Here is a 115,343-nt window from a genome sequence, read left to right as displayed (position 1 = left end):
ACGCTCACGCAAGGCATCAATCACCGCATAGGTGTCATCAACAGAAAGCGTGGTTTGCGTCATAAAGCACAGATTACTTTCATCTTTTACCTGTAGCTGCCAGACATCCTCAGGGGACTCCACCAGATACATGCCGCCATCTTCACTGCTGTACTGCCCCATCGTCCCTTCAACTTCAGGGTGTCCGGCATGCCCGATAAGAATCGCTTCGACACCTTTCTTACTGGCTCTGGCAACTTCCATATGCACCTTGGTTACCAGAGGACAGGTCGCATCGAACACCGTCAGGTCACGATTTTTGGCTTCATTACGTACCGCTTGCGAAACGCCATGTGCCGAGAAAATCAGAATCGCACCATCCGGCACATCTTCGATCTGCTCAATAAAAATCGCGCCGCGTTCGCGTAAGCCATTAACCACATAGCGATTATGTACCACTTCATGACGGACGTAGATCGGCGTACCAAAAAGCTCCAGCGCACGTTCCACAATGCTGATAGCCCGATCGACACCGGCACAAAAACCGCGTGGATTAGCCAGCAGGATCTGCATGTGTCACCTCCTGTTGTACGGGATCGATATCCAGCACTTCAAGATCGAAGGTAATCGCCTGACCAGATAAAGGATGGTTGAAATCCACGGTGACGGACTCTTCGGTCACATCGCGGATAATCCCCGGCATATCATTTCCGGCAACGCCGCTGAACAGCATGATGGTGCCCACATCCGGCACGCCGGTCTGGGCAAAATCACGACGTAGGAAGAACTGGATCAAGTTCGGATTGGTCGGCCCAAAGGCCGACTCCGGCGGCAGCGTAAACTTGCGTTTATCGCCGCGCTTTAATCCCAACAGATGTTGTTCCAACGCCTCAGACAGGCTGCCATCGCCAAGGCGAAACAGCGCTGGCTTGCCGCGCTCACGCGTGGATTCGGCCGCAGAGCCATCCTCCAGCGTCAGAATAAAATGCACCAGCAGCGCGCTGTTGTGCTGCACAGTCTCGGACATCAGTGACCCTTTTGCTTAACGGTATCAGTATCATCATGCGTACTGAAAAACCCTTCCAGCACAATGAGCGCCGCACCAATACAGATCGCGGTATCGGCTAAATTAAACGTAGCGAAGTGCCAATCACCAACATAGAAGTCGATGAAATCAACGACAAAGCCGTGCCATGTCCGGTCAAACAGATTGCCCAGTGCACCGCCGATAATCAGCGAATAGGCAATGTTATTTAGCTTCTGCTTGACGCTGCCACGGTACATCATCACCACGAGAGCAACCACAATCGCAATCGCAATCCCAGCAAAGAACCAGCGTTGCCAGCCGCCTTTATCCGCCAGGAAGCTGAACGCTGCGCCATAGTTACGGGCGTAATGCAGGTTCAGAGAAGGCATAATTGGCACCGTATCACCCAGCGCAAAGTGGGCAAGGATCCACTGTTTGCTGCCAAGATCGACCACTAAAACCAGTATCGCCAGCCAGAGCCAGCGCAATCCGCTCGAACAGATTTTATTCATCAGACAAATTTACGCTCTTCGCCATTGCCGCCTACGTTAGTCGCACAGCGACCACACACTTCAGGATGCTCGGCATTGCTACCGATATCCGTCTCGTAATGCCAGCAGCGTGGACACTTGTGCCCTTCTGCCTCACTTAAGGCAATTTTCAGTCCGGTGAGTTCCGTTGCCTGTGCGCTATCTGGCGCATTTTCATAACGTTCCACCCGCGCTTTTGACGTCAACAGCGCAAAGTGCAGTTCCTGCTGCAACTGGTTAAGCTTGTCCGCCAGATTAGCATCGGCGTACAGCGTGACGGAAGCTTCGAGCGATCCACCAATACGCTTGTCATTACGCGCCTGTTCGATCGCTTTATTCACTTCGCTACGTACTTTCAGGACATCCGCCCAGAACGCATCGTTCATGGTTTCTGAGGCATCCAGCGCAAACAGGCCGTCATACCACTCTTCGGTAAACACGTACTGCACACGCTCACCCGGCAAGTAACTCCAGATTTCATCCGCCGTGAAGGACATAATCGGTGCCATCCAGCGTACCAGCGCTTCTGAGATATGGTATAGCGCAGTCTGGCAGCTACGGCGTGCCACGCTGTCGCTTTTTGCCGTGTACTGACGATCTTTAATGATGTCCAGATAGAACGAGCCCATTTCGATCGAGCAGAACTGCATCAGGCGCTGTACCACACGGTGGAAATCGTAGCTTTCATAGGCTTCGAGGATCTCATCCTGCGCCGCTTTCGCACAGCCAACGGCCCAGCGATCCAGCACCACCATCTCTTCCGGTTTTACACTGTCCTTCTGCGGATCGAACCCATTCAGGTTAGCCAGCAAGAAACGCGCGGTGTTACGAATACGGCGGTAGGCATCGGCGGAACGTTTCAGGATCTCATCGGACACGGCGATTTCACCGGAGTAATCCGTTGAACCGATCCACAGACGCAGAATGTCGGCACCCAACTTGTTCGTCACGTCCTGCGGGCTAATGGTATTCCCGATAGACTTGGACATCTTACGGCCCTGACCATCAACGGTGAAACCGTGGGTCAACACCTGACGGTAAGGCGCTTTGCCTTTAATCGCGGTGGAGATCATCAGAGAAGACATGAACCAGCCACGATGCTGGTCAGAACCTTCCAGATACATATCTGCTGCGTGACCGCCGAATTCAGGGCGAGCCTCCACCACGGACGCGTGCGTTGATCCAGAATCGAACCACACGTCCAGCGTGTCTGGCACTTTGACGTAGTTATCCGCATCTGCGCCCAGCACATCGGCCGGATCGAGATCCCACCATGCCTGAATGCCATCCGCTTCAACACGTTTTGCCACCGCTTCAATCAGCTCAGCGGTACGCGGATGCAGTGCTTCCGTCTCTTTGTGAACAAAGAGTGACATCGGCACGCCCCAGGTACGCTGACGGGAGATACACCAGTCAGGACGGTTGGCGACCATCGATTCAATACGCGCCTGACCCCAATCCGGAATCCACTGCACGCCTTTGATTTCAGACAACGACTGCTTACGCAGGCCTTTCTGATCCATGCTGACAAACCATTGTGGCGTTGCACGGAAAATGATCGGCGATTTATGACGCCAGCAGCACGGGTAGCTATGCTGTAATTTCTCTACGTGCAGCAACATGCCTTTTTCACGCAGGATTTCAACGATCAGATCGTTGGCCTTGAAAACGAATTTGCCATCCAATTCAGGATAAGTACCGCTCAGGTAGCAGCCGTTCGGCCCCACCGGATTGGCGATTTCCAGATTGTATTTCTGGCTGATCACATAGTCGTCAGGACCGTGACCACCAGCGGTATGTACTGCACCTGTACCCGCATCCAGCGTCACGTGCTCGCCCAGAATTGCCGGTACGTCGAAACCGAGGAACGGGTGTTTGAAACGCAGCAGCTCAAGATCCGCGCCTTTACAGTCGCCTAGGACTATCCACTGAGTCACGCCCACGCGTTTCATGACGCTTTCAACCAAATCGGCCGCCAGAATCAGTACCTGGCCGTCAATCTGAACCAGTTGATAATCGAACTCTGCGTTCAGCGAGATCGCACGGTTTGCTGGCAACGTCCACGGCGTCGTCGTCCAGATCACCAGAGAAACAGGGCCATCTACGCTACGCACGCCAAACTTGGCTAATACCGCCGCCACATCAGTCGCGTTAAACGTCACATCAATGGACGGGGAGGTTTTGTCGTAATATTCAACTTCGGCTTCCGCCAGCGAGGAACCGCAGTCCACACACCAGTGAACCGGCTTAGCCCCCTTATGCAGGTGACCGTTATCAATAATGCGGCCCAGCGCACGAATGATGTTCGCTTCGGTTTTGAAATCCATCGTCAGGTAAGGACGATCCCAGTCGCCCAGCACGCCGAGACGAATAAAGTCGGCTTTCTGACCGACAATCTGCTCTGCTGCATATTTACGGCACTCAGCACGAAATTCTGCCGCGCTGACTTTCTCGCCCGGCTTACCGATCAACTGTTCTACTTTCAGTTCAATCGGCAGACCGTGGCAGTCCCAACCCGGCACATAAGGGGAATCGTAGCCAGACAGACCTTTCGATTTAACAATAATATCTTTCAGAATCTTGTTAACTGAGTGACCAATGTGAATGCTGCCGTTCGCGTAAGGAGGGCCATCGTGCAGAATGAAGGTCTTCTTTCCCTTCTTCGCATTGCGAATAATCCCGTACAGATCCTGCTCATACCAACGTTTCAGCATGTCAGGTTCACGCTTGGCCAGATCGCCACGCATCGGGAACCCTGTTTCCGGCAAGTTCAGGGTAGTCTTATAGTCACTCATTAGATTCTCGATTTCGTTTCGCTAGAAAAATTAAACCGGTGTCTTTAACCCGAAAAACGTCCGGGCTGTCACCACATCATCGGCGATTTGCTGTTTTAACGCATCGAGCGAAGCAAAACGCTGTTCATTACGGATCTTTTTACGCAGTACGACTTCAATATGACGACCATAGAGATTCATCGTCACGTCCAGCAAATGCACTTCAAGTTGCTGGCGTCTATCACCATTTACGGTCGGACGTGTACCAATATTGGCGACGCCCGGCAGTGGTTCTTCACCCAATCCATAAACGCTGACGGCATAGACCCCGCTGACGGGAGAAACCTGACGTTTCAATGGCAGGTTGGCAGTCGGGAACCCAATGGTTCTTCCCAACTCTTTGCCATGTTCTACGCGCCCGGAAATGCAGTAAGGGTGGCCCAGCAGGCTTTCTGCCAGTTTGAGTTCATCACGACTGAGCGCTTCACGTACCGCCGTGCTACTGACACGTTTGCCGCCATTACAGAACGAATTGGTGCTGATGACATCGAACCCCGACTCACGCCCAGCCTTCTGTAATAACAGGAAATCTCCCTGACGACCAGCCCCGAAGCGGAAGTCATCGCCCACAACCAGAAACTTCACGCCAAGTTTCTTCACCAGCAGAGAAGAGACGAATGTCTGAGCATCATTGGCGGCAAAACACGCGTCGAATTTGACGCACAGCAAATAGTCCACGCCAGCCTGCGCCAGATACTTCACCTTGTCACGCAGACGCGTCAGGCGTGCGGGGGCTTTTTCCGTAGCAAAAAGTTCCAGCGGCTGCGGTTCAAAAATCATGACCATCACCGGCAGCCCACGAGCGCGACCTTCCTGCTTCAGTCGTTCGAGCAGCATTTGGTGTCCGAGATGCACGCCGTCAAAATTACCAATAGTGAGCACACAGCCGTAATGGTGTGCCCGAAGATTGTGTATACCGCGAATTAGCTGCATGGCTGGCCCAGAACAAAGGGTTAAAATTATGGAAATCGGCGGATTATACCTTGTACAGCGAGTAAGGTTAACCCGCGATTCGCGCCTTTTACAGCCCCCCTATAAATCGTGCCAGTATTTGTACGTTTTTTAGCTGAATCATCGATGAATGAGGCGCATATACAGAATATCCAGATAGTGGATGTCCCATACAATCCAACTTTACCGAGAGTAGACAGGGCTTTATCAAATTCAGGATGAAATTATGATGCGAAAGGCTGTATTCCACCGCGTGAAGCTGCTAAAATCCTGCGCCATCACAACGTAACAAGTGTCGACGTACAAACGACGCTTATTTGCACAAATCCATTGACAAACGAAGGCTAAACGAGCATATTCCACGGCCTTTGAATTGTCCTCGATTGAATATATTTGGGAGTTGGACCTTGGCTAATATCAAATCAGCTAAGAAACGCGCCGTACAATCTGAGAAGCGCCGTAAGCATAACGCAAGCCGTCGCTCAATGATGCGTACTTTCATCAAGAAAGTATACGCGGCGATCGCTACTGGCGATAAAGAAGTGGCACAGAAAGCGTTTAATGACATGCAACCGATCGTGGATCGCCAGGCTGGTAAAGGTCTGATTCACAAGAACAAAGCTGCACGTCATAAATCCAATCTGGTTGCGCGCATCAACGCCATGCAATAATCACGCATCTGCGTGTCGTTGCTAAAAAAAACCGGCTCAGGCCGGTTTTTTTACGTCTGTTATTCTGTTACCGAGCAGCGGCTCTATCACAGAAAAGCATAGAGAAATCGGCGTTACAGACGCGCTGCACCGCGGGATGCTGGATCATTCGAGCCGCAAAAATCACATAGTACTCATCCTGAATGTTCTCGATCCTACCAATCTCGACGATATCCCCCTGCTGGTAGATTTCATTGGCATACAGCGATGGCGCAACGAAAATCGCATCGTTATTAATGCCGAATGCCGTCATCAGCGCCGCATCATCAAACTCACCCAAAATATCTGCCTGAATATTCTGCTCAGTAAACCAATTCAACAGTTTACGGCCCAGCATGGTTCGACGACCGGGAATCAGCAACTTGCGTTGTTCAAGACAGGCTGGAAAAGGAAGTTCAGGGGACGGGCGCTTGCAGTAAAAGCTCACGCCACATTCGCCCAGCTTGAGTGAAAACAGCCCTTCCTGCTGTGTCGAATCCACCGGACAATCCGACAGGATCATATCCAGCTTATGCTGGCTCAACTGCTCCAACAGCATCTCATGCGTCGACTCAAAACAGCGCAAATGGATATGTTCTTGTTCCTTCACGACCGTTTCCAGCACCCGGCTCACCAGCCGTTTGGACAACGCATCTGCTACGCCAACGTCGAATAGCAGGTTCGATTCTTTGCGGTAGTTCACAATATCCAACATTTCCTGGCTGAGCTGGAACATGCTATCGGCATAGCGAAAAACAAGCTGCCCCAGTTCCGTCGGTTCCAACCCTCGCCCTTTGCGCTTGAAAAGTTTGCCTTGCAAACGTTCTTCCAGGCATTTGATTTGCCCGGTAATGGTCTGCGGCGTTAAAAACAGCGTTTCTGCCGCACCAGCAACGGAGCCAGACTTATAAACCTGCCAGAAATAGTAGAGATGATTAAAATTCAAATGAGACATACCCGCCCCTCTTCGCGCCTCTGGCATCGCATCAACCCTTGCACGGTTGCATCACCTTGTCCAGCGCGGGCAACACCCCGCGCAATGCCAGATAACCAAGCAGCGCTGCCAGCCCTGACGCCAGCAAGATCCCCAGCTTGGCGTAGGTAATCAACTCCTCATCACCGCCAGAGAATGCCAGCAGCGTAATAAATATCGACATAGTAAAGCCGATACCACACAGCATAGAGACCGCCGCAATCTGGTTAAAGTGTACACCAGCAGGCAGACGCGCATAGCCCAGCCGAAGGGTTAGCCAACTGAACAAAGTAATGCCCAGTGGTTTGCCGATCAGTAGCCCAGCAGCGATACCGAGGCTCAACGGGGAAAACAGTTTTTCCAGCACAATTCCTTGTAAAACAATGCCTGCATTAGCGAAGGCAAACAGCGGAATAATCAGAAATGCGACCCACGTTTGTAAGCCATGCTCCAGCGTGATTGCCGGAGAAGGCTGCTCGCCTGACGTGCGCAAAGGAATAAAGAATCCAACGATCACACCAGCCAGCGTCGCATGAACGCCACATTTCAGAATGCACACCCACAAAACGATCCCCACCAGCAAATAGGCAGATGTTTTCATGACCTGCTGTCGGTTCATATAGGCCAGCACCGCGATTGCCAGCACCGCCCCCCCCAGCGCAGGCCAGAAAATCTGCTGTGTATAAAACAGAGCGATAATCAGGATCGCCCCCAGATCGTCAATGATCGCCAGCGCCAGCAGGAAGACTTTCAACCCTGCTGGAACACGCTTGCCCAATAGCGTCAGTACCCCAATGGCAAACGCGATATCTGTCGCAGCGGGAATCGCCCAGCCAACGCGCGTCACCTCATCATTCGCATTAAAAAGCAGAAAGAACAAAGCGGGAAAAACCATTCCACCTACCGCAGCAGCCAATGGCAACATCGCCTGCTGACGACTAGCTAACGTACCTTCGATTAACTCGCGTTTTACTTCCAAACCAATCAGCAGGAAAAAAATCGCCATCAAACCATCATTAATCCACAGCAGCAGGTTCTTATTGATTTCCAGCGCGCCAAAGCGTATTTCCACTGGCATCATCAGGAATTGTTGATAGCCCAAAGCAGTAACAGACCAATTGGCAAGTAAGATCGCCAACACTGTTGCCATCATTAGCACCACGCCAGCGGCCACATCCAAGCGAATAAAGCGGCGAATCATTGTTATCATTGACTTAATCTCCCATCAGGCACGAACATCAATACCAAACGTCCGCTTTCTTGCTGGCAAGATTACGCAATACAATCATTCGTTAAAAGCAGATTAAAACTGGCTTACTATTCGTAAAAAACGATTTATTGCATTAATGCTGTTTAGAAAGGAACGCCGGGAGCGTTTTTCAGCGTTGCACAGCGACGGCCACGGAGTGGCGGACAACGATTTCTGTCATAAAAAAAACCGGCGGGTTTACCCCACCGGTTTTTCTAGCACGCGTTTACGAGAAGCGATTAACGGGTCAAATCGTCAAAAAACTTCTTCACGCCATCGAAAAAGTTTTTCGAGCGTGGGCTGTTTCTTTCGCCAGACGGGCCACCGAAGCTCTCATCGAGTTCTTGCAGCAATTGCCTCTGGCGCTCGTTCAGATTAACTGGCGTTTCCACAACCACGCGGCACAGCAGATCGCCCTGTGCACCGCCGCGAACCGATTTCACACCTTTGCCACGCATGCGGAACAGTTTTCCAGTTTGCGTTTCCGCAGGCACTTTCAGCTTCACACGACCATCCAACGTCGGGACTTCAATCTCGCCGCCTAATGCTGCCATCGCAAAGTTGATTGGTACTTCGCAGTACAGATTGTTTTCTTCACGCTGGAAGATCGGGTGCGCTTTAACCTGCACCTGAACGTACAAATCACCTGACGGTGCGCCGTGCTCGCCTGCTTCACCCTCACCAGACAAACGGATACGATCGCCCGTGTCCACACCCGCCGGAATTTTCACCGACAGCGTTTTACTCTTCTCTACGCGACCATGACCGTGACATTTGACGCACGGATCTTTAATGATCTTACCGCGCCCATGACAGTGCGGACACGCCTGCTGCACGGTAAAGAAACCCTGGCGCATCTGCACCTGACCGTTACCATGACAGGTTGGACAGGTGACCGGCGAGCTACCCGGCTTCGCACCGTTGCCGTGGCACACATCACACTCTTCCAACGCAGGAATACGGATCTCTTTGGTGACGCCACGTACCGCTTCTTCCAGCGTCAACTCCATGTTGTAGCGTAAATCGGAGCCACGGCTTGCGCGCTGACGACGGCCACCGCCAAAGATGTCCCCGAACACGTCGCCAAAAATATCACCAAAATCAGCACCGCCGCCGCCAAAACCACCGCCGCCTCCGCCCATACCGCCTTGCTCAAACGCCGCATGGCCGTACTGATCGTAGGCTGCACGTTTTTGCGAATCGATAAGGATCTCGTAGGCTTCTTTGATCTCTTTGAACTTGGCTTCTGCCTCGCTATCACCAGGATTACGATCCGGATGGTACTTCATCGCCAGACGCTTGTACGCTTTCTTTATTTCGCGCTCATCTGCGCTTTTCGCAACGCCCAGGCTTTCGTAATAATCTTGCTTCGCCATTTCTTTTCCTGCCCCTCAACATGCGTGCACGGGCGCAGAGTTTCCTCGACGCCCGTGCTGATTGCCAGCAATAGCCTTGTGGCTGCTACTGCGCCCGCTCAAGGGCGATTACTTTTTGTCTTTTACTTCTTCAAACTCAGCATCAACGACATCGTCGTCACGACGAGCAGAGGCATCATCAGCAGCACCTTCAGCACCTGGCTGTGGCTGAGACGCTTCCAGCAGCTTGCCGGAAACCTGAACCAGCGCCTGAATCTTCGCTTCGATGTCTGCTTTGTCTTCGCCTTTCAGCGCGCTTTCCAGCGCTTTCAACGCGTCGTCAATGGCAGTTTTGTCATCAGCGGCCAGCTTATCACCCACTTCCTCCAGTTGCTTACGCGTACTGTGCAGCAGGTGATCACCCTGGTTACGAGCCTGAACCAGCTCTTCAAACTTGCGGTCAGCTTCAGCATTCGCTTCTGCATCGCGTACCATTTTCTGAATTTCATCTTCGTTCAGACCAGAAGAGGCCTTGATGGTGATTTTCTGCTCGCGACCGCTGTTTTTGTCTTTCGCGGAAACGTGCAGGATACCATCGGCATCGATGTCGAAAGTGACTTCGATCTGCGGCATACCGCGCGGTGCGGCCTGAATACCATCCAGGTTAAACTGACCCAGAGATTTGTTGTCGTGCGCGCGCTTACGCTCACCCTGCAGAACATGAATCGTTACTGCAGACTGGTTGTCTTCCGCCGTAGAGAACACCTGACTGTGTTTCGTCGGGATCGTAGTGTTCTTAGCGATCAGCGCGGTCATCACGCCGCCCATAGTTTCGATACCCAGAGACAGCGGGCTTACGTCCAGCAGCAGAACGTCTTTCACGTCACCAGACAACACACCGCCCTGAACCGCAGCACCGATGGCAACCGCTTCGTCCGGGTTCACGTCTTTACGTGGCTCTTTACCGAAGAAGTCAGCGACTTTCTTCTGTACCAGAGGCATACGCGTCTGACCACCAACCAGAATCACGTCCTGAATTTCAGAAACGGACAGACCAGCATCCTGCAATGCGACTTTCAGCGGCTCAAGAGAACGGTTCACCAGTTCTTCAACCAGAGATTCCAGTTTCGCACGAGTCACTTTGATGTTCAGGTGCTTAGGACCGGTTGCGTCAGCCGTAATGTACGGCAGGTTAACGTCGGTCTGCTGTGCAGAAGACAGCTCGATCTTGGCTTTTTCTGCCGCTTCTTTCAGACGCTGCATTGCCAGCGGATCGTTACGCAGATCGAAACCTTGCTCTTTCTTAAATTCGTCAACCAGATAGTTGATCATGCGGCTATCGAAGTCTTCACCACCCAGGTGGGTGTCACCGTTGGTCGCCAGAACTTCAAAGGTTTTTTCGCCATCAACTTCGTCGATTTCGATGATAGAAATATCGAACGTACCGCCGCCCAAGTCATAAACCGCGATAGTACGGTTGCCGACTTCTTTATCCAGGCCGTATGCCAGCGCTGCCGCTGTCGGTTCGTTGATGATACGTTTAACTTCCAGACCCGCGATACGGCCAGCATCTTTCGTTGCCTGACGCTGTGCATCGTTGAAGTAAGCTGGCACGGTGATAACCGCTTCGGAGATGGTCTCTCCCAGATAGTCTTCCGCCGTTTTCTTCATTTTTTTCAGCACTTCAGCCGAAATCTGTGGCGGAGCCATTTTCTGATCTTTTACTTCTAACCATGCATCACCATTATCCGCCGCGACGATTTTATACGGCATGATGTTGGTATCGCGCTGAACTTCTTCGTCTTTGAAACGACGACCAATCAAACGCTTGATAGCAAACAGTGTATTTTGCGGGTTAGTTACTGCCTGACGTTTAGCCGGCTGGCCAACCAGAATTTCACCGTCTTGCGTATAAGCAATGATTGAAGGCGTGGTGCGATCGCCTTCGCTATTTTCCAGTACTTTTACCTGAGTACCGTCAATAATCGCGACACAAGAGTTGGTTGTACCCAGGTCGATACCAATAATCTTACCCATCTAAACATCTCCACTAAAAAGTCATATTCGGTGTGGTGGTTAAACCTACTACCTACTGTGCGGGCGAAATGTCGTTTTTCAACAAGATTTCTCGTTTTCCAACGACACACCCTCGTTTTTCATCAGCAGCACACGTTTCATTTTCATGCTAACTACCGATGTAACGGCCCGACACACGCCTTTGCGGCAGGTCAAACTGTTTCGGTTGCAAATAAGATGGGGCCAACATTTCTATCATCAAGGGGGGAAGATGAAAAAAAATGGCCTTTATCCCTCTTACGATCAAACTATTCTGCCTTCCCGATGTTGTGTCCATTCCAAACGCCCGATATGATGCCGCGCTCGCCGCAAAAATGGGGACATATCCCCACACGATGGCGGGCAATAACACCTAAACGACACCTATCCCAACGTGATTGGCGCATTCGCTAACCTTAATGCCGCGCCCGACGCGAAGGGACTATTAATAATCTGTTATTGCAGAGGATTTATGAGCACGAACACGTTGGCAAATCCTGGTCCATTAGGACTGATGGGCTTCGGGATGACCACTATTCTGTTGAACCTGCACAACGCAGGCTTTTTCCCACTTTCTTCCATCATTCTCAGCATGGGTATCTTCTACGGCGGTATTGCCCAGATTCTGGCTGGCCTGTTGGAATATAAAAAAGGCAATACATTTGGCGTGACGGCATTTACGTCTTATGGCGCATTCTGGCTGACGCTGGTTGCCATTCTCGTCCTGCCTAAAATGGGTCTGGCGGAAGCCAGCGATGCTCAGTTCCTTGGTGTATTCCTGGGCCTGTGGGGCGTCTTCACGCTGTTTATGTTCTTCGGTACATTCGGTACCAACCGCGCTCTGCAATTTGTCTTCGGTAGCCTGACCGTGCTGTTTGCTCTGCTGGCCGTGGGTAACTTTACGGGCAACCACGCCCTGCTGACCTTCGCGGGTTACGAAGGCATCATCTGTGGCGCTAGCGCCATTTATCTGGCAATGGCTGAAGTGCTGAACGAGAAGTTTGGCCGCACCGTACTGCCCATTGGTGCCCGTGGTGCGTCTCACTAAGTTCTGACGCAGCATAAACCGACGCGATAGACGCTATCTACAAGCACTAGCCCGCGTTAAATAGCAACGAGCCCTGTCAACCTGACAGGGCTCGTTTGTTTTTGATGAAGAGCTTGTTTGATAACGTGGGCTTAAACTTCGACAGGTGAACGATCGCGCGCGTTATTATCCGCAGAAGTATGCGAGTCAGCATCCAGATCGCGTTGTAAATAAACACCCAACAGCAATCCCACTGCGGCCAACGTCAGGACATAGAATGCCGGAGCCATTGGCGTTACCTTCATAATCAGCGTGACAAAAACGGGTGTCAGGCCACCGAAAATGGCATAGGAAACGTTGTAGGAAAAAGAGATCCCCGAGAACCGCACGGCAGCCGGAAACGCCCGCACCATGACATAAGGCACGCCCCCCACCACACCAACGCTGAGCCCTACAATCGCATAGCTGACAAAGAGCAATATCGTACTGCTTGCCGCCGAACTGTAAAAGAACCAACTACATGCAGCCAGCGACAGGCTGCCCAGCATAAACAGTTTGCTGGCACCAAAGCGATCAACCAACAGCCCTGAGCCGACGCAACCCACCATCAGCGCAATCGTTGCGAGACAGTTCGCCTGCAATGCCAGCGCAGCAGGAATACCGTGGACTTTTTGCAGGTAGGTCGGCGCCATCAGAATAACAACGACAATGCACGCAGACAGCAGCCAGGTCAGCAGCATTGAAACCACAATCGCACGTTTATGATTTAAGACGACCGATTTCAACGGCAACTCTTCTGCCAGTTTTTTCTGCGTCTGCATTTCCATAAAAATGGGCGTTTCCTGTAACCAGCGGCGCAGATACATCGCCACAAGGCCAAAGACCCCGCCGATGAAGAACGGCAGACGCCAACCGCCGCCCGACATCTGCTCAGGCGTGAGCACGGTATTCAGTAGCGTCGCGATCAGCGAGCCCAGCAGAATCCCCATCGTCAACCCGGCGGTTAACGTACCGCAGGCAAACCCAATGCGGGCGCGAGGCACATGCTCGGCAACGAAGACCCATGCACCAGGAACTTCCCCGCCAATTGCCGCACCTTGGAGTACACGCATAAAAAGCAGTAAAAGCGGAGCCGCAATACCAATGGCTTCATAGGTCGGTAGCAGACCCATTGCCAGCGTTGGCAATGCCATCAGCAATATACTCAGGCTGAACATTTTCTTACGTCCGCTTTTATCGCCAAAGTGGGCCATGATGATGCCCCCAAGCGGACGGGCCAGATAGCCTGCGGCAAAAATACCGAACGTCTGTACCTGCCGCAGCCATTCAGGAATATCTGGCGGGAAGAAGAGATCGCCAATAACCGCGGCAAAGAAAACAAAAATAATAAAATCATAAAACTCTAGCGCGCCACCCAGTGCAGCCAGAGACAGCGTTTTATAATCCTGCCGGTTCAGCCGACGAGGATGGGCATGTTGATTCAGCGTCATAAATTACCGTGCATTGCCAGAGTGAAAAAAATGTCACCACAGTGTGTAAAGTAGAAATTACTATAACGGCAAAATTTTTATACACCAGCAAAGCTGAATCTTATGTTTCAAATCGCCTAACTTCAGTCTTTTATTTCGCGCACCGCATTTTTAGGGCGAAAAGCTGCTACCACATCCATATTGGTTTCAATATAAGGACCTTCCAACAGTTGGATACAATACGGTACGCTGGCAAAAATACCGGCCACAATCACCTTGCCATCGGCATCTTTTAAACCTTCCAGCGTTTCCTTAATCGCTTTAGGTTGCCCCGGCAAATTGAGAATCAACGCTTGCTTGCGCAGCACACCCACCTGACGAGAGAGGATCGCGGTAGGCACGAAACGCAAGCTGATCTGTCGCATTTGCTCGCCAAACCCCGGCATTTCACGATCGGCAACGGCCAGCGTAGCATCCGGGGTGACATCACGACGCGCAGGCCCCGTGCCTCCCGTCGTTAACACCAAATGACAGCCGCGCTCATCCACCAACTCACACAGCGTGTGTTCAATCATCGACTGCTCATCCGGCACGAGTCGAGTTTCCACATCAAAAGGCGTTGTCAGGGCACTGCGGAGCCAGGACTCCAGTTCTGGGATGCCTTTATCCTGATAAATCCCGCTGGAAGCACGATCGGATACGGAAACCAAACCAATACGCAATACGTTCATAAGCACCTCAATTTCAACAAAAAATAAATTTTATCAGGATAGTGGACGCTTTTATCAAAGAATTAGCGCTTATACAAAAATTCATACCACATCCGTTATTTCACACCCTGTGAGATACAGTATTTGATAATGGTTATTAATTGCCGTCTCAAAAAAGACAATAAAATCACTTAAATCAATAATACCGCCACGAAATTAAAATTAAAAAATAGCAGGCGAATAAAAAAATCGCTTACCCATTAAGCACCAATGAAATAGGCCGATATATTAAAGATAAAAAGTATGATAGCCACCACGACAGAACATCACGAAAAATCAAATAATATGATAAAATTAAAGCACTTCTTTAGTATCAAAATAAGTAAAAAAGCACCCTCAAGGAAGTCGCCATGAACGATATTAAGTATAAGATACTTAAACTTTTTGCCCATCCGACATACGCATTTTTCCTGTTCGGGGCGATTTCTTTTATCTTCACCATCGTTATTATGCATGAAGCGAACAAATCGACCTGGAAAGCAGAACGAACCAATCTCGATACCGCAATCAAAACCTATGGTTCCTACAGCAACAGCGGTGAAGTAGCAGAAAGCGATATGACCCGGCAATCCGGCACTTATTTGTCTTCACGAACCAGAACATTAGCCTTTAACACTCGAAATTCACGTAGCGAATGCATAAACAAGCTTTCTTCTTCCGATCTCACTTTCAACGATATGGCAGTGATCCGAACCTGCCAAAATAAATTGCCTTCTATCGGTGACTATGCAGGTAAAGACACGCTGACGGTTATTTTCCCTATTCTGTCACCCACCGATGAACTACTGGGCATTTGGATAAGAACAACGTCGGAAAAACCACAACCATCATTTATCCAGACGCTGTTTTCCCTGTCATCGACCCTTATTATTGTTGGTAGCGTAGTGCTTTTCGCTATTTTAGGCAGCCTGCTGTCACTTCTGGCAAAAAAATACCTGATCGAACTGCCTATCATTGCCAGATACGACGATCTGACTGGCTATTTACGGCGAGATGCGTTCTTTCTAGCAACGAATAAAGCCTTTAGTATCGCCAATCTGACCAAGCGGCCCGTTAGTGTCATGCTGATCGATATCGACCATTTTAAACTGGTGAATGATAGCTTCGGTCATAGCGTCGGTGATGATGCATTGAGATTCGTTGCCGACACCTTCAAGAAATCATTTCGCCGCGAAGATATTTTTGGCCGTATTGGCGGCGATGAATTCGCTATTGTTTTACCGAATACCGGATTAGATGATGCTTACACGATCGTCGATCGGGCCAGAGAGCGTATTAGCGACACACCTTGTGATACAGCCTCAGGAAAAATCAGGCTAACGGTGAGCATCGGACTGGTTGAATACCATACCGCAGGGGAAGACTTAAGTGAGGTCATGAAGCGTGCCGACGATAATCTTTATATCGCGAAGAAAACCCGTAACGCGACAGCGCGATAGGCTTATCTCCCTCAGCAACGTCACACCACAGACAAAAAAATAGCCGGGATTTCCCGGCTATTTTTATTCTCATAATGCTTACAGTAAATCTGCAATCATTTTTTCCAGTTTTTCCTGGTCGATCGCAAACTTACGAATACCGTCGGCCAGTTTATCAATCGCCATTGGGTCTTGGTTGTGCTGCCAGTAGAACTCGGCTTCTGTCATTTTCGCCGGGCGAACTTTCACCTCACCGACATAAGACAGCTTACGAACCACTTCACCTTCGCTTTCTGACAATTCTTTCAACAGCGCTGGTGCTATCGTCAAACGGTCACACCCGGCCAGCTCCAGAATTTCGCCGACATTACGGAAGCTCGCGCCCATCACGACGGTTTCATAGCCGTGCTCTTTGTAGTAATCATAGATTTCGCTAACAGAAACCACGCCCGGATCTTCATGCGGCGCGAAGTCTTTCTTATCGCCATTGGCTTTGTACCAATCCAGAATACGACCAACAAACGGTGAAATCAGGAACACACCCGCTTCGGCACAAGCGCGAGCCTGTGCAAAGGAGAACAACAGCGTCAGGTTACAGTTGATGCCTTCTTTTTCCAACTGCTCCGCCGCACGGATGCCCTGCCAGGTTGAAGCCAGTTTAATCAGGATACGCTCATTGCTGATACCTGCATCATTGTACAATTTGATCAGGTGCTTGGCTTTCGCCACGCTCGCCTCGGTGTCATACGACAAACGCGCATCTACTTCGGTAGAGATACGGCCGGGGATCAATTTTAAAATTTCGAGACCAATGTTGACCGCCAGTTTATCCGTGGCATCTACGACCTGCTGTTTACGATCGCTGCTCTGCTCGCGCGCCCAGGCAATCGCCTCGTCGATCAGCTTACGGTATTCAGGAATTTGCGCAGCGTTCAAAATCAGTGAAGGGTTGGTGGTCGCGTCTTGCGGTTGGTACAGTTTCATTGCCGCAATATCACCGGTATCAGCGACAACTGTGGTCAATTGGCGTAGGTAAGTCAGTTTATCCGTCATGTTGGCATGTCTCGTTGTTTATACGTGGTGCTCGTGAATGAAAATAGCTCGTATATGAATCGACTTGTTATGTAATCAGGTGGCCATCTATTTTGCGCCGAAATCTGATAATAACACGCGCACTTTCCCGTGCAAGCCGACTGTTAATCCTCCCCACACAGCCCCACCTCTCATCACGCTGAAATCATCGTGCAGGAAAAATGAAGCGTCTTAAAAGATGAAGCTATTGTAGCCATCGCCGTTTTCTTATCAGGTTCTTGCTATAGTAGGTGCATCAAAAATCAGGCCGACAGGACAGGCGCATGCTTATTACTATTTCACCCGCAAAAACGCTCGACTACACCAGTCCGTTGGCAACAACGCGTTACACCCAGCCGGAACTCCTGAACTATTCCAGCCAGTTAATTAACGTGTGTAAAAAGCTGACGCCAGCGCAGATCGCCTCACTGATGAGCATCAGCGATAAATTGGCTGACCTGAACGCGGGCCGCTTTAACGAGTGGCACCCAGATTTCACGCCGGATAATGCGCGCCAGGCGCTGTTGGCATTTAAGGGCGACGTCTACACCGGATTAGCCGCAGAAGATTTCAGCGAAGATGACTTTGATTTCGCCCAGCAGCATCTGCGTATGCTGTCAGGTCTATACGGCGTGTTGCGCCCACTGGATTTGATGCAGCCGTATCGGCTGGAAATGGGCACCAAACTGGAAAATAAAGCCGGTAAAGATCTCTACAGCTTCTGGGGCGATACCATTACCGAAAAACTGAATCAGGCGCTACACGATCAAGGCGACGACATACTGATTAATCTGGCATCGGATGAGTATTTCAAAGCCGTTAAACCGAAAAAACTCAATGCTCGTTTGATCAAGCCCGTCTTTTTAGATGAGAAAAACGGTAAATTTAAGGTGATCAGCTTCTACGCCAAGAAAGCGCGCGGCCTGATGAGTCGTTTCATTATTCAAAACCGTCTAACTCAACCGGAACAGTTGAAAGCCTTTAATCTGGACGGTTATTTCTTCGACGCAGCAGGCTCGTCAAATGACGAACTGATGTTTAAGCGCCACGAGCAGTAAATATACCCGTCATACTTCAAGCTGCATGTGCGTTGGCTACGGTCATTCACCCGAATCACTTACCTGAGTAAGCTCATCGGGATTCACTCTCTTGCCGCCTTCCTGCAACTCGAATTATTTAGGGTATAAATAGTACGATAGGCAAAAAAGAAAGGCGGCGAAAACGCCGCCCTTTCAATCGATTTATTCCGGCAGCGACATCAGGAATTCACGCAGCTTCGCGAAATCATCTGGGAAGTAGTGCGACAGCAGATCCAGATCGGCACGCTCGGCCAGCGCTTCCGGCAGATCCAGCTCTTTACCCAGAATTTCTTCTACGCTTTCCTTGAATTTCGCCGGGTGCGCCGTACCCAGGAACAGACCAAACTCACCAGCTTGTAGCTGATCGCGCAGCAAGCGATAAGCAATCGCCGCATGCGGCTCAGAGACATAGCCTAACGCATCCAACTGATGCATGGTTTCTTTCGTGGTGTCATCACTCACCGCACCAAAGCCCAGCGTTTTCAACTGCCAGTTTTTGCGACGGAACAGCTCTTCTACGCGCGGCCAGTTGTTCGGCTGACTTACGTCCATCGCGTTGGATAACGTTGCCACCGTTTTATTCGGTTCCCAATTCCCGCTGCTCAGGAAGCGCGGCACGGTGTCATTGGCGTTAGTCGCCGCAATGAAACGCTTAATCGGCAGACCCAGTGATTTCGCCAACAGACCCGCGGTCAGATCGCCGAAGTTACCACTCGGTACAGAAACGACCAACTGGTTACGGGCTTCCTGCGGCAGTTGTGCAACCGCTTCAAAGTAGTAGCAAATTTGCGCCAGCAGGCGGCTGATGTTGATGGAGTTCGCTGAATTTAGGCCAATCGCCTTTTTCAATTCTTCATCGTCAAATGCCTTTTTCACCAACGCCTGACAAGCATCGAAATCGCTGTCGATAGCAATGGTGTGAATGTTGCCGCCCAGCGTACAGAACAGCTTTTCCTGCAACGGACTGATTTTTCCTTGCGGATACAGGATCACGACACGGACGTTTTTCAGGCCGTAAAAGGCGTGCGCCACAGCGGCACCGGTGTCGCCAGAGGTCGCCGTCAGAATGGTAATTTTCTCGTCGCCAGAGACTTCTGTCAGCATTTGCGCCATAAAGCGGCCGCCGAAGTCTTTAAAAGCCAGCGTCGGGCCGTGGAACAGCTCTAGCGCAGCGACATCTTCCTCAACCGGAGCGATAGGAGCAGGGAACGCAAAGGCTGCCTTTACGCGCTCAAACACGGTTTCGGTCGCAATTTCATCACCGATATAGGCAGACAAAATGCGGCTGCTGCGGGTCACAAAATCCAGATCCAGCAGAGCATCGATTTCGGTGCGCTCAAATTCTGGCAGCTCCAACGGGAAGAACAGCCCCTGCTGGCTGCCCAGCCCCTGCTTGATAGCCTGAGCAAAACTCACCTGCTCGTTATGATCTTTAAGGTTGTACAGTTTCATGCATTATCCCAGTTGTCGTGCGCCAGTCTTATCAAGACGGCAAATATGAACAAAACCTTCATCGTTCTGCAAATAGTTATCCCGTAACCAGTCGGCCAGACGCTGTGCGCTCGCCATGTCGTTGCAGACGGAGAATAACGTTGGACCAGAACCGGAGATACCACAGGCCAGCGCCCCGATATCTTCAGCCGCCTGGCGTGCTGCGGCAAAGCCAGGCAGCAGTTTAGTCCGATAAGGTTCTGCGATGACATCCTTCATCAGCTTCGCCGCCAGTTCGGCCTGTCCAGTATGGCAAGCGTGGATAAAACCAGCCAGATAGCGACCGTGGCTGATGCAGTCCTGACGACGGTATTGCGCAGGCAGAATCGCGCGCGCTTCAGCAGTGGAGACTTTAATCCCTGGATACGCCATGACCCACAGCCAGTCATCGAACGATGGCACAGGCTGGCTGATAATGCCGTTTTCTTCCAACATCAGTTGGACACCGCCGAGAAAACACGGGGCAACGTTATCGTAGTGAACGCTGCCGGAAATACGCCCTTCCAGCTCACCCATCAGCGTTAGCAGACGAGTATCATCCAGCGGTTTACCGCAAAATTCGTTCATCGCCATCAGCCCGGCGACAACAGAACAGGCGCTGGAACCGAGCCCTGAACCAATCGGCATGTTCTTTTCGAGCGTCATCGCCACCGGCACGGTTTTGCCAATTTCCTGACAGAACAGTTCCCAACATTGATACACAATGTTTTCTTTCGGGTTGTCCGGCAGTTTGCTAACAAAACGCCCTTCATTACGTAAGCTGAACAGATCGGCGGCCTCAACGGAGACACAATCCCCCAGCAGTGAACCGTCTACCGGCGAAACGGCCGCACCCAGCACATCAAACCCAACGCTGACGTTACCGATTGATGCAGGTGCATACACCTTAACCATAATTATGCTCCCAACTTCCATGACAAGGTGCGCAGCAGATCGGCGAACACACCAGCAGCGGTAACATCGTTACCCGCGCCATAACCGCGCAACACGAGCGGCAGTGGCTGATAATAACGGCTGTAGAATGCCAGCGCATTCTCACCATCTTTGACTTTAAACAGCGGATCGTTGCCGCCAACGGCGCTGATCTTGACCTTGCAGCGGCCTTCTTCAATGACGCCGACATAGCGCAATACTTTACCTTCATCACGCGCTTGTGCAACACGGCTGGCAAACTCATCGTCTGCCGTTGGCAGGCGTTGCATGAAGCTAGCAACATCGCCGGAGGCATCGAAGCTGGCAGGCAGGACAGATTCCACCTCAATATCGCCCAACTCCAACTGATAACCCGCTTCACGCGCCAAAATCAGCAGCTTACGCGCCACGTCCATACCGGACAGATCGTCACGCGGATCGGGTTCGGTATAACCTTTTTCTTTCGCCTGCGTGGTCGCTGCGGACAGCGACATCCCCTCATCGAGTTTACCGAAAATAAAGGACAGCGAGCCAGAGAGAATACCGGTAAAGCGAATCAGCTCATCACCCGCATTCAGCAGATTTTGCAAGTTTTCAATCACTGGCAAACCTGCGCCGACGTTGGTGTCATACAGGAAACGACGGCGGGATTTCGCCGCAGCGCTACGCAGTTGGTGATAATAATTCATCGACCCGGTGTTGGCTTTCTTGTTTGGCGTCACCACGTGGAAACCGTCGGCCAGAAAATCTACGTACTGATCGGCTACCGCCTGATTCGACGTACAGTCGACGATCACCGGGTTCAGCAGGTGATATTCTTTCACCAGACGAATCAAACGACCCAGATTGAACGGCTCACGGGCTTTCTCTAGCTCTTCACGCCAGTTGTCCATCGAAATGCCGTTAATGTTAGTCAACATAGCCTTGGAGTTAGCGATCCCACACACGCGCAGGTCGATATGCTTATCTTTTAGCCACGGCTGCTGGCGGTGGATCTGCTCCAGCAATGCACCACCCACGCCGCCGACGCCGATCACAAACACGTCGATCACCTGATCGGTGTTAAACAACATCTGATGGGCAACACGCACCCCGGTGGTAGCGACATCGTTGTTGACCACGACGGAGATGGAGCGCTCGGAGGAGCCCTGCGCGATAGCCACAATATTGATATTTGCCGTTGCCAACGCCGAGAACAAGCGTGCAGACAGGCCGCGCAGCGTGCGCATGCCATCACCCACCACAGAGAGGATGGCTAAACGTTCCATCACATCCAGCGGCTCCAGCACGCCTTCTTTCAGTTCCAGATAAAACTCGTCTTCCAGCGTTTTTCTGGCACGCGCCAGTTCGTTCTGCGATACGCAGAAGCTGATGCTGTATTCAGAAGACGACTGGGTGATCAGCACCACTGAGATACCCGCACGCGACATGGCAGCGAACACGCGCGCCGCCATGCCGACCATACCTTTCATTCCAGGGCCGGATACGTTAATCATCGCCATGTTGTTCAGGTTGGTAATACCCTTTACCGGATACTGAGTATCGGTGCTGTCCATGCCGATGAGCGTGCCGGGAGCCTGAGGATTTTCGGTGTTTTTGATGAGGCAGGGAATCTGGAATTGGGCAATCGGAGCGATGGTGCGAGGGTGGAGAACTTTGGCGCCGAAATAGGACAGCTCCATCGCCTCCTGATAGGACATCGATTTCAACAAGCGGGCATCTGGCACCTGACGCGGATCGCAGGTATACACGCCGTCGACATCAGTCCAGATCTCACAACAATCGGCACGCAGACACGCGGCCAGCACCGCGGCGGAATAGTCTGAACCGTTGCGACCCAACACCACCAGTTCGCCTTTATCGTTACCGGCAGTGAAGCCCGCCATCAGAATCACATGATCTTTCGGGATCGCGCTTTCGGCGATACGGCGAGTCGATTCAGTAATGTCCACGGTAGATTCGAGATAGTGTCCCTGCGCCAGCAGTTTCTCGACGGGATTGATGACGGAAACGCCGTAGCCGCGTGCCTGAAAGACCGCTTCCATGATGGCGATAGACAATTTTTCCCCCCGGCAGATGATCGCAGCATTCACGCTGTCAGGACACTGCCCCAGCAGAGCAATGCCGTGCAGAACGTGTTTCAGTTGCGCAAACTCCTGATCCACGAATGCCTTCAGGCGGGCGTGGTCAAAGCCAGGCTGGGATGCGGCAAGACCTTGCAGCAGCGAAGAAAAGATCGTTTCGGCGTCATTCAAATGCGGCAGGATATCTTGTCCGGCGACGGTTTTTTCAATCATGGCAACCAGATGGTTGGTAATTTTCGCCGGCGCGGATAATACGGTAGCCACCTGTCCCTGGCGCGCGTTGTTTTCGATAATGTCAGCAACGCGGGCAAAGCGCTCTGCATTCGCTACTGAAGTCCCGCCAAATTTCAACACTCGCATTTTTATCTATTCTCCTGAATTTCTGCCAACCAAACGCCGGAAGCGTTTTTTTATATGCCGCTTACAAACGGCGTTGAGGGATAACCTGCCATAAAAAAAAAGCCCGCACTGTTCGGTGCGGGCTTTTTCTGGAATCTTGGTATGCGTCAGCCCGCACCGTTACTGGTTGTATCGGTGATGGTAATAATCGTGGTGATTAGGCTGATAGTGCGCATGCTAAAATCGAATCTCATTAAAGAAGTAGAGTTATCTGCCCTATTAGTTAGGCCAATCGCCCTTTGAAGTCAACGGATTTCTTTTTTTTCTTCTCGCCGAACGAAAAACGCCCACCGTTAAACCCACTACCGAAGCAGGAATAAGCCGGACAAACCATTGCTAAAATGCTCGTTTCAATATGTTCGACTGCCAAAAAAGCCATCTTTGCGATCTTATTTCGGCAATCTTTTTTCGATATCGTGTAGCAACCGATGGAGCATCGCCGTATCACGCTGCTCTAAACGTCCCAATCGCTGATGCAGCCAGTCGCGCAGTTTTTCATCGTCCTCAACGGCTAAATTAACCAGTAGCCGATCCAGACGATCGTGCAACGCTGACAATTGGCCCGCTACCGCGGGCTGTACTGCATCGGGTTTGACCTGCATAAGGCCAGCCAACTGGTAGCAAAACACCATCACTGCCTGACCAAGATTCAGCGAAGGGTAGTCTGCTTTCATTGGCACGCCAGTTAATACATCTGCCAGCTCAAGCTCTTCATTCGTTAGGCCGGTATCTTCACGGCCAAACACCAACGCCGCAGACGCCATCCATTGGATCTTCTCCTGCAATAGGTCTGTCAGTTCTGCTGGCGTACAGTAATAGCGAAATTTAGCCCGGCTACGTGCGGTGGTTGCCACCGTAAAATCAACATCTGCCAGTGCATCTGCCAGCGTGGAAAATACCTGCACGTTATCCAGAATATCTCCTGAACCGTGTGCCACCCAGCGGGCCGCAGGTTCTTGGTGTGCCGTGCTACCGACAATACGTAAGCTGCTGAATCCCATCGTCTTCATCGCACGGGCCGCCGCTCCTACGTTCTCTGCCCGAGCGGGCTCAACCAAAATAATATGAAACTGCATAGACTCCCCAGTATGGATTAGTACGCCCTGACACTATTTACGCCAGCAGGCCAATAACACGGCCCTGTAATCGATAGCGTCATTAATAACGATTGATTGATAACGGCCCATCGATAGCGATCTATCACTCGCTACAGGTAGAAAATTAACAATAAACCAACAGAATTTCTGGCATCCACTCAGCCTTTGACAGGAAACATCGGGATGTCCAAAAAGTGGGCGGGAATAAAAACCCTAAGAAAAACAGGGTAAATTATTTTATTTCAATAAGTTATAAAAACACCAATGTCTGTGTAGCGTCAATTATGATTATTGGCATTTGCTATGCTAAATCGTTCATAAAAAGTGCTAAATTGTGACATAAACAGGCAATCCTATAAGTGTTTATCACAAAATAGTTAACGTGCTAAAATGAAATTTGATATATGTCAACAGAACCGTAGATTTATCAGCAGGCAAAATCAGCGCTTACTGTTATGTTGCTGTTAATAAGGTTAAACTGTGCGCCACTTTGAGCGCAGTTAAATTAGCGCCACGCTCACCCGCTAGCAGTACCTCTAAGCGGGTAGAGAATGAACACCAGTAACGCATTTACGTACTTGAGTCTGATGTTGAGCGAGAGCGTAGTTTACCTCGATAAGCTCCAGGGAAATACCCGGAATAACTGGCGTTGTAGCCAGCGGGCCAGCAGGGTATGACAGCGACTTCTGTACTTCCGATTTCTATAATTTAAGTTGGCAATTTTAGGTAGCAAACATGCAGACGCCGCACATTCTTATTGTTGAAGACGAGTTGGTAACCCGTAATACCCTCAAAAGTATTTTTGAGGCCGAAGGGTACGTTGTCCACGAAGCCACCGATGGCGCAGAAATGCACCATATTTTGTCCGAAAATGACATCAATCTGGTGATCATGGACATCAATCTGCCAGGGAAAAACGGCCTATTGCTGGCACGTGAGCTGCGTGAGCAAGCCACCGTTGCCTTGATGTTCCTCACCGGTCGTGACAATGAAGTTGATAAGATTCTTGGTCTGGAAATCGGTGCGGATGATTACATCACCAAACCGTTCAACCCACGTGAATTGACGATCCGCGCACGTAACCTGCTGTCACGCACCATGAATTTGGGCAGTGGCACTGAAGAACGTCGTCTGGTGGAAAGCTACCGCTTCAACGGCTGGGAACTGGATATCAATAGCCGTTCTCTGATCAGCCCGGCTGGCGAGCAATACAAGCTGCCGCGCAGTGAATTCCGCGCCATGCTGCACTTTTGCGAAAACCCGGGCAAGATTCAGTCCCGTGCTGAACTGCTGAAAAAAATGACGGGCCGCGAGCTTAAGCCGCATGACCGTACCGTTGATGTCACCATCCGCCGTATCCGCAAGCACTTTGAATCAACAGCCGATACACCGGAAATCATCGCGACGATCCACGGTGAAGGCTACCGCTTCTGCGGCGATCTGGATAACTAATCCTACCCAGCCGGAGCAGGTTTCTGTTCCGGCTGTTTTTCCCTTCTTACCGCCTGCTATTCACCCTTTCCCCATGGCATTACTGGCACCGCACTTAGCGCATTTTTTGGCGAACCATCCACCAGTCGATCAGAGTAAGCAAGATAGATCAGAGAACTGCGTTTTTGATCGTAAAACCGAACAACCTGCAATTTTTTGAAAACCAACGAGGTTCGTTTTTGGAATACCACAGATCCGCGATTACCGCCGTTTTTGATTTTATCGGACAGATCAATCGGCCCAACCTGCTGGCAAGAAATTGCCGCATCCGACGTGTCTTCCGCCAGCCCTAACCCGCCCTTGATTCCACCGGTTTTAGCTCGGCTAATATAACAAGTCACGTTTGCTACATCAGGATCGTCAAACGCTTCCACCACAATCTTATGATCCGGCCCGAGTAGTTTAAAGACCGTATCGACCGATCCCACTTCTTCCGCATTGGCTATGCTAACGGCAGATAGCGCCAGTAGCCCCGCCCCCATGATTCGCTTTATGTTCATATTTCAGACTCTGTGATAATTCATAACAAATGATTAATAACCACAATAAAAAAGAGGATGTACAAAATAAACCGCTTTGATCAACCCCCTTATCCAAATTACCTGTGGAATATTTTCAAAAATCTTCGGCAGTACCAACGTGAAAATATTGCTATGATGCGGGATCTCGATAAGCTCGCGCTCAATGTGTTTGATGAGGAAGATTATGGATCAAGCCGGTATCATACGTGACCTACTTAGCTGGCTGGAAAGCCATCTCGACCAACCATTATCACTCGATAATGTGGCAGCGAAAGCAGGTTATTCCAAGTGGCATCTGCAAAGAATGTTCAAAGACGTAACGGGCAACGCCATTGGTTCCTATATCCGAGCGCGGAGATTGACCAAAGCGGCGGTTGCACTTTGTCTGACCAGTCGCCCTATCCTTGATATTGCCCTGCAATACCGTTTTGATTCACAACAAACTTTTACTCGCGCGTTCAAAAAGCAGTTTGCCCAAACGCCAGCCTCTTATCGCCGCGCCGATAACTGGAATACCTTCGGCATTCGGCCGCCAATCCGGCTTGGTGAATTTACCCTACCACAACCGCAATTTGTAGAACTGCCAGAAACGCAACTTCTTGGGCTAACGCAAACCTATAATTGCCGGCTTGAGCAGATCTGTAACTTCCGTTCAGAAATTCGCATCCACTACTGGCGTCAATTCTTAGGTGAAACCTGTTCCATTCCCCCCGTGCTTTACGGGCTGCACCATTCACGGCCAAGTAAAGAGAAAGACGACGAACACGAGGTGCTCTACACCACCGCATTAGAGCCGCAGTATCTGCCTGATGATGTGCATTCCGGTGAACCACTCACGCTACCGGGCGGCGACTACGCGATGTTTGTTTTTGAAGGGCCGAAAGATGAGCTACAGGACTTTATTATCACGCTGTATGACACCTGTCTGCCGACCTTCCAGCTCACGCGCCGTAAAGGGTTCGATGCCGAACGCTTCCATCCAGACGGCACGGCGAGTGATGAGATCCCTGACATCATCCGCTGCGAGTATCTCATCCCCATCCAGCGCGCAGAACCAACCTCAGCGCTGTAACTCATCCAGTGCCGGAATATCCAAATGAGCAATATCTCCGGCCGTTTCTACCACCCAACCCGGTGCCAGCCACGGGCTTTGCTGATAATCAATGCGTGACAGGGAACAGTTGCGCAGACGCAGACGCCGCTCAGCCGACGCCGGTAGCCCTAAAACCGTACTCAGCAGGCACCCTAATGCCATCCCGTGGCTCACCAGCAGCGGACGACTCCCTGCTGGCAGCGTCAGGCAGCGTTCCAGAACGCCATGCATGCGTAATGCCACATCAACCATCGATTCACCTTCTGGGATACGGCCATCGGGCGTGCCATCCACCAGCCCTTTACGCCACCCTTCTTCTTCATCGGTCAGCGAATCCAGATCGCGTGCTTCTAATACGCCCATGTTCAATTCACGCAGCCCAGGCTCCAGGATTATCTGGCAATTACCACTAGATTTAGCGATGATTTCCGTTGTCTGACGCGTTCTTCCGAGATCGCTGGTAAAAATATGAGTAATCCCTAACGTCCTGATTCGTTCAGCAACTTGCTCTGCCTGCTGCTCACCTCTTGGCGTCAGCGCACTGTCCGATTGACCCTGAATACGTCGAGCCACATTCCATTCTGTTTCGCCGTGGCGAACAAGATATACCTGTAACATGGTTATTTTCCGTTATACTGCGTCAAATTAACTAAAGGTACGAAACTGTTATGTATCACGTTGTCGCTGCAACTACCAACCCGGCAAAAATTAAGGCTATTACTCTGGCATTCACCGATGTCTTTGGTGCAGAAAATTGCCGCATCGAAGGCGTTGACGTCGATAGCGGCGTCCCACGTCAGCCTCTCGGCTCTCTTGAAACCCGTACCGGTGCCAGAAACCGCGTGATGATGGCTCGTCAGGTACGGCCAGAAGCCGATTTTTGGGTCGGTGTCGAAGCAGGCATTGAAGAAAGTATGACTTTCGCCTGGATGGTGATCGAAAATGCTCACCTGCGTGGCGAATCACGTTCTGCAAGCCTGGTCCTTCCAGAAAGTATATTACATGGTATCCGTGAAGGGCGGGAATTAGGTGATGAAATGGAACGTTTGACGGGTGTTCAGAACATTAAACATAAAGGTGGAGCCATCGGCGTCTTCACCGACGGCAAATTGTCACGTACCAGCGTATATCATCAAGCGTTGCTGCTGGCGCTGGTGCCGTTCCATAACCCGATCTATCAGATTCCCGTTCAGACAGCGAAACAGTAAAGGTTACGCGTCGTCACCCAACGGTTTATTTGCCGATAGCAACTGCGCTTCCAGCCAGCTTTTTAACGCGGGGGGCGCGGCTTTTAGACTATTTGAACCGCGCGTAATCGTAGCAATTCCTGCTCCTAGCTCGCTTTTCAGCTCACGCTGGCTCATTTCACCCCGCATTAACTCTTGCACAATTCGCACCCGCGTTCCCAACGCGGTACGCTCATCCGGCGTCAACAGCAGTTGCAGCAGTGGCAGTTGGAGATCTTCCGCAATTGATTGCTGCAATAGTGCGACAAAGCGTAACCAATGCTCATTGTCTTGTTCAGAAAGTGTCGGATCGATAAGCGATAACGGAGTCATAATTGGCTGCCATACTATTTAACTAGTACGGCAGCATAACATAATTTCAGGGAACGATCGCAACGCCGCGTCTCAGTAACGCCGCTGCCATTCCCCATCCGTCAGCACATTGGCTGGCTGATTGAGGAAATAGCGGTAGAAGACGTCATAGGCCAGCACATTTTTCACGTAACCGCGTGTTTCCGAGAACGGGATACTTTCGATAAACGCAACGGGATCGATACGTCCCGCGCTATTCCTCAGCCAGGTATTCACACGCGACGGCCCGGCATTGTAAGCCGCAGAAGACAGAATGCGGTTACGACCAAATGTCTGGTACACGTACTCCAGATAGCTCGTTCCCAACAGAATATTCGTCTCGGGATCGAACAACTGACTACTGTTATTGTAGAACGTGATATTGCTCATTTTAGCGGTATGCTGCGCCGTCGCAGGCATCAACTGCATCAGACCCGATGCGCCGACGGGCGAACGCGCTTTCGGATTCCAGGCGCTCTCCTGACGGGCGATTGCCATCGCATAGCTCTGGCTAATCCCTTTGCCCTGCGTTTCACGGCGGAATTCATCATTCCAGGCCAGCGGGAAGCGTTCTTCAAGATGATCCCACAGTTTTGCGACAATCGTCGCCTGTACGCTTAAATCTGCCCAGCGCTGTTCAAACGCATAGCGAGCCAACGCCTCCTGCTGCGGCTTACTGCGATTCGCCACCAGCCCGACCCACTCGCTACGCGCCAGATTATCCATCTGCCAGAACATCAATTCCCGCACGCGAGTGATTTCGGGTAATTGTGATAAAGAAGGGTCAGGCTTCACGGCTGTCATGATAGTCATCGGATAGCGCTCGTTCAGTTTCTGCGCCGCCGCCATCGGGTAGAACCCGCGTTCCTGCATCAGGCTGCGTAATAATGTCTCGCCTTCCTGATGTTTACCCTGCTCCAACAGCACGACGGCACGCCAGTAGCGCCATTCGTCTTTCTGCAACGCCTCCGCCGGCAAACGCGCCATCCAGCTTGTCAAACCCTGACGATCGCCTGCGCCCAACGCCATGCGCACGCGACGTTCCAGCAAGGTGGTCGATGTGCTCCGTCGCACCACGCCATCTCGCCACTGCGCCTGCTCTGGCGTAGCATCATTCCCCATCAAACGCCAGGCGATGGTTTCTTCCATATCCTGACGCTCTGCGGCGCTCATTTTTTGCAAACGGGCAATGACTGGCAGCATCGAACGGGCATTGTCCGTATCCTGGCGCGCTGTACGCGTGAAGGCTGACAGCGTGACTTTACGGGTGAAATCCGTTGGCCCGACGGTACGAGCAAAGCTCTCCAACGAAGTGGGGTCATTCTGGAGTTTCAGCAGCGCATCGCCCATCGTTTTATAATCGTCGGGCAGTTGCTTGATGAGGTAGCTCACCAGACTAGCGCTGCCTTCATCCATCGCCAGACGTGCACGTTCCAGCGTTGTCAGCGGCGTCTGTTCGCCCGCCTGCTGCCAGACGGAGAAGAGTTTATCGCACACGTTAGGAAGCGAACGCCCGGTCAGCCAGATATCACGCGTGGCTTCCCACACGCCCTGACGCTGACCGGTTGCCCATTGGGCGTAATAGAAGTTACAGCGGGCGCTAACCGGCTTTGGCGGCTGCGGGCTAAATGCCAACAGCCCGATCCAGTCCTGACGGCGCGCCAGTTCATTGACAAAGCTGGTATTGAGATTACGAGCGGGCGGCAACGTCGGGTGCGTTGCCATAAACTGTTTCACCTGCGTCGCGCTGACCTGGCTCAGCTCCTGCGTAAGCGAGCGATATTCAAGATAAGGATAAAGCGGGTAGCTGCGCAGCGTCGGCATTAGTTGCGCTACCGTGTCCATCTGGTTGCTGTCCCATGCCTGCTTAACCTGCTGATAGCGCTGACGCTGTTCGTCCAGAGAATCCGCCAGCACATGACCGGACACCCCAGCCAGACATACCGCCGCAACGGCGTACCACCAATGACCTGCTTTTATCACCTGCATTAACCTCATCCGTTATCGAACCCGCTATCGGCATCCTTCATCGTATCGATCCCCCTATCCTATACCCAAAATAATTCGAGTTGCGTGAAGGCGGCAACCGCATGAATCCCCAGGAGCTTACTCAGGTAAGTGACTGGGGTGAGTAAGGGCAACCAACGCACAAGCAACTTGAAGTATGACGGATATATCGGGCAGATCCAGTGTGGCACATCATGCCAGACAACGATACGCCGATCCGCAAACCGATTCTGAAATTCACCGGGCGGGCCTACGTCTCAGATCGACCATGGCAAATCGCCGGATAGCTGGGATCGCGGGCTGAAACCCGCTACACTCAACGGTTAGGATAATCGAGCGTTGCCGAGGTATTTTCTCAGCGGCGCTATTCGTATTCAGTAGCACCGTGCTACACATCGTCACCCGCTTAAGGTGACAAATCATAGAGATAAGAGAGAGGCGAAGTCGCAACGTGGCTCAATATGTTTATACCATGCATCGCGTCGGCAAGGTCGTTCCGCCGAAGCGTCACATTCTGAAAAACATCTCCCTCAGTTTTTTCCCCGGTGCCAAGATCGGCGTACTGGGTCTGAACGGAGCCGGTAAATCAACGCTGTTGCGTATTATGGCTGGCATTGATACGGACATTGAGGGCGAAGCTCGCCCACAACCTGGAATCAAAATCGGCTATTTGCCGCAGGAACCGCAGTTAAACACGGAGCACACGGTACGTGAATCCGTGGAAGAAGCGGTGTCTGAAGTCGTGACCGCGCTGAAGCGTCTTGATGAAGTCTATGCACTGTATGCCGACCCAGATGCAGACTTCGATAAACTGGCCGCCGAACAGGGTCGGCTGGAAGAAGTCATTCAGGCGCACGACGGTCACAACCTGAATAACCAGTTGGAGCGTGCGGCAGATGCCCTGCGTCTGCCTGAGTGGGATGCAAAAATTGCCAACCTGTCTGGGGGTGAGCGTCGCCGCGTTGCGCTGTGTCGTCTGCTGCTGGAAAAACCAGACATGCTGCTGCTCGACGAACCGACCAACCACCTGGATGCCGAGTCAGTAGCCTGGTTGGAACGCTTCCTGCATGACTTCGAGGGCACTGTTGTGGCGATTACCCACGACCGTTACTTCCTCGATAACGTCGCAGGCTGGATTCTGGAGCTGGACCGTGGTGAAGGCATTCCGTGGGAAGGCAACTACTCCTCCTGGCTGGAGCAGAAAGATCAGCGCCTGGCGCAGGAAGCGTCTCAGGAAGCGGCACGCCGTAAATCCATTGAGAAAGAGCTGGAGTGGGTGCGTCAGGGTGCGAAAGGCCGTCAGTCCAAAGGCAAGGCACGTCTGGCCCGCTTTGAAGAACTGAACAACACCGAATACCAGAAACGTAACGAAACCAACGAACTGTTTATTCCACCAGGTGCTCGCCTCGGTGATAAAGTGGTGGAAGTCACCAACCTGAGCAAGTCTTACGGCGAGCGTCAGCTCATCGACGGCCTGTCTTTCTCCGTTCCGAAAGGGGCGATTGTCGGCATTATCGGTCCGAACGGTGCCGGTAAATCGACCCTGTTCCGCATGATGTCCGGTCAGGAACAGCCAGATAGCGGCGCGATCGAACTGGGTGAAACCGTCAAATTGGCGTCAGTCGACCAGTTCCGTGATGCGATGGATAACAGCAAAACCGTCTGGGAAGAAGTCTCCGGCGGGCAAGACATCATGCGTGTCGGCAACACCGAAATGCCGAGCCGTGCCTACGTTGGCCGTTTCAACTTCAAAGGGGTTGATCAGGGCAAACGCGTTGGTGAACTATCCGGCGGTGAGCGCGGTCGTTTGCATCTGGCGAAGCTGTTGCAGGTAGGCGGCAACGTGCTGCTGCTCGATGAACCGACCAACGACCTGGATATCGAAACCCTGCGCGCACTGGAAAACGCCCTGCTGGAATTCCCTGGCTGTGCCATGGTGATTTCGCATGACCGCTGGTTCCTCGACCGTATCGCCACGCACATTCTGGATTATCAGGATGAAGGTAAAGTCGAATTCTTTGAAGGCAACTTTACCGAGTACGAAGAGTACAAGAAGCGCACGCTGGGCGCAGAGGCGCTGGAACCTCACCGCATCAAATACAAGAAGATTGCTAAATAAGCCGTCACCAGACGTCATAAAAAAGTGGCCCGCATCGCGGGCCACTTTTCTTTCTGATGGTGTGCTATTTACTGGAAGCGATCAGAACGTTTCCCAGTTTTGATTATCGCTGCCTTTACCGCTGGAACTGGCAAGAGCCATTGCTGGCGCTAAACGCGGTTGCGGAGCCGCTTTCGGCAATGACGTTCTCCGTTGCTGAGCCACCCCAGCCAACTTGAATACGGCGACAGCCTGCGTCAAACGAGCAGCCTGCTCTTCAAGTGAAACCGCTGCCGCCGAGGCTTCCTGTACCAACGCCGCATTCTGCTGCGTCGCACTATCCATTTCGGACACGGCCTGGCTCACCTGCCCGATACCGCGGCTCTGCTCATCAGAAGCGGAGGCAATTTCCCCCATGATGTCAGTGACGCTGACAACTGCACGGACAATCTCGCCCATCGTTGTCCCCGCCTGCGCCACCAGCCCAGAGCCGGTATCGACCAGCCTGCCAGATTCGCCAATCAGCGTTTCGATTTCCTTCGCCGCCTGTGCGCTGCGCTGCGCCAGATTGCGAACTTCACCCGCAACCACGGCAAAACCACGCCCTTGTTCACCCGCCCGAGCAGCTTCTACTGCGGCATTCAGCGCCAGAATATTGGTCTGGAAAGCGATGCTGTTAATAACGGAAGTGATCTCGGAAATGCGTTTTGAACTGGTGGAAATGTCATGCATGGTATCCACCACGCCTTGCACAATCTGCCCGCCTTTCCCTGCTTTTTCAGACGCGTTCTTCGCCAGTTGGCTAGCATGGTGAGCGTTGTCAGAGTTTTGTTTCACCGTTGCGGTCAACTGTTCCATGCTCGCAGCGGTTTCCTCCAGCGCGGCAGCCTGCTGCTCGGTACGCGAAGAGAGATCGACGTTACCCGCCGTAATTTCTGACGACCCTTGATAGATTGAATCCGCCCCCTCACGCACGATCGTAACCGTATCGGTCAGTTCCGCCTGCATATTCTGGATATTCGTCCCCAGAATGCCAATTTCATTGCGCCCCATTACCATTGGCGGTTGTGTCAAATCCCCCGCCGCAATCTTCTGGATACGCTCAACCAGTCGGTTGATAGGTGCGAGGATCACATTGCGTACCATGATGTACGCCATAATCGCCATAATGATGGATAAGGCAAACGAGCCCGCCATCATCCAGTTACCCAATGTCGCATTCTCTGCCGCTCGGTCATTGATGTCTTGCGCGGCTTTTGTCAGTTCAGTCACTTTTTTACGCACCGGGACGCTAAATGCTTCATCTAACGTGCGCGCCAGCGTACTTTCCAGCGACACCAGATCTTCAAATTCACCCTCAGTCGTGGCTTTCTGCATCACGACAATCGCATTATCGCGATAGTTGTTATAAGCCTTGAGGATATCCTCATCCAGGGCCTTTTCACTCTCCAGCCTGTCTGGACGCGCGAGATATTCATCAAGGCGTTTCTGTGAGGCTCTGACTCGGCCAGCAGCCTGGTCTGAAGCAGCTTTAAATACCTCGTGATCGCTAATACGATTTGCCGCCCCCGCCTGAATGAGTAGCAATCTGGCAACGCGTAGCTGATCGAGGCTGCTGCTGATACCAGCCCGAATATCAGACAGCTCATTCGCTTTATCCAATGAGTCATTACTCTGCTTTAAGAAATAACTCGCGGTGCCAATAGAAAGCGCAAAAAGAATCAGGATAATTGAAAAAAGAGTAATAAATAGTGAGACGAGGCGTATGTTGTTGATGTAACTCAACTTCTCTTTTTGAACAGACATCGATTGCATTGTCATTTTCACCATCACTGGTCTACATTATCTCTGCCATCATGGCTGCGACAGAGCTCGGATATTACCGTGACAACAACGCCACGCAGAAAACAAATACCTTTCATAAAAAAGTCAAAAGAAACCACATTGTGTTATCGGCACTTCCACGCTAAAACGTACCTAAAATAATCTGATAGAAATCACGTTTCAATAAAAAATAAAACAAAGCAATAAAAATGAAACAAAAATCGTTTTCTCTGACCATCATGGCGACTTTTTCAAAACTGTTGAGTAATCATCCAATGCGCAATGCGGCCAAACGACGTCGATAAGACACGCCAGCGCGGGTGAATTCAGCAAATATCAGAGAACGGGCTCAAGCGGACGCCAGTAAGTGAAGAGTCATGGATTTTGCCTATCTCGCTGTTCTACACTTTGTTCTATTCATAAGAACGATGTCTTATGCAAAAAACCGCATTCTGAAAACAGTAAGGAATATATTATGACCGCTCACGCGATAGCCGTTGACCCACAACAGCCGGAAAATTTCATCACTATCACACAAGACATCCCGGAGCCTGGCGAGTACGATCTGCTGATCGGCGTAAAAGCCATTTCCGTCAACCCGGTTGATACCAAGGTTCATGCCGGACTGCGTCAGAATGGGTTACAACAACCCAAAATTCTCGGCTGGGACGCCAGCGGCGTCGTGCTGAAAGCGGGCAGCGCCGTTAGCCACTTTCAGGTCGGTGATGAAGTCTGGTACGCGGGCGACATCACACGCCCAGGCAGCAACACCACCCATCAGTTGATTGATTCACGTATCGTAGCGCGTAAGCCCATCTCTCTGGATTGGGCCGCCGCCGCCGCCATGCCGCTCACAGCGTTGACCGCATGGGAAGGGTTGTTTGAGCATTTGAAAATACAGCAGGCCGACAGCGAGAAAACGCTGCTGATTATTGGTGGCGCAGGTGGCGTCGGTTCTCTCGCGGTTTCTCTGGCGGCGTTACGCAGCTCAGTGAACATCATCGCCACCGCATCACAGCCTGACTCGGTGGAATGGTGCCGCCAGCGCGGCGCGCACAAGGTTGTCGATTACCGCAATCTGGTGGATGAGCTAGCAAAAGAAGGGATCAAGCAGGTTGATTATATCTTCTGCCTGAACGATACCGACGGCCACTGGGATGCCATCAGCAAACTGATCGCGCCAATGGGACACATCTGTACCATCGTGGAAAACAAAAATCCGCTCGACCAAACGCAGCTAAAACTCAAAAGCGCGGCACTGCATTGGGAACTCATGTTTACCCGCAGCATGTTCACCACACCGGATATCGCGGAACAGGGGAAAATTCTGCACGACGTTGCGCAGTTGGTTGATGCAGGAAAGCTTCAGGGAACTGCCAGCGAAGCGCTGCGAGGGTTAACGGTGGATACGCTGAAGCAGGCTCACGATAAAGTATTAGAAGGGCATATGCGCGGCAAGATCGTTATCGCGCTTTAATAACGCAACCAGCCCCGTTTGGGGCTGGTCGTTTATTCACTGATTAAAGCGTATTAGAACAGCAGACGCGCACGAATGGTGCCAGGGATCGCTTTCATCAGTTGCAGTGCCGTTTGCGCACCGTCAGTTTCAACGTCGATCACCACATAGCCAATTTCAGGCGTCGTTTGCAGATACTGTGCGGCAATGTTAATACCCTGCTCAGCAAAGATCTGGTTAATTTTAGTAATCACACCAGGACGGTTTTCATGAATGTGCAACAGGCGACTGGCGCGAGCACCGTGAACAGGCAGCGACACTTCAGGGAAATTCACCGCAGACAGCGTAGAACCGTTATCTGAATATTTCGCCAGTTTTCCAGCGACTTCATCACCGATATTTTCCTGCGCTTCCTGCGTGGAACCACCGATATGCGGCGTCAGCAACACGTTGTCAAACTCACACAGCGGCGACAGGAATGGATCGCTGTTAGTTGCCGGCTCCTGTGGGAACACGTCAATCGCCGCACCGGACAGATGCTTGCTGCTTAGCACTTCACACAGCGCGGGAATATCAACCACCGTACCGCGAGCGGCGTTAATCAGGATTGCACCTGGTTTCATCAATGCCAGTTCTTCCGCGCCCATCATATTGTGCGTACTTTCATTCTCTGGCACATGCAGGCTCACCACATCGCTCATATTCAGCAGGTCGGACAAATGGCGCACTTGTTGGGCATTGCCCAACGGTAATTTACTTTCGATGTCATAGAAGTAAACGTGCATACCCAGGCTTTCAGCCAAAATACCCAACTGCATACCGATATGGCCGTAGCCGATAATCCCAAGCTTTTTGCCGCGAGCTTCAAACGATCCCACCGCCAGTTTGTGCCAAATACCACGGTGCGCTTTCGCGTTCGCTGATGGAATACCGCGCAACATCAGCAGCATTTCGCCGATCACCATTTCTGCCACAGAGCGGGTATTGGAAAAAGGTGCATTAAATACCGGAATACCGCGCTTGGTCGCGGCCGACAGCTCAACCTGGTTAGTCCCAATACAGAAACACCCTACCGCGATCAGTTTTTCCGCCGCAGCAAAAATTTCTTCTGTCAGATGGGTACGCGAGCGGATACCAACAAAATGCGCATCTCGAATGGAGGCTTTCAGCGCCTCAGGATCCAGCGCGCCTTTGTGGAACTCGATGTTGGTGTAACCGGCTGCACGCAGGTTATCCAGCGCGCTCTGGTGCACGCCTTCCACTAACAGAAACTTAATCTTGTCTTTTTCCAGTGATACCTTTGCCATTTCCCGACCTTATTTTCAGACTTCAAATGTGACAGAGTGCTAAATAACCTCTGCCAACATAACAAAAATTACGCAGTCAGCAATACAAACGATTGCGTTGCCCGAGACGTTCCTCAGAGAGGTGCGCCTGATTTATGGCAAAAAATATTGCCAAAGAGATACATCGCCATATCGGCGATAAATAAAATAAGAAAATGTGATATTAAGTACCAAAAATGAGCCGTTAACTAAAATAGATTTTTTTAGCTAAAAAATTTCTGACGCGGAACCCGGGGCGTTCATCACGTCAGAACGATCGCGAACTCATTTAACGACGGTTTTTACACCCTCGGCGGTGCCGACTAACGCAACATCTGCGCCGCGATTAGCAAACAACCCAACGGTCACGACGCCTGCAATACCATTGATGTGGTTTTCTACCGCGACCGCATCCATGATATTGAGGTTGTGTACATCCAGAATGACGTTGCCGTTATCCGTCACCACACCCTGACGATATACTGGCTGTCCGCCCAGTTTGGCCAGTTCACGCGCCACGTAAGATCGCGCCATCGGGATAACTTCAACCGGCAACGGGAACTTACCCAACACATCAACCTGCTTGGATGCATCAACGATGCAGATGAACTGACGCGACAGGGCCGAGATGATTTTCTCACGGGTCAGTGCCGCCCCACCGCCTTTGATCATCTGCATGTGCCCGTTGATCTCATCCGCACCATCCACATAAACATCGAGCGAATCCACATCATTGGCGTCAAAAACGGGAATGCCCAGACTTTTCAACTTTTCCGTTGAGGCATCTGAGCTGGAAACCGCACCTTTGATTTGATGTTTTATCGAGCCCAGCGCATCAATAAAGTGTGCTGCCGTCGATCCGGTTCCTACTCCCACAATGGTGTCAGGGCGGACATAATCGAGCGCCGCCCATCCCACTGCTTTTTTCAGTTCATCTTGCGTCATAATCTGCTTCTGGCCTGTAGAATCAATATACGAAAACGTGTGCGTATTATAGAACATGCGCGTTGGGGAATGCGTACAAATTCATCACCCCATTACTGCATTATTTCACGCGCCCCGCACTACACACAGTGTGCTGAATCGTGATTGCACACAGCAGCTAAAATAAGATTTCTGCATGGCAAATCAGCAAAATGTGGCATAGTGAAAAAAAACGGACTCATTCAGAGGACTTTGAATTTCATGAAACGCCCGGACTATCGAACGCTTCAGGCTCTGGATGCCGTCATCCGCGAGCGTGGTTTTGAACGCGCAGCCCAAAAGTTGTGTATTACCCAATCTGCCGTTTCGCAACGTATCAAACAGTTAGAAAATCTGTTCGGCCAGCCTCTATTGGTCAGAACCATCCCACCCCGTCCGACAGAGCAAGGTCAGAAACTGCTGGCTCTGCTTCATCAGGTAGAATTGCTGGAAGAAGAGTGGCTAGGGAATGAAACCAACAGCGATATTCCGCTGTTACTCTCGCTGGCAGTGAACGCCGACAGCCTGGCAACCTGGCTATTACCAGCGTTACAACCGGTGCTGGTCGATTCGCCAATTCGCCTCAACTTGCAGGTAGAAGATGAAACGCGTACTCAGGAAAGGCTGCGCCGGGGTGAAGTGGTGGGTGCAGTGAGTATTCAGTCTCAGCCGCTGCCAAGCTGTCTGGTGGATAAGCTGGGCGCACTGGATTATCTATTTGTCGCATCGCCGGCTTTCGCCGCCCGCTATTTCCCGAATGGCGTGACGCGCTCGGCGCTGCTGCGCGCACCCGCCGTCGCCTTCGACCATCTGGATGATATGCATCAGGCTTTTTTACAGCAAAACTTTGATTTGTCGCCGGGCAGCGTTCCCTGCCATATCGTGAATTCGTCGGAAGCCTTTGTTCAATTGGCGCGACAGGGCACGACCTGCTGCATGATCCCACATCTGCAAATCGAGAGAGAACTTGCCCATAACGAGTTAATCGACCTGACACCGGGGCTATTTCAACGTCGGATGCTCTACTGGCATCGCTTCGCACCGGAAAGTCGGATGATGAGGAAAGTGACGGACGCCCTGCTCTCACACGGCCATCAGGTTTTGCGGCAGTCATAACGTATTGCGATGATCATGGGGTGTCTGACTTAGACTACAAATCAAACACTCTCATTAAGACCAGCTACACGCTCATATTCCAGGAACAGCGCTTACTGCCGGTCTGTATTGACCACCTGTTCCTTCCGGACGAGAAAAAGTGCGAAGGGTTCCGCTGGGTGCAGTACCTGAAAGGGGAAGAGAAGGCACAAATCACGTTTCTGATACCATCATGCTGTACCTGACGCAACTCCGTTCTCTGAGTCGACTCACTCCACGAGTAGAACCACTCTTATGAGAATATCACAGCGCACTATTTTCAATTTGGGTATAAATTTTTTAACAATTCTTTCTTTCCATTATTAAAAGCATCAAGATCTTGTTTATTACCTGTAGCTTTTATATACACCTCTCTTTCTTTATTAAAATCTTTATCATTATTTAGAAACAAAGCCATTAAGTAGTCTATATTATGGACATCTTTATTTCTCATTACTGAAATAACATCCCCATAGCATAATGAATTATATTTACCAATCCTGTCTTTCAACATACACTCTTGTAACATTAAAGAATAATCTTCATTATATTTATTAAAAAAGTTAAGCACTAAAATTGCTTTTTCATACTCACCCCTGGAAGATAATATACTCGAATATATTCTTGTAACATTAATATTTCTGGGATTCCCCTCTGAAAGAAACTGCAAATTATCTAACTCTTGTTTTTTTTCACCATCATTTGCAATAGCATATTTTCTTGCCAACTCTGACGCCTTTCTCGTTGGCTTATCAACATATGAATCAATAGCATAAGAAAAAACAATCATTGAAAAAAACAATACTATTGCACTTGTAATTTTTTTTATTAACATGTTAACACCTTGCAAAATGGAGTTAATGTTATAACCTTTTTCATGCTCCCGGGAAATGGGGGGACAGACCCTGTGTATCCAGAATCATAGAAATAACCAACTTCAATTTCTATTTTAGGTGATGATACCCTTTCATTCTGAATCTGAAATTCAGTTGAACCAATAAATATATCATCAATGCCTACAGCAAAATACTTCCCTATTTTTCTTTCAAGTTTATATACTTTGTTATTGAGGAGATCTTTAATTTTACACCAAAATATAACATTCCCGCTGCCTGCCGCCTTTGCTGCATTACTTTTCCCAGTAGCTGATATATATACATCCTTTCCATTCAATGTATTTTCATCTTTAACATTTAAATTAACAGAATAGCTAGCATGTATACCTACACCTTCTATCATTAGACCAGCTAATTGAGAAAAATAAAATGTTTTTATCGCCATCTAATTTCACTCCCTGTAAATATTTATTGCCTAATAGAATGAATAGCGGAACCTATCACTCTACGGGTAGCTCCATCTTACATGCTCATCTCGCGCCCATGCTGAGTCAGGCAATCAACATTTTCCTACCTCGTAAATTTTTACGGGTGGGGATTTTCCCTTCATTGGTCATTCAGCACTACGGTGGTCTGATAGTCGAAAGCGTACAGCCTTTCAGCATTTGCCGCCCACCTGGGCTGGAGTTGCCTCTTGCCCAGGTCCGTTACCCACAGAGCCACCGTTAAATTTTTAACGATCTTTGTTGAGATCTTTATTGTGTACGCTGTAGTTCAAACACGACATCCACCTGATCGTCAAAGTGAATGGTTTGCTGTTCATAGGTTTGTGCCGCTTCGGTTTGCACAGCCGCATCTGCCGTTTTAAACATTCGAGCCATTGGCATCGGCTGGTAGTTAGCAACATGGTAGCGAACGCTGTAGATCGGCCCCAGCTTGGCGTTGAAGCCCTGCGCCAGCGCTGCCGCCTGACTCGTCGCCTGCTCAATCGCTTTCTTACGCGCTTCATCACGGTAAGTTTCTGGGTTAGCCACGCCGAGTTCTACCGTGCGAATCTCATTCAGGCCCGATTTCAGCGCACCATCCAGCAGTTCGTTCAGTTTATCTAACTGACGTAACGTTACTTCCACCTGACGCACGGCACGGTAGCCTTTCAGCACCGATCCCCCCGTTTTCAAATAGTCATATTCCGGCTGCGTGCGTAAATTGGCGGCATTAATATCTTTTTTCTCAATGCCGTTTTTACCCAGAAAATCAAAATATTGTGCAACGCGGGCATCGACCTGCTTTTTCGCTTCAGCCGCATCTTTCGATGAAACACTGACTTCAATCGCCAAGCGCGCAATATCCGGCGTCGCATCTACGCTGGATGTCCCTGACGTCACGATATGCGGGCCATCCGGCAATTCCGCAGCCTGTGCAACCATCGACACGCCACCCAATCCTACTGCGGCGGCCAGCGCCAGTGCATTTAGCTTCATTATACCTCGCTTCACAATCTCTCCTTACTTATGTTTCATCACGCATGTGGCCCAGCAGATTTTTCCTGCGTTGGCGCAGCATGTTCCAGAATGGAAGATACGAGAAAGGTATCTTTTGCCAGACAACATAACGTATTACCGACTCCACACAATATAGGTGAATTTCTGAAACGTAACGTAAAGCGGTGTCATTTATTTCTAACTACTATTGCCAGCCGTGTCGTGCAAGTTGCAAAGCAATCCCCCACATCACCACACCAACAAAAACGTTGATGACCCGCTGTACCCGTGGTGTATTCAGCCACGGAGACAGCCAGGCTGCCAATAATGCCAACGCGAAGAACCAAGTGAAGGAAGCCGTTATTGTCCCCAGCGCAAACCAGCTTCGATCATCCTCCGTAAACTGGCTTCCCAGGCTCCCCAACACCACAAAGGTGTCGAGATAGACATGGGGATTAAGCCAGGTCACTGCCAGCATAGTGGCAATGATCCGCCAGCGGCTCTGCTTCATCACCTCGGCGCTGGCCAATGCGATATTTTTGCTGAAAGCCGTTTTTATCGCTCCCCAGCCGAACCAGAGTAGAAACGCAACGCCGCCCCAGGTCACCGCACCCAATAGCAGCGAAGACTGGCTGAGCAACGCGCTACCGCCAAAAATACCGGCGGTAATCAACACCATATCGCTCACGGCACACAACAGCGCCACCATCAGGTGATACTGACGGCGAATTCCCTGATTCATCACAAATGCATTCTGTGGCCCCAGCGGCAGAATCATCGCCGCGCCTAATAGAACACCTTGTAGAAAGACAGCAAACATGATTTCCCTCGTAGATAAAGCGCCAATAGCGGCGCATGCGCGATGTCACTCGCGCATCATACGAAGGGATAATCATTAGATGAAATGGATGTTTCTAATCAGGCATTAGCCAGAGTAATACTCAACCGGGCGTGACAAACCCGAGTTCCAGAGAAATACGCTGCGCGGTCGCAATGACCGGCTTAATCAGCGATTTCATGCCGATTTGCTGTAACTTGGCGGTAGGCAGCGATACCGATACGGCATAAGGAACGCGCTGCTGAATATCAAACACCGGCGCGGCAATGCACGATACCCCAAGCTCATTTTCTTCACGATCCATCGCCAGCCCTTTCTGACGAATATCCTCCAGCTCTTCATACATCTTCGGCAGCTCGGTGATGGTATTGCGCGTGAGGGGCTGGATGTCATTCTGATGAGTTTGCCAATAGTACGCAGGGTAGTCGCTTTTACCATACGCCATAAAGATTTTGCCCATGGCGGAGCAATAAAGCGGCATGTGCTGACCGATATAAGCGCGGGTGCGCATCATGCCCGTCGTCGGTTCCAGTTTGTAGATCAGAATGACATGATCGTCTTCACGGCTGGAGAAGTTTACCGTTTCCCCCACTTCCAAGTTTAATTGCACCAGATGGGGAGATGCGACGTGAATAATATTCAGCGAAGACAATGCCTTCTGTCCGATAGAGATAAATTTGGTCGTCAAACGATAGCTGCCAGGTGAAGGTGCCTGCGTGACATAGCCACTGGTGTGCAGCCCTTGTAGCAGCCGATGCACGGTGCTTTTGTTCATCCCCGCCAGCTCAGACAAATGGGCGAGTGGGCAACCGTTAGGGAAATTACTCAGAATTTCAATCAATTGCAAACCACGAAATAGACTCTGGCTCCCCAGCGGTTTCTCTTTTTGATCGTCTTTCTCATTAACAGCTTTCGGGCTCATAACTGATCTCCAGAATCAGGGGCTGGGCAGTGCTTGCGCAGAAATTGCTGCAACGCAGTGTGTCGCCGCCATCCATTTCTCTTAAGAATAGCGATGTTACCGCAAGGGCTGCATGAGGTGAAGTGGAACGCCGTTTCATTGTCGGCATGACACCCTGAATGCGCAACCTCCCCCCTGTCTATGAAGTGAGCAGTACATCACAAATACGAAACAACAAAAATAATTAATTGTTTTTAAAGGAAATTAAAAACCCCTTTGCCTTTGCTTTAGCGCAATCTTCAGTATATTGTTTTTGAAATTGAGTTTCGCATATTGAAATATTAAGTTTATTAAAACGACAAACCATTACTGATTTCGTTCCTGCCACACCATATTCAGGGGGTTATACCACCCCGAATCAACGGGAACAGGTTGCTTACCGATTTTGCACCGCATCACAGCGTGTGCTGAACACAAGGGCGCATCACATGAATCAAATCAATGCGGATCAACCCATACTTGCGCTTAGCCATATCACTAAACGCTTTGGCGGCAACATTGCGGTTAATGATGTCAGTCTTCAGGTCATGCCGGGCGAGGTGCTTGCGCTACTGGGCGAAAATGGCGCGGGGAAATCGACAATTATTAAAGTCCTCGCGGGCGTCTATCCCCGCGATGGCGGTGATATTCAATTCCGAGGAACCAGCATAGCGTCAGCCGCAGCGATAAAAAGTGATGGCCTCCAGCCTATTGCGTTTATTCATCAGGATCTGGGGCTGATCGAGTGGATGACGGTGGCGGAAAACATGGCACTGGTCATGGGGTTTCCACGCCGCTTTGGATTAATTGACTGGCGGGCGATCCGTCAGCGTGCCAGCCAGGCGTTACAGGATGTGGGGATCGCCCTCGATCCCGATGCCCGCGTATTTGAGCTCTCCCGCACGGAAAAATCACTACTCGCCATCGCGCGGGCCGTCGCGGTGAATGCCGAGCTACTGGTGCTGGATGAACCCACCGCTTCGCTTCCAGCAAACGATGTCCGCCATCTTTTTTCCGTTATTAACCGACTGCGCGCGAAAAAAGTGGGCATGATTTACGTCACTCACCGACTGGATGAAGTGATCGACATCGCCGACCGCGTCTGCGTCATGCGCGATGGTCGCTATGTCGCAGGCGGAAAAACGGCGGATTATTCACTGCGCGACCTGGTGCAATTGATTGTGGGCGAAGCCATGCCCGGCGATCAGCGTGAACCCTTACCAGCGCCTTCCTCTCCCGTTCTCCAGGTAAAAAACGTTACCGTAGGCGATATCGGCCCGGTCAGCTTTAGCCTACAGGCAGGGGAAATGCTCGCGCTGGCCGGTCTTCGCGGCGCGGGTCAGGAAGAGATAGGCCGTTTGCTGTTCGGGTTGCGTCAATGCGACAGCGGAGAAATTCAGTTTCGTGATGCACCTTACCACGCCAGCTCCCCGCAACAGGCGATGGCTCAAGGCGTCTCGCTGGTCGCAGGCGATCGCACCAATGAAAGTCTGGTGATGTCGATGAGCGTACGTGAGAACCTGTTTATCAACCCCTGCGCCAGCGGACATAAGCTCTTTTCCCGCTACAGCCGCCGCGAAGAGATAGGGGCAAGCTGGTGGAAAGTACAACTGTTCGATGTTCGTCCCAAAAACGTCAATATCGACATCAGTGCGCTGTCCGGCGGCAACCAACAGAAAGTGGTGATGGCACGCTGGATGCACCTCGGCGCACCGCTGCTGATCCTCGAAGATCCCACGGCGGGCGTTGATGTCGGGGCACGTGCCGAAATTTATCATCTACTGAATAAATCACTGGCAGAGGGCGTCGCCGTGCTGGTGATCTCCAATGATTTCGAGGAAATCGCCCACATTTGCAATCGCGCACTGGTTTTCAATCGGGGCAGTGTCGTCGGCGAACTCAAAAATCAACAGGTCTCTTTCGCCAACTTATTGGAACTGGCGTCTGCCAGCGCGGGAGAAACCACGGCTTCGGCCTGAATGACACGTTATTGCGCAGGCGAACTGAATCTACAGTAAAAAATTCAGACGCTCACACAGCCTCACCTGTCCGAAGGAAGAAAATAATGTCTAATAAAACATCAGTAAAATCAACGGCGCTAGAGCAGCGAGTGAGTCTGGCACAGGATGGTGCCGGCCCCTGGCTGATGCAAATTCTGACCCGCTATGGCCTGCTGCTGCTGTGCATCGCACTGGTCATTCTGTTTTCATTCGCAACACCGTCATTCGCTTCCATGCTGACGTTACAGGCAATCCTCTCCAGCAAAGCCAAAATCGCTCTGCTGGCGCTGGCCGCGACCATTCCCATGATCGTCGGAAAAATCGATCTCAACGTCGGTTTCGGCATCGTGCTCTGGCACATTCTGGCGATTACGCTTCAGGTGGAATACGGCTTCTCCTGGCAGATGGCCGTGCTGACGGTGCTGGTCATTTCAGCGTTATACGGCTTGCTCAACGGTATTCTGGTGGCATTGGCCGATATCGATAGCTTCGTCGCCACGCTGGGTTCTGGCACCGTGCTGTACGCCGTCGCCCTGTGGCATTCGGGTGGCCGCCAGATCGTCGGCGATCTACCCGATGCTTTCATTGCTCTGCACCATACCGAGATCGGCGGGATCCCTATCGTGGCCTTCTATGTCCTGCTTGTCGCCATTATCTTATGGCTCGTCACTGAACATACGCCGCTCGGCCGCTGCATGTATGCCGTAGGGGGCAATCCGGCCGCAGCACGGCTTAATGGGATTTCCGTTAATCGTTTTACTATCGGTGCCTTCATCACTTCCAGCGTATTGACAGGCTTTAGCGGCGTATTGATCGCCGCAGAACAAGGGGTCGGACAGGCCAGCGTCGGTATGGATTATCTCTTGCCTGCGCTGGTTGGTGCATTCCTTGGCAGCACCACGCTTCGCCCTGGCCGAGTTAACGTCTGGGGAACGGTTATCGGCATTTCCATTCTTGCGATTGGTATCGCCGGTATCCAACAATTTGGTGGTGAATTCTGGGTTGAACCGTTATTTAACGGAGCCACACTGCTGCTCTCCATCACGTTGGCAGGCTATGCCCAACGTCGCCGTTTACTGAATCAAAAAGCCGTACAACGCCGTCAGACTGACACACCCCAGCGCCACCACCAGGAGCCTTCTCATCAGAAAAACACGCCACCAGAAAACAATAACCATAACGTGACACATCCCTAACAGGAGCACACCCTATGAAACGTTTTTTGCTGTTATCAGGACTGACCACCGTGTTATTAAGCAGCCAGTCAACGTGGGCTGACAGCTATCTCGATCAGGCAACGGCAGCCGTTGCAAAAGCGACCGCCAGCAGCACACAGTGGGACGGCCCGACTCAGGGGCCACAGTTGCAACCGAATAAGAAGATTATTTTTATTGCTTCCGACATGAAAAATGGCGGCGTTCAAGGCGTGCAGCAGGGGCTAAGTGAAGCAGCCAAAGCCGCTGGCTGGAAACTGGAAACGCTGGACGGTGGCGGCTCAGTCAAAGATCAGTTGGCCTCGCTCAATCAGGCGATCGCTCAGAAGCCAGATGGCATTGTGATTGGCGGCTGGAACCCGAACGTTGCCAAGATCCCGCTGAAGAAAGCCATTCAGCAAGGCATTGTTCTGACCGCATGGCATGCCGTGCCCGAACCGGGCCCGCTGCCTAAATACGATATTTTCTACAACGTGACATCCGATTCAAATGACGTCGCCCGCATCGCCGCGCAATACGCCGTCGTTAAATCAGGTGGAAAAGCCAATGTCTTAATCTTTACCGATTCCCTTTATCAAATCGCTCTTGATAAAGCCAACGTCATGAAAGACGAAATCGGTAAATGCAGCGGCTGCAAGGTCGTGGAATTCATCGACACACCGCTCGCCGACACCGCAAACCGCATGCCTGCCATGACGTTTAGTCTGTTGCAGAAATACGGCGACAACTTCCAGTATTCGCTGGCCATTAACGACCTGTATTTTGATTTCATGGCACCGTCGTTAAAAACAGCCGGGAAAGGCGGTAAAAATGCCCCCTACAACATTTCGGCTGGCGATGGTTCCATCTCTGCCTATCAGCGTATTCGTTCCGGCGATAGCCAATCAGCCACCGTGCCCGAGCCCCTAAAGCTGCACGGCTGGCAGTTGCTGGATGAGTTTAACCGCGCTTTTGCCAAGCAACCACCTTCTGGCTATGTCACGCCAGCACATTTGGTGACCGCCGAAAACGTCGCGAACGACGGTGGTAATAACAACCTGTATGACCCGCAAAATGATTATCAGGGCCATTACCGGGCAATCTGGGGTGTGAAATAAGTGGAGAGCCAAGCATGACACAACAACTTGAGCGTCTGTGTTCTCCCGCCATCTGGGCCGAAGGCCCAGTATGGTTGCCGCAGCAGGATGCCGTGGTCTTTAGCGATGTGAAAGGAAACCGGATGTTTATCTGGTCGCGTAATGGCGACGTCACGCTCTGGCGCTCTCCATCCAACTACGCCAACGGCAATGCACTCGATGCGCAAGGACGCGTCGTAAGCTGCGAGCATGGGCGGCGCGGTATCAGCCGTCGTGAAAACAATGGTGATATTCACATCCTGGTTGACCGCATTGACGGGAAACGCTTCAACTCGCCAAACGATGTGGCAATCCGTAGCGATGGCACGATTTGGTTTACCGATCCGCCTTATGGCATTACCAGCGATGACGAGGGCTACAAATCAGAAAGTCAGGTCATTGGCTGCTATGTCTACTGCTTCGATCCACGCGATGGCTCACTCAGCATCGCGGCCAGCGATCTCCAGCGTCCGAACGGGCTGGCCTTCTCGCCAGATGAAACACATTTATATGTTGCAGACATGTCGATTATTGATTTCCCAACGCTAGGTCGCCGCGATCTGCGAATTTATCCGGTTGAGGGAAAACGTCTGGGGGCGGGACAGTTTTTTGCCCGCGTAGAACCGGGCATTCCCGATGGCTTCTGTGTTGATCGCACTGGCAACCTGTTTTGCAGTTGCGCTGACGGCGTCCTGGTTTTTAGTCCCAAGGGTCATCAGATCGGCAAAATTGACGTACCAGAGTGCGTGTCCAACTGCACCATCGGTGGGCCAGAAGGGAATGAACTGTACATCACGGCAACGACATCGCTTTACCGTATCGGGGTAGAGTCGTACCGGTAAAACCGAACGAATAGGGTAGCCAACAGGGTGAGGCTCTCACCTCTTAAACCGTTGACAAACCTACTCGCAGAACGAAAACGGGAGTAACGGAATAGAAGAGTAAAGCGTTTGCGCCATGGATGGCGCAAGCCGAGCGCACAGGGACGTGTTTACAGCGACTTTACGATCTATCCGTTACTCACGCTCGACGGCCATTGTCAGCAACTTTAGGGTGAGGTTCTCACCCTGTCTTTTCACGTCTGTATTCCGCAAACCGACCAAAATGCGGCACCGATCACAAAGTCACCACATTAAAATAACCACTTGTTTTTAAATGAAAATTTAACCCACTCTCGTTTTGACTTCATGCAAGCACAGGTATAGCATTTATTTGAAATGCAATTCCGCATAATGAAATATGACGAATAAAAAGCAATCTAACTATCGTCATGGAGACGCGTTATGAGAGTGAGCTACAACGACCTTAAGCAACAGTTCAAACGTGTTTTACTGGCACGCAATGTAGCGGAAGAAACCGCCGATGCCTGCGCAACGCTGTTTGCCGATACTTCAGCCGACGGTGTTTATTCTCACGGTGTAAACCGCTTCCCACGCTTTATTCAGCAGTTGGACGCCGGCGATATCGTACCCGATGCCGAACCCAGCAAACTGCTCTCACTCGGTGCTATCGAACAGTGGGATGCCCATCAGGGCATTGGCAACCTAACTGCCCGCCGCATGATGGATCGCGCCATGCAGCTAGCCGATGCGCACGGTATCGGTCTGGTGGCACTGCGCAATGCTAACCACTGGATGCGCGGCGGCGGCTATGGCTGGCAGGCCGCCGAGAAAGGCTATATCGGTATTTGCTGGACTAACTCGATCGCCGTTATGCCACCGTGGGGAGCAAAAACCTGCCGCATCGGTACTAATCCGCTGATCGTCGCCGTTCCCGGCAATCCGATCACCATGGTGGATATGTCGATGTCGATGTTTTCCTATGGCGCGCTGGAGATAAACCGACTGGCAGGCAAAACCTTGCCCGTTGATGGCGGGTTCGACAACGACGGTAATTTGACCCGCGATCCGGCCATTATCGAGGAAAATCGGCGCATCCTCCCGGCGGGCTACTGGAAAGGATCGGCACTGTCTATTGTGCTGGACATGATCGCCACCTTACTGTCCGGCGGCGCCTCCGTCGCAGAAGTCACAGAGGATCACCGTGACGAATATGGCGTGTCGCAGGTCTTCATCGCCATTGAGATCGATAGGCTGATCGACGGCAAAACCCGCGATGAAAAACTGAAACGAATAATGGATTACATCACCAGCGCCGAGCGTACTCAGCCTGATGTCGCCATCCGTTTGCCGGGCCATAAGTTTCCGCGTATTCGTGAAGAAAACTTGCGCGACGGCATCCCGGTTGATGAACGGGTATGGGCACGCATTCAGGCGCTTTAACAAGGAGACGTTCCATGATCTTTGGTCATATTGAGAATACTTTTTCTGGTCAGTATCCCGCGCCTATCGCCCGTGCGCTGGCCTACCTGCAAAAAACCGACTTCATCGCCTTGCCGGCTGGCCGCTACCTTGACGAAGAGACCGGCTATACCGTTCAGGTACTGGATCTGCACACGCAACCCAAAAGCGACTTACACCCCGAAGTCCATCGTCACAATGTTGATGTGCAATTCTTAGTCAGCGGAACCGAACTGATCGGCGTGGTGACGGATAACGGCCGGAATCCGGTACACCAGGAATGGAACGAAGCACGCGATATCCTGTTTTATCAGGATGTTGATGACGAGTCCTGGCTGACTATGTATGCCGGCAACTTTGCCGTGTTCTTTCCTCAGGATGTGCATCGTCCAGCCTGCATTCACAAGCAGCCCTGCGCAATCCGCAAAGTGGTGGTGAAGATACCGATGGCACACTTTCACGCTCCCTAATCGTTTCTGATTTTGCCATGTAACGCGACACATGCCTGCGGGCATGTGCGGGGATCGCTACGCGAAAAAAAGCCCCAAATGAAGCACGTCATGCACGCAACATGTTGAAGGGTAAAGTGATATGAATACAGCCACGGTTTCTTCTAGTCAGCACACAGCGACAAAAATTCCTCGATTACGCTGGTTGCGGATCGTACCGCCCATTTTGATTACCTGCATTATTTCCTACATGGACCGCGTCAACATTGCCTTCGCGATGCCGGGTGGCATGGATGATGAACTCGGTATCACGGCATCGATGGCCGGACTCGCAGGCGGGATCTTCTTCATCGGCTATCTGTTTTTACAAGTACCGGGCGGCAAACTCGCGGTACACGGCAACGGTAAAAAGTTTATCGGCTGGTCACTGCTGGCCTGGGCCGTCATTTCGGTATTAACCGGCTTGGTGACCAATCAGTATCAATTGCTGTTTCTGCGCTTTGCGCTGGGGGTATCAGAAGGCGGCATGTTGCCAGTGGTGCTCACCATGATCAGCAACTGGTTCCCGGATAAAGAACGTGGCCGCGCCAACGCGATTGTCATCATGTTTGTGCCCATCGCTGGAATTTTGACCGCCCCACTTTCTGGCTGGGTTATCACAAACTGGGATTGGCGCATGCTGTTTCTGGTTGAGGGAGGGTTCTCACTGGTGGTTATGCTGCTGTGGTGGTTTACCATCAGCAACCGCCCGCAGGAAGCGAAATGGATTTCACAGGCAGAAAAAGAGTATCTGATCAATACGTTGCAGGAAGAACAAGCGGCTCTGCAAGGCAAAACCGTCCGCAATGCTTCTCTAAGCCGGGTATTGGGCGAAAAGTTGATGTGGCAGTTAATCTTGGTGAATTTCTTTTACCAGACAGGTATTTACGGCTACACCTTGTGGCTGCCAACCATCCTGAAAGGGCTGACCAACGGCAATATGGAACAGGTCGGCATGCTGGCTATTCTGCCTTATATCGGTGCCATCATTGGCATGTTTACGATCTCCTATCTGTCCGATAATTCAGGAAAACGTAAGGTCTTCGTCGCATTACCGCTCGCCTGTTTTGCTATCTGCATGGCGCTGTCCGTCTTGCTCAAAAGCCATATCTGGTGGTCCTATGCCGCACTGGTCGGCTGCGGCGTCTTTATTCAGGCCGCCGCCGGTGTGTTCTGGACTATTCCTCCCAAGCTGTTTGATGCCGAAGTCGCTGGCGGCGCTCGCGGTGTCATTAATGCGCTCGGTAATCTCGGTGGCTTCTGCGGCCCTTATATGGTCGGTGTCCTGATTTCAGCCTTTAACAAAGACGTTGGCGTTTACAGCCTGGCCATCTCGCTGGCGATTGCCGCCGTACTGGCCATGATGCTGCCACCGCGCTGCGATGAGTCCACGGAGGCAGCATGACGGACTATTTTCTGGGGCTCGACTGCGGCGGCACCTTTATCAAAGCCGGGATCTATGACGTCACCGGAACAGAATACGGCATCGCACGCCGCAATCTGCCAATTACCACACCGCAGCCCGGTTGGGCAGAGCGCGACATGCACACCCTGTGGCAAACCGCTGCCGAGGTTATCCGTGAACTGCTGGACAAAACGGCGCTCCCCGCCAGCGCCATTTCCGGCGTGGGGATCTCAGCTCAAGGCAAAGGATTGTTCTTGCTGGATAAGCATGACAAGCCGCTAGGTAATGCGATGCTGTCATCCGATCAGCGCGCACGTGAACAGGTTCTGGCGTGGCAGCAAGCAGGGATACCGCAAGCGCTTTATCCCCAGACCCGCCAGACGCTGTGGACGGGCCATCCGGTTTCGCTGCTGCGGTGGCTCAAAGACCACCAGCCGACACGCTATGCGCAAATCGGTACGCTGTTCATGGCGCACGACTACCTGCGTTTCTGCCTGACTGGAGAACGGGCTTGTGAAGAAACCAATATCTCCGAATCCAACCTCTACAACATGGACACAGGCCGCTACGATCCAGCACTGGCAGAGCAGCTCGGGATTGCAGAAATCATCGGCGCATTACCTCCGATCATCGGTTCTACCGATATCGCAGGCCGAATTACCCCGGAAGCGGCACAGCTAACCGGACTACGGGCAGGAACCCCCGTCGTCGGCGGGCTATTCGACGTAGTTTCCACCGCCCTGTGCGCAGGCCTTCAGGACGAGACTCGACTCAATGCCGTGATGGGAACATGGTCTGTCACCAGCGGCATCACCGACACGCTCGCCGATGGCGACGATCATCCCTTCGTATACGGCCGCCATGCGGAAGCAGGACGCTACATCGTACATGAAGCCAGCCCCACGTCTGCCGCCAATCTGGAATGGTTCTGCCAACAATGGGGGCTGAGTGACGGTTTAGGGGTCGATTATGCCCAGCTCAACCGCTGGGTTTCAGATCTGCCTAAAGCAGGCAGCACACTGCTGTTTGTCCCGTTCTTGTATGGCTCCAACGCTGGGTTAGGGCTCAGCGCCAGCTTCTACGGCCTGCAAGCGTTCCACCAGCGTGAACACCTCGTTCAGGCCATTTACGAAGGCGTGGTGTTCTGCCACATGGCGCACCTGAATCGTATGCGTCAACGCTTCCCTCACGTGGACGCGTTGCGCATCACCGGTGGCCCAGCCAAATCTATCCCCTGGATGCAGATGTTTGCGGACGTCAGCGGCCTGCCAGTTGAACTCCCACAGGTAGAAGAAACCGGCTGTCTGGGTGCAGCGATGGCGGCGATGGTCGGCAGCGGTGCCTTTAGTGATGTCACCGCCGCCCAACGGGCGCTCTCACCACGAATGACACGCCTTACCCCAGATGAACACGTTCGCACGGCCTACAACAAAAAATACCAACACTATCAGGCGCTCGTCGACGCGTTAAAAGCGCTGCAACCCGCCGGCAAGGAGAAACCATGACAACGCAACCCCGCCTGCAACTGGCGCTCGACCATACCAGGCTGGATGCCGCCCTCACCACCGTGGAGCTGCTCCATCCCTATGTTGACATCATCGAGGCGGGCACCATTTTGTGTATCAGCGCAGGGATTCAGGCTGTCAGCCAACTGCGCGAGCGCTGCCCTCACCATCTGCTGGTGGCCGATTTGAAAGTCGCTGATGCGGGCGCAACGCTGGCGGAGCAAGCCTTTTCTCACGGCGCAAACTGGATGACGGTGATCTGCGCCGCCCCGCTGCCCACCATGGCCAGCGCTCTGGAAGTGGCAGAGCGTCATCAGGGAGAAATCCAGATTGAGCTATTCGGTCGTTGGACGCTGGAAGATGCCAAAGCGTGGCGTGCGCTGGGCATCAAACAGGCGATTTACCACCGTGGCCGTGATGCGCAGGCAAGCGGCCAAACCTGGGGCCAGCAGGATCTGGACACGATGAAAGCCCTCTCTGATCTCGACATCGAACTGTCTATTACCGGAGGGATCACTCCTCCTGATCTACCGCTATTCCGTGATATCGCCGTCACCGCATTCATTGCCGGGCGGGCACTGGCAGATGCACCTGACCCAGTAAACTCGGCTCGCCAATTCCGCGCCGCCATTGACGCCATCTGGAGGCCTTAATATGCGCCAACACCCATTAGGTATTTATGAAAAAGCCCTGCCGAAACACCTGACCTGGCCAGAGCGTCTGGCGCTGGCAAAAGCCTGTGGTTTTGACTTTGTTGAAATGTCGGTAGACGAAAGCGATGAACGTCTGGCTCGCCTGCTGTGGAGTAAGGAACAGCGGCTTTCGTTGGTCAACGCGATGCTGGAAACCGGCATTCGCATCCCTTCGATGTGCTTATCCGGACATCGGCGTTTTCCGTTCGGCAGCCATGATGAGGCACTACGCCAGCGCGCCTTTACGATCATGGAGCAGGCCATTCAATTGGCCAACGATGTGGGCATCCGCACCATTCAGTTAGCTGGGTATGACGTTTATTACGAGCAGCAGGATGAGGGCACGCTCGCTCGCTTTACCGAAGGTATGCAATGGGCGGTTGAACGCGCTGCCGCCGCGCAGGTGATGCTATCCGTGGAGATCATGGATACCGCCTTTATGAACTCTATCAGTAAGTGGAAAGCCTGGGATGCCTGTCTGGCTTCACCGTGGTTTACCGTCTACCCAGATGTCGGAAACCTCAGTGCCTGGGGCAACAATGTCACGCAAGAATTACAGTTGGGTATCGATCGCATCGCCGCTATCCATCTGAAAGACACGTTAGCCGTTACCGCAACCTCGCCCGGACAGTTCCGCGACGTGCCATTCGGTGAAGGCTGTGTGGATTTCGTGTCCGTTTTTAGCACGCTGAAAGCACTCAATTATCGCGGCGCTTTCCTGATTGAAATGTGGACGGAAAAAGCGGATGAACCGGTCGCCGAGATTGTTCAGGCGCGCCGCTGGATCGAGCAGAAAATGCAACAAGGGGGAATGCCATGCTAACGTTACAACAGCTTAAACAACAGGTTCTGGAAGCGAATCTGGATTTACCGCGTCACAATCTGGTGACGTTCACCTGGGGTAACGTCAGCGTCGTCGATCGCGACCGCGGTCTGGTGGTCATCAAACCGTCAGGCGTGGAGTACGAGCATATGGGCGTAGATGATATGGTCGTGGTCGATCTCGCTTCTGGACAGACCATCGAAGGTAACAAAAAGCCCTCCTCAGATACGGCGACGCATCTGGCGTTATACCGTGCTTTTACCGAGATCGGCGGCATCGTCCATACACACTCACGCCACGCCACCATCTGGGCACAGGCGGGGCTGGATCTGCCCGCCTGGGGCACCACGCATGCAGACTATTTCTACGGCGCTATCCCCTGCACGCGATTGATGACACAAGACGAAATTGCACAGCACTATGAGCAGGAGACGGGCAACGTCATTATAGAAACCTTCCGCCAGCGCGGTATCAGCCCGACAGACATCCCAGCCGTGTTGGTCAATGCGCACGGCCCGTTCGCCTGGGGCAAAGACGCGCACAACGCGGTACATAATGCGGTGGTGCTAGAAGAGATAGCCTATATGGGGATTTTTTCACACCAGTTGACGCCAGGTATTACCGCGATGCAGCAAGCTCTGCTGGATAAGCACTACCTGCGTAAGCATGGGAAAGATGCCTATTACGGACAGTAGAAGCAGAGATCAATCAGGGGCCGTTCGGCCCCTATGGTATAGAATATTATTCCGCTCGTTCCTGAGCCTTATGCAAATGTACATCCATCTGCGGATAAGGAATGCCAATACGGTGCTCATCCAGCACACGTTTAAAGCTTTCCAGCAGATCCCAGTACACCGCCTGCGCATTGCCGTTGGTCGTCCATACCCACACCACAAAATTCAGCGATGATGCTGCCATTTCATTCAAGCGGATCGTGACGCCTTTGTCATGCTGAATACGATCGTCTGCTGCAACAATATCGCCCAGCAGCTTTTTCACCACGTCGATATCGGCATCATAAGCCACGCTGACAATAATTTCGGTACGGCGATCCGGTTCACGCGAACTGTTGATAATGTTACCCGCGATGATCTTGCCATTCGGCACCACGATAACTTTGCCGTCAGCGGTGAGTAGCGTCGTCGAGAAGATCTGTACCTGCGTGACCGAGCCAGATACGCCGCCCAGATCGACCGCTTCTCCGGTACGGAAAGGACGGAAGATCACCAACAACACACCAGCAGCAAAGTTGGCCAACGAGCCCTGCAATGCCAAACCGACAGCCAAGCCAGCGGCACCCAACACAGCAATCACCGATGCCGTCTGTACACCAACCCGGCTCAATACCGCAATCAGCGTAAACGCGATAATGCCATAGCGCACCAGCGCAGACAGGAAATCAGCCACGGTTGAATCGATAGAACGGCTAATCATCAGTTTATTGATGGTGCCGGAGACGATCCGCGCAATCACCAGACCAACGATGAGGATCACAAGTGCTGCAACAATATTCACGGCATACTGCAAAAACAAGTTCTGGTGTGTCACCAACCAATTCCCTGCCTGATCCAATCCCGTATTAAGTTCTTCCATTTAAACGCTCCTGTTTTCTTAATCACCGGGAAAGCATAACGTCGATAGCAGAAACCGCAACATCGGCCCCAAAAATTAAGACTCCCTTAGGAGTCTTAATTTCAAACCATTTTTACGCCGTCTTACTTACAGCACATCAACAGCATTCAGCTCTTTGAAGGCCTGCTCCAGACGCGTAACCATGCTCGCCTGAGCGGAACGCAGCCACACACGTGGATCATAGTATTTCTTGTTCGGCTGGTCGGCACCTTTCGGGTTGCCCAATTGGCCTTGCAGGTAAGCTTCGTTTTCTTTGTAGTATTTCAAGATACCTTCCCACGTTGCCCACTGGGTATCAGTATCGATGTTCATTTTCACTACACCGTAGCTAACGGAATCTTTGATTTCCTGAGCGCTGGAACCGGAACCGCCGTGGAACACGAAGTCCAGGCTGTTGTGCGGCAGGTTATGTTTCTTGGAAACATATTCCTGAGAATCACGCAGGATGGTCGGGGTCAGTTTCACGTTACCCGGTTTGTATACGCCGTGCACGTTACCGAAAGAGGCAGCGATGGTGAAACGCGGGCTGATCGCGTTCAGTTTGGTGTAGGCGTAATCAACATCTTCCGGCTGGGTGTACAGAGCAGAAGCGTCCATGTGGCTGTTATCCACGCCGTCTTCTTCACCACCAGTGCAACCCAGTTCGATTTCCAGGGTCATGTCGATTTTGGCCATACGCGCCAAATATTTAGAACAGATTTCGATGTTCTCTTCCAGAGACTCTTCAGACAGGTCAATCATGTGAGAAGAGAACAGCGGTTTGCCGGTAGCAGCGAAGTGTTTTTCACCCGCGTCCAGCAGGCCATCGATCCACGGCAGCAGTTTTTTCGCACAGTGGTCAGTGTGCAGAATTACCGGAATACCGTAGTGTTCAGCCATTTGGTGCACATGATGAGCGCCAGAAATCGCACCCAAAATTGCCGCCTTCTGGCCTTCTGCCTTCAGACCTTTACCCGCGGTAAAGGCTGCGCCACCGTTAGAGAACTGAACGATGACCGGCGCGCGCACTTTGGCTGCGGCTTCCAGCACAGCATTGATTGAGTCGGTACCGACACAGTTCACTGCTGGCAAAGCGAATTTGTTTTCTTTTGCTACTGCGAAAACTTTCTGAACGTCATCACCAGTGATGACACCGGGTTTTACGAAATCAAAAATTTTAGACATGTTACGTGTCCCGTTTCGTTGGCCGTGGAGGGGTTAGAGAAATCGATGTTCAATCGACAGGCCATCCCGACATGCTGTTGCAACAACCTCATGTCGAGACAGCCCTAGGAAAGGGAAAAAATCAGCCCTTACCTTAAATTACTGCTTAGCGCGTTCTTCCAGCATAACGACTGCTGGCAGTTTTTTCCCTTCAACGAACTCCAGGAATGCGCCGCCACCAGTAGAAATGTAGGAGATTTTATCTGCAATACCAAACAGATCGATCGCAGCCAGCGTATCGCCGCCGCCTGCAATAGAGAATGCGTCGCTCTCTGCGATAGCACGCGCGATGATCTCGGTTCCTTTACGGAAATTCGGGAATTCGAAGACGCCAACCGGGCCATTCCACAGGATGGTCTTGGCATTTTTCAGAATTTCAGCCAGACGTTCTGCGGAAACATCACCCAGATCCAGAATCTGCTCTTCATCTTTGATTGCTGTAACAGACTTCAGCGTGGCAGTTGCAGTTTCAGAGAATTCTGAAGCCACACGCACATCACTCGGTACAGGAATATCACAGGTTTCCAGCAGCTTCTTCGCTTCAGAAATCAGATCGGCTTCATACAGGGATTTACCCACGTTGTGACCTTGTGCGGCAACGAAGGTGTTAGCGATGCCGCCACCGACGATCAACTGATCGGCGATTTTAGACAGGGAATCCAGCACGGTCAGTTTGGTGGAAACTTTAGAACCACCTACGATAGCAACCATCGGACGTGCTGGTTCGCTCAATGCTTTACCCAGTGCTTCCAGCTCACCAGACAGCAGCGGGCCCGCACAGGCGATAGTGGCAAATTTACCCACGCCGTGAGTTGAAGCCTGTGCACGGTGTGCCGTACCAAATGCATCCATCACGAACACATCGCACAGCGCCGCGTATTTCTTGGACAGGACTTCGTCGTCTTTCTTCTCGCCTTTGTTAAAGCGGACGTTTTCCAGTACAACCAGCTCGCCTTCGGCGACATCAACACCATCAAGATAGTCTTTCGCCAGACGTACAGGAGAAGACAGTTTCTCTTTCAGGTAGTCAACGACAGGCAGCAGAGAAAACTCTTCGTTGTACTCGCCTTCGGTCGGGCGTCCCAGATGGGAAGTGACCATAACGCGAGCGCCTTGTTTCAGCGCGATTTCGATGGTCGGCAGAGAGGCACGGATGCGCGCATCAGACGTCACTTTCCCTTCTTTTACTGGTACGTTCAGATCCGCACGAATAAGAACACGTTTACCAGCCAGATCCAGATCGGTCATCTTAATTACAGACATGGTGAATCCTCTTGTTGATTCTCTTTTAAAGTTGCTTGAGCGAGATAGCGACCCCTGATCGCCACCGTCGTACTAGAAACCGCAGGCCGCCATCGCCCGTGTTGTATCCAACATCCGGTTGGCAAAGCCCCATTCGTTATCGCACCAGACTAAGGTTTTAATCAGGTGCTGACCACTGACCCGTGTCTGCGTGCCATCGACAATCGCACTATGCGGATCGTGGTTAAAATCAGCCGACACCAGCGGTAATTCAGTATAATCAACTATACCACGAAACGACTCATGCGCTGATTTTTGCAGTAGTGCATTAATTTCATTCACGTTTACGGCTTTCCTGACGCTAACGCTCAGGTCAATTGCCGTGACGTTAATCGTCGGCACCCGCACCGAGATCGCCTCAAAACGATCGACAAACTGCGGAAAAATACGGGTGATCCCTGCCGACAGTTTGGTATCTACCGGAATGATCGACTGACTGGCGGCGCGTGTACGCCGCAGGTCGTGATGATAAGCATCGATCACAGGCTGATCGTTCATCGATGAGTGGATCGTCGTCACCGTACCATTCTCGATACCGAAGGCATCATCCAGCAGCTTAATCACCGGGATAATGCAGTTGGTCGTGCAGGACGCATTTGAAACAATGCGGTGCCCGCTTTCTAACTGTTCATGATTGACGCCGAACACGACCGTGGCATCCAAATCCGTCGTTCCCGGGTGAGAAAACAGCACTTTCTTTGCACCTGCCGCCAGATGAGCTTCCCCATCTTCCCGGCTACCGTAGACACCACTGCAATCCAGTACGATATCTACACCGAGTTCTCGCCAAGGCAATGGCTGAATCTCTGCCTGATGCAACAAACGAATACAATCATCACCGACATAAAGTTGGTCACATTCCTGACGAACATCCCACGAAAAACGACCGTGACTGGAGTCGTACTTGAGCAAATGCGCCATGCCTTCCGCGCTCGCCAGTTCGTTAATCGCCACCACGGTAATCTCGGCTCGGCGGCCAGATTCATACAACGCACGTAAAACACTGCGGCCTATGCGGCCAAAACCGTTTATCGCAATACGGATCGTCATGGCGTTCTTTGTGGTTCCTTGTGTCATGGCAGGTATGCCTAATGTATAGAATATACCCTTCTTAGACACCAGAGAACCCCTAGTGGAACGCCGTCAGCACAACAACTGAAACGCTTCAGCCAGAATAAACGAATTAACGCATAAAAGAAATATTCTCGTTTGGCACACGCCAGAAGAGTGACCTGCGTCATAAAACTAAAAAAACGGGAGTTGAGGAGATGGCAAAATGTGCGGAGCAGTGGAGCAAATTAAAGATGGAAAAAAGCCGCCAGCGTTAGCTGACGGCTTCCTATATCGGGAGTGTAGCGTGGCGTAATTACTTCAGCAGCGCCTGCGCTTTTTCGACCACGTTATCGACGGTGAAACCGAATTCCTCGAACAGCAACTCAGCCGGAGCCGATTCACCGAAGCTCGTCATGCCAACAATCGCGCCGTTCAGGCCGACGTACTTGAACCAGTAGTCCGCAATACCGGCTTCAATCGCCACACGTGCCGAAACTGCTTTCGGCAGCACCGCTTCACGGTAGGCTGCGTCCTGCTTGTCGAACGCATCCGTTGACGGCATTGATACCACGCGCACCTTGCGGCCTGCGGCAGTCAGTTTGTCATACGCACCCACAGCCAGTTCCACTTCAGAACCGGTGGCAATCAGGATCAGCTCCGGCTGGCCGTCGCTGTCTTTCAGCACGTAACCACCTTTCGCCACGTTCGCCAACTGTTCAGCGGTACGCGTCTGCTGTGCCAGATTCTGACGCGACAGGATCAGTGACGTTGGGCCGTCCTGACGCTCGATCGCGTATTTCCACGCCACCGCCGTCTCCACCTGATCCGCCGGACGCCAGTTGCTCATATTTGGCGTCACGCGCAGGCTGGCCAGTTGTTCAACCGGCTGGTGGGTCGGGCCGTCTTCGCCCAGACCGATAGAGTCATGGGTGTAGACGTAGATGCTGCGGATTTTCATCAGCGCAGCCATACGCACCGCATTACGCGCGTATTCGACAAACATCAGGAAGGTCGCGGTGTACGGCACAAAGCCGCCGTGCAGCGCAATCCCGTTGGCGATCGCCGTCATGCCGAATTCACGCACGCCGTAGTGGATATAATTACCCGCGTGGTCTTTATCCAGCGAGACCGAGCCGGACCAGATGGTCAGGTTGCTCGGAGCCAGATCGGCAGAGCCGCCCAGGAATTCCGGCAGCAGTTTGCCGTAGGCTTCCAGTGCATTCTGTGACGCTTTGCGGCTGGCGATTTTCGCCGGATTGGCCTGCAAGTCTTCGATAAATTTCTGTGCATCAGTTTGCCAGTTGGCGGGCAGCTCACCGCCGGTACGGCGTTTGAACTCGGCAGCCAGTTCCGGATACGCGCTGGAATAGGCGGCAAACGCCTCGTCCCAGGCCGCTTCCTTACGCTGACCGGCCGGTTTTGCATCCCAGGCCGCATAAATATCAGCCGGAATATCAAACGGCGCGTGCGTCCAGCCCAACTGTTCGCGGGAAGCCGCAACTTCTGCGTCACCCAGCGGTGCGCCATGCGAGTCGTGCGTTCCGGCCTTGTTCGGTGAACCGAAGCCAATCACGGTTTTGCACATCAGCAGCGACGGCTTGTCGGTGACAAGCTGGGCTTCGCCGATGGCACGCTTGATAGCGTCCGCATCGTGACCGTCGACGCCACGTACCACGTGCCAGCCGTAGGCTTCAAAGCGGGCAGCGGTATCGTCGGTAAACCAGCCTTCTACGTGGCCGTCGATGGAGATGCCGTTGTCATCATAAAACGCGGTCAGTTTGCCGAGCTTCATGGTGCCCGCCAGCGAACAGACTTCGTGGGAAATCCCTTCCATCATGCAGCCGTCACCGAGGAAGGTGTAGGTGTGATGGTTAACAATCTCGTGGCCCGGACGGTTGAACTGCGCCGCCAGCGTGCGCTCGGCAATCGCCATACCGACGGCGTTGGCAACGCCTTGTCCCAACGGACCGGTAGTGGTTTCAACGCCAGCGGTGTAGCCGTATTCAGGGTGGCCTGGCGTTTTAGAATGCAGTTGACGGAAGTTTTTCAGTTCTTCAATCGGCAGGTCGTAGCCAGAGAGGTGCAGCAGGCTGTAAATCAGCATGGACGCGTGGCCGTTAGACAGCACGAAGCGGTCACGGTTGGCCCAGTTAGGGTTGGCCGGATTATGGTTAAGATAGTCACGCCACAGGACTTCGGCGATATCGGCCATGCCCATCGGTGCGCCCGGGTGACCGGATTTGGCTTTCTGCACCCCATCCATGCTCAGCGCACGGATAGCATTGGCAAGTTCTTTACGAGAGGACATGCTTGACTCCAGATCGGATTGAACGAATACCTTCCCGAATAACCCATACTAATCAATCAGTTAAACAGGAATGACAAAATAAATATGATTACAAATGTACATGAAAAATGTAGCGAATGCACATGGAACCGTGAGTAAAAAACAGGGATTAATCAGCTAACGAATCAATCACGGTTCTTTTGCCAATTGTGCAGTTGATTACAGTGCCATACGCCCTGTTTTCCAGTAGGTTCGCCTTTACCTATCGTGCTTTTTTGGAACGCGTGGCAACAAGATTTATCGACTGTTGGTTAACGCCAAAAAATAAAAATCAGATTTTCCGATCTATTTATCAACGCTGTTTTCGGGTAGTTTATAGCCGCTTTTCTTTCGCATTAAAAACAAACACAATCGTAGGGAGATGATTTTTATGGCAATTCGTTCTTCTGTGCTGGCTCTGTGTGTCGCAACGTTGCTGACCGGCTGCCAGAATTTAAACACCAATACCTTAATGCAATCCGGCGCACAGGCTTTCCAGGCAGCGACACTCAGTGATGCTCAGGTTAAAACACTCAGCGATCAGTCCTGTGTGCAAATGGATAAAGAGGCAAAAATTGCCCCTGCCGACAGCAAATACACGCAGCGCCTGAATAAAATTGCAGATGCGCTGGGGCACGATATCAACGGTACGCCAGCGAATTATAAGGTGTATTTGACAAAAGATGTTAACGCCTGGGCAATGGCTAACGGCTGTATTCGTGTATACAGCGGTTTGATGGATATGATGAATGATAATGAAGTAGAAGGTGTACTCGGCCACGAAATGGGCCACGTTGCACTGGGGCACACCCGCAAAGCAATGCAGGTTGCCTATGCTGCGACTGCCGCACGTACCGCCGTTGCTTCTGCTGGCGGCGTGGCAGCATCATTATCGCAATCACAGTTAGCCGATCTGGGCGAAGAACTGGTTAATTCCCAATTCTCTCAATCTCAGGAAAGTCAGGCTGATGACTATTCCTTTGATCTGCTGAAGAAACGCGGCATCAAGCGAGAAGGACTGGCAACCAGCTTTGAGAAACTGGCTAAACTGGATGCCGGTCATGAGAGCAGTATGTTTGATTCTCATCCTTCATCTGAAGGGCGCGCCAAACACATCCGTGAACGCATCGCTACTGAGAAGTAATCACACGCTCTGATTACCCGCAAAAATATCCCCCCGGGCAATTGAAAAAATCTCAATTGCCCGTTAGTCATCCGACCACTATCATCCCCGCAGTATTACCTGTAAGCTGTTACGTAACAGCGATCTCTAATTGCTTAAACCCTCATAATGATAGGATTTAAGAATTAATAAATATAAATAGATAGTTATTTTCAATCATATTTACTGTCCCGTGCTCTTTTTAAGAAACGCTGCTCAGCGGATTTCCAGATGCTGGAAAGCAGAAGAAAGTGAATGTAGTGACATACGGACAAACAGGCAGCCACGATTAACACAGGGATTCACGGCGCAATAGCAGGAAGGATGGGATAACCCCATGTATTTAAAGATAGAAATAAACAAGTAAATCAAGCATACTATGTTACGCCGATAAGAATTTTTCCAGTTTGTTCATAGAGATAGATAATAAAATCGGTTGTCGCTTCCACAGATTTATCTAGAGGCTCCAGCTTTTAGTGATGCAAGACACTTCAGGGTCGCGATTTCCTAATAACTGGACAACATCAGCAACGATTATTGGTTTGTGACCACTTTCAGACAATAAACTCATATGTGTTAAAAATCATGGATGTGAGAATTTTCAGTAAATGCAATTTTACCACGGTAGGATTACGGGAAATCCTATCGAGTATACCTATGCTCTCGATAAAACCGGTCAATAGGTTTACGCTGCAGCAAGGAAAGAAAAAGTGTATTTTCATCATTGACGGTAGTAGCGAAGGCTTTGAGGAATACCATGAGTCGATAAGAACCCACTTTTATAATATGGCGTCATCGTTCATTATCATCAATAATTCCCCCAATCACCCTCCCGTGTGCATTGACGAAAAAACGGTCCTTATTTCAAAATCGGCACACATTAATTCTTTTTATAAATTGCTCGACGTCGTCCACCACCACGATCGCCGTCTATTCAGCCCCGTCAGACTATCGAAATCTGAATATGCGGTATTTCAGTATTGGAGCGCGGGTTACTCAGCAGAAACGATTGCCGATCTTATCGGGCTAAATAAGAAATCAGTACTGAACAGCAAATCAAGATTACTGAATAAATATGGCGTTCAGGATAAAAACTCCCTACTGCTTATTGCTAAAATTATCTTCAAAGACAGCGTCATTGAAGAATTTGATTCCCTTCCCAAACCAGCAACCGATATCAATATAAGTCATTCGCTTATCTGATCGCCGGCGAAAAAAAGGGATGCTCACTCGCATCCCTTTTCACTCACCCCATCACCACTTATTCATCTTCTAAATAAGTATAGCCATACAGCCCAGTCTCAAACTCTTCCATGAACTGCGCCTGAAGTTCAGCATCAAGATCGGTTTCTTTCACCTGATCGCGGAAACGGGTCATCAATACTTTGGGGTCAAGCTGCACATATTCCAGCATATCGGCAACCGTATTCCCTTCGTCAGACTCTTCAATCTCAACGGTGCCATCCTGGAAGACAAATACGTCAACGGTCGACGTATCGCCGAACAGGTTATGCATGTTCCCCAGAATTTCCTGATAGGCGCCAACCATAAAGAAGCCCAGCAACGGCGGATTTTCTGGATCGTAAGGCGGCATTGGCATCGTCGTCGCGATCCCATCGCCATCGACATAATGATCGATCGTGCCATCGGAATCACAGGTAATATCCAGCAGGACAGCACGACGCTCAGGCGGCTTATCCAATCCTTCCAGCGGCAGTACCGGGAACAGTTGATCGATACCCCATGCATCCGGCATAGATTGGAACAGCGAGAAGTTGACATACAGTTTGTCAGCCATGCGTTCCTGTAATTCATCAATCACTGGCCGATGCGCGCGATTGCTCGGATCCAGTTGTTCCTGAATCAACTGACAGATGCTCAGATAAAGCTGCTCTGCTTTTGCACGCTGCGTCAGGTCCAACATGCCGTGTGTGTACTGGGTGTGCACATCATGCAAGTCCATCTGGCTATCATGTAACCACTCACGCAGCGAACGGCGTTTCCCCGGCTGCTTGATTTCTTTCCAGGTTGACCACAGGCTTTCCAACGCACGCGGAGCATCTTCTTCCGGCTCGGTAGGCTCGCTGAATTCGTTACGTTCAACACCGATAATATTGGAAACCAACACGGTATGGTGTGCGGTTACCGCACGACCGGATTCGGTGATAACCGTCGGATGCGGTAACCCGTGCTCGTTACAGGCGTCGCCGATACCCCAAATCACGTTGTTAGCGTACTCGTTCAGACCATAGTTAACTGAACAGTCAGACTGGGAACGGGTTCCTTCATAGTCCACCCCCAAACCGCCGCCAACGTCAAAGCACTGGATATTCACGCCCAGCTTGTGTAGCTCGACATAGAAGCGTGCAGATTCACGCACGCCCGTCGCGATATCACGGATATTCGCCAGTTGCGATCCCAAATGGAAATGCAGCAGTTGCAGGCTATCCAACTTCCCAGCCTCACGCAGCATCTCAACCAGTTGCAGCACCTGAACCGCCGCCAGACCAAATTTGGATTTTTCGCCGCCGCTGGATTGCCATTTACCCGACCCCTGAGAGGCGAGACGCGCGCGAACGCCGAGGCGCGGCACCACATTCAAACGCTCCGCCTCTTCCAGCACCATCCGGATTTCGGACATCTTCTCGATGACCAAATAAACCTTGTGACCCAGCTTTTCGCCGATCAGTGCCAGGCGGATGTATTCTCGGTCTTTGTAACCGTTACACACAATGACAGTACGGGTCATACCCGCGTGGCCCAATACCGCCATCAGTTCAGCTTTTGAACCCGCCTCCAGACCCAGCGGCTCACCAGAATTAGCCAATGACTCAATGACGCGACGATGCTGGTTAACCTTAATCGGATAAACCAGAAAATAGCCGCCTTCATAGCCAAACGATTCGCGGGCCTGTTTAAACGCAGCGTTAATCGAACGCAGGCGATGCTGAAGAATTTGCGGAAAGCAGAACAGCGCAGGCAGGCGCTGATGGTTATCTCTCTGCATATCTTTGACCAATCTGGCCAGATCGACACGGGCTTCTGGGACGTCGGGGTCTGGACACACGCTAATGTGGCCAAGTTCATTGACGTCATAATAATTATTGCCCCACCAGGCAATATTGTAGGTACGAAGCATTTCGCTGGCATTACGGTCATTCATGGCAACCTCCTGCATAGAGCGCAAATTTTCATGTTTACCCGTCGCTGACGAGCCGTGATGAATCATGTCGTCAGACATAACGAACCTCTTCTTTTTCTAGACTGCTGATCACATCAGTACCTGAATAAACAGCCCACATGAGCATACCTGCAACATGCGGCATCGACAGTGAAAAAACCGGCGTAGTGAAGTATGCCGTCACTTTATTACTCTTATTAGTGTAAAACACGTTGTCAGGCTCCGTATTACGGGTCGAGAAAACTCGTTGTGAAAACCACCGGGCGAACGTGACCAGAAAGGCGTTAAACGCTTCTGGCAGAAAGAATAACAGGCAGATTAGCCAGCCCTGGAGTCCTGTGTTGAATTTAACGACAGGCTACGTCTGGAAACGGAAAAGAAGGGTTGAGTCGCTGACGCGATAGCGTCAAAAGGGACATATTGCGAAGGCAATACACTCAGTAAACAACGGATCATTAATCCAATCACCTCCACGCGCGCCGCAGCCAATGCGGTCAGCTATCAATGAGAAATTTAAGATGTTGCGGATTGCACCATCGCTCGCCGTTTTATACCTACATGCTACTGGAAAAGCAAAATGAAAATTACCACCAGCGATCTCCTGTAAAAGAAAAAATGGCCGATGTTTAAATGTGATGACGAGCTAACACGAAAAACTACTGGCACTGAGACCAAAAGGTGACCTAGAATAGCCGTCCAGATGTTAATCCGTCTATACCGATTAACCGATACACTGCTTAACGGCTTTGATTTGAAGGTAAAGAAACTCATGGCTAAACACCTTTTTACGTCCGAGTCAGTCTCTGAAGGACACCCAGATAAAATTGCTGACCAGATTTCTGATGCGGTTCTCGACGCCATTCTGGAGCAAGACCCAAAAGCGCGTGTCGCTTGTGAGACGTATGTAAAGACCGGAATGGTGTTAGTCGGTGGTGAAATTACTACCAGTGCCTGGGTCGATATCGAAGAAATTACCCGTCGTACCGTGCGTGACATCGGTTATGTCAATTCTGAAATGGGCTTTGATGCCAACTCTTGTGCCGTACTGAGCGCCATTGGCAAACAGTCTCCTGACATCAATCAGGGCGTTGACCGCCGCGATCCGTTGGAACAAGGCGCAGGCGACCAAGGTCTGATGTTCGGTTATGCCACCAACGAAACCGACGTACTGATGCCCGCGCCTGTGACTTATGCACACCGTCTGGTTCAGCGCCAGTCAGAGGTTCGCAAGAGCGGTTCTCTGCCGTGGCTGCGCCCGGATGCGAAAAGCCAGGTTACGTTCCTGTACGACGATGGCAAGATTGCTGGTATTGATGCCGTGGTGCTGTCTACCCAGCATTCAGAAGACATTAGCCAGAAAGATCTGCATGAAGCCGTGATGGAAGAGATCATCAAACCGGTTCTGCCTGCTGAGTGGCTGTCTGCCAACACCAAATATTTCATCAACCCAACCGGACGCTTTGTTATCGGCGGCCCAATGGGTGACTGCGGTCTGACCGGTCGTAAAATCATCGTGGATACCTACGGTGGTGCCGCTCGCCACGGTGGTGGTGCATTCTCAGGTAAAGACCCTTCTAAAGTAGACCGTTCTGCTGCCTATGCCGCTCGCTATGTCGCCAAAAATATCGTTGCTGCTGGCCTGGCCGATCGCTGCGAGATTCAGGTGTCCTACGCTATCGGCGTCGCAGAACCGACATCCATCATGATCGAAACCTTCGGCACAGAGAAAGTGTCTACCGAGCAACTGACGCTGCTGGTGCGCGAATTCTTCGATCTGCGTCCTTATGGCTTAATTCAGATGCTGGACCTGCTGCATCCGATTTATCAGGAAACGGCAGCCTATGGCCACTTTGGCCGTGAACATTTCCCATGGGAAAAAACGGACAAAGCCGCACAGTTGCGTGAAGCTGCCGGTCTGTAATCCGGTAATGCAACAAAGACTATACCCTAAATAATTCGAGTTGCATGAAGGCGGCGACACAGCGAATCCCCAGGAGCTTACACCAGTAAGTGACTGGGGTGAGCGAGGACAAATAGGCTTAGCCGATTTGAACGCCGCTTGCGGCGGCCCTTCAGGGCGAGGCTCAGAGATGAGCCGAGTATTGCCAACACACATGCAGCTTGAAGTATGACGGGTATAAGACGGCGAATGAAAATTCGCCGTTTTTCATTCTACCTCCCCTCCGCTTCGCCTATTGCGTCTCCCCGCCACTCAATTTATGCTCACAGAAATGAACACTCCCCGAATCCCCATTGCCAGCCATCAGGCTGTAATGCGCTGCCTGCGTGATAAATTGCAGCAGGCCAACCTCACCTTGCAGACGGACTACACCGAACCGACGGTAAATTACCAACAGCGAGGTTCTACGGCAGGCACGGCCTGGCTACAACACTGGGAAATTAGGCTGAACCCCGTCTTGTTGCAGGAAAACCAGCAAACCTTTATCGATGAAGTCGTTCCTCATGAGTTGGCTCATCTGCTGGTCTACGCGCGTTTTGGTCGTGTCGCCCCCCATGGCAAAGAGTGGCGCTGGATGATGGAAAGCGTCCTGCATGTCCCGGCAAAGCGCACGCATCGGTTTGCAGTGCAATCTGTGCAGGGGAAGACCTTTACCTACCTCTGCGATTGCCAACGGCATGAGCTAACGATCCGCCGACACAATCGGATACTGCGTGGCGAAACAGAATATCGCTGCCGTCGTTGCGGGAAAACCTTACGTCATGATGTAAAAAGTTCTATTTAAACGGGAATTTCCAGTTTTAAAAACTGCTTTTACGTTTGCTTGCCGCTGAGACATCCGGTAGTCTGCCAACTTTACCGCCTGTGGATTATTTGGAATATGCTACGCAAAATTCTCGCTATCGCTGCCGTTAGTGCGGGTCTATTTTCTGCTACCGCGCAGAGTCAAAACATCAATAATTTCTCGCAGGCAAAAGCCGCTGCAGTCGAAATTAATCGGGACGCACCGGGTTCGTTCTACTGCGGCTGCAAAATTACGTGGCAAGGTAAGAAAGGCACGCCCGATCTGGAATCCTGCGGTTATCAGGTCAGGAAAAATGAACAACGTGCCAGCCGCATTGAGTGGGAGCACGTTGTACCTGCCTGGCAGTTCGGCCACCAGCGCCAGTGTTGGCAGGATGGCGGCAGAAAGAACTGTAACAGCGACCCCGTCTACCGTGAGATGGAAACGGATTTACATAACCTGCAACCCGCCATCGGTGAGGTTAACGGCGATCGCGGCAATGCCATGTATGGTCAGTGGAACGGTGGTGCATCCCAATATGGTCAATGCGAGATGAAGGTTGACTTCAAAAATAATCTGGCAGAACCCCCTTCTCGCGCTCGCGGCCAGATCGCGCGTACCTATTTCTACATGCGTGACCGCTATCAGTTACGCCTTTCCAACCAGCAGACTCAGCTCTTTGAAGCCTGGGATAAGCAGTACCCCGTCACCCAGTGGGAATGTACCCGCAATCAGCGCATCGCCGCAAAGCAGGGAAACCCTAATCCCTACGTTCAACAGGCTTGCCAGCGCTAATTCGTCTACCTACTATAGCGAATCAGTTTCCAGCAAAACTACCGTCGGATGACGGTGGTTTTGCCTATTTTTGGCGCACCTGTGCCGACACCTCATTCAAAGGTCTTAATTCAGTATGCGAGTACCACGCATTTTTCATCCCGAAACACTCCCCCTTAACGGTGGCGAAGTCGAACTGAGCGACGATGCCGCCAACCATGTCGGTCGCGTGTTACGCATGAATACGGGTCAGTCATTGCAGCTATTTGATGGCAGCAATCATGTCTTTGATGCAGAAATCATCGCGGCTGGAAAAAAGAGTGTGCGCGTTAGCGTCACAGCAGGTAAGTTGGAAGATAAAGAATCTCCCCTGCATTTGCATCTGGGACAGGTGATGTCGCGCGGCGAGAAGATGGAATTTACCATTCAGAAATCCATCGAGCTGGGTGTCAATGTTATTACGCCGCTGCTGTCTGAACGCTGTGGCGTAAAACTGGATGCAGAGCGTATGGAGAAGAAAATTAGCCAGTGGCAAAAAATCGCGGTTGCCGCCTGTGAACAGTCTGGCCGTAACTGTGTACCGCTGGTTCGGCCAGCGATGACGCTGGAAGCTTGGTGTGCGGAGCAAGACAACGCGCTGAAATTAAATCTGCACCCACGCGCCACACAGAGCATCAATACGCTACCGCTACCGGTAGATCGGGTCAGGTTACTGATCGGCCCGGAAGGCGGACTGACCGCCACTGAAATTACCATGACCTCAGAACACGGATTCACTGATATCCTGTTGGGGCCACGCGTCTTGCGCACAGAAACCACTGCACTCACCGCCATGACCGCCTTACAGGTACGTTTCGGCGATTTGGGGTAAAGGAGAAAAGAATGATCAAACTCGGTATCGTGATGGACCCGATTGACACCATCAATATCAAGAAAGACACCAGCTTTGCCATGCTGCTGGAAGCACAGCGTCGTGGTTGGGAACTACACTATATGGAGATGAACGATCTCTATATGCATGCTGGCGTCGCGCGTGCAACAACGCGCCGCTTGAGCGTCCAATACGATTACGACGGCTGGTACGATTTCTCCGGCGAGCAGGATATTGCACTGGAAGAGTTGGATGTGGTGCTGATGCGTAAAGATCCGCCGTTCGATACGGAGTTCATCTACGCCACCTATATTCTGGAACGGGCGGAAGAGAAAGGCACGCTGATCGTCAACAAACCGCAAAGCCTGCGCGATTGCAATGAAAAGCTCTTCACGGCCTGGTTCCCGCACCTGACACCCGATACGCTCGTCACGCGTCGTGCAGACAAACTGCGTCAGTTCCATGAAAAACACGGTGACGTTATTCTCAAACCGCTGGACGGCATGGGCGGCGCGTCTATTTTCCGTTTGAAGCAGGATGATGCCAACGTCTCGGTCATCATCGAAACCCTGACCGAACACGCCAGCCGCTACTGCATGGCGCAAAACTACCTGCCTGCGATTAAAGACGGTGACAAGCGCGTGCTGGTGGTCGATGGCGAACCCGTTCCTTACTGCCTCGCGCGTATTCCCAAAAGCGGCGAGACACGCGGCAATCTGGCTGCCGGTGGTCGTGGCGAAGCACGCCCGCTAACCGAAAGCGACTGGAAAATCGCCCGCGACGTCGCACCGACGTTAAAAGCTAAAGGCCTGATTTTCGTCGGTCTGGACATCATCGGTGACCGTCTGACAGAAATTAACGTCACCAGCCCGACCTGCGTGCGTGAAATCGAAGCGGCCTACCCGGACGTGTCCATCACCGGCATGCTAATGGATGCCATTGAAAAACGTCTGGCTGCACGTACCCGCTAATACCAGATACGCCATCCGGCCCGCTCAACACGGGCCGTTTCTCCAAACGCTGACGGATATCGATAAAAATACACAATGAATTTACAGCATCACTTCCTCATTGCTATGCCAGCACTACAGGACTCTGTATTTAAACGTTCGGTGGTCTATATCTGCGAACATAATGAAGACGGAGCCATGGGGCTGATCATCAACAAACCGATGGATCAGTTTTCAGTGGAAAACGTGCTGAAAAAGCTAAAAATAGATCCAACACCGCGCGATCCTGCCATCCGATTAGATAAACCCGTGTTTATGGGTGGCCCGCTGGCGGACGATCGTGGTTTTATCCTGCATACCCCCTGCTCCGGCTTCGGTTCCAGCATCAGTATTTCTGAGGACACCATGATCACCACCTCAAAAGACGTATTGGAAACGTTGGGAACATCCAAACAGCCGAAAAATACGCTGGTCGCCTTAGGTTATTCCGCTTGGGAGACCGGCCAGTTGGAAGAGGAGTTGCTGGATAATGCCTGGCTGACGACGCCAGCCGACAAAGACATTCTGTTCCACACGCCCATTGCCGAACGCTGGCGGGCAGCAGCCAGAAAATTGGGCATCGATATTCATAATATCTCTACCGAAGCAGGGCACGCTTGATGGCTAACAGAACCCTTCTTGCCTTTGATTTTGGGACAAAAAGCATCGGTGTCGCCATTGGTCAGGAGATTACCGGTACGGCTCGCGCCCTCACATCGTTCAAGGCGCAGGAGGGTATCCCTGACTGGCAAAAAGTGGAGAAGCTGTTGTCAGAATGGCAGCCCGATCTGGTCGTCGTCGGCCTGCCGCTCAATATGGATGGCACCGAGCAACCGCTGACGGCACGGGCGCGGAAGTTTGCGAACCGACTGCATGGTCGTTTCGGCGTCGCTATTGAATTACACGATGAACGGTTGAGTACAGTGGAAGCACGCGCCGATCTCTTTGAACGCGGGGGCTTTAAAGCATTGGATAAAGGTAGCGTAGACGCTGCCTCTGCGGTGATTATTCTGGAAAGCTGGTTCGAGGCTCAGTTTTAGAAAAAGCGGTGAGTATTTTTTAAGATCGCTGCAACGACGTACAAAGATGGCGTACTAGATAGCACGCCATAAGCAGTCATCCCGCGCTGGCAGATTACCCACCAACACGAGATAGCATTAATTAGGCATCGGGGAATTCACGGATGAAACGTTCGACGTCATCAACCATGGATTCTGTTCCCACAAAGAACGGTGAGCGCTGATGCAACTTCTCTGGCGTGATATCCAGAATACGGTTTTTACCATCGCTAGCTTTACCGCCCGCCTGCTCAGCCAGAAACGCCATCGGGTTACATTCGTACAGCAAACGCAGTTTGCCTTTCGGGTAGCTCGCCGTGCTCGGGTACAGGTAAATTCCGCCTTTCAGCAGGTTACGATGGAAATCCGCGACCAGTGAACCGATGTAACGCGACGTATAAGGACGCTGCGTCTCTTCATCCTGCTCCTGGCAGTATTTGATGTATTTCTTCACGCCGGCAGGAAACTTGATGTAGTTCCCTTCGTTGATGGAATACATATTCCCTTTTTCCGGGAAGCAAACTTTTTCATGCGAGAGGCAGAATACGCCAAGCGACGGATCGTAGGTAAAAGCGTGAACGCCATGGCCCGTGGTGTACACCAGCATGGTAGAAGAACCGTAAACGATATAGCCCGCAGCAACCTGCTGGCTACCTGGCTGCAAGAAGTCCGCTTCCGTGACGGAGGTTCCCAGCGGGGTAATACGGCGGTAAATAGAGAAAATCGTACCGACAGAGACGTTCACATCGATATTCGACGAGCCGTCCAGCGGGTCCATCAGAACAACATACTTAGCGTTTTCCGCCTTATCGCCTTCAAAGATAACGATCTCGTCTTCTTCTTCAGAGGCAATACCTGCCACTTCACCACGTGCCTTTAATGCCGCTTTCAGTTTTTCATTGGCATACAGATCGAGCTTCATCTGCACTTCGCCCTGAACATTAGAAACGCCGCTGGCTCCCAGGATATCAACCAGACCTGCTTTATTGATATCACGGTGAATAATCTTGGCACCCAGTTTAATAGCAGACAGCAGCGCGGTAAGCTCACCTGTGGCGTGAGAGAAATCGTGCTGTTTTTCGACGATAAATTCGCCTAACGTTTTCATAACACTATTCCAGAATCTACGGATGAAAAGCGGTTTCATTTCTGCACCGCCAACGTTTGCGCATGCAGTGTAGCCCAAAGAGAAAGTGAGTACCTAGTCAAATCCATTTCTTATGGCGGATTCATAGCGTTAGAATATGACGCAGACTCACTGCGAAGATGGAAAATGTATGCGTATTCATATTTTAGGTATCTGCGGCACCTTTATGGGTGGTCTTGCCCTACTCGCCCGCTCACTGGGGCATGACGTCACGGGCTCAGATGCGAATGTTTATCCCCCCATGAGTACCTTACTGGAAGAGCAGGGAATCACACTGGTTCAAGGATACGATCCGGCACAGCTTGCTCCCGCCCCCGATTTGGTCATCATCGGTAATGCGATGTCGCGCGGGAATCCGTGCGTCGAGGCCGTACTAGAACAGGGGCTACCTTATGTTTCTGGTCCACAGTGGCTGCATGATTATGTGCTGCGCGATCGCTGGGTGATTGCCGTTGCGGGAACGCATGGTAAAACTACTACGGCGGGGATGGTCACCTGGATCCTGGAAGATTGTGGCTACCAGCCTGGCTTTGTGATCGGTGGCGTTCCCGGAAACTTCACCGTTTCCGCACGATTGGGTGATAGCCCGTTCATGGTGCTCGAAGCCGATGAATATGACTGCGCGTTCTTCGACAAACGCTCCAAGTTCGTCCATTACTGCCCAAGAACGCTGGTGCTCAACAATCTTGAATTCGATCACGCCGATATCTTTGACGATCTGAAAGCCATTCAGAAACAGTTCCACCACCTTGTTCGACTGGTGCCGGGCACTGGGAAAATCATCTCGCCAACCAATGACCTTAACCTCAAACAGGTAATGGCAATGGGGTGCTGGAGTGAACAGGAACTGGTCGGTGAAGAAGGCGTTTGGCGCGCACAGAAAGTGGCTATTGATGCCAGCCAATATCAGGTTTACCTAAACAACGAGCTTGTCGGCGAAGTCCATTGGAAATTGGTGGGTGAACACAACATGCATAACGGGTTGATGGCCATCGCGGCTGCGCACCATGTTGGCGTCTTACCCGCAGATGCCTGCCGCGCACTCGGTGGTTTTATCAACGCACGTCGTCGCCTTGAATTACGCGGTACGGAACATGGCGTCGCGGTGTATGACGATTTTGCACACCACCCTACCGCCATTCTGGCTACGCTGTCGGCATTACGCAGCAAGGTGGGCGGTACAGCCCGTATTTTGGCCGTGCTGGAACCCCGTTCGAATACCATGAAATTGGGGATGTGTAAAAACGAGCTGGCCCCGTCATTAGCCCGCGCCGATGAAGTTTTCCTCTTCCAACCAACGCATATTCCGTGGCAGGTCGTAGAAGTCGCGGAAGCCTGCATACAGCCAGCTCACTGGAGCGCGGATATTGATACGTTGGTAGAAAACATCGTCAAGACCGCACAGCCAGGCGATCACATTCTGGTCATGAGCAATGGCGGCTTCAGCGACATCCACAATAAGCTACTGGATGGTCTGAAGAAGAAAGCGCAGAAAGCGGAAGACGCTCAAGAATAACGGGTCGGAAGCCAGCGTTGTTCCGCGGCGGTTAAACGATAAATAGCAAAAAGGACGGGGATCCCGTCCTTTTTTATATTCGCATTACCCATTAAGCGTGGTGCAATTAAGCATCGAACGGGTCGCGCAATATCATGGTTTCGCTGCGATCTGGGCCGGTGGAAATAATATCAATCGGCACACCCGTAACTTCTTCGATACGTTTGATGTAGTTCAGCGCAGCCTGCGGCAGTTTGCTGTGATCTTTCACGCCAAATGTGCTTTCAGACCAGCCCGGCACAGTTTCGTAAATCGGCTCAAGACCTTCCCAGCCCTCAGCAGCCAGCGGAGTGGTATCCACTTCGGTGCCATTCGGCAAACGATAGCCTACGCAGATCTTAATCTCTTTAAGACCGTCCAGAACATCCAGCTTGGTCAGGCAGAAACCTGACAGCGAGTTAATCTGCACCGCACGACGCACGGCCACAGCATCCAGCCAGCCAGTACGACGGCGACGACCTGTCGTCGCGCCAAACTCATTACCTTTCTGAGACAAATGCTCGCCCACTTCCTCAAACAACTCTGTCGGGAAGGGACCGGCACCCACACGGGTAGAGTAAGCTTTAACGATACCCAGCACATAGTCTACATAACGCGGACCCAGGCCAGAGCCGGTAGCAACGCCGCCCGCGGTGGTATTTGAGGAAGTCACATACGGATATGTACCGTGGTCGATATCCAGCAGCGTACCCTGTGCACCTTCAAACATGACGAAATCGCCACGCAGGTGTGCTTTGTGCAGCAGATCGGACACATCAACAACCATAGCCGTCAGGATGTCAGCAATCGCCAGCACATCGTCCAGAACTTTCTGGTAGTCGACAGCATCAACTTTGTAGTAGTTAACCAGTTGGAAGTTATGGTATTCGATGATTTCTTTCAGTTTGACGGCAAACGTTTCTTTATCAAACAGATCGCCAACGCGCAGGCCACGGCGAGCAACTTTATCTTCATACGCAGGACCGATACCACGACCCGTCGTACCAATTGCTTTTGCGCCACGCGCTTTTTCACGCGCGTTATCCAGCGCGACGTGATAAGGCAGGATTAACGGACAGGCTTCAGAAAGCAGCAGACGTTCGCGTACCGGGACGCCACGCGCTTCAAGCTCCGTCATTTCTTTCATCAATGCGTCAGGCGCTAGCACGACACCGTTACCGATGATGCTGACAACATTTTCACGCAGAATGCCAGAAGGAATTAAATGAAGGACGGTTTTTTCACCGTTGATAACCAGCGTGTGGCCAGCGTTGTGACCACCCTGATAGCGCACAACATATTTAGCCCGTTCAGTCAGCAGGTCAACGACCTTGCCTTTACCTTCGTCACCCCATTGGGTGCCCAGTACGACGACGTTCTTACCCATTTCAAGAATCACCAGGTTGCTTAAAAAAGGATTCTACCATCTCATTTGGATGCTTTCAGTACTTTTAGCACACGATTGCGCACATTTTTCCACTTAATTTTAGCCACCCATCCGGCTACGCAACATGTAGTAGATCACGCACCCTGCGACGACTATTCCGCCGCCAAAACGGCGTAAAATAGTATCCGGCAACTGTGCCATACCCAGAATCATACGTCGCCAAAGGCGAGGGAACAGCAGCGGCCCCAGCCCTTCAAGTACCAAAACTAGCCCAAGCGCCAGCCAAATCGTTGAATTCATAACCACCTCTTTTCCCGCTCCGAGCACAAGCGGGACTAACCCCTGTAAATGATCTCTGCCAGAAAACGGCAAAAAAAAGCCCGGAGAATAACCCGGGCTTGATGACGACGTCAGTTAATGGCAATCAGCGGCGTGGTGCCATGCTGCTTTCCGGTGACTTCATGTAGCGGAAGAAGTCGCTATCCGGGCTGAGAACCAACACGTCCTGATTATTACTAAAGCTACTTTCATACGCACGTAGGCTACGAATGAAAGAGTAGAAGTCAGGATCTTCACTAAATGCGTTCGCAAACAATTTCGCGGCTTCGGCATCCCCTTCACCACGGGTGATACGCCCTTGACGCTCTGCTTCAGCCAGCGTACGGGCGACTTCATAGTCTGCCGTCGCTTTCAGCTTTTCTGCTTCTTCCTTACCTTGTGAACGGTGGCGACGCGCGACCGCTTCACGCTCTGCACGCATACGTTGGTAAATGGCGTCAGACACTTCAGTTGGCAGGTTGATTTGCTTAATCCGCACATCGATAACCTCAATACCCAGCGCAGCCATGCTGTTAGGGTTGATGTGAGGTTCGTTGCTCGTCGTCTCTTTCTCAACGCGCGCCGCAGCAGAAGCAATCGCGTTATCCGCTTCGGTGGTTTCCCCTGTGCCCGTATTCAATGCCTCACGCACGTCAGACATCAGTTGACCACGCGAGTCAGTAACAATACCTTTCACATCCAGACGACCAATCTCAGAACGCAGACGGTCACTGAATTTACGTTTCAGCAGCACTTCAGCCTGAGAGATATCACCACCACCCGTTGCCAGATAGTAGCGGCTGAAATCGCTGATGCGCCATTTAATATAAGAATCGACAATCAGGTCTTTCTGCTCTTTAGTGATAAAGCGGTCAGCCTGATTTTCCATCGTCTGAATACGCGCATCCAGCATTTTCACTGAGTCGATAAACGGAACCTTGAACTGCAATCCAGGTGCATAAATCAGCGGCTTGTTTTCGTCATCACGCAGTACTTTACCAAAACGCATGACAATGCCGCGCTGGCCTTCCTGCACCACAAACAGTGACGCATAGACCACCATCAGTACCAGGATCAGGATAAATAGTAAGGGCTTACGCATCGATTATTCTCTCCCTACTCGAGTGAAGTCATCACGCTGCGCATTTGCTTTGCGCTGATCCATGATATTTCCATTGTTACTGTTGCGCGTTTGGTTGCTATTCGCCGCACTGCTGCTGTTACTAGGCAAACGCAGTGGGTTAGCGCTGCTGCTTTGCGTATTTTCACTGCCTTGCCCACGTAGCATCTGATCCAACGGTAGCACCATCAGGTTGCCCCCTTTGTCATTGACCAGAACTTTACGGGTATGGCTTAGCACGCGTTCCATCGTTTCGATATACAAACGCTCTCGGGTAATTTCCGGTGCCGCTTTATACTCTGGCAACACGCGGGCAAAGCTAGCCACATCACCCTGCGCTTCCAGTACGGTACGGGTTTTATAAGCGCGAGACTCTTCCAGAATACGCTGTGCCTGACCATTGGCCTTCGGCTGCACTTCGTTCGCGTACGCTTCCGCTTCACGAATGTATTGCTGTTCGTTCTCACGTGCGGCAATGGCATCATCAAATGCGGCCTTCACTTCTTCCGGCGGACGTGCGGTTTGGAAGTTGACGTCTAGCAACGTGATACCCATGTTGTACGGACGAACGGTTTCCTCCAGTACACGTTGGGTATCCGTACGCACGATGGTACGGCCTTCCGTCAAAATTTTGTCCATCGTGTACTTACCAATAACGCCGCGCAACGCACTGTCAGTCGCCTGACGCAGGCTGTCATCTGCATTGGTTACACTAAACAGATATTGTTCAGGCTGCGTAACACGATACTGCACGTTCATTTCAACGCGCACCACGTTTTCATCTGACGTCAACATCACGCCCGACGTCGCCAGCTCACGTACCGACTCGACGTTCACCGCACGAACAGAGTCGATAAAGGTCGGTTTCCAGTTAAGACCCGGCCCAACCAGATGGCTGAATTTACCAAAGCGCGTAACGACACCGCGTTCCGCTTCTTTAATGGTATAGAAACCCGTAGCCGCCCAGATGACAACGGCAGCGACGGCAGCGATACCGACGATCCGACCACCCAGAGCTGGGCCGCCAGAATTTCCGCTGTTGTTCGAGCCTGAACCTTTTCCGCCGCCCAGTTCGCTGAGTTTTTTGCTCAGTTTACGGAAGATGTCGTCCAGATCCGGAGGCCCCTGATCTCGGCCACCTTTATTATTATTTCCGCCAGAGTTGCCGCCATTATTGCTGCTCCCCCACGGGTCGCGGTCTTGTCCGTTATTACCGGGCTGATTCCACGCCATGTTTTAGCTCCATTCTTTATGATAGGTGTTCTTCAGGTTCAATATCCCAGAGTCTGTCAGACTATTTTGCCGTTCAGACTGTATCGACCAGTCAAATCAGACAATATAGTCCATCAGTTCCTGCTCTTTTTTGCAGAGGCGGTGCCAGTCGGCAATTGGCATACGAATAACTAAACCAATTTGCCCATCCTCTTCAATCCATTCTTTTTCTATTGCCTGAAGCTGGTAAAAACGACTACGCAAGCGTCCTGCCTGCGGGGGAAGATGCAAAGTATGTTGTGCAATTTCCCCGGAAAGCCGCTCAGTCAATGCTTGAAATAACAACGGAATACCGTCGCCAGTCTGTGCTGAGAGCCAGACCCGTACCGGTAGATTCTCTTCGTTGCGATCGATACGCGGAACAAAATCATCCAGCATATCAATCTTGTTCATTACCAACAGCGCAGGTATTTCATCTGCCTCGATTTCCGCCAGTACGTCATCAACGGCCTCGATGTTCTCGTCAAGACGAGGATCGGCGGCATCAACAACGTGCAACAGCAGTGAGGCCTGACGTGTTTCCTGTAATGTAGCCTTAAACGCAGCCACCAAATCGTGGGGTAGCTGCCGGATAAAACCTACGGTATCCGCCAGCACTGTATCACCGACATCATCCACCTCAATGCGGCGTAATGTTGGGTCCAGTGTGGCAAATAACTGATCGGCGGCATAGACGCCCGCCGATGTAATCTTGTTAAACAGCGTGGATTTACCCGCGTTGGTATAGCCCACTAGCGAAACGGTGGGGACATCGGCACGAACCCGCGACCGACGCCCTTGTTCACGCTGTTTTTCTACCCGTTCGAGACGCGACAGTATCTGAGAGATACGATTACGCAATAAGCGGCGATCCGTTTCAAGCTGGGTTTCACCCGGGCCACGCAAACCGATACCGCCTTTTTGGCGCTCAAGGTGCGTCCATCCGCGAACCAATCGGGTCGCAAGGTGACGCAGTTGTGCCAGCTCTACCTGTAATTTCCCCTCGTGAGTACGCGCACGCTGGGCAAAAATATCTAAAATCAGTCCGGTACGATCGATCACCCGGCACTCGCACAAACGCTCCAGATTACGTTCCTGAGCAGGCGTCAGCGCGTGATCAAACAGCACGACAAACGCGCCAGTTTCTTTCACTACCTGAGCAATTTCTTCGGCTTTGCCTTCCCCGACAAAATACTTGGGGTGAGGAGCCTTACGACTACCCGTAACAACCTGCAAAGATTCAATACCGGCTGAAGAAACCAGAGATTCAAACTCGAGCAGATCGTCCGTATCTCTATCTTGCGAGAAAAAAATATGAACTAATATGGCCCGTTCACCTGATTCATAACGGTCAAACAAGCGAGTAACCTCTCAAACGAGCAAAAAACACCACAGCGAAGGAGCCGAGCGATGCGTCCAGCTCTCCCGCGCCGTGGTGAATTGACAATACGCCTTATTCGGCGTCATCAGCATCCTGCGACTGTTGCTGAGCAGTCGTGTTACTACCATGATAGTTGTTGCTGCCGCCAGGATTGTTGCTATGGTGAGAAACTGGGCGAGAAGGAACAACTGTAGAGATGGCATGTTTATAAACCATCTGACTGACCGTGTTTTTCAACAAAATCACGAATTGATCGAAAGATTCGATCTGACCTTGCAGCTTAATACCGTTCACCAAATAAATCGAAACCGGAACACGTTCACGACGCAAAGCGTTCAAGAACGGATCTTGTAAAGATTGCCCCTTAGCCATTCTATATTTTCCTTATTTGTATGTTGTTTGTAACAAAGAACCCTATGGCTCTAAAATAACGGTGTAAAAAAACTTGCACGCTGAGACTCATCGATTGTACACAATCACCCAACCTATGCACTAACAACCTCTATTACCTTGTCCAGTGCTTCAGTCGGTTTTTCGCTATCCAACCAGCAGACATCATCCCAACCGCGCAACCAGGTCATTTGCCGTTTCGCTAACTGACGCGTCGCACAAATTCCCCGATAAACCATCTCATCGTAATCAATTTCACCGGATAAATATGACCACATCTGGCGGTAACCAACGCAACGAATAGAGGGCATATCCGTATGAAGGTCCTGCCGGGTAAACAATATCCGGGCTTCTGTCTCAAAACCCGCTGCCAACATCTGATGAAAACGCTGTTCAATTCGCTGATGCAACAATTCACGCGTCGCCGGGGCGATAGCAAACTGATGAACCTGATAAGGCAGTGCATCGCCAGACGTTTTTGTCAGCTCAGTTAAAGTGTTACCTGAAACGAAAAAAACTTCCAGTGCTCGCGAGAGTCTCTGCGGATCATTTGGATGAATCCGAATCGCCGCTACCGGATCGATCTCACTAAGCTGCCGATGCATCGCTTCCCAACCGACTTCTTTTGCCTGCTCTTCAATACGCTGGCGCACGGCGGCATCGGCCGACGGCAGAGGAGAAAGCCCTTCCAGCAGCGCCTTGAAATAGAGCATTGTCCCTCCGACCAAGAGGGGGATGCGCCCGGCAGCGGTAATATCAGCCATTTCACGTAGCGCATCGCGGCGAAAATCGGCCGCAGAATAGGATTCAGCCGGATCGAGAATATCGATTAACCGATGCGGTGCCTGCGCCAACTCTTCCGCGCTTGGCTTCGCCGTCCCGATATCCATATCTTTATAGATAAGGGCGGAATCGACGCTAATCAACTCTACAGGCAAATATTCTCGTAACGCCATTGCCAATGCCGTTTTTCCTGACGCCGTCGGCCCCATGATAAAAATAGCAGGTGGCAACGACGGTTGTTCTACATCACTCATGCTTTAACGCCTTGATGGCATCCTGAATATCCATCATAAATAAAAGTTCAGACGGCGGCGCTTTCGCCAGTTGCGGACAAAGCCGTTCGACATCCGCCAGTAATTGTATGGCCTGAGAATGGCTCCAGTTTTCCTGCTCGCTCTGTAATCGCGCTGCCATCCACGACGCTAACGCGCCTGGTTCCACCTGCTGTGCTTCAACCGTCTGATAGTTGGCCAGATAGCCTATCAGTTCAGAGATCAAGTTTTGTAAATTTTGTTGGCGCAATGGTAAAGGTACGGCACGCAACGTGGCACGCTGTGACTCAACCCATACATCAATACCAAAATGCGTCAGCAAAGCATGATGGGTAGACAACACATTCAGTTCGGACTTGCTTAGCGTCAGGCGTTGCGGAATCAGCAATGGTTGCGCCCGCAAGCCCTCTTCCGGTGGCGTCAGTTGCACCACTTTCAGATAGCGTTCAGCAACGGAAAGCGACAGCACCGCTAATCCTCTATGGTACTCCAGCAGCGCGTAGCACGGCGGATATACCGTCAGCACCCGGCCAAAGCCGCTCGATTGGCTTTCCAGCGGGGGCTCAACGGGCGCACGTTGCTTATTATTGTTGGTGGCAGTGTCTGCGGCGGTTCGCGTCAATGCGGCATCATGCGATATCGCAGGTGAGCCAGCGTTATCTGCCGACACGGCAATATTAGGCAGTTCGTCAGATAATTGTAGGCTATCTGTCGGTTGCAGCAGCGCCTTATACAATTCGCCCTGCTTTTTCTGATACGGATTCTCCGGCTGATAGCCAGAATAGGCCGCTTCTCGCGCCTGACCAGAATGGCCAGTACGTGGCGTTTTTCCCTCCGCCGATGAGGATTTTTCAGTACGCGACGGCTGGGCAAAATGATTTTCGCCTGCGGCAGGACGATTTTCCTGCTGCCACTGTACAGGCTTCCCGGTTTCCGACTCCGTCATGCCAAGCCCCGGCGCGGAGGCCTGCTGTAGAACGGACATCACGGCCTGATAGATAAAGTCATGCACCAGACGAGCCTGATGGAACCGCACTTCATGCTTGGCAGGATGAACATTGACATCAACCTGATGCGGGTCGATCTCCAGATACAGGACATAAGCGGGCTGTTGATCGTCACGAAGCTGATCCTGATAAGCCTGTCGGATCGCATGATTAATCAGTCGATCGCGCATCATGCGCTGGTTCACGTAGCAATACTGCATGTCAGGCAGTTGCTTGGCACCAACCGGATCGGCAACCCAGCCATGAATCGTGAGATCGTCATGCTGCCATGACACCGCCAACGCATGTTGCAAGAAGGTCGCACCGCAGATAGTGCCCAAACGGCGTTCATACTGACTTTTATCTGGTGCCGCACGATACTGCCGCATCAACTTACCGTTATGATGCAGCGTGATGGCGACATCAAAACGCGCCAGCGCAATACGGCGGACAACCTCATCAATGTGGGTGAATTCGGTTTTCTCGGTACGCATAAATTTACGGCGAGCAGGCGTGTTATAAAACAGATCCAGCACTTCCAGCGTAGTGCCCACAGGATGGGCGGCGGGTTTGACCGTCACCGCCATATCGCGCCCTTCGGCGTAGGCCTGCCAAGCCTCGGACTGTTCGGCAGTGCGTGATGTCAGAGTTAGACGGGAGACGGAACTGATACTCGCTAGCGCTTCGCCGCGAAACCCCATGCTGACGATCGCTTCCAGATCGTCGAGCGTGGTAATTTTACTGGTCGCATGACGTGCTAGCGCCAGCGTTAGCTCATCCTTTCCGATGCCCGAGCCATTGTCGCGAATGCGGATCAGTTTCGCACCGCCGCGTTCAATGTCGATATCAATCCGGGTCGCCCCTGCATCCAGACTGTTTTCCACCAGTTCCTTCACGACCGAAGCTGGACGCTCGACCACTTCTCCGGCGGCAATCTGGTTAGCCAACTGCGGTGGCAACACCTGAATCGGCATGGCGTATCCCTCTTACTATCCTCAATCTATCGACATCATCAGCATGAAGAATCAGGCAGACGGTATAATCAGCGTTTGCCCCAGTTGTACCGAGCCGGAACGCAGATTATTTGCCTGTTGAATCTCTTTCATGCTGACACCGTAACGGGCAGCGATCGCACTCAGGCTATCACCCTTTACGACCTTATGCTTCACCGGCGCTGTTTTTTTAGGCGCTGGCGTTGACGCCGTCTGTTTCGTCCCGGTAGCCGGAACATTCAGGCGCTGTCCAACCCAGACGATATCCTTGTTCAGCTTATTCACGTCACGCATCGCCGCGAGGCTGACACCATAACGCCGTGCAATCGAAGAAAGTGTTTCGCCACGCGCAACGGTATGACGCGTACTGCCCGCACTCGCTTTTGCCGCCGTTACGTTGCTGCCCGATGTCGCAGTATCACTTGCCGCCGACTGTCGTGGGCGGCTTTCCTGCTTTGGGAGGGATTGCATCGGGTGCGTCTGGAAGTAACTTCTCAGCCCCTGATAAATCGCATTGGCAATTTTTTCCTGGTAGTCGTTACTCCCCAATAGCCGCTCTTCCGAGATATTCGTGATAAACCCGGTTTCCACCAGCAGAGAGGGAATATCCGGTGAGCGCAACACTCCCAAGCTGGCATGTTCCGGCCGCCGTTTATGCAAGCCTCCAACACGCTGGAGCTCACGCAGCACCTTGGTCGCCACGTCATACCCAACACGCTGGGAGTGGCCAAATTGCAGATCCAGCACCGCCTGACTGAGGTAAGGATCGGCGCCGCTGTTCGCCAGCAAATCGCCCGCACCGCCCAATAACTCAGACTGTTTCTCGTGCTGTTCCAGCCAGTTCGCCATTTCACTATTCGCACGACGGTTGGATAGCACCCAGACCGAGGCACCTTTAGCATTGCGGTTCGGCGCAGCATCGGCGTGGATCGACACTAACAGGTTAGCGCCCTGCTTCCGCGCCACGTCCGAACGCCCCATGACGGAGATAAAGTAGTCGCCGTCACGCGTTAATACGCCTTTAAAGGCGGGATCGTTATTCAGCAAAACTTGCAGCTTACGGGCGATAGAGATGGTGACATTTTTCTCTCGCAGCCCGTTCGTGCCAATCGCACCAGGATCTTGCCCGCCGTGACCGGCATCAATCGCCACAACAACGCGCTCATTACCCTGCCGGGCTGGCGATGGAGAACCGCCGCTCACAACGACCGTAGGCTTGTTAGTAAACGGATTCTTTGCTGGCTCTGCCGGCACACTATTTTGCTGCCGTGAAACAGGGGGCATTGGGGCTTGCACCATTTTCGCTTTGTCACCCGTGATGGTGAATACGACAACGTAACCCGAACCTTCTTTTTGCGTAACCGCTCGCGTTTTGGCCGCCTGCGTTAAATCCAGCACCAACCGCAGGCTTTGTGCATCCTGCGCATTGCTGGTTCGCACGCGCTTAATCAGATTTTGCCCGCTGAAATCCAACGGCAGCCCCTGAATGACACCGCTCTGACGAATATCGATGACCACTCTGGCAGGGTTGCTAAGCGGGAAAAAGGCATAAATCGGCTGGCCGCTAAAGCTCAGTCGCACCGTGGCTTGGCCTGACGCATTATCCACCTTGATATCCGATAGATTGGCGGCCCACGCTGCTCCCGCAAGCAATAGCCATACGCCGATGAACAGCTTAACCATACGACTCATCATGATTCTGTTGTTCCTGGCTGAAGAGAAAAACGTTGTAACATCGCGTCTCCCGTAGCAGAGACAGCGGACAGTTCAGCCTGTCGGCCCTCATCCTGATAGCGCAAATGCAGTTCGATATCCGCATCGGGCAGCACGCCAGCGCCCTGCTGCGGCCACTCAATCAGACAAATGGCATCCTGCGTCAGATAATCGCGGATACCCATAAACTCCAATTCTTCCGGGTCAGCTAGTCGATAGAGATCAAAGTGATAAACAGACAGTGGGGATAACGCATATGGTTCCACCAACGTATAAGTAGGGCTTTTGACATTACCCAGGTGACCGCGCGCCTGTAGGAAGCCGCGACTAAACGTCGTTTTCCCCGCGCCGAGATCGCCATAAAGATGGATAACACAAGCACCGTCACAGGCTTTCGCCAGCGCCGTACCTAATGAAATGGTTGCTGCCTCATCAGGCAGAAGTAAGACTATTTTTTTCATTCTATTGTTCTGAAAACATAAGTTCTAAAAACATCGGCGCTAAAAAAGCACCCGATCAGGATTCACATATCGGAACAACACGGGCAGTAAATCGGTTGCCAGCATACCTCGAGTACCGCGTCGAGTCGCCAGCCAGTCAGCCGCTGCACCGTGTACGACACACCCAGCACAAGCAGCATCATACAGCGAGAGCTTTTGCGCCAGCAAACCGCCGACAATACCCGACAGCACATCACCCATGCCACCCGTCGCCATACCGGGGTTTCCCACATCAGCAATAGCAATCTCTTCTTGCTGACTGGCAATCACCGTTCCCGCACCTTTTAATACGACAACGCCGCCATAGCGCTTTACCAGCTTTGTGGCCGCAAGTAAGCGATCACTTTCAATATCAGATACGCGGCAATTCAGTAAACGTGCCGCTTCACCGGGATGAGGTGTCAGCACGCGATTCTGCCGTTTATGCGGGTTGATTGCCAGCAGGTTAAGCGCATCCGCGTCCCATAACATGGGTTTGTTACAATTTTCTGTCAGACGCAGGGCGTTTTTACCCCATTCATCCTGCCCTAAACCGGGTCCAATCACCACGACATCAGCCCACTCCAACCCCTGTCGCAGCGTATCCGCCGTCAATTCTTGCACCATCAACTCAGGTCGGGTCGCCAGAAACGCCGATTGATACTGTTTGTGAGTAAGTACTCGCACTAAGCCTGCACCGCTGTGCAGCGCCGCATCGGCAGCCATCAGTACCGCACCACCTAAGCCTGCGTTGCCGCCGACCACCAACAGCCTGCCGTTATCCCCTTTATGTTGTCCGGCAGGACGAGGCATCAACCATTCGGGAAGCTGTGCCGCAGTCAGTCGCCGGATCGGCGCGGTTTGGTCACCCAGCCACGTCTGCAACCCTAGCGAGTGATAATGCAATGCACCGACCTGCTCGCGCGCGCGGCCAGTCAGTAGCCCCGGCTTCAGCGCGATAAACGTCACTGTCTGTGCCGCACAGATCGCAACGCCCGCACAGGCACCGGTTTCGGCATGTAAGCCAGAGGGAATATCCAATGAAACAATGGGAGCGGGATAGGCATTCGCCTGCGTAATTAACGCGGCATAGGGTGCACGCGGTGCGGCGGAAAGTCCGGTCCCCAGTAGAGCATCCACAATGAGATCGATCCCATCCGGCCACGGCGTATTAGCATCATCCTGCGCCCTAACGTCTTCAATACGCCCGCCCTGCGCCAGCCAGCGCTGCCGAGCAAAACGGGCATCATCGGGCAGCGGTTTATCGCTGGCGCAGGCAACAACATCCACCGCAATACCCGCCGCCAGCGCCAAACTGGCGACCACATATCCATCTCCACCGTTATTGCCGTGTCCAGCCAGCACTCGCCAGCGTCGGGCTGAAGGATAAGATTGGCAAGCCACTTGAAATGCGGCGTCTCCCGCACGCTGCATCAGATCCCACAATGAAAGCCCTGATTCACGAGCTGCACCGGCCTCTTCACGGCGCACCCACTCAGCGTAGAACACCGAATCGGGCAAATCATCCTCTCGTTTCCGATCGTGACCCGTCATCATTTGCTCTTAGTTTTCATTACAATGACTTAAAATTAGCAAGCAACCGGAACGACCGCCAGCATTCCGTACTTCTGCGCAAACATCGGTTCCGCAACGCGGATATGGTAACATCACTACGTCTTGTTTATTTTTGCGGCCCATCATGTCATACCCCTACGATCTCAACGAATTAGCGCAACACATCAAACAATGGGGACAGGCATTGGGGTTCCAGCAGGTCGGCATCTGCGACACCGACCTGTCCGCAGAAGAACCTCGGCTTCAAGCCTGGCTGGATAAGCAATATCACGGGGAAATGGACTGGATGGCGCGTCATGGCATGCTACGAGCGCGCCCGCACGAGCTTTTGCCCGGCACGCTGCGCGTCATTAGCGTTCGTATGAATTATCTTCCCGCCAAAGCCGCGTTCGCCAGTACCTTAAAGAACCCAGAGCTCGGCTACGTCAGCCGTTATGCGCTAGGCCGTGATTACCACAAGCTGTTACGCCAGCGCTTGAAAAAGCTTGGCGATCAGATTCAGGAATACTGCGGTGAATTGAATTTTCGCCCATTCGTCGATTCCGCACCGATCATGGAACGCCCTTTGGCTGCAAAAGCCGGGCTTGGCTGGGTTGGTAAACACTCACTAATTCTAAACCGAGAAGCAGGTTCCTGGTTCTTTCTTGGTGAACTGCTGATCGATCTGCCTCTACCCGTTGATCGACCACAGGAAGAACAGTGTGGCCGCTGTGTCGCCTGCATGACCACCTGTCCAACAGGCGCGATTGTCGCCCCTTATACCGTCGATGCTCGCCGCTGTATTTCCTACCTGACCATCGAATTGGAAGGCCCGATACCTGAAGAATTCCGTCCGCTGATGGGCAATCGCATCTATGGTTGCGATGATTGTCAGCTTATTTGCCCGTGGAATCGATTTTCACAACTCACCGACGAGGCTGATTTCAGCCCGCGTGCCGCGCTGCATACGCCAGAGTTATTGGTGTTATTTGGCTGGAATGAAGAGAAATTTCTGCGGATTACGGAAGGATCGCCGATCCGGCGCATCGGCCATCTCCGCTGGCTACGCAATATTGCCGTCGCACTAGGGAATGCTCCCTATCAGGATAATATCGTATTAGCACTGCAAACCCGTCTGGGTGAAAGCGAATTGTTGGATGAACATATCCACTGGGCGATTCAGCAGCAGCTAGCACGCCGCGCATTATTGGAAATTGACGTCCAATCCACACAGAAAAAACGACTTATTCGTGCAGTGGAGAAAGGATTACCGCGCGATGCGTGAACCTCTCAAATGGTTGTCATCACATTGTCGCACACGCTGTGAATAAATAAAAAAAGTCGTTGCCAATCAACCGTCACAAAAAGTACAAGCGATCGTTATAGCGTTTTATAAGTAAATTTTATGAATAAATATCAATAAGATACTCTACTGTATTTTATCAACAATATAGGGTGATTAATAAATAACCAACAGGCAGCCTGTGGATAAGTCTGTTAAGAAGAATATGATTTTTTGTATTAACTGATAAAAAACGATGTGAATTGAGGTAACGCTAGCGCTCTAAATACGACGTTGTGAAAACAACAAAAAACAGGCCACAGCATAGAGCGGCCAGCATTATGAATTTCTTATTGTCACTTGGCAAGGGCTGAGATCTAATTTTTACGATCGAAATGACGGCGACGCCTCTTTTATGAGACATCGCCGAGCAAAAAATTAAGATTGTCGTCAGAGTAATAGGAGAGAGGTGAATATCCCCCCTCTCCCACAGGCCGGTATTACGCCCGTGTTCTGATCAGGTAATCAAAAGCACTCAAGGACGCTTTTGCTCCTTCACCCGTCGCGATAATGATCTGTTTGTACGGCACCGTCGTACAGTCGCCAGCAGCAAAGATCCCTTTCACGCTAGTTTCACACTTGGCATCGATCTCTATTTCACCAATGCGGTTTCTGGCAACCGTGCCTTCTAACCAGTGGGTGTTAGGCAACAAACCAATCTGCACGAAGATCCCTTCCAGGGGTAAATCCTGCACCGTATCGGTAACACGATCTTTGTAGCTCAGTCCCGTCACCTTCTGCCCATCGCCCTTCACTTCTGTGGTTTGCGCATTCAGAATGATATCGACGTTCGGCAGGCTGCGTACCTTCTCCTGCAATACCGAATCCGCTTTCAGCTCCGGTGCAAACTCAAGCAGCGTGACGTGTTTCACCACACCAGCCAGATCGATAGCCGCTTCTACGCCGGAGTTTCCACCGCCAATCACCGCAACGTGCTTACCTTTAAACAGCGGACCATCACAGTGTGGGCAGTACGTTACCCCGCGCGTCCGGTACTGATCTTCACCCGGCACATTCATGTTTCTCCAACGCGCGCCTGTCGCAATGATCACACTCCGCGCTTTCAGCGTCGCACCGGATACGGTAATCACCTGATGCGGTTTACCCGGCTCTCCGCCAGGAATTAAAGCTTCTGCACTCTGCGCGTCGATCACATCAACATCATAGTCATCAACATGGCTCTTCAGTGCGGTCGCCAGTTTGGCACCTTCCGTTTTCGGCACAGAAATGTAGTTTTCGATATCAACGGTATCCAGCACCTGACCGCCAAAGCGTTCACCGACCAAACCGGTGCGGATGCCTTTACGCGCCGAATAGACTGCCGCTGCCGCCCCTGCCGGGCCGCTGCCGATGATTAACACATCATAGACGTCACGCTGGTTCAGCTTCTCAACCTGTTTAGCGCCTGCACCGGTATCGATTTTAGCCACAATCTCCGCAAGACTCGTCCGCCCCTGGCTGAAATGTTCGCCGTTCAGGAAAATGGTGGGAACACCCATGACATTACGGTTTTGGATCTCATCCTGAAACACGCCGCCGTCTATCGCGGTATGGGTGATCTTCGGATTCAACACCGCCATTAAATTCAGCGCCTGCACCACGTCCGGGCAGTTGTGGCAGGACAGCGAGTAATACGTTTCAAAGTGGAACGAACCGTTAAGATTGCGGATTTGATCGAGTAATTCTTTTGCTTCTTTCGACGGATGTCCACCCACCTGCAATAACGCCAGAATCAGGGAGGTAAATTCATGCCCCATCGGCGCACCGGCAAAACGTGGACCGCTTTGGGAACCGGGGTTAGTAATCAGAAACGAAGGCTTACGGACGGATAGATCATTCTTTTCAATAAAGTTGACCTGATCGGACAACTCGGCAATATCGGTCAGCAAGGTTCTGACTTCCGCAGATTTAGCGGAATCATCTAGAGTCGCCATTAACTCAACAGGTTTGGTTAATTTTTCCAGATAGGCTTTCAACTGGACTTTCATCGTATTGTCGAGCATCGGTCGTCCTTAATGAGGTAAAGAGGTACAAAGGCAAAATAGTGCGAGGTGTTGGCCCGAAAAGGAGCCGGGCCAGAAAAATCGGGCGCATAGCACCCGAGAAACAGCCATATTTTCCGTGGTGTCAGCTTAGATTTTACCAACCAGATCCAGAGACGGGGCCAGCGTGGCTTCGCCTTCTTTCCATTTAGCTGGGCATACTTCGCCAGGGTGAGATGCAACGTATTGAGCGGCTTTGACTTTGCGCAGCAGGTCAGAGGCATCGCGGCCAATACCTTCAGCTGTGATTTCTACCGCCTGAATGATGCCCTGTGGGTCAACGATGAACGTACCGCGATCGGCCAGACCTTCTGCTTCACGCATGTTTTCAAAATTACGCGTCAACTGACCAGTTGGGTCACCGATCATGGTGTATTTGATTTTGCCAATCGTTTCAGAGCTGCTGTGCCACGCTTTGTGCGTGAAGTGGGTGTCAGTAGAAACAGAGTAAATTTCCACGCCACGCTGTTGGAATTCATCGTAGTAGTCAGCGACATCACCCAGTTCGGTCGGGCAGACAAACGTAAAATCTGCCGGATAGAAGAAGAACACGCTCCATTTGCCTTCAATGTTCTTCTCAGTCACTTCAATGAATTGGCCGTCTTTGAAAGCCATGTTTTTGAATGGTTTAACTTGGGTATTAATTACTGACATCACGTTATCCTCATGTGTTTTCGCATGCGGCTAAAGTACAGAAACGTGATCGTTATCACCAATCCGTTGTCTTTATTGAATCAATAAGTAATACCTAACTTAATGCTGAGTCAGGGATACCTGACCTCCATATCCTCGCCACCGATCCTGACTGTCTTGAAGCGTGGCATAACCGCTTCAACGTTGCCATCCTTAATCAGTGCAACCAGTCGTTCCTTGTCAAGCGTGCTAAATAGACTGGCCGCAACCTGCCAGTGCCCCTTTTCATCACGGGCGAGGATTTTCCCACTGCCTCCCCAGCCTAGTTGGGAAAAAACAAGCACTTCATTATGGCCATCACCGGTCAAATCGATAGCAAAGAGCAGGCAAGCTTTCTCCCTGCATCGGTCACCAAAATTATTGCTCTGCAACATGCTTTCAACGCCATCCTCCAACGGCCCCACCCATTCGACCTGAGCAGGAAGGACTTTTGCAGATCGGCCTTCCAACCGATCGCGCAGCGCCTGACGCCCGGCAGCATCAAGAATCCGGTCTTGCTTCAATTCTTCTGTCAGCCAGGCAAGCTGTTGCTTACCTACCGTGCCTAACTCATCGCTCAGCATCCACAGAGCAAACTTATCGATCGGCGTTTTCCCACTCAGCAGACGCTGAATCTGGTTTCTCGCACTAAATGCTTCCGGGCTTAACAGCGGCGTATGCAGCAACACCATCAGAATGCAGGTGACAACCGCGAGCAGCGGATTGCTCGTGCGTAAATGCCCTAACCAGGCTTCAGAACGTCGAATGACAGCCCATAGCATTGCCAGACTGTAAAGCATGGCGATCGCCACCACGAAGAGCGACTGAAAACGGAAAGGTGTCAGGCCGTATTGTTCGATGCGAAGCCAACTGGAATAGCCCGCCAATGCGCTCAAAACTGGCAAGCACAGCACGCTGGCGCTAACCAGGCCGCGTAAAATGGCCGGATAAACACGCCCTTCGTTATCATCTTGAGACGCGCAGTTAATCAAAAAGAGGTTCACGCCCATCAGACATAGAAGGATGACGGCAGAACGACCGGTATTCCATATCGGTTCCAAGCCGCTAAAAGGTAGCGTCAAGGTGAAAACCACCGTGATTAGTGCACTAAACGGCAGCAGGAAACGGCAAGCCGATAGCAAAATCCCACGCAGTAGTCCGACAACTGCTTCTTTGGTCATTCCGATATATATGCCAATAGAAAACACCACCGGCAAGAGCAGCATATAGAACCGATAATGACCGAATACTTTATTAACCTGAGAGAAGCCCAACATGTTGAACAACATGCCGCACAATACCAGCAGCAGCACGACCACCAGAACGACGAGCCAGGCCAACAGCACGGTAAAAATATGGCTCCAGGCGTGTTTGCAGAGCGCGTCATAGGACGGCCATCTTCCTTCACGGGTTGACCAGCAGCGCATAAAAGTACAGCAGATATAACCAAGGAGGATGCCGCACAGCACCCAAGAACCAGATAGACGCTCTTGCCCACTGTCATAGAAAACCCAACCGCTGATCGCCGTCATCAGCACGGTCAACACACTGACCCACAGCCACGTTTTTTTCAAAAAGAGGGTACGTTCCAGCCATTGCAGGCTAATTCCGCCAACCGCTGCCATCATTATCAATAACGTCTGAAAAATGCCTTCTTTCATTTCCAGCGCGGCGACAAATAACAGCCCCTGAAGCAGGCCGATAACCAGATAAGACCTTAACGATGGGGAACTAGCAGACATAGCAAATCCTTTTGTCGATACGAATAAATGAACGACCTACTGTAGCACCGAACATCTGCAACGTGAGTGAATATGTGTCTCTTCAACTGTTTATCACGCCCGCCACTACCCTCCCATTTTTAATGTTCATATCAACGTCACCGTTTAGTCATTTGTAATCGCTACACTGCCGCCCGAAATTTCATAACGCATAGAAAAATAAAGGAATAATACACATGGCATTCCCCACTAAAGCGCTTTTGGCTACGGCAATAGCCTCATTGATACCGTTTGGTGCCTCTGCCGCAGAGGCAGAACCGGCCTCTGCAATTGATGTTCTCTCAGGGTTTAACAAATTCTGGACTGCGGGTACAGCCTGGAATAACGGCATACCCACTACGCTTGGCGCGATCGTACTGCGACAGAATATCCAAACGGTGATTGATATCGCCCGTTCGCGCACCCAGGCACAAGAAATATCAGCTTTTGAATTCGATGCTCAAGATGCCAATTACGCGGTCATCGCTGGCCTTGGCCCGCTAGCCAGCATCTTGAAAACGGAAACAGGCGCTTTCACAACGGTCGACGGTATTCCAGACCGCGCATACAGCAGTCGAGTGAGTGATGGCGGCAACGGACTTGGATCAGCCACCAGCGGGCTGGGCAAGGTCGTCGAACTCGTCAGCGCCGTGCGCTACCCAGCCTCCACCACGCCAGCCAAAAATAACTACAACTATCCACGTCCCTTCCGCCAAACGCTGGACGGTGAAGATCTAAGCTGGGTTCTGCAAAAATCACTCGTTGCCCGCGTGCCAGCAACGGGAAACGGTGATGGCGGTTTCCCTAGCGGACACACTAATGCAGGCTATCTCGCCGCTTTCGGTCTTGCCTACGCCGTTCCGCAACAATATTCCGATCTGATCCTTCGTGCTGGCGAGATTGGCTACAGCCGCGTCGTGACAGGCATTCACTCTCCACTGGATGTGATCGGCGGCCGAATGCACGCCACCTATTACGCTATTCAGGACCTCATCGCCAACCCAACGCTACGTGCAGAAGCCTACGATCAGGCGCAGAACTTCTTCGCCGGACAATGTGGGGGCACTATCACCGCATGCTATACCAGCGGCAAGAATGCTGAAGCCGCCTATGCTCAATATCAAATCGATAAAGCTCTGTATGCCAAATACACCTTCGAGAACGCCTTCACGCCTATCGGCGACACCAGCGCTGCCGCCGTTGTTCCCCAAAATGCTGAAGTGCTGATCGAAACACGCTATCCCTACCTTACCGCATCCCAACAGCGCGACATTCTGGCAACCACGTCGAATGCATCAGGCGGCGTGATGGATAACGGGATGGGTTACGATCGATTGAACCTATTCAAGGCGGCAAACGGTTACGGCGCGTTCAACAGCTCTGTTTCTGTGACAATGAACGCAGCAGACGGCGGTTTATCTGCCGCCGACCTTTGGCTAAACGACATCACAGGTGCGGGCACTTTTACCAAGTCAGGTAGCGGACAGCTCACGCTCGCAGGACGTAATAGCTGGAGTGGCGGCACGACCGTGTCAGGTGGAACGCTGGTTGGCACCAATGGTCGGGCTTTCGGCACTGGCGCTATCGTCAACAACGCAACGTTGGCTTTTGACATCAATACCGACGATACGCTCGCGAATGACATTTCAGGTAACGGGACACTGCGCAAAGACGGTGCAGCTAAGCTGACCTATACGGGTAATGGATCTTCCTTTACCGGCACAACGCAGGTGACAAACGGCAGATTGGCAATTAACGGCTCACTGGGCGGTTCAATCGTTGTGGCCGATGGCGCGACCGTTTCGGGCAGCGGCACGATAGGCAGTCTGACCGTCGCCAGTGGCAGTACGCTGGCTCCCGGTAACTCGATTGGCACACTAAAAGTGGACGGCGATCTAACGTTAACCAATGGGGCTATTTATGAAGTTGAAGTCAATCCAGAGACGACCGAAAGCGATCTGATCGCGGTGACAGGCACGGCCACACTGGGCGATGCTTCAGTGCTGCACGTCGGCCAGAATGGGGATTATCGTATTGCTTCCACCTATACCATTCTGACCGCAGACAAGGGTATCTCCGGCACCTTCGGTGCGGTGACGAGTCGCTATGCTTTCCTCGATGCCAATCTGGGTTACAGCGCTAATGCGGTGACGATGCAGCTCGCACGTAACGACATCACATTTGCGTCGGTCGCTACCACAGCCAATCAATCAGCCACCGCCAATGCGGTAGAATCCCTAGGTACTGGCAATGCCGTTTATAACGCAGTAGCGATGCTCGACCGAGGCGTACCACAGAACGCCTTTGACGCGTTATCGGGTGAAGGCTATGCCTCTCTGGCTGGTGCCATGACACGCGGTGCATTGACGGTCAGCGATACGGTTACAGAACATGCCCGTACCACGCATGATGATAACGTCTGGCTCAATGTTTATGGGAGTCGCAATGATGCGAATGGCGCTAACGGCACTGCCGATACTGACTATCGCAGCAATGGTTTTCTGCTCGGCATTGATGGTGCGCTGTCCGATAACATGACGCTCGGTATTTTCGCCGGAGCTGACAAGGGAGATTTTGACGTAAATGGGCGCCGTTTCTCCGCAGATGTCGACAACTACCAGTTAGGTGCTTATGCCAATTACACGTATAACCGGTTGGGATTGACCTTCGGTACAGTGGGAAGCTGGGGCGATATCGCAGCGAAGCGCGACGTCACCGTCGGTTCCCTGAACGAGAAATTGTCAGCGGATCTGGATGCCCGCACTCTCCAGGTATTTGGTGAGGCGCGTATGAAATTCGATGCAAACGTAGTTACTGTAGAACCTTTCGCCAGATTAGCGCACGTCGCCAGTAAAATGGACAGTTTCAACGAAGCTGGCGGTGCTGCCGCATTAGGCGGAGAAGCGCTCAAAATGGATACCACCTTTTCTACCCTCGGCGTACGTCTGGAACACAGCTTCGGCACGCAAGAACGCGCATGGACAGTGAATAGCAGCATCGGCTGGCGACATGCTTTTGGCGACATCGATCCCACAGCACGCCTGCACTTCATTGGAGCTGATAACTATAACGTGACGGGAACGCCACTGGCTGAAAATAGCGTACGCGTTGAAGCGGGTATCGGCAAAAAACTAACCGATAATGCGAACCTGTCATTATCCTATGGTGGCCAATTCGGTAGCGGCGTTACCGACAATGCTGCTCACCTGAAACTGAATGTCCGTTTCTAAGAAATAACGACATATATGTTTTTATTAATTCGAGTTTCAGGAAAAACGTTAACCTGTTGAACAACACACAGTAACTTGAAATATCACGAGTATGCAGGCGGTAGAAACGATTCCACCGCCTGCACCTAATAAACCTCAATATGCGAATTTAACCACCTAAAAACCGATCGTGAATTCGCATCGTCAGCGAGTCCACATCGCGTGCAAATTCCGGCTGTGCGGCAGCACAAAGGGCCGCACTCCCCACCACATAAAATCAAACATCTTCAATAATCACGGACATATTAATATAAAGCCAAAAGTTCATGTCCAAATAACCACAAAGAATTAAAGTAATTTAAAATCATTGCCGATTCTATATAGATAACCACCTTAAAAATTAATTGAAGATGATTAGTCTAAATAACTTTGTTGGCACCACGAATATTGATGTTAGAGACACAGCGAAAACCAACTCGTCGGCGGCAACCAGCGAGACACCAAACAAAACAGCATCGTCTGTACCATCAAATGAGTCAGCAACAAAAGATAAAAGCAGCGTATCGTCACTGGCGCGTCAGTTGAGTGATGCCGCAGCACGCGCAGAAGCAAGAGATGCCAGTCATAGCCGTAGCGAGCTGGCATCGTATGCACAGTCTGTTATTCAGGAGTTGGCTGGCGTCAGTTACATAAACAGCCACAAAACACATGCTGAAGAATTACCCGCCACTGACGATCCCGAATTGCTTGCACGAGCCAAACAAGCTAATGATTTCGCTAATGGCCGCGGTACAAACCCCTTTAAAGGGCTATCTCGCGATCAGCTCGCGCTCATTACTTATGACGACAGCAATACTTTTACCGTCAACGAGCGCAGGGCAGCATTACATGAATCAAACGAACAGGAGAGCGCTTGGAGCCATTGGGTGGTAGCGAAAAGTAAACAAGAATGGAATCAAGGGGAATTTAAACAAACAGAATTCTTCAAGCTCGTTCTGAAACACTACGAGGACTTACCGCGAATCGAACAGGTACAGGCTCCCGCCAACTACGAATCTCGGCTCAACCATCTGATAGCAATGGATTACAACTTTGTAACCGGTGAATCAGGAAAAAATGCAAACCCGCTGAACAGTCTGTTCGATTTGCTTTTACCGCGTAATATCGAACAAGGTGCTTTACAAAAGCCAGAGTCAGATTAAAGAAAGGAAATTAAAAGAGAGGATGAAAAAATTGGAGCGGGAAACGAGACTCGAACTCGCGACCCCGACCTTGGCAAGGTCGTGCTCTACCAACTGAGCTATTCCCGCATATCGGACAGACACTAACAGGCGTTACGTCTGATTACTGCACACAGTTTGTATGGTGACAAACTGTGATAAAACTTGGAGCGGGAAACGAGACTCGAACTCGCGACCCCGACCTTGGCAAGGTCGTGCTCTACCAACTGAGCTATTCCCGCTCGGGAAATCTGCATACGATGTTAAAGTTCTTTAATTGAAATTCTTCATCGGTATGGGGTGCGCATTATACGAGAAATCCGTTTAACCGCAAGCCCCCGAAAATGAAAAATCGTCTGACTGCTGATAAAAGCGACATCATGGCGTAAATATCAGCAAATCGGGGCGTATCTATAACCCTACCGGCTCGCTTCACCTACAATCGCAGAAAATTCTCACGGTAATAGACCAGCTCTGCCAGTGATTCGCGAATATCGTCCATCGCCTGATGCGTGCCTTGCTTCTTAAAGCCCGCCATGATTTCCGGCTTCCAGCGTCGCGCCAGCTCTTTGAGCGTGCTGACATCCAAATAGCGATAGTGGAAGTAGGCTTCCAACTCAGGCATATAGCGGAACAGGAAACGGCGATCCTGGCCGATACTGTTACCACAGATCGGCGATTTACCGGCCGGTACCCATTTTTGTAAAAATGCCAGCGTTTCCAGCTCGGCGGCATGTTCGTCCATGGTGCTGGCTTTAACGCGGTCCGTTAGGCCGCTCGAACCGTGCGTACGCACATTCCAGTCATCCATCAGCGCTAATTGGCTATCTGGCTGATGCACCGCCAGTACCGGCCCTTCAGCCAACACGTTCAAATTTGCATCCGTAACCAAGGTTGCGATCTCAATGATGCGATCGTGATCCGGGTTCAGGCCGGTCATCTCAAGATCGATCCAGATCAGGTTATTTTCATCTACCATCGTGGGAGTTCCTGTTGCATTGTGCTCTGTCGTCGATACAAGGATACCAGTATCAATCTCAATACTGATACCGACAAGGTGGTATCAGTTAATTAAAATCAAATAGGGTGTATTATACACCCTAAATAATTCGAGTTGCAGGAAGGCGGCGACACAGTGAATCCTCAGGAGCTTACACCAGTAAGTGACTGGGGTGAGCGAGGAAGCCAACGCACATGCAGCTTGAAGTATGACGGGTATAGTCTGTTAAAACGCGGCGGGCGATAACGCACTGCCGCGAACGATAAATCGTCTTAAGTGAGGCTCAGTGAGCAAAAAGAAACTGTCGAAAGGTCAGCAGCGTCGGGTTAGCGCAAACCACCAGCGTCGCCTGAAAAAAACGGAAAGCAAAGTCGAATGGGAAGATAGTCAACTGGGTGACGCGCAGGAAGGTATCATCATCAGTCGATTCGGCATGCATGCCGATGTAGAAGCCACCGATGGCGTGGTGCACCGCTGCAACATTCGTCGGACCCTTTCATCGCTGGTAACGGGCGACCGCGTCGTTTGGCGGCCCGGCCATGAGTCGCTCGCTGGCATCAGCGGGATCGTGGAAGCCGTTCACCCTCGTCATTCAGTTCTGACACGCCCTGACTATTACGATGGCATTAAACCGATCGCGGCCAATATCGATCAGATCGTGATCGTTTCAGCGATCTTGCCTGAACTGTCTCTGAACATTATCGATCGCTATCTGGTCGCCTGCGAAACGCTGGAGATCGAGCCGCTGATCGTGCTGAACAAAATTGATCTGCTGGATGATAAATCTCGCCAGTTTGTCGATGAATTGATGGATATTTACCGCGCGCTCAAGTATCGCGTGTTGATGGTTTCCAGCCATACTCAACAGGGTATTTCCGAACTGGAGCAGGCCTTAACTGACCGTATCAGCATTTTCGCCGGGCAATCAGGCGTAGGGAAATCCAGCCTGCTTAACGCGCTGCTCGCGCTGGGTGAAGAACGCATTTTGGTAAATGAGGTTTCCGATAACTCAGGATTGGGACAACACACCACCACTGCCTCCCGGCTTTACCACTTCCCGCACGGCGGTGACGTCATCGACTCACCTGGCGTGCGCGAATTTGGGCTGTGGCATCTGGAACCCGAACAGGTTACTAGTGGTTTCATTGAGTTACGTGAATACATCGGCTCGTGCAAATTCCGCGATTGTAAGCACGAAAACGATCCAGGCTGTGCGATTAACGCCGCACGTGAGCGCGGAGATATTGCTACAGAGCGCTTTGATAACTATCACCGGATTCTCGAAAGCATGGCGCAAGTAAAAACGCGTAAAGGCTTTTCGGATACAGATAACTGACATTTATCATGACCGTCGTTACAATGCGCCCCCTTTGAGGGTAAGTGAATCCGCTTACTCTCTTTCTGGGTTACCGTCGGCAGTGCTAAGCGTGTTTCTCGGAAAGCTTATTTTATGGCGCACTATTAACCCAAGAGGCTCACTGTGCTGGATAATATCAAGATCAAATTACAGTATTGGCTTCCCAAGATCTGGCTGACCCGCTTAGCGGGCTGGGGAGCAAATAAGCGTGCGGGAAAACTCACCAAGCTGGTGATCGATCTGTTTGTCCGCCAATACCACGTCAACATGCAGGAAGCGCTGCAACCGGATACCGCATCCTACCGCACGTTTAACGAATTTTTCGTTCGCCCTCTTCGTCCTGGTATTCGTCCTGTCGATCCCCATGCGCATCGGCTGGTACAACCCGCAGACGGCGTGCTGTCGCAGTTTGGTCCGATTACTGACGGCAAACTGATTCAGGCGAAGCATCACGATTACACACTGGAAGCGCTGCTGGCTGGCAACTATGTGATGGCCGACCTGTTCCGCGACGGCCTGTTTGCCACCATTTATCTTTCGCCGCGTGATTATCACCGTCTCCACATGCCGTGTGACGGCGTATTGCGTGAAATGATTTATGTCCCGGGCGACCTGTTCTCCGTCAACCTGCTGACGGCAGATAACGTGCCTAATCTGTTTGCGCGTAACGAACGTGTCATTTGCCTGTTTGATACTGAGTTTGGCCCGTTGGCACAGATTCTGGTCGGCGCGACCATTGTCGGCAGCATCGAAACCGTGTGGGCAGGCGTGGTGACGCCACCGCGTGAAGGCATCATCAAACGTTGGACTTACCCACAAGCGGGTGAAGAAGGCGCAGTGGTGCTGGCGAAAGGCGAAGAAATGGGCCGCTTCAAGCTGGGTTCAACCGTGATTAACCTGTTTGCCACAGGCAATAATCTCCAGTTTGCCGCACACCTGAATACCCTGAGCGTGACCCGTATGGGTGAACCGTTTGCCGAAGTCCGTCAGGATGAGCCAACGCCCGTTGTCTTCCCAGAGGACACCGAGCTGGAAGAAAATGGCACCGTGCAGACGGGCCACCAGCCCGACGCGCCGTAAATAATGTTCGATCTTTGTTGTTTGTAAAAAGGTAGCTAACGTGCGTTTGATTCTGACTTTTCTTCTGGGATGTTTATTATCAACCGCCGCGTTGGCTGCCACTGTGCCCAATGAGGCGCAGTTACGCCAGCAGCTACAGCAGGCGGAAGCCAACAAAGGTGCAGCCGATCAGGCGAAAGTCGTTGAGGAATATCAGGCTGCGCTGAATACCTTACAGGATCGCAAAGAAGCGCAGGAACGCGCCACGCAGTATCAACGCGTCATCGATGATTTCCCCAAGCTGGTTCAAGAGCTACGTCGCCAGCTTAATGCCGAAGACGGCAAACCGTCGTCGATTTCAGAAAACCTCTCCAGTAACGATCTCGAACAACAGTTGCTACAAGCGAGCAGCCAACTGTTGGAACAAGCCCGCCAACTCCAGCAAGAGCAGGATCGACTGCGTGAAATCGGTGATTCACTGAGCCAGCTTCCGCAACAGCAAACTGAAGCCAGCCGCATGCAAAGCGAGGCGGAACGCCGTATTCAGTCTCTCGGTACACCCGCCACGCCGCTGGGACAAGCACAACTCGTCGCACTTCAGGCCGAATCCGCCCTACGTAAAAGTCGGGTGGACGAGCTGGAGTTGGCACAGCTTTCAGCCAGTAACCGTCAGGAGCTATCTCGGCTACGCGTCGATCTGTATAAAAAGCGTCATGACAGGCTGGATATGCTGCAACAAGATTTACGTAGCCGACTCAACAATCTCCGCCAGCGTGAAGCCGAGCAAGCATTAGAACGCACCGAGCTTCTCGCTGAACAAAGTGGTGATTTACCCGCCATCATCAGCAAGCAACTACAGGTTAACCGCGAGCTCTCCGTCGCGCTGAATCAACAGGCGCAGCGGATGGATCTTATTGCTTCTCAGCAGCGTCAGGCCGCGACGCACACGATCCAGGTCCGTCAAGCGCTAAGCACCATCCGCGAACAGGCCCAGTGGCTCGGCGTTTCACCGATATTGGGGGAAACGTTACGCGCACAGATCGCCCGCCTGCCGGAAATGCCCAAGCCTCAGTTACTGGATAGCGATATGGCGCAGCTACGCGTACAGCGGCTGCACTTTGAAGACCTGATCAACAAACCGCAAGATCTTGATAACGCCAAGCAGGATAGCGGCGATCCGTTGACCAGCGCACAACAGCGTATTCTGACCGATCAGATGCGTACCCAGCGCGATCTGCTGACGTCGCTGATCTCTGGCTGTGATTCACAGATACTGGAACTCACCAAACTCAAAGTCGCCAATAACCAACTGGCGGATGCTTTGACCGAAACGCGCGAAGCAGCCCACCGCGATTTGTTCTGGGTTGCTGATGTTGAGCCCGTGACGTTCACCTATCCGCTCAAGCTGGTGCAGGATCTGACGCGTCTGCTGTCATTGGATACACTGACGCAGTTGGGTAGTGCGTTAGTGATGATGGTGACCAGTCAGGAAACCGTGCTGCCGCTGCTGGGCGCACTACTGTTGGTTGGCTTCAGTATCAGTTCCCGGCGTCACTATCATGCGTTTATGGAGCGTGCTAGCAGCCGTGTCGGCAAGGTCACGCTCGATCACTTTATGCTGACGCTGCGTACCGTGTTCTGGTCTCTCCTTACCGCCCTGCCACTGCCGGTACTCTGGGCAGCGCTGGGCTACGGGCTGCAAAATGCCTGGCCCTACCCGATTGCCGTCGCCATCGGCGACAGCGTCACCGCCACCGTGCCGTTAATGTGGCTGGTGATGATCAGTGCCTCGTTCTCACACCCGCAGGGGCTATTTATTGTCCACTTCCGCTGGTCGCCAGAGCACGTAGCCAGAGCGATGCGCTATTATCGCCTCTCCATCGCCTTTATCGTACCGCTGATTATGGCGCTGATTACCTTCGATAAACTCAACGATCGCGAGTTCTCTAGCACACTGGGGCGGCTCTGCTTCATCCTTCTCTGTATGGCGTTGAGTCTGGTCACGGCCGGATTAAAACGCGCCGGTATCCCGCTGTATCTGGACAAAGAAGGCTCGGGAGAAAATTCCGTTAACCGCGCGATGTGGAACATACTGATCGGCGTGCCGCTCGTTGCTGCGCTGGCCTCCTGCATTGGCTATCTGGCGACCGCACAGGCACTATTAGCGCGACTGGAAACCTCCGTCTCGATCTGGTTCTTCCTGCTGGTGGTTTACCACATTATTCGCCGTTGGATGCTGATTCAGCGACGTCGCATCGCCTTCGACCGCGCCAAGCAACGACGTTCGGAAATTCTGGCGCAACGTGCCAAAGGCGAAGAAGAGGCGCAGCCTACCTCGTCCCATGAAAGCAGTTCGGAAGCCGTCGAAGAGCCCGTCGTCGATCTGGATGCGATCAGCGCTAAATCCTTGCAGTTGGTGCGATCCATTCTGACGCTGATCGCTCTGGTTTCCGTGATCGCACTGTGGTCAGAAATTCATTCGGCCTTCGCATTTCTAGAGAACATCAGCCTCTGGGATGTCTCCAGCACGGTTAAAGGTGTCGAAAGCGTGCAGGCGATTACGCTGGGATCGGTACTGATCGCCATTCTGATCTTCATTATTACCGCACAGCTAGTGCATAACCTGCCCGCCCTGCTGGAGCTGGCGATCTTACAGCATCTGGATCTGTCGCCGGGCAGCGGCTACGCGATTACCACCATCAGCAAATATATTCTGATGCTGATCGGCTGTCTGATGGGGTTCTCGCTTATCGGGATCGAATGGTCGAAACTGCAATGGCTGGTTGCCGCATTGGGGGTAGGACTCGGGTTCGGCTTGCAGGAGATCTTCGCTAATTTCATCTCCGGCCTGATCATCCTGTTTGAGAAACCAATCCGCATCGGCGATACAGTCACGATCCGCGATCTCACGGGGAGCGTCATGCGCATTAATACCCGTGCTACCACCATTTCCGACTGGGATCGCAAAGAGATCATCGTGCCGAATAAAGCGTTTATCACCGAGCAGTTTATCAACTGGTCGCTGTCGGACTCCGTCACCCGTGTGGTGCTGACCGTACCGGCTCCGGCGAACGCAAACAGTCAGGAAGTGACTGAGCTACTTATGGATGCAGTAAAGCGTTGTTCGCTGATCCTCGATACGCCAGAGCCTGAAGCCTTCCTCGTCGATCTACAGCAGGGGATTCAAATTTTCGAGCTGCGCGTTTTCGCCGCCGAAATGGGGCACCGTATGCCGCTGCGCCATGAACTGCATCAGTTGATTCTGGAAAACTACCGCAAGCACAATCTGGAGCTTCCTTTCCCACCGTTCCAGGTGAAAATGGACAATCTGTCGCGCAGTGGGAAAACGCTGACGCCACGGCAGCGAACGCCGGGCAGCTTATAAGAAAGAAAAACGGGCGGTGGTCAGATATGACGCCGCCCTGCATCAGGATTGTTTTACATCGAGATTGATGACATGAAAATTGTTACGCGCGCTCTACGGAGAACGCAATCACGTCACTCAGGCTTTCAGCCTTCAATGCCAGCATGACCAAACGATCCACTCCCAGCGCCACACCGGAACACTCCGGCAGACCGTGTTTCAACGCCGCCAGCAGGTTCTCATCAATCGGCTGCTGTGGCAGGCCACGCGCTGCTCGCTTGCGGTTATCCTGCTCGAAACGCTGGCGCTGCTCATCGGCATCGGTTAATTCACGGAAGCCATTCGCCAGCTCAATCCCTTTGAAATAGACTTCAAAACGCTCGGCAACACGGTGGTCTTCCGAGCTGATCTCTGCCAGCGAGGCTTGCGTTGCTGGGAAATGGTAGACAAACGCCGGCTTGTCGCGCCCGATGTTCGGCTCAACGCCGAAGGTAAACAGCATTTGCACCAGCGAATCGCGATCGTCTTCACGGCAGGCAACATCGCCCAGCCCAAGCTTTTCTGCCGCTTCACGCAACTGCGCTTTATCGACAGACAGAGGATCAATTTCCAGGTGGCGTAAAAATGCCTGCTGATAGGAGAGCATTTCCGCGCTTTCACAATCCAGCACCTGTTGTAACAGGTCATCAACCTCATTCATCAGGCGATACATATCATAATGAGGGCGATACCATTCCAACATCGTGAACTCAGGGTTGTGGTGTCGGCCTGATTCTTCGTTGCGGAAACTACGGCATAGTTGAAAGATCGGCCCACTACCGGCAGCCAGCAGACGTTTCATGTGGTATTCCGGGCTGGTCATCAAATACAGCGTCATGCCATCCGCAGCGCCGGGACCAACGAAGCGGGTTTGGAACGGGTATAAGAAAACATCCGTTACCGTGGCCTGACTCATCGCCGGTGTTTCAACTTCAAGCACCCCACGATCGGTGAAGAAACGTCGGACAGCCGCAACTATCGACGCTCTTTTCAACAAATTAGCGACAGAAGCACTAGGTTGCCAACTTGTCGTCTCGCTCATGGTTCTTACTCCAAAGTCAAAATAGGGGGTGCAGTCTACCCGCATCAGCCCAAATTTCCAGCGGAAAAAGTGCCACAGCGGGTTTTCGCAATGCATATTCTTTTCTTCAGGAGGAGACGATGAAGGTAGCAGCCACAAATTATATCTAGTGAATCATTTTTTTATATCCCTCTCAAAAGGGTTATTAAAGAAATAAAAGCATTATTTCCCCGTAAATAAGTCTTTCGATCACGTTTTTATCAATAAATACGGTACCCGCTGAAAAAACCACAAAATGCAGGATCACATCAAATTTCGTCTACCTATAATTCGGTATAATCATTCCCACACAAAAATTATAGGTTTATCTATTCTTTATACGTCTATCACACAATTTTAAGCAGGTTTGATATTAAGCTCAGATATAAAGACAGAAACGGATAGATATTATTTTTTTATTTTAACTTAATTAACTTAAGTAACTGGAGGAATGCATTGCAAACCTTTAACGCCGATTTGGCCATTATTGGGGCCGGGGGAGCTGGCCTTCGAGCGGCAATTGCTGCTGCAGAAGCCAATCCCCAACTGAAAATAGCGCTGATATCAAAAGTCTATCCAATGCGTAGCCATACCGTGGCAGCAGAAGGTGGATCGGCAGCGGTAACTCAGGAACACGATAGCTTCGATTATCACTTCAACGACACCGTATCCGGTGGCGACTGGTTGTGTGAACAAGACGTGGTGGATCACTTCGTCAAACACTGCCCAGAAGAGATGATTCAACTGGAACAGTGGGGCTGCCCTTGGAGCCGTAAACCAGATGGTTCTGTCAACGTTCGCCGCTTTGGCGGAATGAAGATTGAACGCACCTGGTTTGCCGCCGATAAAACCGGCTTCCACATGCTGCATACGCTGTTCCAAACCTCCCTTAAATATCCACAAATCCAACGTTTCGATGAGCACTTTGTCCTCGACGTTCTGGTCGATGACGGCCAGGCACGCGGTCTCGTTGCCATCAATATGATGGAAGGTTCACTGATTCAGATCCGTGCTAACGCCGTGGTACTGGCAACCGGTGGCGCAGGTCGCGTGTACCGTTACAACACCAATGGCGGTATCGTCACGGGCGACGGCATGGGCATGGCGTTCCGCCACGGCGTGCCGCTGCGTGATATGGAGTTCGTGCAGTATCACCCAACAGGTTTGCCCGGTTCCGGTATTCTGATGACCGAAGGCTGCCGCGGCGAAGGTGGCATCATGGTCAACAAAGACGGCTACCGCTATCTGCAAGACTACGGTATGGGCCCAGAAACGCCGCTGGGCGAACCGAAAAACAAATATATGGAGCTAGGCCCGCGCGATAAAGTATCGCAAGCGTTCTGGCACGAATGGCGCGCAGGACGTACGGTTTCAACCCCGCTGGGCGATGTGGTTTACCTTGACCTGCGCCACCTCGGCGAGAAAAAACTCAAGGAGCGTCTGCCGTTCATCTGCGAACTGGCAAAAGCCTATGTTGGCGTCGACCCCGTGAAGGAACCCATTCCCATCCGTCCTACTGCACACTATACGATGGGCGGCATTGAAACCGATCAGAACTGCGAGACCCGCATCAAAGGCCTGTTTGCTGTCGGCGAATGTTCTTCTGTTGGTCTGCATGGGGCAAACCGTCTGGGCTCCAACTCGCTGGCTGAACTGGTGGTCTTCGGTCGCGTTGCAGGCGAGCATGCCGTACAACGCGCACAGGCGACAGCACCAGCCAACGGTGCGGCGCTGGACGCACAAACACGCGATATCGAACAGCGCCTGCATGACCTGATGAATCAGGAAGGCACCGAAAGCTGGGCGAAAATCCGCGACGAAATGGGCATGTCGATGGAGGAAGGCTGTGGCATTTACCGCACCACCGACCTGATGCAAAAAACTGTCGATAAGATGGCGGAGCTGAAAGAACGCTTTAAACGCGTGAAAATCACCGACCGCTCCAGCGTGTTCAACACCGATCTGCTGTACACCGTTGAACTGGGCCACAGCCTGGATGTTGCGGAATGTATGGCGCACTCGGCAATCAACCGTAAAGAATCCCGTGGCGCACACCAGCGTCTGGATGACGGATGCACCGAACGTGATGACGTCAACTTCCTGAAGCATACGCTGGCCTTCTATAACCCGGAAGGTGCACCTCGTTTGGAGTATAGCGATGTGAAGATTACCAAACTGCCACCGGCTAAACGCGTATACGGTGCAGAAGGTGATGCACAGGAAGGTAGCAAGAAGGAGCAGGCGAATGGCTGAGATGATCAAAACCCTGAAAATGGATGTCATGCGCTATAACCCTGAACAGGACAGCGAACCGTATTTTGAGACGTTCGATGTCCCGTACAACACGCAGACGTCCCTGCTGGATGCGCTGGGTTATATCAAAGATAACCTGGCACCGGACCTCTCTTACCGCTGGTCCTGCCGTATGGCGATCTGTGGCTCCTGCGGCATGATGGTGAATAAGGTCCCAAAATTGGCCTGTAAAACCTTTCTGCGTGAATACACGAACGGTCTGAAGGTCGAAGCACTGGGCAACTTTCCTATCGAGCGCGATCTGGTGGTCGATATGACTCACTTCATCGAGAGTCTGGAAGCCATCAAGCCATATATCATCGGCAACGATCGTAAACCTGCTGACGGCCCGAACAATCAGACCCCAGCGCAAATGGCGAAGTATCACCAGTTCTCCGGCTGTATTAACTGCGGTCTGTGCTATGCGGCGTGTCCGCAGTTTGGTTTGAATCCTGAGTTCATCGGCCCGGCAGCGATTACGCTGGCACACCGTTATAACCTGGACAACCGCGATCGCGGCAAGAAAGAGCGTATGGCGCAGTTGAACGGTAATAACGGCGTCTGGTCCTGTACGTTTGTGGGCTACTGCTCAGAAGTGTGTCCGAAGCACGTCGACCCTGCCGCCGCCATCCAGCAAGGTAAAGTCGAAAGCGCGAAAGACTTCATGATCGCCATGCTGAAACCACAATAAGGGGGGACAATGATGACAACTAAACGTAAAGCGTATGTTCGCGGTATGTCGCCAACCTGGTGGCAAAAGCTGGGATTCTATCGCTTTTATATGTTGCGTGAAGGGACTGCCGTTCCTGCCGTCTGGTTTAGCATCGTTCTGATGTGTGGCGTCTTCGCACTGAAAAACGGGCCTGAGGGCTGGGCAAACTTCGTCAGCTTCCTGCAAAACCCGCTGGTACTGCTGATTAATATCGTGGCTCTACTGGCTGCCGCGCTGCACACCAAAACCTGGTTTGAGCTGGCACCGAAGGCCAGCATCATCGTCATTAAAGACGAAAAAATGGGACCGGAGCCAATCATTAAAGGGCTTTGGGCTGTCACCGTCGTGGTAACCGTAGCCGTTCTGGCGATCGCCTTACTATTCTGAACAGGAGAAATAACGTGATTAACCCAACGCCAAAACGTTCCGACGAGCCTCCCTTCTGGGGCCTGTTCGGTGCAGGTGGGATGTGGAGCGCGTTCTTCGCTCCAGTAATCATCCTGCTGGTCGGTGTAATGCTGCCTCTGGGGTTGTTCCCAGACGCGCTAACTTACGAACGCATCGCCACGTTCAGCCAGAGCTTTATCGGCCGCGTATTTTTACTGCTGATGATTGTGCTGCCGCTCTGGTGTGGCCTGCACCGTATCCACCACGCGATGCATGATCTGAAAATCCACGTTCCCGCCGGAAAATGGGTATTCTACGGTCTGGCAGCAATCCTGACTGTCGTTACCGTCATCGGTGTCGTTACGCTGTAGCTGTAGCTGTAGATGCAACACCGCACTTAACGGCCTGTGATATCGCAGGCCGCTTTATTTCCCCGCCTGAGTACGTCCATCGTCTACACTGGAACAAAGATTAAACCAATGAGACGTCAATATGGTGCGCTTTAACGCTATTCGCTTTAATACAACGTTCTTCAAATCTCTTATCTTCAAAATCAGACGATATGGGAAAACATGTGTTGCTGTTCTGGTAGCACTCTTCTCTGTCGCCTGTAGCGTAACACCACCTGATAACGTCAGCGTTGTGGAAAACGTTGACGTCAATCGTTACCTCGGCACATGGTATGAAATCGCCCGTCTCGACCACCGCTTTGAACGCAATCTGGAACGCGTGACGGCAACCTACAGCCTACGGGATGACGGCGGAGTCAAAGTCATCAATCGCGGCTTTAACGTCAAAAAGCAGGAATGGAAAGAAAGCATCGGAAAAGCGTATTTCACGGGATCGCCCCAGCGTGGGGCGCTAAAAGTGTCATTCTTCGGGCCGTTCTATGGCGGTTACAACATCATTGAACTGGATGACGACTACCGCTACGCCCTGATTTGCGGGCCGAACCGTGACTACCTATGGATCCTCTCACGCACGCCAACGTTGGATACTGCGACACGCGATAAATTGGTCGCCACGGCCAAACGCTACGGCTTCCCAACAGAGGCGCTGATCTGGGTCAACCAGTAATCCAATCGTACTGCTCGCAACACAGGGGATAATCGATGGGGTTATCCCATAATCTTATCGCGAAACATAAAGAAAACCGCACCCAGCAGGCATAACCCTGCCCAAATATAATCGGTACGGAACGGTTCTTTTAAAATAAACATGGAGAAAGGGATAAATACGGAAAGGCTGATCACTTCCTGCAATATTTTCAATTGACCGGCAGAGGCGACCTGATAACCAATCCTATTTGCAGGCACCTGCAAGAGGTATTCGAATAATGCGATACCCCAACTGATCAACGCAGCAATTATCCAGGTTCGGCCGCTGAAATAGCGTAAATGCCCATACCAAGCGAACGTCATAAATATATTGCTCAACGTCAGCATGCCGACAGTAATGAAAAGAGGCGACATTATTACTTCTCCGAGTGAACCACTTTCACATTATCTCGCCACGGGGAAGAAAACACCATCACGGCATTTTCTTCCACTCGGAAAAGTTATTACGACTTATTTCTATTGGGCGCTGCGCTGAATAGCCTTCCCACCCGCTTCAACATCTTGTCCAACACCTCGGGTGGTATTACACCCAACTACTGCAGAGAGAATAACCAGAGAGAAAATGGTAACAAATGCTTTCTTCAACATACTCGATTCCTTCTTTATGAGAGTAGGATTTAAACGGTACGAAAGTGACTACTTTCTAAGCGTAGCCAATTTTGATGCTTGTGGAGGTTTTTTCGGATGAGGAGAAAAACAAGAGGGAGTGATTTAAGTCAGTCACGGGATCAAAAAGGCCGCCCTCACAGAAGGCGACCTTTTTCGCATTAATTACTTAACGCGTGAAACGTATTCGCCAGAACGCGTGTCAACTCTGACAACTTCGCCGATCTGTACGAACAATGGCACTTTAACCACGGCACCGGTGCTCAGCGTTGCTGGTTTACCACCTGTTCCTGCGGTATCGCCTTTCAGACCTGGATCGGTATCGGTAATTTCAGCTTCGATGAAGTTCGGTGGCAGAACGGTAATCGGGCGACCATCCCACAGCGTAACGATACATTCTGCGTTGTCTTGTAGCCATTTTGCAGAATCACCAACGGTCTTATCTTCAACCTGATGCTGTTCAAACGTCTCAGGGTGCATGAAGTGGTAGAACTCGCCGTCGTTATACAGGTAGTTCATGTTGGTATCAACGACGTCGGCACCTTCTGCTGAGTCAGTAGATTTGAAGGTTTTTTCAACGCGAGAACCCGTCAACAAGCGACGCATTTTTACACGAGCAAAAGCCTGGCCTTTACCCGGCTTCACAAACTCACTGGATTCGATGGCATACGGTTCGCCTTCGAACATGATTTTAAGACCGGAACGGAAATCGTTGCTAGAATAAGTCGCCATAAAGGCCCTCTACAATTTAACACTGGTACGAAGCCAAAAAAATGGCACACATTGTAACCCTAAATATACCTTCCAGAGAAGATTGGTTGCAGCAACTTGCAGACGTAATTACCGATCCTGATGAATTACTGCAACTTTTGGCACTGAACGATCACGCTAAACTCCGCCAAGGTACTGATGCACGCAGGCTTTTTGCTCTGCGTGTACCGCGCGCATTCGCTGCACGGATGCAAAAAGGGGATCCTGACGATCCGCTGCTGCTCCAGGTATTGACCGCACGCGAGGAGTTTATTGCCACGCCAGGCTTCACCCACGATCCGCTTGATGAGCAACACAGCGTCGTCCCTGGGCTACTACACAAATACCACAACCGCGCCCTGCTGCTGGTTAAAGGCGGCTGCGCGGTAAACTGCCGCTACTGCTTCCGCCGCCATTTCCCATATCAGGATAATCAGGGCAATAAGGCAAACTGGCGTCAGGCGCTGGATTATATCCGCCAGCACCCTGAGCTGAATGAAATCATTTTTTCCGGTGGCGACCCACTGATGGCCAAAGACCACGAATTGGACTGGCTGATCACCGAACTGGAACACATCCCACATCTGAAACGCCTGCGTATTCACAGCCGTTTGCCTGTGGTGATCCCCGCCCGTATTACCGATGCGCTGTGCGATCGTCTATCACGCAGTTCACTTCAGGTACTGCTGGTGACGCATATTAACCATCCGCAGGAAATCGATCCTGATTTAACACAAAGTATGGCGCGTTTACGCCGTGCAGGCGTGACGTTACTCAACCAAAGCGTGCTGCTGCGTGGGGTAAATGATAGCGCTGAGACGCTGGCTCAGCTCAGTAATGCATTATTTGACGCAGGTATTCTCCCTTATTACCTACACGTGCTGGATAAAGTACAGGGGGCAGCCCATTTTCTGGTGGATGACAACGAAGCGCGAGTCTTAGTCAAAGCATTAATGAAAAAGGTATCCGGCTATCTGGTGCCGCGTCTGGCGCGGGAAATCGGTGGGGAAGCCAGTAAAACGCCGCTGGATTTAGGGATGAAGCAGCATCAGGACGACACTGAACAATGACGTTGTTCAATTCGTTAAGAACCCGGTGAGAGCGACGCTCTCACCGGGTTTCTTTTTAGCTTAAGGACACTTGTAAACGCTACCGTTCATCTTGCTGTCCAGCGGCGCAAAGCTTGACCAGAAGGTTTCACTCGGGCTGGTGGCACCATAGATGGTATTGCCGCCCATCGCCGCCGCTTTATTACGCAGATCGTTCGCCGCGCCGCGCATAGCACTACCGCCGCCATGGTTGCCCGCCAGCCAGTTCGACTGGCTACCGCTAACTTGCCCTAATAGTTGGCATTCGCTTCCTGGCTTGGTATCCGTGAACGTCACGGCCTGCCCAGCGGTGCTGAGTTGACTGGTGCTGCTGCACCCCGCCAGCAAGACTGCCGCTGATAGCCCCAACAAAATACGAACCTGCATTTCTTCCTCCTTGCGATTGAAAAACCAAAGGGCACAGGCCCGATTAGTTACGCCACGCCTTAAAGCGGTTGATCAGCCCGTTGGTAGAACTGTCATGGCTGTCGATCGTACTGTCATTTTCCAGCTCTGGCAGAATGCGGTTTGCCAGTTGTTTACCTAATTCCACGCCCCATTGATCGAACGTGAAGATGTTCAGGATCGCGCCCTGAGTAAAGATCTTGTGCTCATACAGTGCAATCAACGCGCCTAAACTATACGGGGTAATTTCGCGCAGCAAGATCGAGTTGGTCGGGCGATTACCTTCAAATACCTTAAACGGTGCGACGTGTTCCACGTCTTTGGCACTTTTACCCGCCGCCGCAAATTCTGCTTCCACTACGTCACGGCTCTTACCGAATGCCAGCGCTTCCGTCTGTGCAAAGAAGTTCGACAGCAGCTTGCTATGGTGATCGCTCAATGGGTTATGGCTGGTTGCTGGTGCGATGAAATCACACGGAACCAGCTTGGTGCCCTGATGGATCAACTGGTAGAACGCATGTTGGCCGTTCGTGCCCGGCTCACCCCAGATAATCGGCCCAGTCTGGTAATCCACCGGATTGCCATTGCGATCGGCTGATTTCCCGTTGGATTCCATATTTCCCTGTTGGAAATAAGCAGCAAAGCGGTGCATGTATTGGTCATACGGCAGAATC

The 115,343-nt window shown here is 51.8% G+C and carries 101 protein-coding genes, 2 tRNA genes and 1 other annotated feature (2 of these 104 running past the window's edge); of the genes, 43 read left to right on the top strand and 60 right to left on the bottom strand.

From position 1 onward, the window contains the following. The 5 genes in view from ispH to ribF are tightly spaced (at most 30 nt apart) and all read right to left on the bottom strand, a layout consistent with a single transcriptional unit that may run on beyond the window. Positions 1 to 552, bottom strand: partial view of a 4-hydroxy-3-methylbut-2-enyl diphosphate reductase gene (ispH, locus tag A8F97_RS22285; RefSeq protein ID WP_014701495.1) — the 5' portion only. The gene continues 399 nt to the left of window position 1, outside the view; 552 of the gene's 951 nt are visible here — the first part of the coding sequence; it begins with the start codon at positions 550 to 552; the stop codon falls past the left edge of the window. Continuing rightward, the gene (fkpB, locus tag A8F97_RS22280; protein WP_014701496.1) at positions 533 to 1,006 is read right to left on the bottom strand and encodes an FKBP-type peptidyl-prolyl cis-trans isomerase; all 474 of its coding nucleotides are present in this window, start codon (positions 1,004 to 1,006) and stop codon (positions 533 to 535) included. Before fkpB ends, ispH begins: the two co-directional genes overlap by 20 nt. Then, positions 1,006 to 1,521, bottom strand: a complete 516-nt coding sequence (gene lspA, locus A8F97_RS22275; protein ID WP_095522162.1) for a signal peptidase II — start codon at positions 1,519 to 1,521, stop codon at positions 1,006 to 1,008. The genes fkpB and lspA overlap by 1 nt, the downstream gene beginning before the upstream one ends. Continuing rightward, on the bottom strand, positions 1,518 to 4,331 hold the full coding sequence (ileS, locus tag A8F97_RS22270) for an isoleucine--tRNA ligase (protein WP_033072172.1): 2,814 nt from the start codon (positions 4,329 to 4,331) through the stop codon (positions 1,518 to 1,520). The genes lspA and ileS overlap by 4 nt, the downstream gene beginning before the upstream one ends. A gap of 30 nt (positions 4,332 to 4,361) precedes the next feature. After that, the gene (ribF, locus tag A8F97_RS22265; protein WP_033072173.1) at positions 4,362 to 5,303 is read right to left on the bottom strand and encodes a bifunctional riboflavin kinase/FAD synthetase; all 942 of its coding nucleotides are present in this window, start codon (positions 5,301 to 5,303) and stop codon (positions 4,362 to 4,364) included. Between the two features lie 425 nt (positions 5,304 to 5,728). Here ribF and rpsT point away from each other — a divergent pair, with 425 nt between their 5' ends. Continuing rightward, a complete protein-coding gene (gene rpsT, locus A8F97_RS22260) occupies positions 5,729 to 5,992 on the top strand; it encodes a 30S ribosomal protein S20 (protein WP_005973217.1) in 264 nt (87 codons plus the stop codon). A gap of 67 nt (positions 5,993 to 6,059) precedes the next feature. Here the strand turns inward: rpsT and nhaR are convergent, their stop codons facing one another. From nhaR to dnaK, 4 genes are all read right to left on the bottom strand, one after another. Continuing rightward, a complete protein-coding gene (gene nhaR / locus A8F97_RS22255; protein WP_014701500.1) occupies positions 6,060 to 6,965 on the bottom strand; it encodes a transcriptional activator NhaR in 906 nt (301 codons plus the stop codon). A gap of 31 nt (positions 6,966 to 6,996) precedes the next feature. After that, positions 6,997 to 8,193: a Na+/H+ antiporter NhaA gene (nhaA, locus tag A8F97_RS22250; protein WP_033072174.1), complete on the bottom strand. Its 1,197-nt coding sequence runs from the start codon at positions 8,191 to 8,193 to the stop codon at positions 6,997 to 6,999. A gap of 278 nt (positions 8,194 to 8,471) precedes the next feature. Further along, on the bottom strand, positions 8,472 to 9,608 hold the full coding sequence (gene dnaJ, locus A8F97_RS22245) for a molecular chaperone DnaJ (protein ID WP_014701502.1): 1,137 nt from the start codon (positions 9,606 to 9,608) through the stop codon (positions 8,472 to 8,474). A gap of 108 nt (positions 9,609 to 9,716) precedes the next feature. Continuing rightward, on the bottom strand, positions 9,717 to 11,624 hold the full coding sequence (gene dnaK, locus A8F97_RS22240; RefSeq protein WP_014701503.1) for a molecular chaperone DnaK: 1,908 nt from the start codon (positions 11,622 to 11,624) through the stop codon (positions 9,717 to 9,719). A 490-nt stretch (positions 11,625 to 12,114) separates the two neighbouring features. On the opposite strand from dnaK, the gene satP reads away from it, so the two are divergent. Next, complete coding sequence (gene satP / locus A8F97_RS22235; RefSeq protein ID WP_005973207.1) at positions 12,115 to 12,690, top strand: acetate uptake transporter; 576 nt, start codon at positions 12,115 to 12,117, stop codon at positions 12,688 to 12,690. Positions 12,691 to 12,821: 131 nt separating this feature from the next. Here the strand turns inward: satP and A8F97_RS22230 are convergent, their stop codons facing one another. After that, on the bottom strand, positions 12,822 to 14,159 hold the full coding sequence (locus tag A8F97_RS22230; RefSeq protein WP_033072175.1) for an MFS transporter: 1,338 nt from the start codon (positions 14,157 to 14,159) through the stop codon (positions 12,822 to 12,824). Between the two features lie 122 nt (positions 14,160 to 14,281). Further along, the gene (mog, locus tag A8F97_RS22225) at positions 14,282 to 14,869 is read right to left on the bottom strand and encodes a molybdopterin adenylyltransferase (RefSeq protein WP_015731278.1); all 588 of its coding nucleotides are present in this window, start codon (positions 14,867 to 14,869) and stop codon (positions 14,282 to 14,284) included. A gap of 389 nt (positions 14,870 to 15,258) precedes the next feature. On the opposite strand from mog, the gene A8F97_RS22220 reads away from it, so the two are divergent. Beyond that, positions 15,259 to 16,347 carry a GGDEF domain-containing protein gene (locus A8F97_RS22220; protein ID WP_014701506.1) on the top strand — a complete coding sequence of 363 codons (1,089 nt, stop codon included), beginning with the start codon at positions 15,259 to 15,261 and terminating at the stop codon, positions 16,345 to 16,347. Between the two features lie 78 nt (positions 16,348 to 16,425). On the opposite strand, the gene tal is transcribed toward A8F97_RS22220, so the two are convergent. Further along, positions 16,426 to 17,379 (bottom strand): transaldolase, encoded by a 954-nt coding sequence (gene tal, locus A8F97_RS22215; protein WP_005973198.1) that lies wholly within the window; start codon positions 17,377 to 17,379, stop codon positions 16,426 to 16,428. Positions 17,380 to 17,681: 302 nt separating this feature from the next. On the opposite strand from tal, the gene yaaA reads away from it, so the two are divergent. Further along, the gene (gene yaaA / locus A8F97_RS22210) at positions 17,682 to 18,455 is read left to right on the top strand and encodes a peroxide stress protein YaaA (protein ID WP_033072176.1); all 774 of its coding nucleotides are present in this window, start codon (positions 17,682 to 17,684) and stop codon (positions 18,453 to 18,455) included. Positions 18,456 to 18,638: 183 nt separating this feature from the next. Here the strand turns inward: yaaA and thrC are convergent, their stop codons facing one another. The 5 genes from thrC to A8F97_RS22190 all read right to left on the bottom strand — a co-directional run bounded on the left by thrC (position 18,639) and on the right by A8F97_RS22190 (position 24,438). Continuing rightward, entirely contained in the window at positions 18,639 to 19,928 is a 1,290-nt protein-coding gene (thrC, locus tag A8F97_RS22205; RefSeq protein ID WP_014701508.1) for a threonine synthase, read from the bottom strand. Between the two features lie 3 nt (positions 19,929 to 19,931). After that, positions 19,932 to 20,861 carry a homoserine kinase gene (gene thrB, locus A8F97_RS22200; protein WP_005973192.1) on the bottom strand — a complete coding sequence of 310 codons (930 nt, stop codon included), beginning with the start codon at positions 20,859 to 20,861 and terminating at the stop codon, positions 19,932 to 19,934. 2 nt (positions 20,862 to 20,863) lie between these two features. Further along, on the bottom strand, positions 20,864 to 23,323 hold the full coding sequence (thrA, locus tag A8F97_RS22195; RefSeq protein WP_015731281.1) for a bifunctional aspartate kinase/homoserine dehydrogenase I: 2,460 nt from the start codon (positions 23,321 to 23,323) through the stop codon (positions 20,864 to 20,866). Between the two features lie 92 nt (positions 23,324 to 23,415). Next, positions 23,416 to 23,531, bottom strand: a sequence feature (Thr leader region). After that, complete coding sequence (gene thrL / locus A8F97_RS25335; protein WP_014916714.1) at positions 23,470 to 23,538, bottom strand: thr operon leader peptide; 69 nt, start codon at positions 23,536 to 23,538, stop codon at positions 23,470 to 23,472. It overlaps the preceding feature by 62 nt. A gap of 213 nt (positions 23,539 to 23,751) precedes the next feature. Beyond that, on the bottom strand, positions 23,752 to 24,438 hold the full coding sequence (locus A8F97_RS22190; protein ID WP_014701510.1) for a tRNA/rRNA methyltransferase: 687 nt from the start codon (positions 24,436 to 24,438) through the stop codon (positions 23,752 to 23,754). 756 nt (positions 24,439 to 25,194) lie between these two features. Between A8F97_RS22190 and arcA the strand changes: the two genes are divergently transcribed. Beyond that, positions 25,195 to 25,911: a two-component system response regulator ArcA gene (gene arcA, locus A8F97_RS22185; protein WP_005973184.1), complete on the top strand. Its 717-nt coding sequence runs from the start codon at positions 25,195 to 25,197 to the stop codon at positions 25,909 to 25,911. A 56-nt stretch (positions 25,912 to 25,967) separates the two neighbouring features. Here the strand turns inward: arcA and creA are convergent, their stop codons facing one another. Further along, positions 25,968 to 26,432 carry a protein CreA gene (creA, locus tag A8F97_RS22180; RefSeq protein WP_418303280.1) on the bottom strand — a complete coding sequence of 155 codons (465 nt, stop codon included), beginning with the start codon at positions 26,430 to 26,432 and terminating at the stop codon, positions 25,968 to 25,970. Positions 26,433 to 26,655: 223 nt separating this feature from the next. On the opposite strand from creA, the gene robA reads away from it, so the two are divergent. Continuing rightward, the gene (gene robA / locus A8F97_RS22175; protein WP_014701512.1) at positions 26,656 to 27,543 is read left to right on the top strand and encodes an MDR efflux pump AcrAB transcriptional activator RobA; all 888 of its coding nucleotides are present in this window, start codon (positions 26,656 to 26,658) and stop codon (positions 27,541 to 27,543) included. On the opposite strand, the gene gpmB is transcribed toward robA, so the two are convergent. Then, positions 27,532 to 28,182 (bottom strand): 2,3-diphosphoglycerate-dependent phosphoglycerate mutase GpmB, encoded by a 651-nt coding sequence (gene gpmB / locus A8F97_RS22170; RefSeq protein ID WP_014701513.1) that lies wholly within the window; start codon positions 28,180 to 28,182, stop codon positions 27,532 to 27,534. The two genes, robA and gpmB, sit on opposite strands and share 12 nt — an antisense overlap. A gap of 50 nt (positions 28,183 to 28,232) precedes the next feature. Between gpmB and yjjX the strand changes: the two genes are divergently transcribed. Continuing rightward, positions 28,233 to 28,772, top strand: a complete 540-nt coding sequence (yjjX, locus tag A8F97_RS22165) for an inosine/xanthosine triphosphatase (protein WP_005973177.1) — start codon at positions 28,233 to 28,235, stop codon at positions 28,770 to 28,772. A gap of 3 nt (positions 28,773 to 28,775) precedes the next feature. On the opposite strand, the gene trpR is transcribed toward yjjX, so the two are convergent. Together trpR and sltY are read right to left on the bottom strand one after the other, a co-directional pair. Further along, complete coding sequence (trpR, locus tag A8F97_RS22160) at positions 28,776 to 29,123, bottom strand: trp operon repressor (RefSeq protein WP_014701514.1); 348 nt, start codon at positions 29,121 to 29,123, stop codon at positions 28,776 to 28,778. A gap of 72 nt (positions 29,124 to 29,195) precedes the next feature. Next, positions 29,196 to 31,130 carry a murein transglycosylase gene (gene sltY, locus A8F97_RS22155; RefSeq protein ID WP_033072177.1) on the bottom strand — a complete coding sequence of 645 codons (1,935 nt, stop codon included), beginning with the start codon at positions 31,128 to 31,130 and terminating at the stop codon, positions 29,196 to 29,198. Positions 31,131 to 31,599: 469 nt separating this feature from the next. Here sltY and ettA point away from each other — a divergent pair, with 469 nt between their 5' ends. Then, positions 31,600 to 33,267: an energy-dependent translational throttle protein EttA gene (ettA, locus tag A8F97_RS22150; protein ID WP_014701516.1), complete on the top strand. Its 1,668-nt coding sequence runs from the start codon at positions 31,600 to 31,602 to the stop codon at positions 33,265 to 33,267. 81 nt (positions 33,268 to 33,348) lie between these two features. On the opposite strand, the gene A8F97_RS22145 is transcribed toward ettA, so the two are convergent. Next, a complete protein-coding gene (locus A8F97_RS22145) occupies positions 33,349 to 35,052 on the bottom strand; it encodes a methyl-accepting chemotaxis protein (RefSeq protein WP_033072285.1) in 1,704 nt (567 codons plus the stop codon). Positions 35,053 to 35,545: 493 nt separating this feature from the next. Between A8F97_RS22145 and A8F97_RS22140 the strand changes: the two genes are divergently transcribed. Beyond that, positions 35,546 to 36,547, top strand: coding sequence for a zinc-binding alcohol dehydrogenase family protein (locus tag A8F97_RS22140; RefSeq protein WP_033072179.1), 1,002 nt, complete (start codon positions 35,546 to 35,548; stop codon positions 36,545 to 36,547). 53 nt (positions 36,548 to 36,600) lie between these two features. Here the strand turns inward: A8F97_RS22140 and serA are convergent, their stop codons facing one another. Together serA and rpiA are read right to left on the bottom strand one after the other, a co-directional pair. Continuing rightward, positions 36,601 to 37,833 (bottom strand): phosphoglycerate dehydrogenase, encoded by a 1,233-nt coding sequence (gene serA / locus A8F97_RS22135; protein ID WP_015731287.1) that lies wholly within the window; start codon positions 37,831 to 37,833, stop codon positions 36,601 to 36,603. A 303-nt stretch (positions 37,834 to 38,136) separates the two neighbouring features. Then, positions 38,137 to 38,796, bottom strand: a complete 660-nt coding sequence (gene rpiA, locus A8F97_RS22130) for a ribose-5-phosphate isomerase RpiA (protein ID WP_025920194.1) — start codon at positions 38,794 to 38,796, stop codon at positions 38,137 to 38,139. Positions 38,797 to 39,036: 240 nt separating this feature from the next. Between rpiA and A8F97_RS22125 the strand changes: the two genes are divergently transcribed. Continuing rightward, on the top strand, positions 39,037 to 39,930 hold the full coding sequence (locus tag A8F97_RS22125) for a LysR family transcriptional regulator ArgP (RefSeq protein WP_005973160.1): 894 nt from the start codon (positions 39,037 to 39,039) through the stop codon (positions 39,928 to 39,930). 298 nt (positions 39,931 to 40,228) lie between these two features. On the opposite strand, the gene A8F97_RS22120 is transcribed toward A8F97_RS22125, so the two are convergent. The 5 genes from A8F97_RS22120 to A8F97_RS22100 form a co-directional block, all read right to left on the bottom strand. Further along, positions 40,229 to 40,783 (bottom strand): hypothetical protein, encoded by a 555-nt coding sequence (locus A8F97_RS22120; protein ID WP_033072180.1) that lies wholly within the window; start codon positions 40,781 to 40,783, stop codon positions 40,229 to 40,231. Beyond that, positions 40,777 to 41,229, bottom strand: coding sequence for a hypothetical protein (locus A8F97_RS22115; protein WP_033072181.1), 453 nt, complete (start codon positions 41,227 to 41,229; stop codon positions 40,777 to 40,779). Before A8F97_RS22115 ends, A8F97_RS22120 begins: the two co-directional genes overlap by 7 nt. A gap of 310 nt (positions 41,230 to 41,539) precedes the next feature. After that, positions 41,540 to 42,265 carry an oxidative stress defense protein gene (locus tag A8F97_RS22110; RefSeq protein WP_025920197.1) on the bottom strand — a complete coding sequence of 242 codons (726 nt, stop codon included), beginning with the start codon at positions 42,263 to 42,265 and terminating at the stop codon, positions 41,540 to 41,542. A 205-nt stretch (positions 42,266 to 42,470) separates the two neighbouring features. Next, a complete protein-coding gene (gene argO, locus A8F97_RS22105) occupies positions 42,471 to 43,085 on the bottom strand; it encodes an arginine exporter ArgO (protein ID WP_033072182.1) in 615 nt (204 codons plus the stop codon). A 121-nt stretch (positions 43,086 to 43,206) separates the two neighbouring features. Further along, positions 43,207 to 44,025: an IclR family transcriptional regulator gene (locus tag A8F97_RS22100; protein WP_015731290.1), complete on the bottom strand. Its 819-nt coding sequence runs from the start codon at positions 44,023 to 44,025 to the stop codon at positions 43,207 to 43,209. A gap of 467 nt (positions 44,026 to 44,492) precedes the next feature. Here A8F97_RS22100 and A8F97_RS22095 point away from each other — a divergent pair, with 467 nt between their 5' ends. From A8F97_RS22095 to araD, 11 genes are all read left to right on the top strand, one after another. After that, positions 44,493 to 46,022: a sugar ABC transporter ATP-binding protein gene (locus A8F97_RS22095; RefSeq protein ID WP_015731291.1), complete on the top strand. Its 1,530-nt coding sequence runs from the start codon at positions 44,493 to 44,495 to the stop codon at positions 46,020 to 46,022. A gap of 86 nt (positions 46,023 to 46,108) precedes the next feature. Then, positions 46,109 to 47,239, top strand: coding sequence for an ABC transporter permease (locus A8F97_RS22090; RefSeq protein ID WP_014701528.1), 1,131 nt, complete (start codon positions 46,109 to 46,111; stop codon positions 47,237 to 47,239). A gap of 14 nt (positions 47,240 to 47,253) precedes the next feature. Continuing rightward, complete coding sequence (locus A8F97_RS22085) at positions 47,254 to 48,354, top strand: ABC transporter substrate-binding protein (protein ID WP_015731292.1); 1,101 nt, start codon at positions 47,254 to 47,256, stop codon at positions 48,352 to 48,354. Between the two features lie 14 nt (positions 48,355 to 48,368). Next, positions 48,369 to 49,214 (top strand): SMP-30/gluconolactonase/LRE family protein, encoded by an 846-nt coding sequence (locus tag A8F97_RS22080; protein ID WP_033072183.1) that lies wholly within the window; start codon positions 48,369 to 48,371, stop codon positions 49,212 to 49,214. A 441-nt stretch (positions 49,215 to 49,655) separates the two neighbouring features. Then, positions 49,656 to 50,654 (top strand): 3-dehydro-L-gulonate 2-dehydrogenase, encoded by a 999-nt coding sequence (yiaK, locus tag A8F97_RS22075; protein ID WP_014701531.1) that lies wholly within the window; start codon positions 49,656 to 49,658, stop codon positions 50,652 to 50,654. Positions 50,655 to 50,668: 14 nt separating this feature from the next. After that, entirely contained in the window at positions 50,669 to 51,142 is a 474-nt protein-coding gene (locus tag A8F97_RS22070) for a NanQ anomerase/TabA/YiaL family protein (protein ID WP_014701532.1), read from the top strand. A gap of 121 nt (positions 51,143 to 51,263) precedes the next feature. Beyond that, positions 51,264 to 52,565: an MFS transporter gene (locus tag A8F97_RS22065; protein WP_014701533.1), complete on the top strand. Its 1,302-nt coding sequence runs from the start codon at positions 51,264 to 51,266 to the stop codon at positions 52,563 to 52,565. Then, the gene (locus A8F97_RS22060; RefSeq protein WP_033072184.1) at positions 52,562 to 54,070 is read left to right on the top strand and encodes an FGGY-family carbohydrate kinase; all 1,509 of its coding nucleotides are present in this window, start codon (positions 52,562 to 52,564) and stop codon (positions 54,068 to 54,070) included. The genes A8F97_RS22065 and A8F97_RS22060 overlap by 4 nt, the downstream gene beginning before the upstream one ends. Further along, positions 54,067 to 54,723, top strand: coding sequence for a 3-keto-L-gulonate-6-phosphate decarboxylase UlaD (gene ulaD, locus A8F97_RS22055; protein WP_014701535.1), 657 nt, complete (start codon positions 54,067 to 54,069; stop codon positions 54,721 to 54,723). The genes A8F97_RS22060 and ulaD overlap by 4 nt, the downstream gene beginning before the upstream one ends. Position 54,724: 1 nt before the next feature. Further along, a complete protein-coding gene (locus A8F97_RS22050; protein ID WP_033072185.1) occupies positions 54,725 to 55,585 on the top strand; it encodes an L-ribulose-5-phosphate 3-epimerase in 861 nt (286 codons plus the stop codon). Next, positions 55,579 to 56,280, top strand: coding sequence for an L-ribulose-5-phosphate 4-epimerase (araD, locus tag A8F97_RS22045; RefSeq protein WP_033072186.1), 702 nt, complete (start codon positions 55,579 to 55,581; stop codon positions 56,278 to 56,280). Before A8F97_RS22050 ends, araD begins: the two co-directional genes overlap by 7 nt. 46 nt (positions 56,281 to 56,326) lie before the next feature. Here araD and mscS read toward each other — a convergent pair whose 3' ends face one another. From mscS to tkt, 5 genes are all read right to left on the bottom strand, one after another. Beyond that, positions 56,327 to 57,178: a small-conductance mechanosensitive channel MscS gene (gene mscS / locus A8F97_RS22040; RefSeq protein WP_014701538.1), complete on the bottom strand. Its 852-nt coding sequence runs from the start codon at positions 57,176 to 57,178 to the stop codon at positions 56,327 to 56,329. Positions 57,179 to 57,304: 126 nt separating this feature from the next. Beyond that, the gene (gene fbaA, locus A8F97_RS22035; RefSeq protein ID WP_014701539.1) at positions 57,305 to 58,381 is read right to left on the bottom strand and encodes a class II fructose-bisphosphate aldolase; all 1,077 of its coding nucleotides are present in this window, start codon (positions 58,379 to 58,381) and stop codon (positions 57,305 to 57,307) included. 138 nt (positions 58,382 to 58,519) lie between these two features. After that, complete coding sequence (gene pgk / locus A8F97_RS22030) at positions 58,520 to 59,683, bottom strand: phosphoglycerate kinase (protein WP_005973111.1); 1,164 nt, start codon at positions 59,681 to 59,683, stop codon at positions 58,520 to 58,522. 72 nt (positions 59,684 to 59,755) lie between these two features. Next, a complete protein-coding gene (gene epd / locus A8F97_RS22025) occupies positions 59,756 to 60,772 on the bottom strand; it encodes an erythrose-4-phosphate dehydrogenase (protein ID WP_015731299.1) in 1,017 nt (338 codons plus the stop codon). Between the two features lie 316 nt (positions 60,773 to 61,088). Further along, complete coding sequence (tkt, locus tag A8F97_RS22020; RefSeq protein WP_015731300.1) at positions 61,089 to 63,083, bottom strand: transketolase; 1,995 nt, start codon at positions 63,081 to 63,083, stop codon at positions 61,089 to 61,091. A gap of 409 nt (positions 63,084 to 63,492) precedes the next feature. Between tkt and loiP the strand changes: the two genes are divergently transcribed. After that, positions 63,493 to 64,245, top strand: a complete 753-nt coding sequence (loiP, locus tag A8F97_RS22015) for a metalloprotease LoiP (protein WP_014701542.1) — start codon at positions 63,493 to 63,495, stop codon at positions 64,243 to 64,245. A 675-nt stretch (positions 64,246 to 64,920) separates the two neighbouring features. After that, complete coding sequence (locus tag A8F97_RS22010) at positions 64,921 to 65,466, top strand: helix-turn-helix transcriptional regulator (RefSeq protein WP_014701543.1); 546 nt, start codon at positions 64,921 to 64,923, stop codon at positions 65,464 to 65,466. 58 nt (positions 65,467 to 65,524) lie between these two features. On the opposite strand, the gene speA is transcribed toward A8F97_RS22010, so the two are convergent. Together speA and A8F97_RS24485 are read right to left on the bottom strand one after the other, a co-directional pair. Then, the gene (gene speA, locus A8F97_RS22005; RefSeq protein WP_014701544.1) at positions 65,525 to 67,504 is read right to left on the bottom strand and encodes a biosynthetic arginine decarboxylase; all 1,980 of its coding nucleotides are present in this window, start codon (positions 67,502 to 67,504) and stop codon (positions 65,525 to 65,527) included. After that, complete coding sequence (locus A8F97_RS24485; RefSeq protein ID WP_005973095.1) at positions 67,497 to 67,655, bottom strand: hypothetical protein; 159 nt, start codon at positions 67,653 to 67,655, stop codon at positions 67,497 to 67,499. The genes speA and A8F97_RS24485 overlap by 8 nt, the downstream gene beginning before the upstream one ends. A gap of 558 nt (positions 67,656 to 68,213) precedes the next feature. Here A8F97_RS24485 and metK point away from each other — a divergent pair. From metK to ruvX, 7 genes are all read left to right on the top strand, one after another. Further along, positions 68,214 to 69,365, top strand: a complete 1,152-nt coding sequence (metK, locus tag A8F97_RS22000; protein ID WP_014701545.1) for a methionine adenosyltransferase — start codon at positions 68,214 to 68,216, stop codon at positions 69,363 to 69,365. A gap of 310 nt (positions 69,366 to 69,675) precedes the next feature. Then, on the top strand, positions 69,676 to 70,188 hold the full coding sequence (locus tag A8F97_RS21995) for a SprT family zinc-dependent metalloprotease (RefSeq protein WP_015731302.1): 513 nt from the start codon (positions 69,676 to 69,678) through the stop codon (positions 70,186 to 70,188). A 96-nt stretch (positions 70,189 to 70,284) separates the two neighbouring features. Then, the gene (endA, locus tag A8F97_RS21990; protein ID WP_014701547.1) at positions 70,285 to 70,983 is read left to right on the top strand and encodes a deoxyribonuclease I; all 699 of its coding nucleotides are present in this window, start codon (positions 70,285 to 70,287) and stop codon (positions 70,981 to 70,983) included. Positions 70,984 to 71,098: 115 nt separating this feature from the next. Next, on the top strand, positions 71,099 to 71,833 hold the full coding sequence (gene rsmE / locus A8F97_RS21985) for a 16S rRNA (uracil(1498)-N(3))-methyltransferase (protein ID WP_014701548.1): 735 nt from the start codon (positions 71,099 to 71,101) through the stop codon (positions 71,831 to 71,833). A gap of 11 nt (positions 71,834 to 71,844) precedes the next feature. Then, positions 71,845 to 72,804, top strand: coding sequence for a glutathione synthase (gene gshB, locus A8F97_RS21980; RefSeq protein WP_014701549.1), 960 nt, complete (start codon positions 71,845 to 71,847; stop codon positions 72,802 to 72,804). A gap of 75 nt (positions 72,805 to 72,879) precedes the next feature. After that, positions 72,880 to 73,443, top strand: a complete 564-nt coding sequence (locus A8F97_RS21975; protein WP_005973080.1) for a YqgE/AlgH family protein — start codon at positions 72,880 to 72,882, stop codon at positions 73,441 to 73,443. After that, positions 73,443 to 73,862, top strand: coding sequence for a Holliday junction resolvase RuvX (gene ruvX, locus A8F97_RS21970; RefSeq protein WP_014701551.1), 420 nt, complete (start codon positions 73,443 to 73,445; stop codon positions 73,860 to 73,862). Before A8F97_RS21975 ends, ruvX begins: the two co-directional genes overlap by 1 nt. 121 nt (positions 73,863 to 73,983) lie before the next feature. Here the strand turns inward: ruvX and fbp are convergent, their stop codons facing one another. Beyond that, the gene (gene fbp / locus A8F97_RS21965; protein ID WP_014701552.1) at positions 73,984 to 74,988 is read right to left on the bottom strand and encodes a class 1 fructose-bisphosphatase; all 1,005 of its coding nucleotides are present in this window, start codon (positions 74,986 to 74,988) and stop codon (positions 73,984 to 73,986) included. Positions 74,989 to 75,157: 169 nt separating this feature from the next. On the opposite strand from fbp, the gene mpl reads away from it, so the two are divergent. Next, complete coding sequence (gene mpl, locus A8F97_RS21960; RefSeq protein ID WP_014701553.1) at positions 75,158 to 76,543, top strand: UDP-N-acetylmuramate:L-alanyl-gamma-D-glutamyl-meso-diaminopimelate ligase; 1,386 nt, start codon at positions 75,158 to 75,160, stop codon at positions 76,541 to 76,543. 106 nt (positions 76,544 to 76,649) lie between these two features. Here mpl and A8F97_RS21955 read toward each other — a convergent pair whose 3' ends face one another. The 11 genes from A8F97_RS21955 to nnr all read right to left on the bottom strand — a co-directional run bounded on the left by A8F97_RS21955 (position 76,650) and on the right by nnr (position 89,187). Next, positions 76,650 to 77,948, bottom strand: coding sequence for an adenylosuccinate synthase (locus tag A8F97_RS21955; protein ID WP_014701554.1), 1,299 nt, complete (start codon positions 77,946 to 77,948; stop codon positions 76,650 to 76,652). 99 nt (positions 77,949 to 78,047) lie between these two features. Then, complete coding sequence (locus tag A8F97_RS21950) at positions 78,048 to 78,248, bottom strand: DUF2065 domain-containing protein (protein WP_014701555.1); 201 nt, start codon at positions 78,246 to 78,248, stop codon at positions 78,048 to 78,050. Positions 78,249 to 78,372: 124 nt separating this feature from the next. Then, positions 78,373 to 79,368: a protease modulator HflC gene (gene hflC / locus A8F97_RS21945; protein WP_014701556.1), complete on the bottom strand. Its 996-nt coding sequence runs from the start codon at positions 79,366 to 79,368 to the stop codon at positions 78,373 to 78,375. Between the two features lie 3 nt (positions 79,369 to 79,371). Further along, positions 79,372 to 80,619 carry an FtsH protease activity modulator HflK gene (hflK, locus tag A8F97_RS21940; RefSeq protein WP_014701557.1) on the bottom strand — a complete coding sequence of 416 codons (1,248 nt, stop codon included), beginning with the start codon at positions 80,617 to 80,619 and terminating at the stop codon, positions 79,372 to 79,374. Between the two features lie 96 nt (positions 80,620 to 80,715). Further along, positions 80,716 to 81,996, bottom strand: coding sequence for a ribosome rescue GTPase HflX (gene hflX, locus A8F97_RS21935; RefSeq protein ID WP_014701558.1), 1,281 nt, complete (start codon positions 81,994 to 81,996; stop codon positions 80,716 to 80,718). A gap of 94 nt (positions 81,997 to 82,090) precedes the next feature. Then, positions 82,091 to 82,390 carry an RNA chaperone Hfq gene (gene hfq / locus A8F97_RS21930; protein ID WP_005973057.1) on the bottom strand — a complete coding sequence of 100 codons (300 nt, stop codon included), beginning with the start codon at positions 82,388 to 82,390 and terminating at the stop codon, positions 82,091 to 82,093. A gap of 113 nt (positions 82,391 to 82,503) precedes the next feature. Beyond that, positions 82,504 to 83,445, bottom strand: coding sequence for a tRNA (adenosine(37)-N6)-dimethylallyltransferase MiaA (gene miaA, locus A8F97_RS21925; protein WP_014701559.1), 942 nt, complete (start codon positions 83,443 to 83,445; stop codon positions 82,504 to 82,506). Next, the gene (gene mutL, locus A8F97_RS21920) at positions 83,438 to 85,423 is read right to left on the bottom strand and encodes a DNA mismatch repair endonuclease MutL (RefSeq protein ID WP_033072187.1); all 1,986 of its coding nucleotides are present in this window, start codon (positions 85,421 to 85,423) and stop codon (positions 83,438 to 83,440) included. Before mutL ends, miaA begins: the two co-directional genes overlap by 8 nt. Positions 85,424 to 85,474: 51 nt before the next feature. Beyond that, positions 85,475 to 87,136 carry an N-acetylmuramoyl-L-alanine amidase AmiB gene (amiB, locus tag A8F97_RS21915; RefSeq protein ID WP_033072188.1) on the bottom strand — a complete coding sequence of 554 codons (1,662 nt, stop codon included), beginning with the start codon at positions 87,134 to 87,136 and terminating at the stop codon, positions 85,475 to 85,477. Continuing rightward, a complete protein-coding gene (tsaE, locus tag A8F97_RS21910) occupies positions 87,133 to 87,615 on the bottom strand; it encodes a tRNA (adenosine(37)-N6)-threonylcarbamoyltransferase complex ATPase subunit type 1 TsaE (RefSeq protein ID WP_014701562.1) in 483 nt (160 codons plus the stop codon). The genes amiB and tsaE overlap by 4 nt, the downstream gene beginning before the upstream one ends. A gap of 39 nt (positions 87,616 to 87,654) precedes the next feature. After that, entirely contained in the window at positions 87,655 to 89,187 is a 1,533-nt protein-coding gene (gene nnr / locus A8F97_RS21905) for a bifunctional ADP-dependent NAD(P)H-hydrate dehydratase/NAD(P)H-hydrate epimerase (protein WP_015731306.1), read from the bottom strand. Between the two features lie 145 nt (positions 89,188 to 89,332). Between nnr and queG the strand changes: the two genes are divergently transcribed. Beyond that, entirely contained in the window at positions 89,333 to 90,472 is a 1,140-nt protein-coding gene (gene queG, locus A8F97_RS21900) for a tRNA epoxyqueuosine(34) reductase QueG (RefSeq protein WP_015731307.1), read from the top strand. Positions 90,473 to 90,969: 497 nt separating this feature from the next. Here the strand turns inward: queG and ahpF are convergent, their stop codons facing one another. From ahpF to A8F97_RS21885, 3 genes are all read right to left on the bottom strand, one after another. After that, positions 90,970 to 92,532, bottom strand: coding sequence for an alkyl hydroperoxide reductase subunit F (ahpF, locus tag A8F97_RS21895; RefSeq protein ID WP_014701565.1), 1,563 nt, complete (start codon positions 92,530 to 92,532; stop codon positions 90,970 to 90,972). A 129-nt stretch (positions 92,533 to 92,661) separates the two neighbouring features. Continuing rightward, a complete protein-coding gene (gene ahpC / locus A8F97_RS21890; protein WP_010287114.1) occupies positions 92,662 to 93,225 on the bottom strand; it encodes an alkyl hydroperoxide reductase subunit C in 564 nt (187 codons plus the stop codon). Positions 93,226 to 93,335: 110 nt separating this feature from the next. Beyond that, positions 93,336 to 94,985: a DUF4153 domain-containing protein gene (locus A8F97_RS21885; protein ID WP_033072190.1), complete on the bottom strand. Its 1,650-nt coding sequence runs from the start codon at positions 94,983 to 94,985 to the stop codon at positions 93,336 to 93,338. Positions 94,986 to 95,200: 215 nt separating this feature from the next. Here A8F97_RS21885 and A8F97_RS21880 point away from each other — a divergent pair, with 215 nt between their 5' ends. Together A8F97_RS21880 and A8F97_RS21875 are read left to right on the top strand one after the other, a co-directional pair. Further along, on the top strand, positions 95,201 to 98,233 hold the full coding sequence (locus A8F97_RS21880; protein ID WP_033072191.1) for an autotransporter domain-containing protein: 3,033 nt from the start codon (positions 95,201 to 95,203) through the stop codon (positions 98,231 to 98,233). 389 nt (positions 98,234 to 98,622) lie between these two features. Next, complete coding sequence (locus A8F97_RS21875) at positions 98,623 to 99,414, top strand: hypothetical protein (RefSeq protein ID WP_033072192.1); 792 nt, start codon at positions 98,623 to 98,625, stop codon at positions 99,412 to 99,414. A gap of 32 nt (positions 99,415 to 99,446) precedes the next feature. Here A8F97_RS21875 and A8F97_RS21870 read toward each other — a convergent pair. From A8F97_RS21870 to orn, 3 genes are all read right to left on the bottom strand, one after another. Then, positions 99,447 to 99,522 (bottom strand) — tRNA-Gly (locus tag A8F97_RS21870). 76 nt (positions 99,523 to 99,598) lie between these two features. Then, positions 99,599 to 99,674: transfer RNA gene (locus A8F97_RS21865), tRNA-Gly, on the bottom strand. A gap of 194 nt (positions 99,675 to 99,868) precedes the next feature. After that, complete coding sequence (gene orn / locus A8F97_RS21860) at positions 99,869 to 100,411, bottom strand: oligoribonuclease (protein ID WP_014701576.1); 543 nt, start codon at positions 100,409 to 100,411, stop codon at positions 99,869 to 99,871. A gap of 307 nt (positions 100,412 to 100,718) precedes the next feature. Between orn and rsgA the strand changes: the two genes are divergently transcribed. The 3 genes from rsgA to mscM all read left to right on the top strand — a co-directional run bounded on the left by rsgA (position 100,719) and on the right by mscM (position 106,233). After that, entirely contained in the window at positions 100,719 to 101,768 is a 1,050-nt protein-coding gene (gene rsgA, locus A8F97_RS21855) for a small ribosomal subunit biogenesis GTPase RsgA (RefSeq protein ID WP_014701577.1), read from the top strand. Between the two features lie 144 nt (positions 101,769 to 101,912). Then, positions 101,913 to 102,869 (top strand): archaetidylserine decarboxylase, encoded by a 957-nt coding sequence (asd, locus tag A8F97_RS21850; RefSeq protein WP_014701578.1) that lies wholly within the window; start codon positions 101,913 to 101,915, stop codon positions 102,867 to 102,869. A 40-nt stretch (positions 102,870 to 102,909) separates the two neighbouring features. Then, entirely contained in the window at positions 102,910 to 106,233 is a 3,324-nt protein-coding gene (gene mscM / locus A8F97_RS21845; protein WP_014701579.1) for a miniconductance mechanosensitive channel MscM, read from the top strand. 82 nt (positions 106,234 to 106,315) lie between these two features. Here the strand turns inward: mscM and epmA are convergent, their stop codons facing one another. Continuing rightward, positions 106,316 to 107,293 (bottom strand): elongation factor P--(R)-beta-lysine ligase, encoded by a 978-nt coding sequence (epmA, locus tag A8F97_RS21840; protein ID WP_025920290.1) that lies wholly within the window; start codon positions 107,291 to 107,293, stop codon positions 106,316 to 106,318. A gap of 474 nt (positions 107,294 to 107,767) precedes the next feature. Here epmA and frdA point away from each other — a divergent pair, with 474 nt between their 5' ends. The 5 genes from frdA to blc all read left to right on the top strand — a co-directional run bounded on the left by frdA (position 107,768) and on the right by blc (position 111,779). Then, a complete protein-coding gene (gene frdA / locus A8F97_RS21835; protein WP_014701581.1) occupies positions 107,768 to 109,564 on the top strand; it encodes a fumarate reductase (quinol) flavoprotein subunit in 1,797 nt (598 codons plus the stop codon). Further along, on the top strand, positions 109,557 to 110,294 hold the full coding sequence (locus tag A8F97_RS21830; protein ID WP_014701582.1) for a succinate dehydrogenase/fumarate reductase iron-sulfur subunit: 738 nt from the start codon (positions 109,557 to 109,559) through the stop codon (positions 110,292 to 110,294). Before frdA ends, A8F97_RS21830 begins: the two co-directional genes overlap by 8 nt. 12 nt (positions 110,295 to 110,306) lie before the next feature. Further along, on the top strand, positions 110,307 to 110,702 hold the full coding sequence (frdC, locus tag A8F97_RS21825) for a fumarate reductase subunit FrdC (protein ID WP_025920292.1): 396 nt from the start codon (positions 110,307 to 110,309) through the stop codon (positions 110,700 to 110,702). A gap of 14 nt (positions 110,703 to 110,716) precedes the next feature. Beyond that, positions 110,717 to 111,073, top strand: a complete 357-nt coding sequence (gene frdD / locus A8F97_RS21820) for a fumarate reductase subunit FrdD (RefSeq protein WP_014701584.1) — start codon at positions 110,717 to 110,719, stop codon at positions 111,071 to 111,073. A gap of 121 nt (positions 111,074 to 111,194) precedes the next feature. Then, positions 111,195 to 111,779, top strand: a complete 585-nt coding sequence (blc, locus tag A8F97_RS21815; protein ID WP_033072193.1) for an outer membrane lipoprotein Blc — start codon at positions 111,195 to 111,197, stop codon at positions 111,777 to 111,779. A gap of 41 nt (positions 111,780 to 111,820) precedes the next feature. Here blc and A8F97_RS21810 read toward each other — a convergent pair whose 3' ends face one another. From A8F97_RS21810 to efp, 3 genes are all read right to left on the bottom strand, one after another. Then, complete coding sequence (locus A8F97_RS21810; RefSeq protein WP_005972979.1) at positions 111,821 to 112,174, bottom strand: DMT family protein; 354 nt, start codon at positions 112,172 to 112,174, stop codon at positions 111,821 to 111,823. Positions 112,175 to 112,276: 102 nt separating this feature from the next. After that, positions 112,277 to 112,408, bottom strand: a complete 132-nt coding sequence (locus A8F97_RS21805) for an entericidin A/B family lipoprotein (RefSeq protein WP_014701586.1) — start codon at positions 112,406 to 112,408, stop codon at positions 112,277 to 112,279. 183 nt (positions 112,409 to 112,591) lie between these two features. Next, a complete protein-coding gene (gene efp, locus A8F97_RS21800) occupies positions 112,592 to 113,158 on the bottom strand; it encodes an elongation factor P (protein ID WP_014701587.1) in 567 nt (188 codons plus the stop codon). A 41-nt stretch (positions 113,159 to 113,199) separates the two neighbouring features. Here efp and epmB point away from each other — a divergent pair, with 41 nt between their 5' ends. Further along, positions 113,200 to 114,246 carry an EF-P beta-lysylation protein EpmB gene (gene epmB / locus A8F97_RS21795; protein ID WP_015731315.1) on the top strand — a complete coding sequence of 349 codons (1,047 nt, stop codon included), beginning with the start codon at positions 113,200 to 113,202 and terminating at the stop codon, positions 114,244 to 114,246. A gap of 60 nt (positions 114,247 to 114,306) precedes the next feature. Here the strand turns inward: epmB and A8F97_RS21790 are convergent, their stop codons facing one another. Together A8F97_RS21790 and pgi are read right to left on the bottom strand one after the other, a co-directional pair. Continuing rightward, entirely contained in the window at positions 114,307 to 114,651 is a 345-nt protein-coding gene (locus tag A8F97_RS21790) for a DUF4156 domain-containing protein (protein WP_014701589.1), read from the bottom strand. Between the two features lie 43 nt (positions 114,652 to 114,694). Next, positions 114,695 to 115,343, bottom strand: partial view of a glucose-6-phosphate isomerase gene (pgi, locus tag A8F97_RS21785; protein ID WP_015731316.1) — the 3' portion only. The gene runs 1,001 nt beyond the window's last position; 649 of the gene's 1,650 nt are visible here — the last part of the coding sequence; its start codon lies off the right edge, out of view — the gene reads right to left on this strand; it ends in the stop codon at positions 114,695 to 114,697.

This window comes from Pectobacterium parmentieri (genome assembly GCF_001742145.1).
Lineage (GTDB): Bacteria > Pseudomonadota > Gammaproteobacteria > Enterobacterales > Enterobacteriaceae > Pectobacterium > Pectobacterium parmentieri.
Note: the sequence above shows the minus strand (reverse complement) of the source record. Positions and strands in the feature narration are given on the sequence as shown.

What these genes read in the sequence shown, in the direction of transcription:
- fkpB (WP_014701496.1), bottom strand. Translation starts at nt 1,006, where the DNA reads ATGTCCGAGACTGTGCAGCACAACAGCGCGCTGCTGGTGCATTTTATT.
- ileS (WP_033072172.1), bottom strand. Translation starts at nt 4,331, where the DNA reads ATGAGTGACTATAAGACTACCCTGAACTTGCCGGAAACAGGGTTCCCG.
- ribF (WP_033072173.1), bottom strand. Translation starts at nt 5,303, where the DNA reads ATGCAGCTAATTCGCGGTATACACAATCTTCGGGCACACCATTACGGC.
- nhaR (WP_014701500.1), bottom strand. Translation starts at nt 6,965, where the DNA reads ATGTCTCATTTGAATTTTAATCATCTCTACTATTTCTGGCAGGTTTAT.
- nhaA (WP_033072174.1), bottom strand. Translation starts at nt 8,193, where the DNA reads ATGATAACAATGATTCGCCGCTTTATTCGCTTGGATGTGGCCGCTGGC.
- dnaJ (WP_014701502.1), bottom strand. Translation starts at nt 9,608, where the DNA reads ATGGCGAAGCAAGATTATTACGAAAGCCTGGGCGTTGCGAAAAGCGCA.
- dnaK (WP_014701503.1), bottom strand. Translation starts at nt 11,624, where the DNA reads ATGGGTAAGATTATTGGTATCGACCTGGGTACAACCAACTCTTGTGTC.
- satP (WP_005973207.1), top strand. Translation starts at nt 12,115, where the DNA reads ATGAGCACGAACACGTTGGCAAATCCTGGTCCATTAGGACTGATGGGC.
- A8F97_RS22230 (WP_033072175.1), bottom strand. Translation starts at nt 14,159, where the DNA reads ATGACGCTGAATCAACATGCCCATCCTCGTCGGCTGAACCGGCAGGAT.
- mog (WP_015731278.1), bottom strand. Translation starts at nt 14,869, where the DNA reads ATGAACGTATTGCGTATTGGTTTGGTTTCCGTATCCGATCGTGCTTCC.
- A8F97_RS22220 (WP_014701506.1), top strand. Translation starts at nt 15,259, where the DNA reads ATGAACGATATTAAGTATAAGATACTTAAACTTTTTGCCCATCCGACA.
- tal (WP_005973198.1), bottom strand. Translation starts at nt 17,379, where the DNA reads ATGACGGATAAACTGACTTACCTACGCCAATTGACCACAGTTGTCGCT.
- yaaA (WP_033072176.1), top strand. Translation starts at nt 17,682, where the DNA reads ATGCTTATTACTATTTCACCCGCAAAAACGCTCGACTACACCAGTCCG.
- thrC (WP_014701508.1), bottom strand. Translation starts at nt 19,928, where the DNA reads ATGAAACTGTACAACCTTAAAGATCATAACGAGCAGGTGAGTTTTGCT.
- thrB (WP_005973192.1), bottom strand. Translation starts at nt 20,861, where the DNA reads ATGGTTAAGGTGTATGCACCTGCATCAATCGGTAACGTCAGCGTTGGG.
- thrA (WP_015731281.1), bottom strand. Translation starts at nt 23,323, where the DNA reads ATGCGAGTGTTGAAATTTGGCGGGACTTCAGTAGCGAATGCAGAGCGC.
- A8F97_RS22190 (WP_014701510.1), bottom strand. Translation starts at nt 24,438, where the DNA reads ATGCAGTTTCATATTATTTTGGTTGAGCCCGCTCGGGCAGAGAACGTA.
- arcA (WP_005973184.1), top strand. Translation starts at nt 25,195, where the DNA reads ATGCAGACGCCGCACATTCTTATTGTTGAAGACGAGTTGGTAACCCGT.
- creA (WP_418303280.1), bottom strand. Translation starts at nt 26,432, where the DNA reads ATGGGGGCGGGGCTACTGGCGCTATCTGCCGTTAGCATAGCCAATGCG.
- robA (WP_014701512.1), top strand. Translation starts at nt 26,656, where the DNA reads ATGGATCAAGCCGGTATCATACGTGACCTACTTAGCTGGCTGGAAAGC.
- gpmB (WP_014701513.1), bottom strand. Translation starts at nt 28,182, where the DNA reads ATGTTACAGGTATATCTTGTTCGCCACGGCGAAACAGAATGGAATGTG.
- yjjX (WP_005973177.1), top strand. Translation starts at nt 28,233, where the DNA reads ATGTATCACGTTGTCGCTGCAACTACCAACCCGGCAAAAATTAAGGCT.
- trpR (WP_014701514.1), bottom strand. Translation starts at nt 29,123, where the DNA reads ATGACTCCGTTATCGCTTATCGATCCGACACTTTCTGAACAAGACAAT.
- sltY (WP_033072177.1), bottom strand. Translation starts at nt 31,130, where the DNA reads ATGCAGGTGATAAAAGCAGGTCATTGGTGGTACGCCGTTGCGGCGGTA.
- A8F97_RS22145 (WP_033072285.1), bottom strand. Translation starts at nt 35,052, where the DNA reads ATGTCTGTTCAAAAAGAGAAGTTGAGTTACATCAACAACATACGCCTC.
- A8F97_RS22140 (WP_033072179.1), top strand. Translation starts at nt 35,546, where the DNA reads ATGACCGCTCACGCGATAGCCGTTGACCCACAACAGCCGGAAAATTTC.
- serA (WP_015731287.1), bottom strand. Translation starts at nt 37,833, where the DNA reads ATGGCAAAGGTATCACTGGAAAAAGACAAGATTAAGTTTCTGTTAGTG.
- rpiA (WP_025920194.1), bottom strand. Translation starts at nt 38,796, where the DNA reads ATGACGCAAGATGAACTGAAAAAAGCAGTGGGATGGGCGGCGCTCGAT.
- A8F97_RS22125 (WP_005973160.1), top strand. Translation starts at nt 39,037, where the DNA reads ATGAAACGCCCGGACTATCGAACGCTTCAGGCTCTGGATGCCGTCATC.
- A8F97_RS22120 (WP_033072180.1), bottom strand. Translation starts at nt 40,783, where the DNA reads ATGTTAATAAAAAAAATTACAAGTGCAATAGTATTGTTTTTTTCAATG.
- A8F97_RS22115 (WP_033072181.1), bottom strand. Translation starts at nt 41,229, where the DNA reads ATGGCGATAAAAACATTTTATTTTTCTCAATTAGCTGGTCTAATGATA.
- A8F97_RS22110 (WP_025920197.1), bottom strand. Translation starts at nt 42,265, where the DNA reads ATGAAGCTAAATGCACTGGCGCTGGCCGCCGCAGTAGGATTGGGTGGC.
- argO (WP_033072182.1), bottom strand. Translation starts at nt 43,085, where the DNA reads ATGTTTGCTGTCTTTCTACAAGGTGTTCTATTAGGCGCGGCGATGATT.
- A8F97_RS22100 (WP_015731290.1), bottom strand. Translation starts at nt 44,025, where the DNA reads ATGAGCCCGAAAGCTGTTAATGAGAAAGACGATCAAAAAGAGAAACCG.
- A8F97_RS22095 (WP_015731291.1), top strand. Translation starts at nt 44,493, where the DNA reads ATGAATCAAATCAATGCGGATCAACCCATACTTGCGCTTAGCCATATC.
- A8F97_RS22090 (WP_014701528.1), top strand. Translation starts at nt 46,109, where the DNA reads ATGTCTAATAAAACATCAGTAAAATCAACGGCGCTAGAGCAGCGAGTG.
- A8F97_RS22085 (WP_015731292.1), top strand. Translation starts at nt 47,254, where the DNA reads ATGAAACGTTTTTTGCTGTTATCAGGACTGACCACCGTGTTATTAAGC.
- A8F97_RS22080 (WP_033072183.1), top strand. Translation starts at nt 48,369, where the DNA reads ATGACACAACAACTTGAGCGTCTGTGTTCTCCCGCCATCTGGGCCGAA.
- yiaK (WP_014701531.1), top strand. Translation starts at nt 49,656, where the DNA reads ATGAGAGTGAGCTACAACGACCTTAAGCAACAGTTCAAACGTGTTTTA.
- A8F97_RS22070 (WP_014701532.1), top strand. Translation starts at nt 50,669, where the DNA reads ATGATCTTTGGTCATATTGAGAATACTTTTTCTGGTCAGTATCCCGCG.
- A8F97_RS22065 (WP_014701533.1), top strand. Translation starts at nt 51,264, where the DNA reads ATGAATACAGCCACGGTTTCTTCTAGTCAGCACACAGCGACAAAAATT.
- A8F97_RS22060 (WP_033072184.1), top strand. Translation starts at nt 52,562, where the DNA reads ATGACGGACTATTTTCTGGGGCTCGACTGCGGCGGCACCTTTATCAAA.
- ulaD (WP_014701535.1), top strand. Translation starts at nt 54,067, where the DNA reads ATGACAACGCAACCCCGCCTGCAACTGGCGCTCGACCATACCAGGCTG.
- A8F97_RS22050 (WP_033072185.1), top strand. Translation starts at nt 54,725, where the DNA reads ATGCGCCAACACCCATTAGGTATTTATGAAAAAGCCCTGCCGAAACAC.
- araD (WP_033072186.1), top strand. Translation starts at nt 55,579, where the DNA reads ATGCTAACGTTACAACAGCTTAAACAACAGGTTCTGGAAGCGAATCTG.
- mscS (WP_014701538.1), bottom strand. Translation starts at nt 57,178, where the DNA reads ATGGAAGAACTTAATACGGGATTGGATCAGGCAGGGAATTGGTTGGTG.
- fbaA (WP_014701539.1), bottom strand. Translation starts at nt 58,381, where the DNA reads ATGTCTAAAATTTTTGATTTCGTAAAACCCGGTGTCATCACTGGTGAT.
- pgk (WP_005973111.1), bottom strand. Translation starts at nt 59,683, where the DNA reads ATGTCTGTAATTAAGATGACCGATCTGGATCTGGCTGGTAAACGTGTT.
- epd (WP_015731299.1), bottom strand. Translation starts at nt 60,772, where the DNA reads ATGACGATCCGTATTGCGATAAACGGTTTTGGCCGCATAGGCCGCAGT.
- tkt (WP_015731300.1), bottom strand. Translation starts at nt 63,083, where the DNA reads ATGTCCTCTCGTAAAGAACTTGCCAATGCTATCCGTGCGCTGAGCATG.
- loiP (WP_014701542.1), top strand. Translation starts at nt 63,493, where the DNA reads ATGGCAATTCGTTCTTCTGTGCTGGCTCTGTGTGTCGCAACGTTGCTG.
- A8F97_RS22010 (WP_014701543.1), top strand. Translation starts at nt 64,921, where the DNA reads ATGCTCTCGATAAAACCGGTCAATAGGTTTACGCTGCAGCAAGGAAAG.
- speA (WP_014701544.1), bottom strand. Translation starts at nt 67,504, where the DNA reads ATGTCTGACGACATGATTCATCACGGCTCGTCAGCGACGGGTAAACAT.
- metK (WP_014701545.1), top strand. Translation starts at nt 68,214, where the DNA reads ATGGCTAAACACCTTTTTACGTCCGAGTCAGTCTCTGAAGGACACCCA.
- A8F97_RS21995 (WP_015731302.1), top strand. Translation starts at nt 69,676, where the DNA reads ATGAACACTCCCCGAATCCCCATTGCCAGCCATCAGGCTGTAATGCGC.
- endA (WP_014701547.1), top strand. Translation starts at nt 70,285, where the DNA reads ATGCTACGCAAAATTCTCGCTATCGCTGCCGTTAGTGCGGGTCTATTT.
- rsmE (WP_014701548.1), top strand. Translation starts at nt 71,099, where the DNA reads ATGCGAGTACCACGCATTTTTCATCCCGAAACACTCCCCCTTAACGGT.
- gshB (WP_014701549.1), top strand. Translation starts at nt 71,845, where the DNA reads ATGATCAAACTCGGTATCGTGATGGACCCGATTGACACCATCAATATC.
- A8F97_RS21975 (WP_005973080.1), top strand. Translation starts at nt 72,880, where the DNA reads ATGAATTTACAGCATCACTTCCTCATTGCTATGCCAGCACTACAGGAC.
- ruvX (WP_014701551.1), top strand. Translation starts at nt 73,443, where the DNA reads ATGGCTAACAGAACCCTTCTTGCCTTTGATTTTGGGACAAAAAGCATC.
- fbp (WP_014701552.1), bottom strand. Translation starts at nt 74,988, where the DNA reads ATGAAAACGTTAGGCGAATTTATCGTCGAAAAACAGCACGATTTCTCT.
- mpl (WP_014701553.1), top strand. Translation starts at nt 75,158, where the DNA reads ATGCGTATTCATATTTTAGGTATCTGCGGCACCTTTATGGGTGGTCTT.
- A8F97_RS21955 (WP_014701554.1), bottom strand. Translation starts at nt 77,948, where the DNA reads ATGGGTAAGAACGTCGTCGTACTGGGCACCCAATGGGGTGACGAAGGT.
- A8F97_RS21950 (WP_014701555.1), bottom strand. Translation starts at nt 78,248, where the DNA reads ATGAATTCAACGATTTGGCTGGCGCTTGGGCTAGTTTTGGTACTTGAA.
- hflC (WP_014701556.1), bottom strand. Translation starts at nt 79,368, where the DNA reads ATGCGTAAGCCCTTACTATTTATCCTGATCCTGGTACTGATGGTGGTC.
- hflK (WP_014701557.1), bottom strand. Translation starts at nt 80,619, where the DNA reads ATGGCGTGGAATCAGCCCGGTAATAACGGACAAGACCGCGACCCGTGG.
- hfq (WP_005973057.1), bottom strand. Translation starts at nt 82,390, where the DNA reads ATGGCTAAGGGGCAATCTTTACAAGATCCGTTCTTGAACGCTTTGCGT.
- miaA (WP_014701559.1), bottom strand. Translation starts at nt 83,445, where the DNA reads ATGAGTGATGTAGAACAACCGTCGTTGCCACCTGCTATTTTTATCATG.
- mutL (WP_033072187.1), bottom strand. Translation starts at nt 85,423, where the DNA reads ATGCCGATTCAGGTGTTGCCACCGCAGTTGGCTAACCAGATTGCCGCC.
- amiB (WP_033072188.1), bottom strand. Translation starts at nt 87,136, where the DNA reads ATGATGAGTCGTATGGTTAAGCTGTTCATCGGCGTATGGCTATTGCTT.
- tsaE (WP_014701562.1), bottom strand. Translation starts at nt 87,615, where the DNA reads ATGAAAAAAATAGTCTTACTTCTGCCTGATGAGGCAGCAACCATTTCA.
- nnr (WP_015731306.1), bottom strand. Translation starts at nt 89,187, where the DNA reads ATGACGGGTCACGATCGGAAACGAGAGGATGATTTGCCCGATTCGGTG.
- queG (WP_015731307.1), top strand. Translation starts at nt 89,333, where the DNA reads ATGTCATACCCCTACGATCTCAACGAATTAGCGCAACACATCAAACAA.
- ahpF (WP_014701565.1), bottom strand. Translation starts at nt 92,532, where the DNA reads ATGCTCGACAATACGATGAAAGTCCAGTTGAAAGCCTATCTGGAAAAA.
- ahpC (WP_010287114.1), bottom strand. Translation starts at nt 93,225, where the DNA reads ATGTCAGTAATTAATACCCAAGTTAAACCATTCAAAAACATGGCTTTC.
- A8F97_RS21885 (WP_033072190.1), bottom strand. Translation starts at nt 94,985, where the DNA reads ATGTCTGCTAGTTCCCCATCGTTAAGGTCTTATCTGGTTATCGGCCTG.
- A8F97_RS21880 (WP_033072191.1), top strand. Translation starts at nt 95,201, where the DNA reads ATGGCATTCCCCACTAAAGCGCTTTTGGCTACGGCAATAGCCTCATTG.
- A8F97_RS21875 (WP_033072192.1), top strand. Translation starts at nt 98,623, where the DNA reads ATGATTAGTCTAAATAACTTTGTTGGCACCACGAATATTGATGTTAGA.
- orn (WP_014701576.1), bottom strand. Translation starts at nt 100,411, where the DNA reads ATGGTAGATGAAAATAACCTGATCTGGATCGATCTTGAGATGACCGGC.
- epmA (WP_025920290.1), bottom strand. Translation starts at nt 107,293, where the DNA reads ATGAGCGAGACGACAAGTTGGCAACCTAGTGCTTCTGTCGCTAATTTG.
- A8F97_RS21830 (WP_014701582.1), top strand. Translation starts at nt 109,557, where the DNA reads ATGGCTGAGATGATCAAAACCCTGAAAATGGATGTCATGCGCTATAAC.
- frdC (WP_025920292.1), top strand. Translation starts at nt 110,307, where the DNA reads ATGACAACTAAACGTAAAGCGTATGTTCGCGGTATGTCGCCAACCTGG.
- blc (WP_033072193.1), top strand. Translation starts at nt 111,195, where the DNA reads ATGGTGCGCTTTAACGCTATTCGCTTTAATACAACGTTCTTCAAATCT.
- A8F97_RS21810 (WP_005972979.1), bottom strand. Translation starts at nt 112,174, where the DNA reads ATGTCGCCTCTTTTCATTACTGTCGGCATGCTGACGTTGAGCAATATA.
- A8F97_RS21805 (WP_014701586.1), bottom strand. Translation starts at nt 112,408, where the DNA reads ATGTTGAAGAAAGCATTTGTTACCATTTTCTCTCTGGTTATTCTCTCT.
- efp (WP_014701587.1), bottom strand. Translation starts at nt 113,158, where the DNA reads ATGGCGACTTATTCTAGCAACGATTTCCGTTCCGGTCTTAAAATCATG.
- epmB (WP_015731315.1), top strand. Translation starts at nt 113,200, where the DNA reads ATGGCACACATTGTAACCCTAAATATACCTTCCAGAGAAGATTGGTTG.
- A8F97_RS21790 (WP_014701589.1), bottom strand. Translation starts at nt 114,651, where the DNA reads ATGCAGGTTCGTATTTTGTTGGGGCTATCAGCGGCAGTCTTGCTGGCG.